The following is a 114726-nucleotide window of genomic DNA, read 5'->3' on the forward strand; positions in this document are numbered from 1 at the left end:
GTCGACCGCCGACGGGCAGAACAAAAGAGCGACCCGGAGATCCGCCGCTGTCTCAAGCGCTACACCGCGCGCCGACTGTTCCGGTTGATGGAAACCGCCGCAGCGCTTGACAGGCCATAGAAGCGTCAACCGGAGTGACACGACGCCGCCACGGTCTACCCCGCCGTCTTCGACGAGCTGATCCCGCAGGCGTGGCACCACGTCGCGCAGTACGCCAACAGTCCGACTGAGGCTGACCACGGCCGCCTCACACACCGACTGAGACCGTTGCGCGAGCTACGAACGGACCAGACCGCACAAGTGATCATCGCCGTACATGCCTTCATGCGGAACGTGCGACGCGGCCACTACGAAGTCGCCGTCGACGCCCACCCGCCAAGCGGGTCGCCGCTGCGTTCGCCGAACTCGCCCAAGCGATCTGACCGCGGACCCAGCACGGTTTCCACACGTCCACCGGTCTCACCACGCAACGGCGCCTTCACGGCCAGGCGCGGCGGGCTCCGCTGCTGCAGCGGTAGCGGTCGAGGCGCGGATTCGCTGACCGTCGCCGGATTAGGCGCCAGGCGCGCGGTAGTCGACGGTCTGCTTGACCGCTTGGTCAACCTCTGCCGGGGTCAGCAGCACTACGGTCTTGGTGCTGGCTCCGCCGGCTGCGCCAATTGCGAGAGCGACTGCGGCGGCGGCCTTGTTGTCGGGCAGTTCGCAGATCACGTACGTGTCAGGCTCACCGAATCCGAAGTCGAACGACTCGAGGCGCCCGCCGACACTTTCGGCCATCCTCCGGACCGCCTCGACTCGCCCGCTGCCCCCGTCCTTGAGCAGTCCACGCAGCCCGTCGAGCGTGTAGGTTGCCTGGATCAGGAATCTGGGCATCGAGATCACCTCCTTCAACCGAGCGTAACCGCCGGGGCGTGTCAGCCGAAACGGCCCAAGCTGCGGATACGCAGGCGTTGTGTCCGGACGGGCGTCGGGCAAGCGTCCGGCGCTCAGCAGGGCCGTCCAGCCGATCATGAACGACGGCATTCCGCCGACGGCCCGGTTACCGGGCCGTCTGGATCCAGTCCCGGTAGTGCGTGGGCGCCAGGTGTGCGTCCGGGCCGGCGATGAGCACGTCACCGGTGACGCCCGCGAACATGCCGGCCGTGTCGTCGGTGATGACGGTCCGGTGGTCCTGCCGTGCCGCCAGGGTGATCCGGCCGAGTTCGTCGAGAGCGAAGACATCCGGGCCGGCAACGGTGCGGATGCCGCGCAGCGGCGTGCCGGTGGCGACGTCGACGACCGCGGCGGCGACGTCCGCGGCGGCGATCGGCTGAAGGCGGGTGGCGGGCAGGCGAACCGTGGTGTCGTCGGCACTCCAGGACACGACCGCGTCCATGAACTCGAAGAACTGGGTGGCGCGCACGATGGAGTACGGCGTGGGCCCCTGGCGGAGCAGGTCCTCCTGCAGGGCCTTGGCCCGGTAGTAGTCCAGGCGGGGCACCCGGTCCACGCCGACGATCGAGAGGATCACCTGGTGCCGGACACCGGCGTGCTCTCCCGCGGCCAACAGGTTGTTCATGGAGGTGCGGAAGAAGTCCAGGGAGGCCTCGTCGAACGTCGGCGAGTTCGCCACGTTGACCACGACGTCGGCGCCCTCCAGCGCCTGGTCCAGGCCCTTCCCCGTGATCAGGTCGACGCCGGTGGACGACGCCGCGGGGACGGCCCCGTGTCCGGCTGCGGTCAGCTTCTGGACCACCTGCGAGCCGATCAGTCCGGTACCGCCGATGACCGTGAGCCTCATGGCTTCCGCCTTTCACGGCGCGCCGCGGGGCACGCCAGGGTCGGTGAACACGGTCATCGGACTCTCCCGCTCGGCGCCTCGTACCGCTCGGCGCCTCGTACCGCTCGGCGCCTCGTACGGGTCGATCCGTCGCCGTACCCGAAGACCAGTCCCCCAAACGCGCCGCCGGATGCGTGTCCCCTCGATGTCGGACGTGCGACCACGATCGACGGTCACGACCTGGCGCGCGGACGTTTCCAGGCCGACATACGCCACCCATGGCGCTCCGACTGATCTTCAACGGGGGACCGCACGAGCGGCCGTTCGCGACCCGAAATCGAGATCCAGAAACGAGAAACCGCAGGCCACAGTCCTGCGGTCAACGCCAGAGCCGGTAATCATGAAACCGTTGCCCTATCCCCTGAGCTACGAGGGTGACGTGCACCGGGGTACCTGCCAGCGACGATCAGCGTGGGTCAGGGACGGTCCCCACCGATCAGCGGCGACAGCGCCGACCGGCGGTCGCACGCGCGAAGATCATCGATGTACCGGGATCGCTGGGCCGGCCGGTGGGAGTTGACCCCAGGGGCGGGCGACCAGCCGTGCGCAGCTGAGGGCGGCGACGAGCGCCGGGAGCGACAGCGGAACAGCACCGCAGATCGCTCCGCCGCAACACGGGCCGATCAGAACGAACAGCCGTTCCCCGGCGGAGATCACGTCACAGATGGTCGGCGGTGCCGGCCAGCGCGCACACCGCGACCAGGCGCAGCAGGTACGCCGGGGCGTGAGCCCAATCCACGCGGCCGGGGCCGGGCATCCGGTGTCCGGCGGCCATCGCCGTGGCGTGCACCTGCCGGGCGTGCTCGGCCAGCGCCCGCGCGGAGGTGACCTCGTCACCGAGTGCGTCGCGTACCGCCGCCGCGTGCTGGTCGATCGTCGCCATCAGTCCGGGGTCGCGGATGGCGGCCACCAGCCCGTCGACGCCCACCCAGCCCATCAGGGCGTCCAGGCACGCGCGTGCGACCTCCTCGACCACCATCGTGCTCGTCGTGTTGCCGTACTCACCGCTCGTCATGCCCCAGAGGCTATTGAGCAACAAGGGCATATGGCGGCTTGGAAACCGATCCGCACCCACCTGCCACCTGAACGCACACCATCGGCGTGGGGCGCCCTGACCTGCGCTGGTCGCCGACGGCATCAGTGTCGCAACCAACGAGTTGGTCTGGCGTCTGGGCCGGGGAGCGGGTGCGCCTGGAAAAGGAGCCCGTCACCGAGGAGAAGACCGTTGGCGGTGAGGTCCGCAAGGAGCACATTGTCGAGGAATAGGTGCCCGAGCAGAGCCGGAACAGGCGGCCCTGACGCCCGCAACCCCCGCATGCGGCGGTCCACGAGAAGTGATCTCGTAGACCGCCGCATGATCTTGCTGTGGCGACGGCCTGCGACCACCGTGCGCCTACCCGACGGATTCACCGCCCGGCTCAGCACTGCCACCCCCACCGGCACGCAGTCCCGCACCGGCTCGTCACGGGGATGCACTCGCCTTCCCCGCCGCCGCTGACCGGGTCGGATCAGCCGCCCTGCGGGATGATGCACTCCGCACAGCCGCGTGCGAGACCGACCGGCGAGTAGCCGAAGGACCACACAGGACCGTTTGCCGCGAAATCGGACGGGTATGGCGGCTCACATTCCGGTTCAGCCTCTGGACGCCGATCCGGTTGCCCCGCCCTGAGCGGCTGGCAACGATGTTCGCCACACTCGCGGGACACACCCGCTGGACTGTGTTCGACGCACCCCGCGACCGCACATGGGCGGGGTGAAGGCGATGGCCACCATCGACGACAGGTCACACCCGCTTTCTCGTGGAACTTCCGGACGTCAGCATCGAGCGACTGGTCAAGGAGTCCGAATGAGACACCGTGTGAGACATACCTCAAGCTCGCCGGTTGCCATGCAACACCGGCGGAGTACAGCGCCTTGGCGAAGTGACAGGACATCATCCCGGCCATCTCCGGCACTCACGTCGAGGTTGCCGCATGAGAGAATCGAGGGATGAACGGTATGCCGCCATTGTTGTGGCGGCCATCGCGCTGGTAGCAATCGTCGGCTTCTGGGCCGTTTCCTCTTCGATCACCAAACCGGACGCCGCGTCGGCCTCGCATCCGGCAATCGCCGAGGTGGCGGGGCTCGCGACAGCCGACCCCGGGGCGTCCCGCCTGCACATCCTCCCTGTACCCCGCGGCCCGTCGCCCGGTTCGACACTGTCCGCGCAGTACCCGCCGGCCTCACCTTCGCCAGGCACCCACGCGCCGGTCGCGGACCTCAGTCAGTCCCAGATGGACAACGCCGTTGCGATAGTCGAGGTTGGCCGGCAGATGAAGCTGCCACGTCAGGCGTTCGTGGTGGCCATCGCCACCGCGCTACAGGAAAGCGACCTGCATATCCTCGCCAATCCGGCCGTTCCGGCGTCGATGGGGCGTCCCCACCAGGGCGTGGATAACGACCACGATTCTGTTGGCCTATTCCAGCAGCGGCCGAACTGGGGACGCGTCGACCAGCGGATGGATCCGCGGGAATCCGCCCGGCTGTTCTACACCGCACTGATCGAGGTTCCCGACTGGGAGCAGATGGCCGTCACCGTCGCCGCGCAGACCATTCAGATGTCGGCGTTCCCGGAGGCGTACGGCAAACACCAGTCACGTGCCGAGCGGATCGTTGACGCCATTCTCTAGTCGGCGCGTACCCGGGCGGGATTGTCAGGCAGGGTACGCGAGGCACCGAGCAACGTGACGGAAGTTATGTCCGTAACTCGCGCAGATTGAGCCACCTACCGACGTGAAGGCGTCGTCGAGTATGCATTGAGTTACCACGCACCCGACACCAGCAACGAGGCCATGGCCAGTGCGCGCCAGGGACGCTCGCCGTCGATCAGCAGCAGCGGCCACCGCTGATCGCACCCCGCTCAGAGCGCCCGACGTGATCGGACTCGGTGATCACGGGCACGCGAGCGGGGTGCCCTCTGACGGTGAAGGCGCGAGGGCGGCCGGCAAACCTGCTCGCCGGCCGCCCTCTCCGCTGGCTGGGCCTGGTCAGCCCTGGTGCCACTTCTGGTTGGCGGTGCCGGCGCAGTCCCACAGTTGGAGCCTGGCGCCGTCGTTGCCGTTCCAGTCCTTGATGTCGACGCACTTGTTGGCCTGCGGGTTCACCAGGTCACCGGCCGCGGTGAACACGAACTGCTGGGCCGGATTGCCGCTGCACGTGGCGATCTGGATGGCCGCGCCGTTGGCGGTCGAGCCCCAGGCCACGTCCATGCACTGGTTGTTCTGCGTCTTGACCGCACCGCCGGTGAACGTCCAGGACTGGGCGTTCGAGCCGTTGCAGGTGTACATCTGCAACTGGGCACCGTCGACGAAGTTGGCGCCCGGCACGTCGATGCACTTGCCGTTCCAGTTGCTGATCAGCCTGGTCCCGCCAGTCGGCGGAGGCGGGGTCGTGCCGCCGCCACCGCCGGTGAAGGCGTTGAGGGTGATCCCGGCCGAGCGCGGGTCACCGTCGTGGACCAGCGACTCGAAGTTGCCGACGTCGTCGAAGGCGAAGGCGTACGCCTTACCGTCGGCCATGTTCGCGTGGATGATCTTCGCGTACTGGTTGGTGGGGTTGTTCCGGTAGAAGTCGGCCGCGTTGGTGCTCGGCTGGGTGTCGATCGTGCCGAGCGTGCCGCGGTTGAGCGCGGCGCACAGCGTGCGGGCGATCGGACCGACGACCTGGTCGTTCGGCGCGCCCAGGTTGCCGTCGCAGCCCCAGACGTTGGCCGAGGTCGGCTTGTTGAACGAGGCGACCTGCTGCCCGGCGGCGTTGGTGAAGTTCATGACGTTGCCCGAGGTCCGGCCGAAGTACTTGATGTTGGGCTGGTCGCCGAACGGGACGACGGTCAGGGTCTTGCTCGTGTAGGCGCTCCACGCCGAGTTGATGTACGAGTCGAGGTAGGTGGTGCTGAGCTGCCCGGCGTCGGCGGCCTTACCGGGGGCCAACACGCGCAGCACCGTGCCGTCGGAGCGGGTGTAGACGGCGCCGGCCCAGCCCGGCTGCGCCTTGATGCCGTTGATCACATTGTCGCGGCCGTTGGCGACCAGCGTGCCGGTCGACTTCGTGGCGCCGGCGCCGTTGGTCACGCTCACCGTGTGCGGCACCGCGAACATGTCGACCTGGGAGCTGTTGAGCCACAGGCCGGCGTCGTTGTAGGTGAACTCGCTCCAGTCGAACAGGATGTCGCGGTTGGAGTCGCCGGCGGCCCACGGCGCCGGCTGGACGAGGCCGTCGGGGGTGAGGAAGAAGTTCAGCTTCCGACCCAGGGAGAAGTAGACCCGGCCGGACATGCCGCGCGGCACCTGGATCGTCGTACTGCCGCCGTTGCCGGCACCCGCGATCGCCACGTCGGGGGCCGGGGTCGGCGGGTTGCCGCCCGCCGGCCACGGGGTGAAGGTGCCGCCCGCGTTCGCGTAACCGAGCCGCCCGGTGTTCAGGTTGACGCCGATCACGTACAGGTAGACCGCGTCCCCGCGACCGGTGTTGTTGGTGACCGTGACCGGCAACAGGTTGGGGCCGACGGCCGCCGTGGCGGGCGTCACCGCGGCCCAGACGCCGGCGGCGACCACGCCGGCCGCGGCGACCGCTGTTAACAACTTTCTTCGGATATGCACCGGCTACTCCTCGGTCACGTTGGTGGCACTGCTCGATAGCCCATGCCGTACCGGATGGGCGTCGGCGGGCTGCTGTGGGTGTGCGCCACGCCCGCGGGGTCACCCCCCGGGACGGTGGGAGAGCGCTCTCACAGGATCGGATAATGATCGTTCCGTGTCAATAAATCTCTGCCCCTGCCCGATCCTCGCCGGCACCGCTCAACCGGTTTCAGCAGGCGCCGTTGTCGGTCCAGACGCCCTGGGCGTTCGCGCCCGGAACATCACCCTGCGTCCACCACTTCGCCGTCCACGCGTGCCCGTTGTACGACACCGTCTGCCCACCCGAGTACGCCGTAGTCGAATTCCAGGCCGCCGGACACGACCCACCACCCCCCGGCGACGACGTCGTACCACCGCCGCAGGTGCCCTGGTCGGCCCACACGTCCGCGCTACCGGGCGTCTCGTTCTGCGTCCACCACTTCGCCTTCCACGTGTGCCCGTTGTACGACACCGTCTGCCCACCCGAGTACGCCACGGAGGCACTCCACGCCGGCGCGGAACACGAACCCGGCGGAGGCGTCGGGCCGGCCGTCGGCGGGGCGGTGGTACCGGTCGGCGGGGTCACCGGCGGCGTCGCGCCGGCGAACCTGGCCGAGAACTTGGTGAACTCCCAGTCGCTCTGCGGAACGCTGCTGCAGGTACCGGAGGTGGTGGACTGGTTGGGGTCCGGGCACTGCCGGTCGCGGTTGACCGACCAGTTCGTGTACCGGGCCAGGTGGTGCGAGGTGGCGTAGTCCAGCGTCTGCTGGAAGTCGGCCTGCCGGAAGTACTCGCCGACGTCGCTGCGGCCGTTCATCTGCGAGATGCCCTCGTGGGCGTACGCGGTGGCGCTGTCCCACCCGAAGGTGTTCATGAGGATGCCATGGAACGCTTCGAGCGCGCTGATCTGCGCGCTCGCGCCATTGAAGCCGCCGTCGAACGGCATGATCGAGAAGTTGGCGGGGGTGAACCCGCTGCTCTTCGCCTCGTTGAGCATCTGCTGACCGAACCAGCCGGTACCGGCCGACGTACCGGCCGTCGTCACCGACACGTACAGACCCGGGTTGTTCCGTTGGAGGATCTTCGCGGCGCCGATCTCGTTGTGGATGGCGGCCGCGTTCTCGTACTCGGGCTCCTCCAGGTCGAAGTCGATCGCCTTCAGGCTGTACTTCGAGATGACCTGCTGGTACGCCGCCGCGGTAGCCTCCGGCGAGCCGCACGTCTGGCCCAGTTTGGTGCCGCCGTAACCGCCGATCGAGACGCTGACGTCACCACCGGCCGCCCGGATACGGCCGATCAGACCGGCCGCCTCCGTGTCGGCCGCGACGGGGCGGGTACCGTCCCAGGTCGGCGAACAGCCGCCGCCGTTGGGCGCGAGGATGAACGCGAGCTGGAATGCCTTCTGTCCGGTGGCGTTCATGACCGCGACGGCGTCCGGCGGGTTGTTGTCGAAGGGCATCAGGTACGGAGCCGACGCGTACCAGTTGTCGGTCAGCGCCGCATGCGCGCCGGTCGCCTGAGCGATGCCGAACGCCGCCGCACCCGCTACCGCCAGGCCGGTCATGGTGACCGGTATGAGCTTTCTACGCTGCACCTGTTCCTCCCAGGAGACCTCGCCCGGCGGGGCCACGGGATCGGACTCCCCGGAAGCCGGCCGCCGGCGGCGCACCAAAAACTGTTAACAAACCTAATCTATCGGCAGCGTTAGATCAATCGATCGGCTTCACCCCTTCGCCACCTGCGAACGAGGGCCGATCCTCGACCACCGGCCGACGCACAACCGGATGCGCCAGGCCGCCGGCCCCCCCTTTTGTTTCTGTTAAGAATGTTGACTGGAACGCGGGCGGTGCGGTTGAGTCATCGCCATCTCACTCGCCGACCGGACACGGCCGCTCGCCGGCCGAGTCGGCCCCGACCTTCCCCGTTTTGCAGCTGTGCGTCCGCTTCGCACGAAAGGTGATCATGTCCAAGAAGCGTCTCCTGGCGTTCGTCGCCACGGTCGGCGTGACGGTGGCCGGCGCCGCCGCCGCGCTGGTCCCCATGGTGGCCTCGAACGCCGCCGTCGCCTGCGCCGCCGCCTACAGCTCGACCGCCGTCTACACCGGCGGCGCGAACGTCTCTTACCAGGGCCGGAACTGGACCGCGAAGTGGTGGACCCAGGGCGAGGCGCCGAGCACCGGCGGCTCCGGCGTGTGGGCCGACCAGGGCGAGTGCGGCTCCGGCGGCGGCACCAACCCGCCGCCGGGCAACGGCGGGGGTACCTGCAACTACCCGAACTGGTCCGCCGGCACGTACTACGCCGCCGGCTCGATCGTTAAGTACACCAACGGGCAGTACTACAAGGCCAGCCACGACAACCCCGGCTACGACCCGGTCATCAGCACCTGGTACTGGGACCCGTACACCTGCGCTGGCGGCGGCACCAACCCGCCGCCGGGCAACGGCGGCAACGACGGCGGCTTCGTCGTCAGCGAGGCGCAGTTCAACCAGATGTTCCCGGGCCGCAACAGCTTCTACACCTACGCCGGTCTGGTCGACGCGCTGAAGAAGTACCCGTCCTTCGCCAACACCGGCAGCGACACGGTGCGCAAGCAGGAGGTCGCCGCGTTCCTGGCCAACATCGGCCACGAGACCGGGGGCCTGGTCCACATCGACGAGCTGAACCAGGCGGTCTGGGGCACGTACTGCGACCGCAGCCAGCCGTACGGCTGCCCCGCCGGCCAGACCGCGTACCACGGCCGCGGCCCGATCCAGCTCAGCTGGAACTTCAACTACAAGGCCGCCGGTGACGCGCTCGGCATCGACCTGCTCAACCACCCGGACCTGGTCTCCACCAACGCCTCCATCTCCTGGCAGACCGGCATCTGGTACTGGATGACCGGCACCGGCAGCGCCGGCACCACGTCGCACAACGCGATGGTCAACGGTTCCGGCTTCGGTACCACGATCCGGGCGATCAACGGCATCGAGTGCAACGGCGGCCACCCGGACCAGATGCAGCACCGGGTCCAGCTCTACCAGAGCTTCACCCAGATCCTCGGCGTACCCACCGGGGGCAACCTCACCTGCTGACGTACGCGGTGACGACTCGACAGGGGGTGCGGTCGCCCGACCGCACCCCCTGTCGACGCGTTGGTGATCCTCTCCCGCACGGCGGGGATGCTGAGGCGCATCACCGGGGGCCTGGCCGAGGACCTGATCGAGCGCGCCGCCGACGTGGTCCCGAAGCAGCGACGCACGCTGCTGCGGTGTCTCCGCGACGCCCCACTGAACCTGATCCACCTGAGGACCATGATGGCGGTCACCGAAGCAAGAACCGACCGCGGACCGGCGCGGCGCGGCCGGTGAGCGAGGATCGACGCCGGCTCCGGACTGCCGCGACGACCGGTCCGTTTGGCCGGGCCGGGAAGCGGAGATCCTATGCGCATGCGTAGATGGCCGATCGGTCTGGCTGTGTGGTTGCTCGTACTCGCGGGTGCCGAGGTCGCCGCCGTCGTGGCGGTCTGCCACTTCTTCGTGCAGTCCAGACACGGGCAACTGCTGGATGCGTTGGCCCTGAACGGAAACCGGATCGGTCAGTCCCAGGTGGAGGGACCTGTCGACACGATCCTCAACACCATGTCGGTCCTGTCGTTGGCGGTCGCCACGGCGGTCGTCGGCTTCATCGCGCTGATCCGGCGCCGGATCGCGGTCGCCGTCGGCGCGATCCTCCTCATCGTCGGCGCCAACGTGATGACCCAGGTCCTCAAACAGATCATCTACCGGCCGGAGCTGGGCGTCGATCTGGAGCGGGCGGCCGCCGGCAACAGCCTGCCCAGCGGACACACCACCATCGCCGCGTCGATCGCGGTCGCGTTCATGCTGGTACTGCCGCCCCGGCTGCGCGGCGTCGGCGCGGTGCTCGGCGCCCTGTTCGCCGCGGCTGCGGGGGTCGCGACCCTGTCGGCCGGCTGGCACCGACCCAGCGACGCGATCGCCGCCCTGCTCATCGTCGGCGCCTGGGCCTGCGCCATCGGACTGTTCATCGTCATAGCGCAGCACCCCCACGGCGGCGTCGACTACGGCCCGTCGAACCGGCTCGCGGTACGCCTGCTCGCCGTCACCGGCCTCGTGCTGCTGGCCGGCGCCGGGCTCGCGCTGGTACTGACCGAACAGGTGCTGTCCACCCCGCCCGACGAGTTGAGCGGGTACCGGCTGCTGACCGCCTATGCCGGTGGCGCGATGGGCATCGCCGGTACGGCGGGTGTCGTGCTGGCGACCGTGCTGGCGACCGTCCACCGGGTCGTGCCACGGGTCGTGCCCTCAGCCGTCGAGGCCACAAGGGAGCCGGTGGTCCTGGCGAGCTGAACCCGCATCGGTCGCCCGGCCGTGCGGGGAGACCACCTCGGCGGCACCGGAGCGGGGCGCCCCGTCGCTGCGTCTGACGCAGCGGCGGGGCGCCCCGGTTGCCCGGATGGACCCGGCGGGAACAGCATCCACGCCGGTGGACCGACGGCCAGCAGCGCGGTCAGGGCGGGAACCGGCCGATCACCGCGCTGCGGACCTGTCGTGCCAGGTAGTTACTCATTCAGCGCTCGGCGCCGGCGCGCCAGGACGACGCTGCCCACGGTGAGCAGGCCCGCGGCGGCCATCGACAGGAGAACGGTGCGGTTACCGGACCCGGCGGTGCCGCCACCGCCGGCGCTGACCGCACCGGTCGGCGTCACGGTAGCCGTCGTCGTGGTCACCGTCACGGTAGCCGTCGTCGTGGTCGGTGCCGCGGTCGGCGCCGTCGTGGTGGGCGCCGCAGTCGGCGCCGTCGTGGTGGGCGCCGCCGTGGTCGGCGTCCCGGACGCCGCGTCGGTTTCCTGGCCGAGCGGACGGCTGGCCATCGCGACGCCGCCGGTACCTGCCACAACGGCGGCGGCAACCGACATCAGCATCACCGAAAGCGCCACCGCCGCCGACAGTCTCCACCACACCCGGCTGGGCCGGCGAACAGGACTCGTCGCCTGCTGTGGCGATGCATCTCGAATCAGCTTGTGCACCATTACCCCCTGAGATCACAGAGTCGGATGACAGACCTTGGACTGCTGGGGTTTCGCCTGGTACGACCACGCGTGGTGCGAACTGTTCGCCGGCGTGAGGCGAGCTACGCCATCGGTACTAGGCCGGCGATATGGGAGGTACCCGGGACTCTGGCGGGGTATCCACCGAGGCGCGGATTTAATGGACGGCTGCCCGCCCCTGATGGAGGGTCCGAGGCAACGGCTCGGCGGCCGACGGCGGGCCACGTGCGGTACGGGTGGCGCGGAGAACCACCGGAACCGGCGGGCGCCCGCTTCACCCGAGGGGGGTGATGACGGGAAACGGCCGACCATGCAGGTTGGAGGGTGCCTGACCTGAGGGCAGAGCAATGATCACGTGATCCGCAAGAAACCCGTCTCGATAACACGACTGTCGAAGGGGAACTCATGACTACTGCGGAGAACCAGCGTGTTCGAGAATCTCAGATTCCCGGGCGCGAGGGTGGGGGGATGACCGAGTACCCGCTGCTGCTCGCCGCGTTGATGGGCCGACGCGAACGCGGCGAGTCGATGATCGAGCACCCGTTGCTGCTCGCCGCCATGATGGGCCGACGCGAACGCGGCGAGTCGATGATCGAAAACCCGCTGCTGCTCGCCGCCATGATGGGCCGACGCGAACGCGGCGAGTCAATGATCGAACACCCCCTACTCCTCGCCGCCATGATGGGCCGACGCGAACGCGGCGAGTCAATCATCGAACACCCCCTACTCCTCGCCGCCATGATGGGCCGACGCGAACGCGGCGAGTCAATCATCGAACACCCCCTACTCCTCGCCGCCATGATGAGCCGACGCGAACGCGGCGAGTCAATGATCGAAAACCCCCTGATGCTCGCCGCCATGATGGGTCGGCGTGAGGAGCGCGGCGACGGTCTGAGCGAGAACCCACTGCTGCTCGCCGCCATGCTGGGGCGCAACTAGGAACCGGCCGGGTACCCGTAGCCCGCTGTCGCGGGCTACGCCGCGGTCCGCTGCGGCCGGACCAGCAACCTTCGGTGCTGTCGCAGGTGGGCGAAGCGTCCCACGGTACCGATCTGAACCCTTCGCCCACGCGGGCATCACCGTCCGGCCCTTCCCTGGGATGAACGACTGGACGGTGGTTCATCACGACGGGACACAGAGGAATCATCATGACGACTGAACCTGGCAGAATGGCGGGACACGACCCGGTCGAAGCGTTGATCGACGACCTGATCCACCACATCCTGACCGAGGCGGGCCAGCCCGCCGCCGCGACACGCGGCAGAGGGCCGATTGCGGGCTTGATCGACATGGTCACGGCGTCGTCCCGCACCGGGTCGCGCACGTCGATGATCGAGAGGCTGCTGCTCGCCCAGATGATGGCCGGCGCGTTGGCCGATGCTCTCGCGCCCGCCCTGGCAGAGACCCTGACCCCCGAGATTATGAAGGCGCTGGAGAACTACCCGCCCGGCGAGCCGGCCGGCAAGGAACCCGCCGCCGCGGGAGTTTCCCGGGAGAAGGGGCGCAAGCAGGAGGAGAAGTAACGGGTACGATCCGGCACCCGACGCGTGCCGGTCGGGTACGTCGACGCACTGCCGGTCCGGCGGGCAGGTCCCCGCCGGCCGGCCGGTACGACGCGGTAGCCGACCGCCGGCCCCAGCCCGGCGCGCCCTGACGACAGTGCGGGCGCGACAGTGCGGTCGCGACGCCGGTGATGTTCTCGGCGATCTGGGTGGATCCGGTGGCGGCTTCATTGACGCTACGGGCGATTTCGCTGGTGGTCGACGTCTGCTCCGCCACGGCGGCGATGGTCGTCGGGTACCCGTTGACCTTCTCGATCACCTCGGCGATCTCCCCGATCGCCCGCGCGGCCGCCCCGGTGTCGGTCTGGATGGCCTCGACCCGCCGGGAGATGTCACCGGTGACCTTCGCGGGCCTCCTGGGCGAGGTCCTTGACCTCGGTGGCGACCACGGCGAAGCCCTTGCCGGCGCAGCCGGGCGGTGGCGGCGTCGAGGTTGGTGGCCATCCGGCCGATCTCGTCGCGGCTGGAGACACCGACCGAACGGGTCAGGTCGGCCAGGGCAAGGTTGATCTTGTCAATCGCCGACTGACCTCGGTCCGGGCCCGCCGGAACGCCGCGAGGTCGTCGTTACGCGCGGCCGGGATCTTCGTGGTGTCGCGGATCTGCCGGTACTCGGCGAACGCCTTCGCCGTGGCCGCTTTCTGGGCCGCACCACGGTTCGCCCACCGCGCCACCTGCGCATACCTGATGGCTGAGCCGGCGGGGACCGGTACCGGGCATAACTGATCGGCATAGCCGACAATATGGCGATAAGCGGACGCTCGGAATCTCCCACCGTCCCGATTCGGTTACGCTTTGTGACCTAAAAGTGGAGCAAACCGCTTGATCTTCACCCAATCGCGTTGGACTACCGCAACGACAGGAGCCGGCATGGGGATTCGGCCATGACACGCGCCTCGACCGCCGCCCGCGCCCTCGGCGTACTGGTGGTGGCCGTGCTGCTCGTGCTCGGGCCGACCCTCGGAAACGCCGTGGCGCGAGCCGCCACGGCGTCCACCGCCGCCGAGATCGGTCACGGCCACGAGCAGTGCGACGAGTGCCGCGACCGCCTCCTCAGCGGTACCGGCACGGTGGTGCCACGTTCCACGCCGGGCGCCCCCGAGCCACGGGCCACTGGCGGCTACCCCGGTACGGCGGTCGCCGCGACCGCCGCCCGGCCCGCACCCGCCCAGGTCACCGGTCATGACGACCACAACCGGCGACTGGCCGCCCTACAGGTCTTCCGCCGCTGACCGGGCCGCTGGCGCACCTCTGCCCAGCCGCCCTTCTCACTCACCCCTCGTTCGACACCGCGTCAGAGCGCGCCCTCGCGCGCGTCGCGGGAGTGACAGCAGCAGGAGTCCCTTCATGCAGTCGTTGATCGACCATGCCCGCGTTTTCCACCAGCGGATCGCCAGCCGGAGCGAGCAGCGCGAAGAGTTCGCACGTCTCGCGTCGGGGCAGCAGCCGCAGGCCCTTTTCATCACCTGCTCGGACTCGCGGGTGATACCAGCGATGATCATGTCGGCCCGCCCGGGCGAACTGTTCGAACTGCGCACGGCCGGCAGCATGGTGCCGCCGCCGTCCGGGCACCCCTCCGGCGAAGCCGCCACCATCGAGTACGCCATCGAGGTGCTCGGGGTAACCGATGTGGTGGTGTGCGGCCACTCCCACTGCGGGGCGGTCCGCGCCCTGACAGAGGACGCCGACCTCACCGCCACGCCGGCCCTGCGGACCTGGCTGGCCCATGCCGCCCCGCCGGGCATCTCCGCGGCCGGTACCAGCACGATCACCCGCGCGGTGCAGCACAACGTCCTGGTCCAACGTGAACGCCTGGCCTCCTACCCGTGCGTCCGGCGGCGCCTGTCCGCCGGCGCGGCACACCGGATCCGGCTGCACGGCTGGTTCTACGAGATCGACAGCGGCGCCGTGCTCGCCCACCGCCCCGAAGCCCGAGCGTTCCTCCCCCTGTAGACCGGAAGGTAGTGATCCATGCGCGCCAGATTCCTTCCTGACGCCCGGACCCTGCGCCAGGACTTCTCCGCCTCCCTCGTCGTGTTCCTCGTCGCCCTGCCCCTGTGCCTGGGGGTGGCCGTCGCCTCCGGTGTACCCGCCGAACTGGGCCTGGTGACCGGCATCGTCGGCGGCCTCGTGGTCGGTGTCATGCGGGGCAGCAGCCTCCAGGTCAGCGGCCCGGCCGCCGGCCTCACCGTCCTGGTGTACGAGGCCGTACAGACCCACGGCATAGCCCGGCTCGGCATGATCGTTCTGGCCGCCGGCGCCCTGCAGATGCTGCTGGGTGCCCTGCGGATGGGCCGCTGGTTCCGGGCGATCTCGTCCTCGGTGGTGTCCGGCATGCTTGCCGGCATCGGCCTCGTGCTGATGGTCGGCCAGGCGTACACCCTGTTCGACCGCGCCGCGCCCGGCGGGGCGCTGGCGAACCTGGCCGGGCTGCCCGCCCTGGTCGCCAGCGTGGACACGCCCGCCGCGGCCGCGCTCGGTGTCGGCACGATCGCCGTCATGGCGGGGTGGCGGTACGCGCCGCGGCGGCTGCGGGTCATACCCGCCCCGCTGGTCGGGGTCGCGCTCGCCACCGCCGCCGCGGCCGCCCTGCGCCTGCCGGTGGAGCGCCTCGAGGTACGTGGCCTGATGGACGCCGTACGGCTCCCCGGCCTGGCCGACCTCGAAGCGTTCACGTCGGCCGGCGTGCTGGGCACCGCCCTGGCCTTCGCGCTGATCGCCTCCGCCGAGAGCCTGTTCAGCGCGGCGGCGGTGGATCGCATGCACAACGGACCGCGTACCGACTACGACCGGGAACTGTTCGCCCAGGGCACCGGGAACGCCGTGTGCGGTCTGCTCGGCGCGCTGCCCATGACCGCGGTCATCGTCCGCAGCGCCGCCAACGTGCAGGCGGGGGCCGCCACCAAGGCCTCCCGCATCCTGCACGGCGCCTGGCTGCTGCTGTTCGCCGTGCTGCTGCCGGCCGCGCTCGGGGTCATCCCGATGGCCGCCCTCGCGGGCGTGTTGGTGTACTCCGGCGCGAAGCTGGTGCCGCTGCGCGCCGCGGCCGAGCTCTGGCGGGCCAACCGCGGGGAGGCGCTGGTACTGACCGCGACGGCGGTCACGATCGTGGCGACCAACCTGCTGGAGGGCGTACTGGTCGGTCTGCTCCTGTCGCTGGTCAAGTGCGCCGGGGACGTCTCCCACGTCCAGGTCCACGTCAACGAGCGGGCCGACAGCATCCGCGTCCGGATCACCGGCAACGCCACGTTCATGCGCCTGCCCCGGATCCTCGATGCCCTCGAGGCGGTCCCCCACGGCCGGCCGGTCGAGCTCGACGTCTCCGGGCTGCGCCACGTCGACCACACCTGCCGGGCCGCGCTGGTCACCTGGGCGGCCAACCGCAACCACGGTAGCTGCCGGGTGGACCTGCCGGAGTACCTGTCCGCCGTCTCCGCCGCGGCGCACTGACCTTCCGCGTCGCGATCACCGCCCCGCCGGCACTCCCGCCGGCATCCGCCGATCCCCGGTCGGCCGTCGCCGCGGCGGCACCGATGGCCGACCGGGGTCGGTCCGGCTCGACCGTCCGGCGGGTCAGGGCCGGCCGGGCTCAGCTCCGGTCGAGGGCGACGGCCTGTGCGACGTAGTCCCGCAGAGCCGCCTCGTTGATCCCGTCCATCGTTTTGATCTTCACGTGTCGGGTCTTCTTACCGACGCCTTCGAGCAGGCCGTGAGGGTCCTCGAACTCCGCACCGCGCTCGAAGGCGAAGGTGAGGTGGGTCTTGCTCTGGCTGATGACCGCGAGGATCTTCCTACCCCGCCAGGCGGGCGAGCCGTAGGTGAGGCATTCGGTGGCGGTGGCTGCGGCGTCGGCCATCAGCGCGCGCAGGGCGGCGACGATCTCCCGGTACTTCGGGTCGAGCTTGGTCTCGACGTAGGCGTCGACTTCGCTACTGGTCATAGCTCCATCGAACACCGTCACACACAAATCCTCCACGACGAGCGCCACGCGGCCGCGTACCCCGGCGCGCCGGCCCGGCAACGCGGCGTCACCGAGCCCGGCTGCACGCTCATCCGGTGCGCCATAGCATGCCGGCATGGGGGAATGGGGCAAACGCGACGACATGACCGTGCACTCGGCCGACCCCTACAACGCCGAACCGCCCCGCGCCGCACTCGACGGCTCGCCGCTGACCCCGGTGGACACCTTCTACGTCCGTAGCCACGCCCCCGTCCCCCGGATCGACCCCGGCGCCTGGCGGCTGGAGGTGGACGGTCTGGTCCAGCGGCCCCTCACGCTGTCGCTGGCCGAGCTGCGCCGCCGCTTCGACACCCGCACCCTGGTGGCCACGCTGGTGTGCGCGGGCAACCGCCGGGCCGAACTGATCGAGATTCGCCCACTTCCGGGGGAGGAGCCGTGGGGGCCGGGCGCGGTCTCCACCGCCCGCTGGACGGGAGCCGCGCTGGCCGACGTACTCGCGGCGGCCGGCCTGCTGCCGGCCGCCGGGCACGTCGCCTTCACCGCACCGGACGTATCGCCACTGGCCCGCCCGCCACAGCCGTTCGGTGCGTCCATCCCGGTCGCCAAAGCGATGGCCGGTGAGGTCCTGCTGGCCTGGGCGATGAACGGCACGCCGCTGCCGGCGGCCCACGGCGCGCCGGTACGCGTGGTGGTACCGGGCTACATCGGCGCCCGCAGCGTCAAGTGGGTGCGGCGCATCACCGCCCGGGAGCACCCCTCGGACAGCTACTTCCAGACCACTGATTACCGGCTCCTGCCCGCCGCGGCGGACCCGGCCGCGGCCGGCCCCGACGGACTGTCCCTGAGCATCGTCGCGGTCAATGCCGCCATCCTGCACCCCGACGGCCGCCGACCGCTGCCGGCCGGACCGACCCGGGTCAGCGGGTACGCGCTCGCCGGCGAAGACCGCGGCGTCGCCCGGGTCGACGTCTCCGTCGACGGTGGCCAGCACTGGCAGCAGGCGGACCTCGACGCCGACGCGGGGCCCTGGGCCTGGCGGCTGTGGCAGACGATCGTCGACCTCCCCCTCGGGCCGGCCGAGATCGTTGCCCGCGCCTGGGACACCAGCGCCACCACCCAGCCCGAACACGCCGCACCCCTGTGGAACCCGAAGGGGTACGTCAACAACTCCTGGTCCCGGGTGCGCGTCACCGGCCAGCGCATCTGAGCCGTCGGCGCGGCCGCCCCCGCCGCCGGGACGCCTTGAGCGGTCCGGCTGAAGCCTTGAGCGGCTCGGCTGAAGCCTTGAGGGGTTCGGCTGCGATGCAACCGGGACGCAACTGAACGCGACCGGTAGCGGCACCCTCCGTAAATGACGGTATCCCCAGTCCGCCGGTGAGCCTTCACGGCCGCCGACCCGAGGGGAAACCGATGACCACTTCTGCCGCCGCCGAGTCGCCGCGCACCGCCACGCCGTCGCCGCGTTCGATCGAGGACCTGGTGCGTAGCCACCTCCCACTGGTCGGCCACCTTGTCCGCGAGATGCTGGGCCGCCTGCCCGCCCACGTCAGCCGCGAAGACCTCGTCTCCGCCGGCATGGCCGCCCTCGCCACCGCCGCCAAGGCCTACGACCCCGACCGCGGCACCCCCTTCGGCAGCTTCGCCACCGCCCGCATCCGCGGCGCCCTCCTCGACGAACTCCGCGGCCTCGACTGGGCCAGCCGCTCCGTACGCTCCCGCGCCCGCCGCATCGACACCGCCGCCCAGCACCTCACCGCCACCCTCGGCCGCACCCCCACCACCGCCGAACTCGCCGAAACCCTCGGCGTCGCCGTCGACGACATCAAAGCCACCGACGACGACGTCCAACGCGCCGTCGTCCTCAGCCTCCAGGGCTTCGCCGCCGGCACCGCCGAAGACCTCGTCCCCGAACGCGCCGCCGGCCCCGAAGACCTCCTCCTGCACCGCGAACGCATCGGCTACCTCCACCACGCCATCGACGCCCTCCCCGACCGGCTCCGCCTGGTGGTCACCGCCTACTTCTTCGACGAACGCCCCATGACCGAGATCGCCGCCGAACTCGGCGTCACCGAATCCCGCGTCTCCCAACTACGCGCCGAAGCCCTCGTCCTGCTCCGCGACGGCCTCAACACCCACCTCGACCCCGACCTGATGGCCGAACCCGACCGCCCCGGCGGCTGCGTCGCCCGCCGCCGCGAGGCCTACTACTCCGCCATCGCCACCCGCGGCGACCTCCGCGCCCGCCTCGAACTGACCACCCAACTCGGCCTACCCGTCGCCCACACCGCCTAAATCCATGATCCTGAAGGCTTCGTGGTGCCCTGCCCCTTCACGATCACCGGACGGTCGAGCCGGCGGCCGCGGAACGGTCGAGCCGGTCCGCGGCCGAGGAGTTCCGGTCACGGCTCGACGACGCGCCACCCGCCGACCCGCGACCCGCGTCGTACCCGGCGCAGCCCGAGGCCGATCATGAGCAGCGCACCGCCGACGGCCAACGCCGTGCCCACGGCCGGGCCGGTGACCGGCAGGGTGTGACCGCCGGTACCGGCGTGGCGGACCGGGGCGGGCGCGGTCGGTACGTCGCCGAAGGCCGATGCCGGCTGGACCGACACGCCGCCGTCGGCGACGGCCGGCTGCTGGTCGGTCGTCGAGGCCGCAGCCACCTGGTCGGCGACCTGCATCTGATCGCCGGCGGTTGACCGGTCGGCCCCGGCCGTCGGCACCGTGCCCGGAGCGGCCGGGGTGGTCCGGCTCGGCGCGGCGCCAGCAGCGGGGTGACCGGCCGCGGTCCGGGTCGGCGTCGCGGCGGGGGTCGGATGGCCGGGCGTACTCCGGGTCGGCTGAGCCGTGGCGGTCGGATGGCCGGGCGTACTCCCGGTCGGCTGAGCCGTGGCGGTCGGATGGCCGGGCGTACTCCGGGTCGGCTGAGCCGTGGCGGTCGGGCGCGGGGTGGCCTGGGTCGGCGAGGCGCCGGCCGTACTACGGGTCGCGCTCGGAGTGCCGGACGGCGCCGGGACCGGTGGGACGGCGGCGGCGAACCGGGCGTCCACCGCGACGCCCTTCTTGTCGGTCACGACCGTCACCGGATTCGGCACCTTGAGGAGCTTGCCGCAGCCGAGTTCGTCGAACGTACCGGCCAACCGCTGCGCGAGGAACGCGAAAAGGTCGCTGGCCACACCCGGGTTCGGTGAGCTGGCGCGCCGGGTCAGCGCGCGGTCGGCCTGTACCCGCGCCGGCCCCGCCGTGGCCACGTTGCGGCAGTACGCCTCCGGCCGGTCGACCGCGGAGTCCACCGGCCGCTGCCCGACCCCGGCACGGTACAGGTTGGCCTTGGCCACGCTGGTCCGACCGTCGACGGTGGCCATCGGGTCGCTGATCGGCACCAGCGCGACCGGCTCGGCCTGGAACGCGGCGGCCTGCAGTTCGTTGAGCGCGAGCGCCGTCGTCGTGCGGCCCGGCTGGGCCAGGTCCGGGGCGGTGTACGGGGTGCAGCCCAGCGCCGGGTCGACGAAGTCGTCGAGCAGCGCGTTGTCGCTGCCGTTGATTACGATCTTGGCGCCCCGGGCGGCCAGCGCCGCCCGGTTGGCCGCGGTGTTCTGCGCGGTACTTCCGTCCGCGAGGAACAGGTACGTGCTGGTCACGTTGTCGCTCTGGTCCATGTCGACCAGGCCGAAGTCGCGTACGGTCGGGCAGGGCAGGCCGTTCCGGGCGGTACCCGGGTGCGGGATGGTCAGCCGCCCGGCGGCGACGGCGGAGGAGGCGGCGGCGAAGAAGGCCCCCGCGTTGCAGTAGGCGAACTGCCCGAATGCCGACGCGCCGAGGCCGTTGACGCACCGGCCGGCGGCGAGACTGTCGCTGGTGCCCCGCAGCACCAGGTTGTCGCCGTTGAAGCCGAACCACAGACCCACCACGGCACCGGCCGGCAGCGACGGCCGGGCGGGCGCGACCGCCGGCCGTTTCCCCCGGTCCACCACCAGCGGGTCGTACACCGACACCTGCCCGGTGGCCGGGTCGATGATCGTGCCCTGCACGAACGCCGCCGTGTCCGGGTCGGCCTCGTGGCAGGGACCCATCAGCTCGTACGGTGTGGCCAGGCCCGCGGCGCTCAACGGATCGGCCGGCACCACGAGCGTGCAGGTAATCCCGGCCGCCTGGTCGTCCTGTGCCGCGAACGCCATTCGTCCACCGAGGACGATCAGCGTGAGCAGACTGGCGAACAGCGCGACTTTCCAGACCCGTCCCCGCCGGCGGACGGTTCGCCCGCGCGGGCGGGTACGGTACGGCGTCGTTCTCCTCTGCCCAGCCATGTCATGCCCCCTTGAGTGCGGCGGCCAGGGGTGCACGGCGCCGCCGTGACAGGCCCCCGGCAGTGGAAGGACGGCGCTCCCGCCGTCGCCGCAACGGCCGTACCGGTGATCAGGTCGGCCGTAGGTTACCGCCGATGTCGACGCTGGCCGGGGCGCCTAAGGAAGTCCTCAGGTCGATTTGCCGACCGCCTTAACAACCGCGTCCGCGCCGCCCCGGCGGGCACCTGACGGGGCCGGTAGGATCTGCCCGGGGCGGCCCTCGGACGGATTCGTCACCGCCGGACGGCATGCCCCGCCGCCGAGGTGGTGGTGCCGGTGCGGTACGGGTGCGGGACGGTCTCAGACCCGCCCGACCGCGGGTACCGGCGATACGCTCAGTTTGTCTCCGCCCGCACCGATCTCCGGAGTCGACACCCGTGCTTGCCGCCGCCCTCGACGGGCTCAACAGCGCTGTACCCAGCACCCCGACGCCCTGCTACCTGGTCTCCATCGCCGCCACCACCCTGCTCGCCGCAGGTCTCTGGCTACGTTTCCTCAGCGGCCGCTGACCCGGAGGTGGCCGCTGACCCGGAGGCGGCCGCTGACCCGGAGGCGGCCGCTGACCCGGAGGCGGCCGCTGACCCGGAGGCGGCCGCTGACCGGCTGACGATCGACAGCCAGGTCGCCGCATCCCGGGAACTGGCCGCCACGGGAGCGAAGCTGAGCGGCAGCGAAACGGCGCGGTTCGACGTCACGATTGCGGAGTTCGAACCGCTGTTCTTCAACCACATGGTCCCGGTGCCGGGGTACCGCATCGGCGACGGGATCACACTGAGCGAGCGCGACGTCCCGCGACTGACCGAGGCCTTCTTCGCCGAACTCGAGCGCACGTTGGGGGAGTTCGCCGACCGGCCGGCCGGCCGCACACGGGTCGGCCGCGTCCGACAGCATCCGACACTGTCCGAAACCGATCGGGATCGTTCGTCGTCGCTCCGGTCACGCCTCACCGGACGGCTGCCGCTCGCGCAGCGACCCCCGGATGAGGTAGAGCACCTCGTCGGCGCCGAAGGGCTTGGCCAGGTAGTAGTCCGCGCCGTCGGCCCAGGCCCGGGCTGCGGAATCCGGGTCGGCCGCCGCGGTGAGCATGATGACCGGCACCCGGCGGCCCGGCCGGCTGCGAATGTCGCGGAGGACGCCGTAGCCGTCGAGGCCGGGCATCATGACGTCGAGGACGACGCAGTCCGGCAGGCACTCGTCGAGCGCGCTGACCGCGGCCAGCCCGTCCACCGCCACCCGTACGTCGTGCCCGTCCAACTCCAGCACGTCGGCGAGCAGTTGACGGATCGCCGAGTCGTCGTCGACCACCAGGACCTGAGCCATTGTGCCCTCACTCTTCTCCGGCCGATAGCACCTTCGTACCGACCCGCGCACCCGCCTCGCCGGTCCGCCAGGGGCCGAACAGGGACGCCGGTCGGGTCAGGAGTCGCCACCGTCCTATCGGGTGCCGCGCCGTGGACTTGAGGCAGCCGCGGACGTGAGGTAGCCGCGGGCTTCGAGCGGCCACGGCGTTGAGGCACTGGTCCGCCTCGCAAACCATCGTCCGATTCGTCATCGACGACCGGACTTTCGGTCGATCGACCCCCGACCACGACAGCAGGTACGCCTGCGGGTGCAGAGCGTCACACCCGACACGCCGTCCATTTGGCCGATGCTGGTGACAGTGTGGTCGGGTGCCCGAGGGACGCGTACCGGTAATGCGACAGCGATGACCGAGTCGTGCCCTGACGCGTTCGAGTCCCGCCCGGCCACTCCGGGGTCGACGGGCACCGCGACCGGCCACCGCGTGCCGCCCCACGCCCGCAAGGCGAGCCACGACCGGGCCGGCGCCGGTGACCGCGAACACAGACCCACCGACCGCGAACACAGACCCACCGACCGCGAACACAACACCGGCCACGACCGCGAACCGGTACGCGACCTGAAGCCTCGGCCGGCCCCGTCCGCTCCGGGCCCGCGCCGGACGGCCCGGACCGCCCGCGCGGTCGCCGACCTGGCCGCCGAGCTGGACGCGATCGAACGACTGGGCTGGCGGGAACTCGACGGCGCGTTCGACCGCGCGGTCCACCTCGAACAGCAGGCGCGCGCGGCGTCGGCGGTGGACCTCGAACTGCGCGCCCGGCTGCTGCGGGCGGCCGTCCTGGGCCGCCGGGGCGAGACCGCGGAGAGCGGCCGCATCCTGCACGGGGTGAATCGGTGGGCCGCCGACAACGGCCATCGGTACCTGCTGGCCCGCAGTCACCGGCTGCTCGCGACGTTCTTCCGCCAGGTCGGCGACCCGTCGGCGGCACTGGAGCACGCCGTGCGCGGCGTGGAGTTCCTCGACGACGACGTACCCGCCCTGATCCGGGCGTACCACCTCGTCACCCTCGCCGGAGCGCTGACCCAGACCGGCTCGTTCCACGAGGCGCGGCAGCGCTACGCCGATGCCGAGCGGATCGCCGAGTCCTTCGGGGACGTACCGCTGCGACTTCTGGTGGTCAACAACCTGGCGTACATGGAGCACGAGGCCGGCGAGCCCTACCGCGCGCTGGAGACCGCCGAGCGGATGGCCGCGCTGGCCGCCGCGCACGGCATCGCGCTGGACTCGTTCAGCCTGGACACCCTGGCTCGGACCCAGATGCGCCTGGGCCGGTACGCCGAGGCGGAACGGACCCTCCGGCCGACGATAGCGGCGCGCGAGGTACTCGCGGCGACCGAGGCCGACGGGTACGCCGAGTGCCTGCTCACCCTCGCGGAGGTACAGCGGCTGCGGGGAGCCACCGACCGGGCACGCACGACCCTCGATGAGTGCCTGCGCCTGTGCGAACGGTCGGACCTCCGTCGGATCAGGATGCGGGCCTGGGGCGAACGGGCCGAGCTGTACGCCGCGCTCGGCTGCTTCGAGGACGCCTTCGCGCAGTACAAGGTCTTCCACGCCGAGGCGATGGCGGTCTACAGCGCCGAGCGGGACGCCCGAGCGCTGGTGTTGCAGGCGGCCTTCGGGGCCGACGAGGCCCGCCGGTCCAGCCGGCACTACCGGGACCTGGCGCTGCGCGACCCGCTCACCGGCCTGTACAACCGGCGGTTCGTCGACGGTCAACTGCCGGCGCTGCTGCGCGAGGCGATGGCCGCCGGAGCGCCGCTGTCGATCGCGCTGATCGACCTCGACCACTTCAAACGGATCAACGACACCTGTTCGCACCAGGTCGGCGACCAGGTCCTGCGTACGGTCGCCGAACTGCTGACCGCGGAGCTGGAGGAGATGCCCGGCGCCGGTGACGACACCACGGTGGGCGCGTTCGCCGCCCGCCTCGGGGGCGAGGAGTTCCTGGTGGTCCTGCCGGGAGTGGGCGGCGCCGATGCGGTCGGCCGGCTGGACCGGCTGCGCCGGTCGGTCCGGTCGTACCCGTGGCGGGACCTCACCGGCGAGCTGCCGGTGACCGCGAGCGTCGGGGTGGCGACCGCACCGGGCGCCGGCTCGGGACAGTCCGCCCTGCTCCGGCGGGCCGACCACAACCTGTACGTCGCCAAGGACGCCGGCCGGGACCGCACGGTCGGCGAGCCGTAGCCTGACCGCCGGCGGGTCTCGGCCCGCCGGCCGACGAGCGGTCGGCCCGACGGCCGGCGGGTCCTGACGCGCCACCACGCGGTCGGGGGAACGACCGGTTCATCCCCACGTTCGGGATCGACAGATGTTGACATGCGCCCCACACGGGCATAAGCATCTGTCTATTCGCCACCGGGAGCGCTCCCAGGCGACCACACCCCCGCTCACGAGGAGTCCCCCGTGATCAGAACGCCCCATCGACCGGCACGGGCAGCCGTGGCCGTCGTCGCCGGCCTCGCCCTGGCCGGCTCGCTGCCCTCGATCGCGCACGCCGACCCCACCGACGCCGCGGAACAGATCGTCAACGGCTCGTTCGACGCCGGTACCGCACCCTGGTGGTGGACCGGCAACACCGCTGGCGCGATCGTCGGCGGGCAGCTGTGCGCCGACGTACCGGCGGGCACCACGAACGCCTGGGACGTCATCATCGGCCAGAACGACCTCCGCCTGCGCGCCGGCCAGTCGTACGCGTTCTCGTTCACCGCGTCGGCCAGCCAGCCGGTGAGCGTGCGGGCCAACGTCCAACTCGCCGACCCGCCGTACACCGCGCAACTGTCGCAGACCGTCACCCTCGATGCGGCCCAGCGGTTCAGCTACGCGTTCACCTCCGACACCGACACCGACCGCGGTCAGGTCGCGTTCCAGATCGGCGGCGCCGCCCAGCCGTGGACGTTCTGCGTGGACGACGTGTCGCTCGCCGGCGGCGAGGCCCCGCCGCCGTACGTGCCCGACACCGGCCCCCGGGTGCGGGTCAACCAGGTCGGCTACCTGCCGTACGGGCCCAAGCGCGCCACCGTCGTCACCGACGCCGCCGGCGCGCTGCCGTGGCGGCTGAAGAACGGCGCCGGCGCCGTGGTCGCGTCGGGGACCACGAAGCCGGCCGGTACCGACGCCGCCTCCGGCCAGCGGGTGCAGACCGTCGACTTCAGCGGGTACACGAAGGCCGGTAGCGGGTACACGCTCACCGTCGACGGGCAGACCAGCTACCCGTTCGACATCTCGGCCACCACGTACGACCGGCTGCGCTCCGACTCCCTGCACTTCTTCTACGTCCAGCGCAGCGGCATCGCCATCGACGGCGCGCTGGCCCCCGGGTACGCCCGGCCCGCCGGGCACGTCGGCGTCGCGCCCAACCAGGGCGACACGGACGTGCCCTGCCAGGCCGGGGTGTGCGACTACCGGCTCGACGTGCGCGGCGGCTGGTACGACGCCGGCGACCACGGCAAGTACGTGGTCAACGGCGGCATCGCCACCTACCAGCTGCTCAGCGAGTACGAGCGGACGCTGACCGCCGACACCGCCCGGCGGGGTGCCCTGGGCGACGGCAGCCTGCGGGTACCGGAGCGGGGCAACCGGGTACCGGACATCCTGGACGAGGCCCGCTGGGAGCTGGAGTTCATGCTGCGCATGCAGGTGCCCGCCGGCCAGCCGCTGGCCGGGATGGTCCATCACAAGGTGCACGACCAGGCGTGGACCGGGCTGCCACTGCGCCCCGACCTGGACCCGCAGCCGCGCGAACTGCACCCGCCGTCGACGGCGGCGACGCTCAACCTCGCCGCGACCGCCGCGCAGTGCGCCCGGCTGTTCGCCCCGTACGACCGGGCGTTCGCCGCGCGCTGCCTGACCGCCGCGCGGACCGCCTGGGACGCGGCGCAGGCGCACCCGGCCGTCTACGCCAGCCCGAGCGACAGCAACGGCGGCGGGGCGTACGACGACAGCGACGTGCGCGACGAGTTCTACTGGGCCGCCGCCGAGCTGTTCATCACCACCGGCCAGCGCACCTATCTGGACGCGCTGCGCGCCTCGCCGTACTGGACCGGCGACGCCGCGTTCCCGGCCGGCGGATTCGGCTGGCAGTCGGTGGCCGCGGCCGGCCGGCTGGACCTGGCGACCGTGCCGAACCTGCTGCCGCCGGCCGACCGGGCGGCGGTGCGCGCCTCGGTACGCACGGCCGCCGAACGCTACCTGGCGGTGGTGCGCGGACAGGCGTACGGCGTGTCGATCACCCCCGACGAGTATGTCTGGGGCTCCAACAGCAACGTGCTCAACAAGCTCGCCGTCATCGCCACCGCGTACGACCTGACCGGCGACCGGCGCTACCGGGACGGCGTGCTGGAGGGCCTGGACTACCTCTTCGGCCGCAACGCCCTCAATCAGTCCTATGTGACCGGTTACGGCGAGCACGCCGCACACAACCAGCACAGCCGCATCTACGGTCACCAGCTCGACCCGGCGCTGCCGAACCCGCCGGCCGGCTCGCTCGCGGGTGGGGCGAACTCCGCCCTCCAGGATCCGACAGCGGCCAAGCTGCTCGCCGGCTGCGCGCCGCAGTTCTGCTACATCGACGACATTCAGTCGTACGCGACCAACGAGGTCGCCATCAACTGGAACTCCGCGCTGGCCTGGGTGTCCGCCTTCGCGGCCGACCAGCGCGACGGCCGCCGCGGGTAACCCGCCCGACCAGTACGACGGCCGCCGCGCGGCCACCCGTCCGGCACCGGAAAACCACACCGGGCCGGGGATCGGATGATCCCCGGCCCGGTGCGCGTACCGGCGGTACGTCAACGGCGGTACGTCAGCGCAGGATGAACCTCTCCCACGGCCCGATCGCCGTCCGGTTGGCCAGCAGCGGCGCGGTGCCCGCCCACTCGGCCACGACGTACTTGCCGTTGGCCTGGGAGCGCAGGCTGACGGTGCCGTCACCGTTGTCGACGATCCGGAACTTCTCGTTGGTACCCACGGCGGTGCGGCTGGCGATCAGCGGCGTGCTGCCCTTGGTGTCGGTGGTGACGTACCGGCCGTTGATCCGCGAGCGCAGCGCGACGAGCCCGTCGCCGGCCTCGATCCGCTCGAACGCCTCCCACGGTCCGAGGGCGGTGCGGTTGGCGATCAGCGGCGAGATCCCGGCGTTCTCCGCGGTGACGTACCGGTTGTTCACGGCGGCCGTCAGGCCGATCACCGGCGGCGGCCCCAGCTTGGTGAACTTCTCCCACGGGCCGATCACCGTCCGGTTGGCGATCAGCGACCCGGCACCCGCCCACTCGGCGACGACGTACTTGCCGTTGATGGTGGCCCGCAGGCTCACCGTACCGTCGCCGTTGTCGACCAGCGTGAACCTCTCCCACGGGCCGATCGCGGGGCGGTTGGCGATCAACGGGGATTTCCCGCCGTCCTCCGCCGTGACGTACCGGCCGTTGACCCGGGAGCGCAGGGCGATGGTGCCGTTGCCTGCGTCGATCTGGTCGAACTGCTCCCACAGGCCCGGAGCGCCGCGGTTGGCGATCACCGGCGAGATCCCGGCGTTCTCCGCGGTGACGTACTGGTTGTTGGCGCTCGCCAGGAAGCTGACCGGCGGGCCGGAGGCCGGGATGTCGCCGGCGAGCCGGGTGAGCGCGGCGTAGTCGCCGTTGAACGCGTCCTTGTCGAAGTTTCCGCGGACCGACGGGTTGCCCGGCGCGTACTGCCAGATGGTGAACGTGCTCCATCCGGCGGGCATCCGGGTCGGCGCCGAGCTGCTGTAGCTGGCGAGGTCGAGCGGGTGGTCGCCGAACGAGGCGTTGTTACCGGTGCACGGGTTCCACCAGTTGGTGTTCGTGTAGATCATCATCTTGCGGCCGGTCCGCCGGTAGACGGTGTCCACGAAGGATCTGATGTAGCTGACCATCTCCGCCGGGGTCAGCCCCCAGCAGGCCGGCAGGTTGAGCGAGGCGTACGGCCACTCCAGGTCCAGGAACGGGATCAGCGTCTGGGAGTTGTTGACCCACTCCGCGTGGTCCATGAGGAAGTTCGCCTCGCCGACCGGGTCGCGCTTGTCCGGCCTGGCGAAGACGTACGCCCCGGCGAGGATGCCGTTGGCCTTGGCGGCGGCGTAGTCGTCGTGGAAGTACGGGTTGACGTAGGTCTTGCCCTCGGTCGCCTTGATCCAGGCGAACTGGACTCCGCTGACCGCCACCGCACCCCAGTCGATCGGCCCGAGGGTGTGGTCGTGGCTGGACACGTCGATGCCGAGCACCGAGTACCCGCCCGGTGCACCGGCGGCGCGGACGCTGCCCTGGGCCTCGGCCGACACCCCCGGGGCGACGCCGGCGTGTGCCCGGCCGCCACCGTCGGGGACCTCGTCCGCGGCCCACGCCGGCGAGACCAGTGCGGCCGGAGCCAGGCCGCACACGACCGCCGTGGCGTGGACGAGAGCTGATCGGAGCCGTCTCAGCGACAAGATGTACTCATTCCCTTCCGAGGTCATGCCTCGCGGCGGACGCCGTCACATCCACCCGGGTCACCGAGGTCGCCACGGCACTCGCGCCACGCGACCGACCACCGGGTCTCGCGCCGGTCTTCGGTAGACCGCGCCGGCGACGGCTCCGTGAATTCCAGCGCGAATAGACCAAAACCACAATTAGCCACGCTTCGCCCAAATGGTGTATATGCCCTCAGCCGATCGACCACGATCGGGGAATTGACAGTGACCAACGTGAGTGAAAGCGTTTCCGCATTCGGCCAAGACAACGTTGTCAATACCTACGGAGGTAGATGCGTATGCCGTCTCCGGGAAGACGGTCCCGAGCCCGGGCAGCGGGATTGCCGGCAACCCTGCTCGGCGCCGCGCTGGCCAGCGGTGGCCTGCTCGGCGCGGCTCCGGCCGCGGCCACGGCACCCGCCCCACCCGCCGACCCGACCACCCTGGTCAACCCGTTCGTCGGCACCCAGAACTTCGGCAACACGTTCCCCGGTGCCAGCGCGCCGTTCGGGATGGTCCAGGTCAGCCCGGACACCGGCGGCCAGGGCGGCTACGACTACACGCAGGACGCCATCTACGGGTTCAGCCAGACCCACCTGTCCGGCGTGGGCTGCGGCGTCATGGGCGAGCTGCCGATCATGCCGACCACCGGCGCGATCACCAGCGTCGACCCGAACGTCTACCGATCGCCGTACTCGCACGCCGACGAGCAGGCCACGCCCGGGTACTACCGGGTCGGGCTGTCGAAGTACGGCGTGAACGCCGAACTGACCGCCACCCCGCGCACCGGCTGGCAGCGGTACACCTTCCCGGCCACCGGCGCGGCGAACGTACTGTTCAACACCGGCAAGGCCAACCAGAAGGTGTTCGACTCCGAGGTACACGTCGTCGACGACCGGACTGTCGAGGGCCGGGTACACGCCGGCAACTTCTGCGCCGGCAAGGACGAGCACACCGTGTACTTCACCGCGACGTTCAACCGCCCGTTCGCCGCCTACGGCACCTGGCGTGGCTCGACGCCGGCACCCGGCTCCCGCGACGCGGCGGGCACCGGCGGCAACGGCGCCTGGGTCACGTTCGACGCCACGGCCGACCGGGACGTGGTGGTGAAGGTCGGCCTGTCGTACACCGGCCTCGACGGCGCCCGGCGCAACCTCGCGGCCGAGACGGGCGACTCGTACGACTTCGACGCCACCCGCGCGAAGCTGCACCACACCTGGGCCGACCAGCTGAACACGGTCCGGATCGCCGGCGGTACGCCCGACCGGCAGACCGCGTTCTACACCGCGCTCTACCACGCCCAGCTACACCCGAACCTGGCCGGCGACGTGGACGGCCGGTACACCGGGTTCGACAACTCCCCGCACACCGCCGCCGGCTACACGCCGTACCAGAACCTGTCCCTGTGGGACACCTACCGGCCGCAGAACCAACTGCTGGAAATGCTGCAACCGCAGGTCGCCCGGGACGTGGCGCTGTCGGTGCTCGCGATCGGCCGCGACGGCGGCTGGCTGCCGAGGTGGGCCCTGGCCAACAGCGAAACCAACATCATGACCGGCGACCCGGTGACCCCGTTCCTGGTCGAGGCGTGGTCGAAGGGGCTGCTCGCCGGGTACGAGCGCGAGGCGTACGGCCTCCTTGCGAAGAACGCCACCAGCCAGCCCCCGGCGAGCTCGCCGTACAACGGGCGTACCGGCGTCGACTACTACACCGCGCGCGGGTACGTACCCTCCGGACTGACGCTCGGCACCGACTGCGTCCACAAGGGCGGCGACAACGACTGCGTCCACCCCGCCTCGGTGACGCTGGAGTACGCGGCCGCCGACGCGTCGCTCGCACTGATGGCCGCCGGCCTCGGCGAGAAGGCCGACGCGAAGCTGTTCGCCGCGCGCGGCCAGTGGTACCGCAACCTGTGGGACCCGTCGATCGGACAGTTCCGGCCCCGCACGGTCGACGGCACCTGGCTGACCCCGTACGACCCGGTCGCCGCCGACCACCAGTTCCACGAGGGCGGGGCGTACCAGTACCGGTGGCTCGTGCCGCAGGACCCGGCCGGCCTGGTCGGGCTGATGGGCGGCCGGCAGGTCACCCAGCAGCGGCTCGACGAGTTCTTCGCCTACGGCAACCTGCTCGCCGACCCGGCCGGCACGGCCCGCCGGGACTGGATCGCCGCACCGTACGACTACTACGCCAAGCCGACGTACAACCCGAACAACGAGCCCGACCTGCTCGCGCCGTACCTGTACCTGTGGGCCGGCGCGCCGGCCAAGACCGCTACCGTGGTCCGGGCGGCGATGACGCTGTTCACCACCGGCCCGGACGGCATGACCGGCAACGACGATCTGGGCACCATGTCGGCCTGGTACGTGTTCTCGTCGCTGGGCCTGTACCCGACGATGAGCGGCGCCAACTTCCTGGCCCTGTCCAGCCCGCAGTTCGACTCGGCCACCGTCCGCATCGGACAGTTCGGCAAGCGCCAGGGCGGCACACTGACGGTCACCGCGCCGGGGGCCAGCGACACCAACCGGTACGTGCGGAAGGTCTCGCTCAACGGCCGGGACGTGTCGCGGACCTGGCTGTCCTGGGACCAGGTCGCGCGCGGCGGCACACTCGCACACACCCTGGGTACGGCGCCGTCGTCGTGGGGTACCGGCTCCGACGCCGCACCGCCGTCGGTGTACCAGGCCGAGGGCGACAAGCGCCGGCACGTCGACGCGTCGCTGCGGCCGGCCTCGGTCGTGGTTCCGGCGAGCGACACCGCCACGACGGCGAGCCTGACGCTCGACGTCCTGGCCCAGGCGCCGGGTGGGCTGCCGGTACGGGTCACGCCGACCCTGCCGGCCGGCTGGACGGTCTCCGGGGTGCCGCGGGAACCGGTCGAGTTCGAGTCGGAGACGCTGCCGGTGCAGAAGTCGCTGACGTTGACGGTGACCGTGCCCGCCGGTACGGCGCCCGGCACCTACCCGGTCACGGTCGACGTCACGGCACCGCACGCCAACACCGTCACCCGGAGCGCGACGGTCGAGGTGCGTACCCCGTCCGCCTGCGCGACAGTCGTCGACGGACAGTGCGCGGTCGACCTGACCCGCGAACGCAACCACGACGGTACTGCCACCGTGGCGCAGCCCGGCCAGGGCAACTTCGACGGGCAGGGCTGGAGCTACGACGGTGACCTGATGCCGGCCGCCGGTACGGTCGCCTGGAACGGCGTGACCTACGCCGCGCCGGACCCGACCGGGACCGCGGCGAACTTCGTCGAGGCCCGTGGCCAGGCGGTCCTGCTGCCGGCCGGCCGGTACGGCACGCTGCGCCTGGTCGCGGTGGCGCACAACGGGCCGGTGACGACCGCGCTGACCGTGCAGTACGCGGACGGCAGCAGCGCCCAGGTGCCGGTCACCGCCGGCGACTGGGCCGGCGGTACGCCCGCGGGCAGCACGATCGTGCTCGACATGCCGCACCGGATCAAGGCCGGCACGGGTGTGGACGGGCCACCGGTACGGCTGTTCGGGCAGGCCCTGGCGCTCGACGCGGGTAAGACGATCCGGTCGGTGACGCTGCCGAACGACCCGCGGGTCGAGGTGTACGCGATCACGCTCGCGTGATCGCGGCCGATCGTGGGCACGTGTGCCACCTTTAGGTCGCACGAGTGTCCACGGTCGGCGACGTGTGGGGCGACGTTTCCCGATGGGGCACGTCCTCCGCGTACGCGGAGGACGTGCCCCATCGGCACCCCCCGGCTCCCCCCGAGCCGTCGTGGCGGGTACCGACCCGCCGCCCCGGCCTGGAGGAGGAGGCAGCCGGGGCAGCGGGCTGCTTGCGGGCCCTAGCGCAACGCGCGGCCGATGCGGTCCGAGATGGCGAAGAACCCCGACAGGGCGGCCGGGTCCACACAGCTCAGCAGCGGTACGACGGGCGCCAGGAGCTGACCGACCAGGCCGCGCACACAGACCTGGCCGGTGGTGAGGGGCAGCAGGCCCACCCCACCCAGCCCCTGTTCGCGGGCGAAGGCGGTCAGCCGGTCCACCGCACCGGCCAGCCGGGACGAGCCGCCAGCGAGGTCACCGGCGTCGACAACCGCGACGACGCCGAGCCGGTGCCAGGCCGCCGCGGCGTCCAGTCCGTGGATCCGCATGAACTGGTCGTGGACACCGGTGGCCGCCGAGAGCAGCGAGTCGACCATGGCGCCGGCCGCGTCCGGGCGTAGGAGCGGCTTCAGGACGTCCGGCGGCGCGGTCACGTCGGCCCCCGCGACGTTGACCCGGTCGACCACGGCACCGGCGTTCCTCGCGGCCACCAGCGGACCGGCGAGCTTCTCGGCAGCCACCGGCGTGGCGCCGGAGACGGCGGGCAGGGTGTAGGAGACCGTCAGGCCGGAGTAGCGGGTCTTGAGCCCGACGACCGCCCGGGCGAGCCGGTCGTTGGCCGTGGCGTCGCCGAGCGACCCGCCGCCCAGGTGGAAGTCGACCGCCCGTATCCCCAGGTCGAGCAGCTTGCGGACCGGTGTCTCCAGCGCGTCGGCGCTGGGGCAGGCGTGCGCGAGGTCCGTACCGCCCGTGGCACCGATCGACGCGACGAGGGTGATGCCGGCGCCGAGCGCGTCGGCCACCTCGGCGGCGTACGTCCTCGGCTCGGCGGCGCCGCCCCACTTCAGGTCGCACCCGCCACCGGCCGGTACCAGCGCCGAGACCAGGGTCAGCATCCGCGCGCCGCTCGCCTCGGCGAGGCTCTTCAGCGGTGGCCGGTTCGGGTTGGTCACGTTCACGGACGGGGCGAAGGTGGTCGCCGCCCCAGTGACCGGGCCGGACCCGACACGCCCGCCCGGACCGGGCCCGCCACGCTCGGCCGCCGCGCCCGCCGTCGCGGGCGACGGGGACAGCCGCTCGGCCGCCGGCTGGGTCGCCGGCTCCGGTACCGCGGGCCCGAACCGTTCGACGGAGCCGGCGGGGGCGGGGGCGATCCCCGACATGCTGACCTCGACCGTGCACGCCCGGCCGTTGATGGTGCAGCGGCGCGGCGCGACGGGACTGCCGGCGACCGCACTCAGTCCCACGGTGACCGCGCGCCCGGGCGCGACGGTCCTGGTCTGTGCGGTGGGCGTGATGACGTACGTGCCACCGGTTCCGGACAGCACCCCGTTCCACACCCCGGCGAGCGTGGTTCCCTCGGGAAGGCTGAACGACAGCCGCCAGTCGGAGGCGGTCCGGAGCGAGGGGTTTCCGACGGTGAACCGGCCGATCAGGCCGCCGTCCCAGGCGCCCGTCTGGGCGTACTCCGCGGTGAGCTCGGCACCCATGGACTGCGTGGCGACCCGCACCGCGACCCCGGCCGTGGCGGCCAGTGCCGCAACGCCCGCGACGGTGAGGACGAGTCTGAGCTTCACGGAAAGAAGTTACGGCGAGCGATATCAATCACACGATCGTTTAAGGTCCCTTTAGGGTACGTCGGAGGTTGATTTAAGGTGCACCTCGATCCGCGCCCCACCGCTGCTGCCGCGGGTCACGACGACCCTACCGCCGGACGCCGCGGCCAGCCGCCGGACGATGTCGAGCCCCAGCCCCGTCGACCCGCCGAGGCTCTCGCCGCGCCGCAGTGCCCGGTCCGGGTCGTCGATCCCGGGGCCGTCGTCCTCCACCACGAGCGTCGCGTCCACCACGCCCGCGCGGAACGCCGTGCCCTCCGGCGTGTGGTGGAAGACGTTGCCGATCAGGGCGTCGACGGCCGCCTCCGCCTCGTCCCGGGGCACCGGCACCCACAGCGGCGTGGCGTCGCCGAGGACCGTCCACGGTCGACCGTGGTCCTCGGCCAGCACCGACCAGAACCCCAGCCGGTCGGTGAGCACCTCGGTCAGGTCGCACCGCTCGGCCGGGCGCTCCGACAGCGGCTCCAGCGCCGTACGGATGATGCCGTCGACCTCGTCGGAGAGCATCGCCACCGCCCGGCGTAGCCGCTCCACGTCCGGCTGCGCGCCGGGCGTCTCCAACTCCAGGCGCAGCACCGTCAACGGGGTACGCAGCCGGTGTGACAGGTCGGCCGCCAGCTCCCGCTCGGCGCGCAGCAGGGCGACCATCCGATCGGCCATCGCGTTGAACGACCGGCCCACCTCCGCCAGCTCCGGCGGCCCGTCCACGATGACGCGTACCGTCAGGTCGTCGCGGCCCAGGCGGCGGGTGGCGGTGGCCAGGTTGCGGGTGGCCACGACGATCCGCGCGCCGAGCCGGTCGGCGACCAGTACCGACCCGGCGACCAACCCGAGCGCCACCGCGCTCAGCGCCAGCCAGGCGTTGCGGACGCCCCGGTGCAGGACGGCGTCCGGCACGAACACCTCGATCACGGCGATCCGCCCGTCGTGCACGGCGACGGGCTGCAGGTACGCCCGGCCCCCGGCGACGTCGAGGACCGTCGAGCGCCGGCTCTGCGCCACCAGGTCGACCTCGCCCGCGTCGGCGTGCGCGGTACCGACCGGCGATCCGTCCGGCGGGTGCAACGCCAGCCGGCCGGCCGCGCCCGCCGCGGTACTCGCCACCGCCTGCGCCAGCTCGGCCCGGTCGTCGGTGACCGCCAGCGCGGCGACCATGGCGGAGGCCTGCTGCCGGGCGTCGGCGAGGGCGCGCTCGGGCGCGATCTGGCCCACCAGCATCCACAGTGGTACCAGGAAGGCCAGCGACACCATGGAGGTGGTCGCCAGCGCCACCCGGATCAGCGCCCACCTCACCGCGGGTCCACCAGCATGATCCCGACCCCGCGCAGGACCCGCAGGAAGCGGGGCTTGGCGGCCGTCTCGCCGAGCTTGCGGCGCAGCCAGGAGATGTGGACGTCCACCGTCTGCTCGGACCCCCGGTACGGCTGCCGCCACACCTCCTCGATCAGCTCCTGCCGGGTCACCAGGCGGTCGCGCCGGACCGCGAGGTAGGCCAACAGGTCGAACTCCTTGCGGGTCAGGTCCAGTGGCCGGCCGTGCAGGGTCGCCGCGCGGCGGGCCAGGTCGACGCGGAGCGGACCGACCTCGACGGCGGCCGGGGCGTCCACCGCGCCACCCCGCCGGCGCAGCACCGCCGCGATCCGGGCCAGCAGGTGCTCACCGGAGAACGGCTTGGTCAGATAGTCGTCGGCACCGGCGTTCAGCAGCCGGATGATGTTGTTCTCGCCGGTTCGCGCGGTGGCGACGATGATCGGTACGTCGCTGTCGCCCCGCATCATCCGCAACGCGGACGAACCGTCCACGTCGGGCAGGCCCAGATCGAGGACCACCACGTCCGGCGGCCGCACCGCCACCTCACGCAACGCATCCATGGCGGTGCCCACGGCGGTGACCACATGACCACCGTTCGTCAATGCCTTGACCAGTGCAGAACGGATCATGGTGTCGTCTTCGACGAGCAGCACCGTGGGCATGCACGGCACCGTACCGAGGTGCGAGGATGGCGGCCATGCGCGGCCCGTCGAAATCAGCGAAAGCCGTCGCTATCTGGGCCGCGGCGACCAGCATCGGGATCGGGGTGTCCTGGTACGGGGTGCGGTCGGTGCTGGACGCCGCCGTGCCCGACCGGCTCGTCGCCTTCCCCGTCACCGAGCCACACGCCCCGCTGCCGGCGCCGCCGCCGGCGCCAGCGGCGTCAGGGTCGACGCCGAACGCCGCGCCGGATCCCTGGACGGCCACCCCGAGCCACAGCGCCGCCGCCACCCCGTCCCGGTCCGCCCGCCCGGCCCCGCCGTCGTCCGCCCCGCCCGGAAACACCACCGCCCCGGCACCGGGGCCGGCACCGTCCGCACCGGCCGGCTGGACCCCGCTCGGCAACGGGCGGTACGTCCGCAGCTTCCAACTGACCGGCGGGGACGTGACGATCCGGGCCGGTCAGGGCAGCGTCGAACTGGTGTCGGCCACGCCCCGGCCGCTGTACGTCATGACGGTCGTACCCGACGGCACCGACCGCGTCACCGTCACCTTCACCATGGTGCTGCGCTCCTCCCGGCTGGAGGCATCGTGGCAGGACAGTGCGCCGGTCGTGAAGATCACCGAGAGCCCGTAGCCGCTATCAAGATCCGCGCAATGTTCGCGTTATTGCTGCTTCCCGTCGTGAGACAACAGCAATGTTCGCGACATTGCGGGGATCTTGGCGCCGGCCGTCGGGCCGTCGCCGTCACCGCCGCCGGCGCTGCCGCCGTCGCCACGTAGTAGCCGGCCGAACTCCTCGGCCGGTAGCGGCCGGGCGAAGTGGTAGCCCTGGGCAAAGTGGTAACCGAGGCGGTACAGGTGGTCGGCCTGGGCAACGGTCTCGACGCCCTCGGCGACCGCCTGCAGCCCCATCCCGTTGGCGATGTGGATCAACGCGGTGGCGATCACGTCCTGGTCGCTGCCGCTCGCGACCTCGTCGACGAAGCTCTTGTCGACCTTGAGGATGTCCACCGGGCAGGTCCGCAGCAGCCCCAGCGAGGAGTGCCCGGTACCGAAGTCGTCCAGCGCGATCGTGACGCCGAGCCGGTGCAGCGCCCGTACCGACTCCATGGCGGTGCCGCCGCCGAAGACCGCCGTCTCGGTCACCTCCACGACCAGGCGCGACGGCTCCATCCCGGTGTCGCGAATGATCCGGGCGACGGTGTCGGGGAACTCCGGCTCGCACAGTTGCCGGGCCGAGACGTTCACCGAGATCTTCTCCAGCGGTACCGCGTCCGGCAGGCACCGCCACCGGGCGGCCTGTTCGCACGCCTCCCGCAGGACCCATTCGCCGAGCGGGACGATCAGGCCGCTGCGCTCGGCGACCGGGATGAAGACGTCCGGCGCCACGCTCCCCCGCTCCGGGTGGCGCCACCGGACCAGCACCTCGGCGCCGGCGAGCCGGCCGTGCGGAAGCTCCACGATGGGCTGGTACACCAGGTACAGCTCGCCCGCGTCGATCGCCTTGCGCAGCTGCGCACCGAGGTGCGCATCCTCGGTGGCGTGCCGGTCGAGCTCCGGGTCGTACCGGGCGACCTGGTGCTTGCCCCGGTCCTTGGCGGCGTCCAACGCCACGTCCGCCCGGCGCAGCAGCTCACGCGGCTGCGTGGCCCCGGCCGCGTCGCCGACCCCGGCGCTCGCGAGCACCAGCAGTTCCTGGCCGCCCGCCCAGACCGGCCGGCGCAGCGCCTCGGCCACCCGGGCCAGGACCGCGTCGGCGCCGTCCCGGGTGCACGGCGCGAGGAGAATCGCGAACTCGTCCCCGCCGAGCCGGGCCACCGCCGCGCCGGTACCCGCCGCCGCGGTCAACCGCCGCGCCACCGCGACGAGCAGTTCGTCGCCGACGTGGTGGCCGAGCCGATCGTTGATCATCTTGAAGTCGTCGAGGTCGATGACGGCCAGGTGCACCGCCTCAGGTGCCCCGACGGCCAGCGCCTCGGCCATCCGGCGGTGCAGCAGCCGGCGGTTGCCCAGACCGGTCAGCTCGTCGTGGGTGGCCTGGTCCTGCACGTGTGACACCAGGCCGGACAGGCGGGCCAGGACCAGCATGATCAGGACGACGGCGCCGACACTGATGGTGATCCAGTCGATGTGGCCCGGGTCGTACAGGCCCTGCCCGACCAGAGCCGTCGGGGCGAGCAGGGCAGCGCCGGCGAGCAGCACGAGCCGGGACCGGGTCAGGTGGGGTACGACCTCGGTGGCGGGCTCCGACAGCGTGCGCATCGACGGGTGCAGGGCGGCCGCACCCCACAGGACGTACGACAGCAGCCAGCCCGCGTCGACCGCGCCGCCGTGGTAGCCGGAGTACGCGTTGAGCAGCGCGTACGTGACGTCGGAGACGGCCAGCAGCAGGATCGCGGCGATGAGGAACCGGTAACTGGCCGTGCGCGCGCCCGGTCCGGTCAACAACCGCGCGATCATTGCGATCATCACCAGGTCGGCGACGAGGTAGCCCAGCGAGAGCAGCCACCCGCCCGGGGACACCGAGGTGTCGAGGGCGATCGGCCGGATCAGGAGGGTCCAGTACAGCAGGCCCAGACCGGTCACGATCACGCAGGCGTCGATCAGGCCGGCCCGGTCCCGGCCGGACGTTCGGCCGCGGGTGAGGATGACCAGCCCGACCATGATCACCGGGTACGCGCCGAGGTAGCACACGTCGGCGACGGACGGGAACGGATCCCGGTGCAGCACGTAGCGGTAGTACGAGAACAGGGTGTCGCCGACGACCCAGGTCGCCTCACCCGCGGCGAAGCAGTACCAGACAGCCCGCCGGCCGGGCCGGTGCCGACGGGTACCCGCGACGATCACCAGGGCGGAGGCCAGCCCGATGGAGTTGTACAGCAGGTCGCCGTACCAGCGCTCCGCCGGGATGAGGAGGTAGCCGCCGGTGGCCAGCAGCCCGACCACCAGCCACAGCCGCCACAACCGTCCGCTCATCTCTGGCACCGGGCCATTGTCGATGAACGCCGGTACGGGGCCAGGTGCCGTTCGGTTCCCGGCGGGTTGCGGAGCACGGATCGCACCACTTCGCGATCTTCGCCGGCGCATGTTCGGATCCGACCCGGGCATGCGCCCCTGGTGACCGGGCAATCCGCCCGCGCGGCCTACCGCAGTGCGCTCGTCGTCATACTGATCGGCACGGTGATGGCGTCGATGTTCGTCGCCTCGTACAGCCTCGCGCTCGGCCGACCGGTGCCGCACGACATACCGACCGCGGTCGTCGGTGACCCGGCGCACCGGCCCGTCCTGGTCGACACCCTCCAGGAGGCGACCGATGGCGCGCTCCACCTCCGCCCGTACCCGAGCGTCGCGGCCGCGAAAGCCGCGCTCGACCGGCAGACGGTCTTCGCCGTGCTCGTCCTCGGCCCGGACCGCGCGCAACTGCTGGTCTCCAGCGCGTCCGGTGCCTCGGTCGCACTGGCACTCGACCGGGCTACCGAGCGGGTGAACGCGCAACTGGCGCCGGGCTCGGCGCCGCCGCTGCGGGTCGTCGACGTACACCCGCTGCCGCCCACCGACCCACAGGGCCTGGTCTCGTTCTACGTCACCATCGCGGCCACGGTGCTCGGGTTCGTCGTGATGTTCCAGCTCCGCCAACACGCGCCCGGGCTGTCGGTACGCGCCTGGCTCGCGTCCATCGCGGTCCTCGGCGCCGTCGGCGGTCTCGCGCTCACCGTCGTCACCGGTCCGCTGCTGCACGCGCTCGCCGGGTCGTTCCCGGAGTTGTGGGCGGCAGTAGCCGCGCAGATAGTCGTGGCCGCGCTGTTCAACTCGACGATGATCGTCCTGTTCGGCCGCTGGGCGATCATCCCGACCTGGCTGATGTTCATCGCCTTCGGCAACGCCTCGTCGGGAGGCGCCGTGGCGGCGCCGCTGCTGCCGGCGGTGTACGCCTTCGTCGGCCGGTACCTGCCGACCGGCGCGGCCGTCCGCATCCTCCACACCGCCGCGTACTTCCGCCACGCCCAGCATCCGGAGCCGTTCCTGGTGGAGAGCCTGTGGCTGGTCGGAACCCTGGTGGCGTTCCTGCTCTCGGTACGGCTGCGGCACCGCGGCCCGACCGGCCCGCTACCGACCGCGGCTACGGCTGCGGCTATGGCTGCGCGGTGACGCTACGGCTGCGCGGTGACGCTACGGCTGCGCGGTGACGCTACGGCTGCGCGGTCACGCTACGGCTCGGTTCAGGCCGGCGGGTGGCGGGTGGCGGGTGGCGGAAGCGCGGCTCAGCTCAGGCCGGCGGGGAGCGGGCCGGCGGCGAGGAGCGCCACGACGGCGAGCAGCGCCGCGCGCAGCCGGTCGTCGTCGACCTCGGCGTTGAGCCCGAGGCGCACCCCGTGTACCGGTGTGGCCCGGCTGGCCGCGTAGTCGTCGCCGGGCGAGAGCAGCACCCCGGCCTGGCGGGCCGCGGCGACCAGCTGGCCGGCCGTCCACGGTTCGGGCGGCGCCAGCCACAGGTGCGGCGCGCCGGGGGCGGCCGGCACCGCGTACGGGGAGAGCAGGTCGGCCGCCAGCGCGTGGCGCGCGGTGGACGCGGTGACCCGGGCGGCCACCACCCGGGCGGCGGTACCGTCGGTGACCCAGCGCGCGAACACCTCCCCGAGCAGCGGGGCGGCCAGCCAGGCGGTGGCGCGGACCGCCGCGACGACCCTGGCCCGTGCCGCCGGCGGGGTGGTGAGCACCCCGACCCGCAGTCCCAGGCTGAGCACCTTGGCGGCGCTCGCTACGTGGCAGGTACGCGCCGGCAGCAGCGCCGCGACCGGGTCGGGGCGGTCGGGGGCCAGGACGGCCAGCGGGTCGTCCTCGACCACCCACACCCCGGCGCGGGCGCACACCTCGGCCAGCGCGGCGCGGCGGGCGGCCGGCATCACCCGGCCGGTCGGGTTGTCCAGGGTCGGCTGGAGGTGCACCAGCGAGACGGCGCCGTCACGGCACACCTCGGCCAGGGCCTCCGGCACCATCCCGGCGTCGTCCGACGGCACCGCCACGACCGGCAGCCGGCACTGGCGGGCCGCCGCGAGCAGCCCCGGGTTGGTCAGCACGGTGGTGGCGACGGCCGTACCGGGCTCGACCAGTGCACTCACGGCGGCGGTGAGGGCGTGCTGGGCGCCTGCGGTGAGCGTGACCTGGTCGGCGCCGGGCCGGAACCCGCCGTACGCCAGCCAGGCGGCGCCCGCCCGGCGGTGTGCCGGAGCGTCGTCCCCGCGGTCGGTGTCGACCACGGTCCGGAGCGCGGCCGGGTCGGCGGCGATTGCTTTGAGCGTCTCCGCGAGCAACCCGAGGGTGTCAATCCGGTGAGCCGGTGGGTGCAGAGCGGCCAGGTCCACCAGGTCTCCGGCCTCGGCCGGGCCGACGCCGAACCCGGAGCGGACGAACGTCCCCCGGCCCACCTCCCCGCCCACGAGGCCGCGCCGCTCCGCCTCGGTGTACCCGCGGGCGACAGTGCCGACGGTGACGCCGAGCGCGCGGGCCAGCGCGCGGTGGGTGGGCAGCCGATCACCGGGTGCGAGCCGGCCATGGGCGAGGTCGGCGGCGATGGCGTCGGCGATCGCCTGGTAGGCCGGGCGGTCGCCGGCGAGCGAACGCGGCCGCCAGGTGTCCCGGCCGGTCGCGGGCGGCCGCCTGTCCCGGCCGGTCGCGGCCTCCCGCTGGGTCTCGGGCGACCGCCGGGTACCCGGGTCGGCGGGATCCGAATGCGCCATGGATCGGATCCTCTCACGCCGAATTGACTGCACCGTACTCACAATTGACACCATGCAATAAAAAATCTATGGTGTCAATTGACCGCGACGGGTCGGGTGTGGCCGGTCGACGCCGGGTCGACGCTCCGAGGAGGCATGCATGCAGACGGAAGACCTGAGCGGTCGCGCCGCGGCCGAACCGATCGCCGCGACCGACCCATCCACCCCCGCCGAACCGATCGCCGTAGCCGATCCGCCCACCCCCGCCGAACCGATCGCCGCGACCGACCCATCCGCCCCCGCCGAACCGATCGCCGTGGCCGATCCATCCACCCCCGCCGATCCGCTCCCGGCGGAGCGGCGCAACCTGCGTCGGCTGTGGGGATCGGTCGGGGTGAGCCTGCTCGGTACGCAGGTGACGACCCTGGCGCTGCCGCTGACCGCGCTGACGGTGCTGCACGCCTCAGCCGGCCAGGTGGCGGTGCTCGCGGCGGTCGGGACCGCGCCGTTCCTGGTGCTGGGCCTGCCGGCCGGCGCCATCGTCGACCGGTTTCCGGCCCGCCGGCTCATGGTCGCCACCGACCTGGCCCGCGCCGCGCTGCTGGCCAGTGTCCCGCTGGCGTACGCCGCACACGCCCTCACGCTGGTCCACCTGTACCTGGTGGCCGCGGCGGTCGGGGCCCTGAGCGTCCCCTTCGACGTCGCCTCGCTGTCGGCGCTGCCCGCACTGGTACGCCCCGAGCGCATCGCCGCCGCCAACGTCAGGCTGGAGTCCACCCGGGCGGTCGCCGAGACCGGCGGCCCGGCCCTCGGCGGAGCCCTGGTCCAGGCGGTCACCGCACCGGTCGCGCTCGTCGTGGACGCGGCCAGCTACCTGCTGTCGGCGCTGTTCCTGCGGCGCCTGCCGAAACTGCCGGCACAGGCCCCCGCCGGCGCACGGGAACCGCTCCTGGCCCAGATCCGCGCCGGTATCCGGTTCTGCCTCGCCCACCGCTACATCCGGCCGCTGGCGATGAGCGCGGCGTGGATGAACTTCTGGACCCAGGCCCTGTTGGCGGTCTTCATCACGTACGCCGTGCGCGACCTGCACCTGTCCGCCGCGGCCGTCGGCGTCGTCCTCGGCGTGGCCAACCTCGGCTATCTGGCCGGATCGTTGCTCGTACCGTGGCTCAACCGGCGGCTCGGGCTCGGCCCGACGATCGCGCTGGGGGTCGCGCTGCACGGCGCGTACCTGCTCGCCGCGCTCGCCCCGTCCGGCTACCCGATGCCGTGGCTGATCGCCGGATTCATGATCGCCGCAGCCGGTCAGGGCATCTGGAACGTCGACGCGGTCAGCCTGCGCCAGACCACCACGCCCGGGCCGATGCTGGCCCGCATGAACGCCACCAACCGGTTCCTCATCTGGGGCACGATGCCGCTCGGCGCGGGCGCCGGCGGCCTGCTCGCCGCGGCCACCGACCTGCACACGACCGTCACCGTCGCCGCTGCCACGGTCCCGTTCGCCGTGCTCGCCGTCCTGTTGTCGGCGGTCCGCCGCCTGCGCAGCATGCCCGCGCCGGCTGTCGACGCACCAGCCGCCGTCGACGCACCAGCCGCCGTTGACGCGCCGGTCGCCGAGCCGGCACCGGCGCATGCCGGCTGAGCCGCCTAGCGTCGCGGGCGCGGGACGTCAGCGCCCGTCTCGGGTACGGGCCGTCAGCCGTCGGCCCGTACCCGCAGCGGCGCCAGCACCTCCGCGTAGCGCACCAGCTCGTCGAGCAGCGCTCCGGCCGAGGCGTCCATCATCTCGTTGGGCTTGACCCGCTGGTCGGAGTCGAGGAACTGGGTCACGAACGGGATGGACACCGCCTCGGTCATCGGCACCATCTTCAGGGTGGTCACGATCTGCTTGGCCATCTGCACCGCACGGGTACCCGCCGACACCCCGCCGTAGCTGACGAACCCGACCGGCTTGTGCTGCCACTCCTGGTGGAGGTAGTCGAGCGCGTTCTTCATCGGCGCGTTGATTCCGTAGTTGTACTCGGGCATCACGAACACGTAGGCGTCACCGGAGTCGATGGTCGCGCTCCAGTCCTTCGTGTGCTGGTGGGTGTACTGCCGCAGCCGGGGGTGCTGCGGCTCGTCCATGAACGGCAGGTTGATCTCGGCCAGGTCGAGGACCTCCACGTCGAACCCGCCGTGTTCACGGGCCCGCTCGGCGAACCACTGACCGACCGGCAGCCCGACGCGACCGGTACGGGTACTGGTGATGATGATCTGCAGCGTGGGCAACACACACTCCTTGGTGCAACTGATCGTGTGCTTTGTACCGTAACGCACCCGTCGTCCCGTCTGCGAAGTTGGCCGCCGGGCCATCGGCCCGCCGCGTGATGATCCAGCGTTCCGCCGCGATAATTCGTCGATGCGGAACGCGGTCATCGTCCACGGCATGCCCAGTCGGGAGGAGTACTACGACCCCGACCTCCCGACGGCCAGCAGCCACCACTGGCTGCCATGGCTGGCCAAGCAACTGCTCGTCCGCGACATCCCGGCGTACCGGCCGGAGATGCCGGCGGCGTTCGCCCCGGACTACCCGACGTGGCGTCGGGAGTTCGAGCGGTACGACATCACACCGGAGACGCTGCTCGTCGGGCACAGCTGCGGCGGTGGCTTCCTGGTGCGCTGGCTCAGCGAGCACCCCGCGACCCGGGTGGGCCGGGTCGTACTGGTCGCGCCGTGGCTCGACCCCGACCGCGGGCGGGCACCGGACTTCTTCGCGTTCACCATCGACCCCGACCTCGCCCCCCGCACCGACGGTCTGGTCGTATTCAACTCCGATGACGACTCCGACGGGGTCCAGCGCAGCGCCCACCTCATCCGGGACACCGTGACCGGCACCGACTACCGGGAGTTCCACCGGTACGGGCACTTCTGCGCGCACGACCTGGGCGGCCCGCGGTTCCCCGAACTGCTGACCGCCCTGCTGGACTGAGGACGTCGCCGCCCGGCCGGCCGGATCGACGGGCCGGGTTGGCGGAATGTGGCACCCGCATGTCCGAAAGTCGCGCGACAGCGCCGTACCGCTACGGCAGGCTGTCAGGGGTGAACACCGCATCCACTCCTGACCGACCTGGCCTCGGTTCCTGGCTACCCGGTTACCTTCTGCTCGCTCTCATCTGGGGCTCCAGCTTCCTGTTCATCAAGGTCGGCGTCCGCGAACTGCACCCGCTGTACGTCACGCTCGGCCGGGTCGTGGCCGGCGCGCTCACCGTGGTCGCACTGGTCCTGGTCACCCGTACCCGGCTGCCTCGGGACCCACGCGTGTGGGGCCACCTGGTCGTCGTCGGCGCGGTCGGCGTGGTCATCCCGTTCACCCTGTTCGGGTACGGCGAGCAGCGCGTGTCGTCGGTGCTCGCCGGTATCTGGAACGCCACCACGCCGCTGGTGGCCCTGCCGGTGGCGACCCTGGCCTTCCGTACCGAACGCCTGACGGCCCGGCGGATCGCCGGCTTCGGAATCGGCTTCGCGGGCGTACTCGTCGTTCTCGGCGTCTGGCACGGCATCGGCGGCGTCCAGCTCACCGGGCAGCTGATGTGCCTGGGCGCGGCGGCCTGCTACGGCTTCGCGATCCCCTACCAGCGGCGCTTCCTGAGCGGGCTGGCCGGCTCCGGCCTGGCCGTCCCCGCCGGTCAGCTCATCACCGCGACCGCGATGCTGCTGGTCGTCGCGCCGCTGGTCGCCGGTGCGCCGCCGGCACCGACCGCCCTGTCCGGCGACGTCGTCGCCAGCGTGCTGGCGCTCGGCGCGCTCGGTACCGGCCTGGCGTTCGTGCTCAACTTCCGGGTCATCCGGTTCGCCGGGGCCACCACCTCGACGTCGGTGACCTACCTGATGCCGATCGTCTCCACCCTCATCGGGGTGCTCGCGTTGGACGAGCACATCCACTGGTACCAGCCGACCGGCGCCCTCCTCGTACTCGCCGGGGTGGCGGTGTCGCAGGGGATGGTGCGGCTGCCCGGAAGCCGGTCGCGCGAACGGCGGGCCGCGCGGGAGCCGGCGACCGCGGCCGTGCGGTAACCGCGGGCCGGGACCACCGGCCGGGATCGCCGGCCGGTCGGTGGGCTACCGGCGGCGGTGCAGCAGCACGCAGTCGCCGCACATGCCACCGCCGTCGAGCCGGTAGTACAGACAGCAACTGCGGCGTACGAAGCGCAACTGACCGTCGTCGAGGGTGAGATCGCCGCTGCCCCGCAGCGGACCGTGGTTGAGCAGGTACCGGCCGTCGGCGTAGCAGCGTGCCGGCGTGGCGCTGTGCGCGACCGTCCCGCCGGACGCGACCGCGCGCAGCGCACCGGCCAGCCCGGAGGCGACGTTGCCCCACAGCAGCGGGGCCGCGACGGGTACCCGGGCGCGGACCGCGTTGACCAGGAGCCCGAGGTGGTCGTCGACGACCGTCTCGCACCAACGGCGGCGCAGCGCCGACCGGTCACCGCGCCAGCCCGCCCACCGTACGAGTACGACGGTGAATCCGCCCGGCGGGTCGTAGGCGAAGCGGACGTTCTCCGGACGCAGGTCGAGCAGCAGGTCCTCGCGCAGCAGCGCCGCCACGGCCGGGCCGACCAGACGGGCCGCGTAGCCCAGCACCACCATGGACGCGGCGACCCGGCGTTCCCCGGTACCCAGCCGGGCGGCCACCCGGTCGACGAGGTCCGCGGCGACGTCGTCGACCCCGGCACCGGCGGCGCGCAACCCGCTGGCCGGCGCCCCGGCATCCCGGTCGAGGCCGATCGCCAGCAGCGGGTTGGTCCCCGCCGCGCGCCGCACCGCCGCGGCGACGTCGCCGGCCGCGACGGATTTCAGCCGGTCACCGGCGGCCGGCGGCACGGCACCGCCGGCGGCGGACGGCGGGAGGTCACCGGCGGACATGCCGCGAACAGTAGCCGGCACGGTCCGCCGGCGGCGCGGCGACCTTCCGGGGCGAAGTGGACCGCGCCGGTACGCCCGCCCGGGTGCCCGCCCGTTCTGCCAGCTCAGCCCCGGTACGCCGGAAACCGGTGGTACACCATCCGCACAACTGCCGATGACGGCCGACGCTAATGCCTTCGACGTTCCTACATACAGGTTTATCTGTGCCCAATACGGAGATCGTGGCGCTACGCGACAGGACGGCTCGGCGCCGTGCGATGAGGACGGGTACGGCGCGGCGCGACCGGACGGGTACCGCGCGGCATGAGCGTTCGGGGCGGCGCCGCCCGATGAGGACGGCAACCGTCCGAACGGACTACGCGACGGGCCGGCGACCGATCGCCGGACCAGCGGACCATGTGGAGGAGCGAGGCGCGATGGGACAGGCCACCGATGGATCGTGACAGACTGAGCGCGCTCGACACCGCCTTCCTGTGCCTGGAGTCCCCGCGCGCGCCGATGCACCTGGGAGCGCTTGCAGTGTTCCAGTCGCCGCGGCGGATCCCCTCGGCGCGCCTGCGCACGATCCTCGGCGACCGCATCGCCCGGCTGCCCCATCTGCGCCAGCGGGTCCGGCCGACGCTGTTGCCGCCGGGCGCGGCGGTGTGGGAAGAGGACCGGTCGTTCGACCTGTCCCGCCATCTCCACCTCCACCAACTCCCCCGCGGCGGGCGGTCCACACTGGCGACGCTGGCCGCGGAGCTGATGGCCGAGCCGCTCGACCTGCGCCACCCGCTGTGGCAACTGCACGTCGTCCGGGGACTCGGCGGTGGGCGCTTCGCCGTCCTGGTCAAGCTGCACCACGCGATGGCCGACGGGCTGCGCGCGGTGGAGCTGAGCGTCGGCCTGCTGGACGGGTACGGTGACGCCCGGCCCGCTCCGGCCGCCACCCGGGCGGACCGTACCGCGGCCGGCCCGTGGCCGCTGTGGGGCGCCGTACGGACAACCGTCGCGGCGGCCCGGCGACCGGACCGGCTGCTGGCCGGCCTGGCCCGCACGGCGCTGGGTCTGCCGCACGCGATCGCGCAGACCGCGGGTACGGTCGGGATCGCGTCGTCCATCGTGGCCTCCGCCCGGCTCGGCGCCCTCTTGTCACCGATGCTCGACGCCGCGCCCGGCGGTCTGGGGCCGGGCGGTGGGTCGGCCAACGGCCGGGCCGCGGCCCCCGCGATCCCCGATCACACCGCCGTACGCTCGACCACCGAGGATGTGACCTCCACCGACCGCCGGCTGGCCCTGCTGCGGCTGGACGTCGGCACCGTGCGTCAGGTCCGCAGGCGGTACGGCGGCACCGACAACGACGTCCTGCTCGCGGTGGTCGCCGGCGCGCTGCGCGACTGGCTGGCCGACCAGGGCCACCAGGCCGACAGCCTCAACGTACGGGCGTTCATCCCGGTCAGCCGGCGCAGCCGGCCCGACGGCCCGCGCCGCGGCAACGTGCTGTCCGGGTACCTGTGCGATCTTCCGGTGCGGGAGGGTGACGCGCCCGCCAGGCTGCGGCAGATCCGGGCGGCCATGGACCGCCACAAGGCCGCCGGGTTCGCCAGCGGACCGGGCGCGCTCCCGGTGCTCGCCGACCGCCTGCCCGCCGTGCTGCACCGGGTCGCCGGGCCGCTGGCCCGGCACGGCGCCCCGCTGCTGTTCGACACGATGATCACGAACGTGCCCATCCCGTCGCGGCCGTTCACGCTGGCCGGCGCGTACCTGCAGGAGGTGTACCCGATCGCTCCGCTGGCCCGCGGCCAGGCCCTCGGGATCGCGCTCTCGGCCTACCAGGGCCGCGTCCACGTCGGGCTGCACGCCGACCGGCAGGCCCTGCCCGACCTGCACCGGCTCGCCGACGCGGTACCGGCCGCCCTGGCCGGCCTGACCGGCGCGGTGTGACCGGGGACAGCCGTACCGACGGAGTGCCCCGGCCGGCGGACCGGCTCCCCCGGCCGGGGCGCTTATCGACGTTCGTTCGCGGGGCGCCGTCGGCGCGGACTAGCCTTGACACATGAGCGTCCTGGGTATCGACATCGGCGGCTCTGGAATCAAGGGCGCGCCGGTGGACCTCGTCGCGGGTGACCTCGCGGCCGACCGGTACCGGCTGGAGACCCCCCAGCCCGCCACCGTCCGCGGCGTCGTCGACACGGTTGGCCTGGTCGCGCGGCAGTTCGCCGACGCGGGCGGCGCGACGGCCGGTGATCGGGGCGCCGGCATCGACGCCATCGGCATCACGTTCCCCGGCGTCGTGGTCGACGGCGTCACCAGAACCGCGGCCAACGTGGACAAGGGCTGGCTCGACGCACCCGCCGCCGACCTCTTCGCCGAGGCCGTCGGCCGGCCGGTCACGGTCGTCAACGACGCCGACGCGGCGGGCATCGCCGAGATGAGGTTCGGTGCCGGCCGGGGCCGGCGCGGCACGACGATCATGCTGACCTTCGGTACCGGGATCGGCAGCGCCCTGTTCCTCGACGGCCGGCTCGTGCCCAACACTGAGCTGGGCCACCTCGAACTGCACGGCGTGGACGCCGAGCTGCGCGCGTCCGACCGGGCCCGCGACGTGGAGGACCTGAGCTGGCCCCAGTGGGCCCACCGCGTGCAGCGGTACCTGCAGCACGTGGAGATGCTGTTCCAGCCGGGCCTGATCATCATCGGCGGCGGGGTCAGCAAGAAGGCCGACAGGTTCCTGCCGCACATCGAGCTACGGACTCCGGTCGTGCCGGCGGTGCTGAAGAACAACGCCGGCATCATCGGCGCCGCGCTCGCCGCGGCCGAGGCCGCGTCCGAACGGTCCTGATCCGCCGCCGAGGCCGCCTCCGAACGGTCCCGACCCCACCCCGCCGGGCGGCACCGACCGCCGCGGCGTGCCGTCAGCGCGGCAGCGGCAGCGCGTACGTCACCCAGCGGCCGTCGACCACGAACCCGACCCGCGCGTAGACCCCGACCGCGCCGGTGGGGCTGTCGGCGTCGACCCCGAGCATCGCGGACTCCCTGCCGTCCGCCGCGGCCGCCCGGAGGACCCGGCTCAGCAGGGCACCGGCGAGGCCCCGGCGCCGCCACGGACGGCGCACGCCGACCTGGCCGATGTAGATCCGGGCCGGGTCGCCGTCCCGGTAGCTCAGCACGTACCCGGCGATCTCGTCGCCGTCGAAGGCGAGCGCCGACAGGTCGGGCCGGAAGTCCTCCGACCGCACCGTCAACTCCGACCACTCGGGGAAGCCGCGCCGCTGGTTCCCCCAGTGGTCGGCGAACGCCTCCGTGTGCGCGCCGTACAGATCCTTCTCGTACGCGCTCCGATAGGTCGCGACGGTCAGCCCGTGCGGAGTCTCCAGCACCGGCGCCCCGACGGTGGCGGCGACCATGTCAAACCAGTACCGCACCGGCTCCAGGCCGAACCGCCGGTACAGGCGGATGGCCTGCTCGTCGGTGACGAGCGCGCCGGCGTGGACCTCCCAGCGGGCGTCGGGCGCGACCGCGCGGTGGATCTCCGCGGCCCGGGCCAGCTCCCAGCCGAACAGCTCCCGGCCGATCCCACGGCCGCGCCAGTCCGGGTGCACGCCGCCCATCAGGTCGAGCCGGAAACCGCCCGCGGGCGGCGTCGGCACGACGCCGAAGGCCACCGGCGTGCCGTCGGGCGAGAGCACCAGCCGGGTGTCCGTGGCCGGGTCACCGACCATGCCGCGCACGATCGACGCCACCCAGTCCGGAGTGAATCCGGCGGTCCCTCCGGCCGCCGCTTCGATCAGGTTGACCAGGGCGGCCATCGCCTCGGCGTCGGCCGCTTCGTATCCCCGCGTGGTCAGCTCGCGCATGTCGCGACCCTAACGACGGGTACCCGGCCGCGAAACCGATTTACCTCGATGGCGACCGCTCGGCCGGGGCGACGGCGCCGGGTGGACCGCGCCTCCACCGTTCGGGTGGAGGCGTGGTGCCGGACGACCGATACCGCAGGTCAGCGCTCAGTCGGGGCAGCGCCCGGGATCGGCCTTCGCTAGGGTGCGCTGACCCCCATGATCAAGGAGACATCCCTCAATGCTCCGTACCCTCAGGAATCGGACCCGACGGATGGGCCTGCTGGCCACCTCTGTCGCGACGATCGTCGCGGCCGGCTGGGCCACCCCGGCCAGCGCCGCCCCCGAGCCCTACGCCGCTGCCTACCTCTCCGCCCGGGCCATCGCGATCGGCGTCGACGAGTCGACCCGGGGCAAGACCGCACGCGTGGACGTGTGGGGCTGCTGCACCGGCGACCTGCCCGCGCGCGCGTCCGTGAAGATCGATGCGACCGCCGCGGCCGACGTGCTCGTGGTCGCCGTCAAGGGTGACCACTGCTCGGTGTCGGGCCGGGTCACCACCTGTGACGTACCCCTGACCGCGCTGCTCGACCCGGAGAGCCTGCCGGAGGTGAACCTGAAGGTTGCCAAGGGCGCGAAGGTCGGCGACAGGGCTTCCGTGAAGCTGACCGTCTCCGGCGAGGGTCTCAGGACCACCAGTGAGGACTCCGAGATCGAGGTCGTCGACTCCGCCGCCGACCTCGTCGCGAAGAGCTTCACCGCCCCGAGCGCCCGGCCGGGTGAGGTTCGCGGGTACCAGCCGACGTTCCGCAACAGCGGTGACGCGGCCGCCCGGTACGTCGGGATCTGGATCAGCGACGGCGCGTTCGTCCGGTTCACGCAGCACTTCAGCAACTGCCGGTACCACGACTCCGAGTGGGGCTCGTACGGCTACTGCGAGTTCGCACTCAACCTCGCGCCGGGTGAAACCGCGCGGGTCAGCGCCGACACGCCGATCTCGGTCAAGGTGCAGCCCGACGCACCGGGCGAGAACTTCGCCTTCACCTACTACCGCCTGGACGTGTTCGACTCGCCGCTGCAGGGCGATCTGGGCACCCCCGGCAACGGCCCGGCCCTGAAGGTCGAGAAGGTGTCCGCCACCCCGTCGATCGCCGCGTTCGGCGACGCCGACTGGTCCGACAACCAGGGCAACTTCGTGATCCCCACCGCCGCCAACCCGTCCGACGTCTCCGCCGTCGGCGCGACGGTGACCGGCCAGGTCGGCGCGACCGTCCCCGTCACGGTCGGCCTCAGGAACAACGGTCCGGCCTGGCTCGACGGCGGGCTCGACGGCGAAGGTCTCTCGCCGGACGCGCCCGGGCAGCCGGCGACCACCGTCACCCTGCCGCAGGGGGTCACCGTCGTGTCGGTCCCGGACGGCAACGACGGTCACAGTTCCGGCGGTACGTTCTGCGCGCCGATCGCCGACGGCAAGGCGGACTGGACGAAGAACGGCAAGGCCGAAGGTCTGGCCTACCGCTGCACCGCCAGCCGCGGCCTCGACGCCGGCGACACCCAACTCGCCACGTTCACGGTCACCATCGACGATGCGGCCACGGCCACCGGTACGGTCGTCGCGGCCGGCGGGAACGACGACCCGAACCAGGCCAACAACACGGCCGCCATCACGCTGAACCCGCCGGCCGGCGGCACCGGCGGCGGATCCGGTGGCGGCACCCCGGGTACCGGCGGCGGGCTGCCGGTCACCGGCGCGAACGCCGGGCTGATCGGCGGCGCGGGCGTCGCGCTGCTCGCCCTGGGACTCGGGCTCTACCTTGCGGTCCGCCGCCGCACGGTGGTCCTCGTCACCGGCGAGGACTCGACCTCGGGCTCCTGACCGATCCGGCAGCACCGGCCCGCCTGCCCCACCGCGGGCGGGCCGGTCCGGCTCTCCGACAGCCGGGCAGGTCGCCTCAGGGCTGGCGGGCCGGACCGCTCAGCGCCTCCGGGGTCAGCCCGTCCAGCCCGTCGACCACCAGGTCCGCCAGGTCGAGCGCGTCGGGCTGGGGCGGGTAGGCCGGGTGCGGCACGGCGACGACCCGCATCCCGGCGGCGTGCGCGGCGCGCAGGCCGTTGCTGGAGTCCTCGATCGCCACGCAGGTCCCGGGCGCGACCCCCAGCGCGCCGGCCACCGCCAGGTACACGTCGGGTGCCGGCTTGCCGCGCGGGACCTCCTCGGTCGACATGGCCACCGCGAAGCACGCCGCCAGCCCGGTCTCGGCCAGGACGGTCCGGATCAGCCGGGTGGGTGACGAGCTGGCGAGCCCGAGCGGCCACCGCTCGCCGATCCGGCGGACCGCGTCGACGGCGCCGGGCAGCACCGGCAGCGCCTCGGCGTACCGGTCCGCCATCCGGTCGACGACCTCGGTGGCCACGACCTCCGGGGGCCGCCCCACGCCGAGTTCCTCGCTCAGGTACCTCGACCACTCGGCGGTGCTCATACCCATCAGCCGCTGCTGGGTGTCGGGCAGCCACCGGCCACCCGTCTCGGCGACGTACGCCCGCCGCACCTGCTCCCACACCGGTTCGGAGTCGATCAGCACACCGTCGAGGTCGAAGATCACCGCGTCCGCCACGGCCCCATCCTCTCACCCGCCGCGCCCCGCGCCGGCCGTGCCATCCGCCGGATCACGCATGCCCGGCCGCCGCGGCGCCACCCGGCCGGTTCATAATTTCTGGTACGGGTCCATCAACTAGATCTACCGGGAGTGCGCGCGTCCGGAGCCGTCATGAGTACGCAGGACAAGCCGTTCGGGTACTGGCTGCGGTACCTCGACCACCTGATCGAGGACTGTTTCGTTACCGCGCTGCGCGCGCACGGGCTGTCCGGGGCGCACTGGCAGGTGCTCAACCTGCTGCGCGCGCACCCCGCACATCCAGCGGAGATCATCGAGTCGATGTGGCCGTTCTGGGATGATCTGGACGTCAGCCCGGACGAGGTCCTCCGGGCGGTCGTCAGGCGCGGCTGGGTCGAGCGCGACCGGGGCGGGCGCTTCATCCTGACGCTGGAGGGCGATGCGGCGCTCGAGCAGCTCAGCGGAAAGGCGTGCCGGATCCGGGAGGTGCTGACCGAGGGCATCACCCCCGACGAGTACGACATGGTCGTCGCCCTCCTCCAGCGGATGGCCGACAACCTGACGAAGGCGGGCGTCTCCCGGTAGCGACCGGGCGTCCACCGCTACCCGCCCAGCACCCGCTCCCGCAGGCTCGACCACTGCAACGAGTGCCTGATGCCGTCGGTCACCGACAGCGTCGGCCGCCAGTCCAGCAGCTCACCGATCCGCCCGGTACGGGCGTAGCAGCCGGGCGAGTCGCCGGGGCGCCGCCCCGCCTCCACGATCGCGACCGGCCGGCCGAGCACCTCCTCGAACGCGGCGAGCAGTTCACGCACCGTGACACCGGTACCGGAGCCCACGTTGATCACCTCGTAGCGCTTGCCGCCGCCGGCCGGGAGTACCGTGTCGAACCGCCGCAGCGCCTGCACGTGCGCCCGGGCGAGGTCCCAGACGTGGATGTAGTCGCGGATGCCGGAGCCGTCCCGGGTTGGCCAGTCGGTGCCGGTCAGCGTGAACGGCTCACCGTTCTCGGCGGCGAGGATCATCTTGCCGAGCGCGTGGCTGGGGTAGCGGCCCTGGAGCCCGGTCCGCATGGCCGGGTCGGCGCCGATCGGGTTGAAGTAGCGAAGCGAGATGACCCGCAGGTCGTGGGCGTGGGCGGCGTCGGCGAGGACGGTCTCGGTGATCGCCTTGCTGCGCGCGTACGGGCTGAGCGGCTCCAGCGGCGAGTCCTCGTCGACCGAGAAGTCGGCGCCGGGGCGGTAGATCGAGGCCGACGAGCTGAACAGCAGCCGGCCGCAGCCGTTGCGGACGACGTGCTCGACCAGGTCGATCGACTTGGCGACGTTCTCGCGGTAGTACCGCAGCGGCTGCTCGACCGACTCGGGCACGACGATCAGCGCGGCGGCGTGCACCACCGCCGCGATCTCCGGGTGCTCGGCGAAGACCTTGTCTATCAGGGGTCCGTCGGCGATGTCGCCGTGATAGAAGATCCGGTCCCGGACGAACTCGGCACGGCCGGTGCTCAGGTTGTCGACGACGACCGGCGTCAGGCCGGCGTCCAGGCAGGCGGAGGCGATGGTGCTGCCGATGAAGCCGGCGCCGCCCGCGATCAGAACCTTCACTGCGCACTCCTCCGGGTCCCTGCGACCCTGGTCGGCGGCCGAAACCGGCATACGGCGGTCAGTCCCACTCCCAGTGGAACCCGACGACGGCCTGCTCGATCGGGCCGAACCGGCAGTGCACGGCGAGGTCGTCGTCCAGCTCGACCGGCTGCCGGTCGACGACGCGGGCGTGGTCGATGCCGTCCCACCGGGCCAGCCACACCCGGGCCGGCACCCGCCGGGCGTGGAACTTGACCCACAGGGTCACGTCCTCGGCGCGGCTCAGCACTCCCCGGCGGAACTCAGGAGCGGGCGGCGTCTTGTAGAAGAACGTCGTGCGGACCTGGGTGAGCGTGGTCTCCCCGGCCGCGAGGGGCCGGTTGAGCAGGATGTCGACCGCGTACAGCGACTCGTTGACCCGGTAGATGCGCTCGCCGACCCGGCCGCCGCGCAGCACCTCGACAGCCAGTTCGTCGGTGTCGAACCGGTACGGGTAGCCGGACAGCCCGTCGACGGTCGACTGGATGACCTGGATGGTCTGGTGCTCGGCGGGCGACCCGTCGGGCCCCAGGATGTGCAGCTCGTGCAGGGCCAGGGTCTGGTGCCGGGGCGGGCCGCCGTGCAGGTACTCCTCGGACAGCGACTGCGCCTCGCCGGTGATGACCCGCACCGAGGTCGAGCCCCGCAGCATGTCCTGCAACCGGGCGGCGTCCCGGCCGTCGAAGGCGAACGCCGCCGTGAACAACCGTACGGTCGAGTGGTCGATCGCGCTGCCGTCCAGCGCCCGGCGCGCGGTGTCGACGAGACCGGGATCGGGATCCCCAGTGGACAGCGGGTCGACCGGGGCGGGGTCGGTCGCCTGCGCGAGTACCCGGGCCACGGCGTCGATGTCGATCTTCCCCGGGCGCGCCTGCGCCGCGAGCCGCTCCCACCGGGCGCGGTACTCCCCCGGGCGGAGCAGCAACATCCGCAGGTATGCGGAGGTCTGCGCCACCCCGCCGTCGGTCACGTCCGGCACCTCCCACATACACACGAATAGCCGTCAGCGTAGCGACTGCCGCAGGCGGTGCGCTCCGCGAGGAGTACCCGCGACGCCTCACCCGTACCCCAGCCATCCGCAGCCCGCACCCCGGTCCACTCCGGAGCCCGTACCCCAGCCATCCGCAGCCCGCACCCCGGTCCACTCCGGAGCCCGTGCCCCAGCCATCCGCAGCCCGCACCCCGGCCCGTACCCGAGCGGGGCCTTGCCGTATCAATTAACTTTGTTTATCGTTCCTGCTCAATTGATGGCGACCCATCGACCCCCTGCCCACACCTTGGGAGAGGCCATGAACAGAAAACGGGCAAGCCTCGCCGCCGCCGGCACGGCAGCCCTCCTCGTCGCGGGGGTGGTCGCCGTCGGCGCCACCTCCGCCAACGCGGCCGGCTCGGTGACCGCCTCGTTCTCCACCACCTCGTGGGGCACCGGCCAGACCGCCACCTACACCATCACCAACGGCAGCTCCAGCGCGATCACGTCCTGGACGGTCGAGTTCGACCTGCCGTCCGGCACCACGCTCGGCTCGTACTGGGACGCCCTGATGACCCAGTCCGGCAGCCACGTGGTGGCCAAGAACCGTGATTACAACGGGTCCGTCGCCGTCGGCGCGAGCACGTCGTTCGGGTTCAACACCACGGGCGCGGGCGCACCGGCCAACTGCAAGATCAACGGTGCGCCGTGCGGCGGCGGTAGCACGCCGCCCACCACGGCGCCGCCCACGACCGCGCCGCCCACGACCGCGCCGCCCACCACCGCCCCGCCCACCACGCAGCCCCCGACCAGCCCACCGCCGGGACCGGGCGGTGGCGGCAAGCAGATCGTCGGGTACTTCGCCGAGTGGGGCGTCTACGGGCGCAACTACCACGTCAAGAACATCCACACCAGCGGCTCGGCCGCCAAGCTGACGCACATCGTCTACGCCTTCGGCAACACCACGGGCGGCCGGTGCTCCATCGGTGACAGCTACGCCGACTACGACAAGGCATACACGGCGGCGGACAGCGTCGACGGCGTCGCCGACACCTGGGACCAGCCGCTGCGCGGCAGCTTCAACCAGCTGCGCAAGCTCAAGAAGATGTACCCGCACCTGAAGGTGGTCTGGTCCTTCGGCGGCTGGACCTGGTCGGGCGGCTTCACCCAGGCCGCGCAGAACCCGGCCGCGTTCGCCGACTCCTGCTACAGCCTGGTCAAGGACCCGCGCTGGGCGGACGTCTTCGACGGCATCGACGTCGACTGGGAGTACCCGAACGCCTGTGGCCTGCAGTGCGACACCAGCGGCCCCAACGCGTTCAAGAACGTGGTCTCGGCCCTGCGGTCGAAGTTCGGCTCCAGCGCCCTGGTCACCGCCGCGATCACCGCGGACGGCAGCAACGGCGGAAAGATCGACGCCACCGACTACGCCGGCGCGGCCAACAGCCTCAACTGGCTGATGCCGATGACGTACGACTACTTCGGCGCGTTCAACGCCCAGGGCCCGACCGCCCCGCACTCGCCGCTGACGTCGTACGCCGGCATCCCGACGCAGGGCTTCAACTCGGACGCGGCGATCCAGAAGCTGGTCAGCAAGGGTATTCCGCGTAACAAGCTGCTGCTCGGCATCGGCTTCTACGGCCGGGGCTGGACCGGGGTCACCCAGGAGGCCCCGGGTGGCACGGCGACCGGTGCGGCGCCCGGCACGTACGAGGCGGGCATCGAGGACTACAAGGTACTCAAGACCAAGTGCCCGGCCAACCGGACCATCGCCGGCACGGCGTACGCCAAGTGCGGCAGCGACTGGTGGAGCTACGACACCCCGGCCACCATCGGCGGCAAGATGAGCTACGCCAAGGACCAGGGTCTGGGCGGCGCGTTCTTCTGGGAACTCTCCGGCGACACCGCGAACGGTGAGCTGATCGGCGCCATGCGCGGCGGCCTCGGCTGAGTCTCGCCTCATCCGGTCGTGGGCATCTGACGGCGCCACAAGCGCCCGTCAGGTGCCCACGATCCTTTTCCGGCTTTCTTCCGGCCACGTGGCCGATCGTCGCTACGGCTGCGTGGCGTCGATCCCCAGGTGCGTAGCGACACCGGCGATCCGCAGCATGGCCAGGACGCGCGGCTGCGGGTCGGCGACGGTGAGCCGGCAGTCCTTCTCCCGCGCCAGCCGCCACCCGTGCAGCAGCGCGCCCCGGCCGGTGCTGTCCAGGAACGACACACCGGACAGATCGACCACGATGTCCCGGGGGCCGAACTCGGCGAGGACCCACCACAGGAGGGACTTCAGGCGAGGCGCGTTGACGTAGTCGACCTCACCGATGACGGCGACGCGGACGCTCTCCGCGCCACTCGCGACGACGGTCATCCGCAGCGCCTCGTCCGGGCGCCGGTGCCGCTCCACTGCCCGCTCACCCCTCATACTCGCCCGGTGGAGTGAGTTCACCCTATTCCTCGCGCGCCGACCCCGCCCGTCAAGCCGACGTGGACCAAACCGGACGGTTACCCATCAACCACCCGTATGGGCGTATTTGCCGTCACGGTTTCCGGAAACCGCGTGTAGCGACCCGTGGATGAGGGCATCTTGACAGCATGGATGCCGTGCGCCTGCTAACCGACCGGTACCGCCTTCTCGATCGGCTCGGCGCCGGTGGCATGTCGGTGGTCTGGCGCGCCTACGACGAGGTGCTCGGGCGCGACGTCGCGGTGAAGATGCTCAGCGGCAGCTACGCTGCCGACGCCGCGTCGCGGGATCTCATCCGCTACGAGGCACAGGCCGCCGGCCGACTGTCCCACCCGCACGTGACCAGCGTGTACGACTACGGCGAGGCGGTCGAGCCGGACGGTACCCGGCTGCCGTTCGTCGTGATGGAACTCGTCAACGGCGTGACCCTGGACGCCCGGCTGAGCGGCGGGCCGCTGCGCTGGCGGGTCGCCGTACGGGTGGCGGCCGAGGTCGCCGCCGCGCTGGCCGCCGCACACGCGCGCGGGCTGGTACACCGTGACATCAAGCCGGCGAACGTCATGCTCACCCCCACCGGGGTGAAGGTCGTCGACTTCGGCATCGCGGCGCTGGCCGGCGCCGACGCCGACAGCACGCCGACGGTCCTGGGCACCCCCGCCTACCTGGCACCGGAGCGGCTGGGTGGGCAGGCGGTCACCCCGGCCAGCGACGTGTACGCCCTCGGTCTGCTGCTGTTCCGCATGCTCATCGGCCGGCTGCCGTGGCGGGCGGACACGGCCACCCAGATGATCGAAGCACACTGCTACACCGAGCCTCAGCCGCTGCCGGCGATCGACGGCCTCCCCGCCGAGGTCGCCACGCTGTGCGCGCGGAGCCTCGCCAAGCGGCCGGAGGACCGCCCCAGCGCCGAGGAGGCCGCCCGTATCCTCGCCGCCGCCGCGGACATCCGGGTACCGCTCCCCCTCGACGACGCGTTGGCCTGGGATTCGACGTCCTCGGCGGACGGTGCGACCCAGGTCATCGTCGCCGGTACCGGTAACGCCGTCCCCGCGGCGCGCGGTGGGCGCCGCCTGCGCTCCCGCCGGGCCGTCGTGGCGGCGGGAGCGGCCGTCGCCGTGACGGCCACCGGCCTGGCGACCTGGTCGACCGTGGGCGGGGAGACGGAGGCGACCGCGCAGGCCGCCGCGGTACGCCCGCAGGCGGCGGCCACGCCCCCGATCTCCTGCGAGGTGCGCTACCAGACCAAAAAGGACGAGGCCGGTACGTTCAGCGTGGACGTCGCGGTCGTCAACAGTGGTGCCCACCCTGCCGACGACTGGAAAATGCGCTTCGAGTTCCCGGCCGACCAGCGGCTGACCGGCGGGACCGGTGCCGAGTGGACCCAGTCCGGCCGCACGGTCACCGCCCGCGGCGACGGCCCGCTCGCTCCCGGTGCGACGGCGACGCTCACCATGACCGGCGGGTACCAGGAGTCCAACCCGATCCCGACGACATTCTCACTCAACGACGCGGCCTGCCGGGCGACGATCACGGGCGCCGCCATGGTGCCGGTGGCCCTCACCGCCCCCCAGGCGCCGGCTGCCGCCCCCGCTCCGGCGGCGGCCGGCGGTACCGGCGGCGGTTCGGGTACCGGCACCGGTACCGGCATGCGGAACGGTCAGCAGTTGCCGCAGCAGTTGCAGCAGCTGCGCGACCGGCTGGCCAAGCAGACCGAGGCCGCCAAGGCCGCCAAGGCCGCCAAGGGCAAGGGCACCAAGGGCGCCAAGGGCTGACGCCACCCGGACCGGCGGGGACCTACCGGGCGGCGTCGAGGATGCCGAGGTCGATCTCGGGGTACAGCGGGTGGCGGTCGAGCAGGTCGGCCACCCGCTTACGGGCCCCTTCGACACTCGCGTCGGCGAGGTGGTACTTCGCCTTGCTCACCCCGCCCTTGTCGTCGGCGGCCGGCGTGGTCTGCTTCAGCACGGACGTGATGACGTCGGCGATCTCGGCGATCTCGGCCGCGCCCATGCCCAGCGTGGTGACCGCGGGCGTACCCAGCCGCAGACCGCTGGTGTACCACGGGCCGTTGGCGTCGAAGGGCAGCGAGTTGCGGTTGAGCGTGAGGCCGCACGAGCGCAGCGCCGACTCGGCCTGGCGGCCGGTAAGCCCGTAGCTCTCGGTCACGTCGACCAGCACGATGTGGTTGTCGGTGCCGCCGGTGAGCACGCGTGCGCCGCGCCGCTGGAGCTCCTCGGCGAGGGTACGGGCGTTGTCGACGATCGCGTGCGCGTAGTCACGGAAGCCGGGTTCGAGAGCCTCGCGCAGCGCGACGGCCTTGGCCGCCATGGCGTGCGGCAGCGGGCCGCCGAGCACCATCGGGCAGCCCTTGTCGATCGCGGGCGCGTACTCGCCAGTGGCCAGCACCATGCCACCGCGCGGGCCGCGCAGCGTCTTGTGGGTCGTGGTGGTCACCACGTGGGCGTGCGCGACCGGGTCGTGGTCGCCGGTGAAGACCTTGCCCGCGACCAGGCCGGCGAAGTGTGCCATGTCCACCATGAAGGTGGCGCCGATCTCGTCGGCCAACTCCCGGAACCGGGCAAAGTTGATCTTCCGGGGGTACGCGCTGTAGCCGGCGAGCAGGATCCGCGGCCGCACCTCCAGCGCCCGGGCCCGGATCTGGTCGAAGTCGAGCAGCTTGGTGGCCGGGTCGACGGTGTACGAGTGTGCCTCGAACAGCCGGGCCGACACGTTGTGCCGGTACCCGTGGGTGAGGTGCCCACCGGAGTAGTAGTCCATGCCGAGCAGCCGCTGGCCGAGGAACTCCCGCCGCAGCGTCTCCCAGTCGGCGTCACTGATCTTGGCCGGGTTCTTCTCGCCGAGCCGCTCCAGTGCCGGCGACTCGACCGTCGTGGCGAGGATCGCGAGGAAGGCCACCAGGTTGGCGTCCGCGCCGGAGTGCGGCTGGACGTACGCGTGGTCGGCGCCGAACACCGTGCGCGCGAGGTCGGTCGCCTCACTCTCGACGGCGTCGACGTTGTCGCAGCCGGCGTAGAAGCGGTGCCCGGCGAAGCCCTCGGCGTACTTGTCGGTGAACAGGTTGCCCTGGGCCAACTGGACGGCGAGCGAGCTGAAGTTCTCGCTGGCGATGAGCTTCAGGTGGGAGCGCTGGTCACGCAGCTCCTGGGCGATCGAGGCGGCGATCGACGGCGAGACCCGCGACACCACGTCGAGCGAGGCGTAGAACGCCGCCGCTCCCGCGTCGACCCGGGCCGGGTCCGTGCCGGAGAGGTAGCGTCGCAGCGAATCACTCTGAGTCATCGGCGCGTCTCCAAGCAGGCAGAATGAGTGGGCGCAAGCAGCGCCCGACTTTACCAGCCGGCGCGGCCACCGCTTATGCTCGCGTGGGCCGGAAGGGGCAGGTAGGTACATGCAGAACAACAGCGGGCTGTTCGCCGACGCCTCGAACTTCGAGATGCGGTACGTCAAGAGCTACGACCAGATCACGGAGATCGTCCAGGCGCTGCGGGTGCTCGGACTCAAGGTCGTCTTGACCAGCGGCTCGTTCGACATCCTGCACGAGGGCCACTCGATGTACCTGGAGGCCGCCCGCGGCTTCGGTGACTTCCTGATCGTCGGGCTGGACAGCGACGAGAAGCTGCGCAAGCGCAAGGGCCCGGGCCGGCCGGCCGTGCCGGAGCTGGAGCGGCTGCGCATGGTGACCCACCAGCGTGGCGTGGGTCTGGTCACGCTCAAACATGTCGACGAGCCGAAGTGGGCCCTGATCAAGGCGGTACGTCCGGACGTGCTGGTCGCGACCGCCGAGACCTACACGCCTGCGCAGATCGCCGAGCTGGAGGAGAAGTACTGCGGCCGGGTCGAGGTCCTGGAGCGGATGGCGACCGTCAGCACGTCGGCGCGGCTGCGCCGGCTGCAGATGGGGCTGGCCGAGGTGATGTCGCAGAAACTGTCCGAGCGGCTGCCCGAGCTGATCCAGGACGTGATCGACGAGACCGGGCGCAAGCCGGAGACCGGGAGCGGGTCCTGAGCACCGCGACGGGCAAGCAGGTCCTGCTCTACCTACCGGTCATCCACGCCGGGTACGAGGCACTGCTGGAGCGCCACCGCGACGCGTCGGAGGTACTGCTGCTGGGCCGGGGCTTCGCCGCGGAGTTCCCGGCGCTGCGCAAGGACATCCGGGCGCTGGCCCCCGACCGCGCCGCGGCCTACCTGCGCAGTGCCGGGGTACCCGCGACGGTCGTGGAACCGGGCGACCTGCCCGGCGCGGTGACCGCCGGCACCCTCGTCGTCCCGGACGAGGAGATCATGCGGGAACTGGTCGACCGGTACGGGTTCGACCGGGGCCGCGAGGTGGTCGTCGAGCGCACGTTCCTGCGCTGGGACCGCGCCTGGAGCCAGGCCGGGCGGCCGGCCGACTTCGACGGTGCGGTGGCCGCCGACGAGGTGGCGCGCGAGCTGACCCGGCTCGCGGTGGTCGAGGCGCGGCACAGCTCGGACTGGTGGCGCCAGGTCGGCGCGGTCGCCGTACGCGACGGCACGGTCCTGGACACCGCGTACAACCGCCACCACCCGACCGAGTACGCGCCCTATATCGACGGCGACCCGCGTAACGAGTTCCACCGGGGACTGCGCCCCGACCTGTCGACCGCGCAGCACGCCGAGGCGGCGATCGTGGCCCGGGCGGCCCGCGACGGGCGCAGCCTCGCCGGCGCCACCCTGTACGTGTCGACCTTTCCCTGCCCGACCTGTGCCCGGCTGGTCGCCGAGGCCGGCTTCACCCGCTGCTACTTCGCCGGCCCGTACGCGCTGCTCGACGGCGACACGGTGCTGCGCGCCGCCGGCGTGGAGCTGATCTGGGTCGACGTCAGCTCCGCGGCCGACCACTCATCTTGAACCGCACCGGCTGGTGCTCCGGGTCGTCCACGTCACCGACCACGACGTGCACGTGGACGTGGGCGATCGAGCTGCCGGTGTAACGGCCGTCGCCGTTGCGCGAGCCGATGGAGTAGAACTCCAGCTCGTACATGGCCTTGACCCATTCGAGCACGTCCCAGTACTCCGCGCGGGCCGCCGGCTCGAGGTCGAGCAGGTCCTCCACGTGCGCCCGGGGCACCAGCAGCAGGTGCAGCCGGGTGTTGGCGTACGGGTACTTGTTGGTCGTGACGATCCAGTGCTCGGTCTCGTGCAGCACCGGGTGGGCGGGGTCGCCGGTGAGGTGTTCCGGGCAGAAGATGCAGACCCCGTACTGTTCCAGCATCCGCATGTCGGCGAGCTGCTCCGGGTGCCGGAAGTTGTCCAGCTGGTAAAGCCCCATACCGTTATGTCCGTTCGTATCGCTCGAAGGTGTACGGCAGCTCCTCGCCGGCCGGACCGGGTTCGCTCTCGACGAGCCGGAACCCGGCCAGCCAGCCGGCCGGCATCCGCACGTCGCCCTCGACGTGGGCGTGCACGCGGGTCAGATAGACGGTGTCGGCCTCGGGCAGCGCTTCGGCGTAGATCTGCGCGCCCCCCATCACGAACACCTCGTCCCGCCCGGCGAACGCCTCGATCGACCGGGCCACCGACAGCGCGGCCGGCACCGACGGCTGGTAGATCACCGGTCCGTCGCCGGGACGCCCGGCCTGGCGGGTGACCACGACCGTGATCCGACCCGGCAGCGGCCGGCCCAGCCGGTTCACGATCGACTCGTGGTTGAGCCGCCCCGTCACCATGACGTGCCCGGCGGTGAGCGCCTTGAACCGGCGCAGGTCCGTGGGCAGGTGCCAGGGCAGGTCATTGTCCCGGCCGATGACGTCGTTCTCGCTCGCGGCGAGAAGGAGCGAGGTCCGCACGGCTTGACCGGTCCTCATGGCGCGACCGGAATCCGGCCGACCCCCGGGTGCGGGTCGTAGTCGGACAGCTCGAAGTGCTCGGCCCGGAAGTCGTGGATGTCGGTGATCTTCCGCCCCTCCTCGGTGAGGTGGACGGTGGGCAGCCGGCGCGGCTCCCGCTCCAGCAGCGGCAGCACCTTGTCGAGCTGATCGGAGTAGACGTGCGCGTCGGAGATCGTGTGGTAGTACACCCCGGCGGCGAAGCCGGTGAGCTGCTCCAGCATCAGGGCCAGCGCCGCGTACTGCACCATGTTCGACGGCACGCCGACCGGTACGTCGCCGGAGCGCTGGAACATGTGCAGGTGGATCCGCTCGTTGATGACGCGGACGTGTACCCAGCCGTGGCACGGCGAGATCGTGGTCTTCGGCTGCTTGCCCTCGCCCCGCACCTGGTACTGCGGGATCCACGGGCTCACGAAGTGGGTACGGTCGGTCGGGAACTCGGTCATCTGCTCGACCAGGTGCTTGAACTGGTCGAACGGCGGCCCCTCGACGGTCGGGAAGTCGTGGAACGCCCCGCCGTACGAGCCCGGCCCGATGTCACCGGCCGGCAGCCCGCGCTTGGCCGTCTTCTCCGGCGTCGCCCACGGCTCCCACCAGTCGCAGCCGAACTCGGCGAACTCGTCGAGGGTGGTCGCGCCGTTGATGAACGCGCACAGCTCGCCGATCGGCTTGCGCCAGAACGACCGGATGCTCCGGTCGGTGATCACCGGGAACCCGTTGGCCAGGTCGAACCGCATGGTCTGCTGCATCAGGGTGCGGGCCGCCGGCCCCTGCCGGGTCGGTGACGTCTCGCCGTGGGAGATGATCCGCGCCAGCAGGTCTCGGTACTGGCTGTCGGGCTTGCGCTGCTCAAACGGGACGTACTGCACCCGGCGACTCTACAGCGCGCCGAAGGCCGACCGGGCCGCAACCAAGATCGACGCAACTTCCGGGAAGTTGTGGTCTTGACGGCACCGCGAGGCCACAACTTCCCGGAAGTTGCGTTGATCTTCAGAGTGCCCCGTCAATCCTTCTCGGCCACGTACACCCCGTCGCCCTGCCGCCCGACCGTCAGCCCGCGCTCCTTGAGGATGAGCTGGACGCGCTGCGCGGTTGAGAGCGATACGCCGTAGAGGTCCGCGAGTTCCCGTGCGGGAGGCAGCTTCGTACCGGGCGGGTACTCGCCCAGGCGTATCCGCTCCGCGATGTCGTCTGCCATTTGTCGGGCGGTAGGTGGGATCGGCACTGCTACTCCAGAAGGTCGGCAGCTCCATTCTCTCATTCCACTAACTGCGCTAAAAACCGCTGACCGCGTATCTCCCGTTACAAGAACAACTGATGTAAATTCTCGACGGGACGACACCGTGATCCGGAAGGTCGGCAAACCGCTGGACTCCGTGCGCCCCAGGCAGGGCACGTCGGTCCGCTGCATCCAACGCCAGGCCGGTAGTGCCCTGCCTCCACTTCGGACGGGAGAGGACACTGCCGTGGAGTCACCGAACCGACGCCCGGTCACCCTGCCGCTGCTCGCCGGTACCGCCGCCTGCCTCGGGTGCCCGTGGACCGCGACCGGACCCAATGCCCACCTGGCCGCACGGTCGCACCGCGACGAGACCGGACACCCGATCGTCACGGCGCCCTCCGCGAACGAGCGGCACACCCGGTGAGCGATCACCAGCCGGTACGCGGTAGCTGGATCTGCATCGGGTGCGCGTCGCCGTGGCCCTGCCCCACCCGCCGTCGCCAACTACTCGCCCAGTACACGGGCGCGCCCGTCAGCCTCGCCCTCGTCCTCGGCGCGGCTCTCGTGGAGGCGTGCGGCGACCTCGCGCACGTGCCGGCAGGCGACCTCCACGCGCGGTTCGTCGGCTGGCTCCGCCCGCCGCGCACGTGACCAGATTGGCGTTACCGCTGCTCGGGTACGAGCTCTCCGGCGGCGGTCGCTCGGACGGTAGCCTGATAGGGGGCTTGACCCTGACATTGAGGTGCCGTGATCGGTCGCAACGTGACGCGCGTGGTCGCGTCGAAGAGTACGGCGCGGGTGGCCATGTCCGTCACGGTGAGTCGGGCCGTGACGGTACGCGGGCTGGTCGCGTCCTCACCTCCCACGGTCAGAAGCCTCCGATCAGTCCACGGCGAGGCGTCGGTACGGGTGACGCAGTGGGTGTCGATGCACGCCCTCAGCTCAGCGGAACCAGCAGGACGGACGAGATCATCCAGCTGGTACGTCACACCCGGTGGGGCGTAGACGGGTGCGCACGCCGTCTCGCCGTCACACGCGCCGATCAGGAGAAGTGACGCGCTCAGCGTGACCAGTGGCCGCAATCGCATAACCACTCGGACGTCGCCGTGGCTGCCGAGGTTGCGCACCGCCCGTCGATCGGCGAGAGGCACAACTTCCGGGAAGTTGTGGTCTCGGGGTGCCCCGATGGCCACAAGTTCCCGGAAGTTGTGTCGATCATGGGCTCGACCATGGGCTCGATCACGGGCACGATCATGGGCTAGCGACGGCGGCCCGCCACGTAGATGTCGCCGTCGGCCACCGACACGTCGCGCGCGCTACTGCCGCCACTGGCGAGGATGCGGGCCGGGTCGCGGTACCCGCCGATGACCTCGATGCGCTGGACGGCCTTCGGCGTTCCGATCACCGACTCCGGCCGCCACCACGTACCGGCGGTCAGCAGGTAGGTGGCGATGCCGCTGGTGGCACCCTCGACCGTGGCGTACACCCGCCAGGTCAGCGGGTCGACCTGCTCCATGTCCCGCACCCGCACGCCGGTGGCGACCTCCGTCGACCGCCAGCCCCACGGCGTGTGCACCGCGACCTCGTCGTGCAGGACGCCGGCCGGGTCCAGGCGCATCCAGACCACGAACGGCGCCCGGCCCGCGACCGAGCCGACCAGGGAGATGTAGTCGGGCGAGCGTGGGTTGACGGTCTGCAGCGCGGTGTCGGCGACCTTGAGGTACCGCTCCTGCTCCGGGTCGTCGATCCGGGTACCCAGGTCGCGGCCGTCGGCGGCATGGAAGCGCAGGTTGGACGGGGTGAAGTAGGTGTAGTAGACGTTCTTGTGGTACCGGTCGTGCAGGTGCCCCTCCGGCCCGCCGCCGGCCAGCGTGTAGGCGATCCCGACCCGCTCCGGCCGGCCCGGCACGGCCGGCTCGTGGCGGAGCTGGCCGATGTAGATCTCGTTCATGTTGTCCGGGCGGTCCTGCGGCGCGATGGTCCACCGGTCACCGGTGAGCTGTTCCGAGCTCTGCCAGGTCAGCCCGTTGTCGGTCGAGCGCACGTACGTCATCGGGCGGAAGTCGGTCGGGTACTTCTTGTCGAAGTCACCGGCGGTCTCCCGGATGAACACGAAGATCGAGCCGTCGGCCGCCTTGAACGGCATCGGGTACGTGGCACCCTGCCCCTCCGGGATGACCGTGTCGGTCCACGTCCCGTCGATCGAGTGCGGCGTGGCGGAGCGGGCGACCCGCAGTTCGGTGTTGTGCAGGCTGCGGAAGACCAGCAGGTGACCGTCGTCGGCCTGGACGATCGTCGGGTAGTTGTGGGAGTCGTTCCCGCCGTCACCGACCCGCACCGGCGCCGACCAGGCACCGGTGCGGTGGTCGTACGCCTGGATGTAGTTGTCCTCGAACTGGCCGGCCCAGGTGATGAAGGTGGTGTCGGCCCGCGCGTCGTGGACGCCGCCGGCGACCGGTCGCCGGTCACTGCGGGCGGCGACCCCGGTGGCCGGCGTCATGACGGTCACCGCCGTCGCCCGGTCCGCCGAGCCCGGCGACTCCGCCGAGCCAGTCGACTCCGCTGGCGCGGCGAGCGCCGGGGCGGCCGGGACGGCGAGCGCCACCGCCGTCGTGACCGCGAGCGCGACCGCCGTCGTGGCCGTGAGCTGAGGCATCGGACCTCCTGCACTGTCCACCGGAACGCCCGCTGCGTACCGCGCGGCGCCTGTGCTCCGTGATTGTGCTAGCCGACCCCGGACCAGAAAAGCAGTCAGATATGTGAACGCATCAATCACGTAGCTATCGGGCGTTTCACCGTCGCCCACGCTCCCGGTGTTCCGGCGGACGGAAGGGCGTGCGATCCCACCCATCGAGATCGCGACGCGGCACGTGCCGCGTCGCGGCATCCGGCCCGACCCGCACCGACCCGCGCACCGCGCGTGGTGCCACCGATCCACCGGGTTGAATCCACCGCCGCGAGCCGCTATGCATGCACCCGGGGAGGAGCCGCAGCATGAGCAGTGGCGCGACGGGCGTCGAGTTCGACGTCCTCGGCGAGATGGGGGCTCGCGTCGGGGGCCGTACCGTGGATCTCGGTCACACCCGGCAGCGCTGCGTGCTGGCTGTGCTGCTGACGCACGTGAACGAACCGGTCTCCGTCGACCAGCTCATCGAGCGGGTATGGGCGGACCGCAGACCGCTGCGGGCGAAGGAGACGCTCTACGGCTACCTGCACCGGTTGCGCCAGGCCGTGGCCGGTGCGGGCGCCCCGGTCATCGCGCGCCGCTCGGGCGGCTACGTCCTCGCGGTCGACCGGCTGGCGGTCGACGCACACCGTTTCCGCCACCTCGTCGAGCGGGCCCGGTCGACCCGGGACGAGACGCTCTTCGATGAGGCACTCGGCCTGTGGCGGGGGGACGCGTTCGCCGGACTGGACACGCCGTGGCTGAACGAGTCCCGGGACTGGTTGCACGCCGAGCGGCTGGCGGCCGAACTGGACCGGGACGACCTGGCGCTGCGCAACGGCCGGCACCACGAGAAGCTGGCCGAACTGACCCGGCGAGCGGCGGCGCTGCCGCTGGACGAGCGCGTCGCGGGGCAGCTCGTGCTCGCGCTGTACCGGTGCGGCCGGCAGGGCGACGCGCTGGCGCACTACGAGGCGTTCCGGCTGCGGCTGGCCGAGGAACTGGGTGCCGACCCCGGCCTTGCGCTGCGGCAGTTGCATCGGAAGATCCTCACCACCGACCCGGCGCCGCCGGCGCCCTGTCAGCTGCCCGCCCCACCGTGGTCGTTCATCGGACGCGTCACCGAACTCGCGGAGCTGGACAAGTGGATCGACGATCGGGACCTGCCGGTGATCTACGCGATCAGCGGCATGGGCGGCGTCGGCAAGACCTGGCTGGCCCTGCACTGGGCGCACCGCCACAGGCACCGGTTCCCCGACGGGCAGATCTATGTCGACCTGCACGGCTTCGAGCCGTCCGGGCGGCCCCTCCCGCCCGCCGTCGCGCTGCGGAGCATCCTGTCGGCGTTGGGCGTACCGGCCGAGACGATTCCGGTCGGCCTCGACGCGATGGCGGCGCTGTACCGGAGCACGGTCGCCGACCGACGGATGCTGATCCTGGTCGACAACGCCCGCGACAGCGAGCAGGTGCTGCCGCTGCTGCCCGCCACGCCGGGCTGCACCGTCCTGGTGACCAGCCGCGACCAGCTCGTCGGCCTGGCCGCGTTGCACGGGGCGCAGCGGCTCACCCTGGACGTCCTGCCCGACGTCGACGCACGGGAGCTGCTGGCCGGACGGCTCGGACGGGCCCGCACCGCCGCGGAGCCCGACGCGATCGGCACGATCGTCGAACGGTGCGCCGGTCTCCCGCTCGCGCTCGGTGTCGTCGCCGCCCGCGCCGCCAACCTGCCGGAGTTTCCGCTGTCGGCACTGGCCGGCGAGCTCCGCTCCGAGCCCACCCGGCTGGATCCGCTTGACACCGGCGAGCTGTCGTCCGGCATCCGCGCGGCGTTCGCCGCCTCCGTACGGGCCTTACCGCCCGACGCGTACCACCTGTTCGCGCTGCTGGGCCGGGCACCGGGGCCTGACGTCGGGCGGGCCGCCGCGGCCAACCTGACCGGGCAGCCCGACGCGCGGGTACGGGAGTCGCTGCGCGCGCTGGAAACGGCGAACCTGCTGCGGCAGCACCGGCCGGGGCGCTACCGCATGCACGACCTGGCCCGCCTCTACGCCGCCGAACAGCCGGCCGACGACCAGGCACTGCTCCGGCTGGTCGACTTCTACCTGCACACCTCGTTCGCCGGCGAGCGGCTGCTGGAGCCCAGCCGACCGACGATCGCGCTGCAACCGGCCGCGCCCGGGTGCACTCCCCTGGAGCCGGCGGACCAGGCCGCGGCGCTGGACTGGTTCGACACCGAGCGATCCTGTCTGCTCGCGGCCCAGCAGATCGCGCTGGAGCACGGGTGGTACGACCGGACCTGGCAACTGGCCTGGGCGCAGGCCACCTACTACTGGCGGCAGGGCGACCCGCACGACCACGTCACCGCGTGGCGCCTCGGCCTGGCTGCGGCCGCGCACGTCGCCGTGCCGGAGGTCCGGGTGCTGTGCCACCGGCTCGCGGCGCGGGCGTACGTGAAGGTGGGCGAGCTGACCGAGGCGCTCGACAACCTGGGCCGGGCGTTGACGGACGCCCGGGACGTCGAGGACCGGGCGCACACGTTCCAGGGGCTGGCCTGGGTGAAGGGCCAGCAGGGCGAAGACCGCGAAGCCGTGGCGTACGCGGAGGAAGCGCTCCGGCTGTACCGGGAACTCGGCAACCCGGTGTGGGAGGGCAACGCGCTGAACATGATGGCCTGGTACCTCGCGCACATCGACGGTGAGCGCGCGTGGGACTACGGCGAGCAGGCGCTGGCGCTGCTCCGGGAGCATGGCGATCGCGGCGGCGAGGGCGCGACCCTGGACACCCTCGGCCACGTCGCCCGGGTGAACGGCCGGTACGACCTCGCGGTCGACCGGTTCCACCAGGCCCTGCTGCGCTATCGCGAACTCGGGGACATCGCCGACGAGGCGGACACGCTCGTCCGGCTCGGGGAGGCGTACCACGAACTGGGCGAGCCGGACCGGACGCGCGACGCGTGGCAGCAGGCCGTCGCCCGGTACCGCGCGCTGAACCGGATCGCGCAGGCCGAGCGGGTGCAGGCCCGCGTCGACGGGTTACCGCACCGGTAGGAATCCCGCCCTGGCCAGGGAGTACAAGAAGCGTCCCAGATCCGCCCCAGACAGGCTGCGTACGGTCACCCGCGATCGACGCACGTGGCGTCGGTCTCCCCTTCGGGGAACCACGAACGGAGACAGGGTGACGACTCGATTCAAGCAGTGGGGACGGCGGACGTTGTTCCTGGTCGGGGTGACGGCCCTGACGGCCGGCGGGGTGGCGGTGTCGGCGAGCCCGGCGCTCGCGGACCCCACCCCGACGCCCGGCCCCGGCTGCTCCAAGCAGGACAACGCGGCCCGCTTCCCCAAGAGCGCGGGAACGACGATCACATGGGGCAGCGGCGAGGGCTGGGTGGCCGAGGGCCACACCAAGGGCGTCCTCACGCTGACCAAGGCGGTGAGCGTGTCCAACACCTGGTCGGCGACCGTCAAGGTCTCGGTCTCCTCCATCGACACGACGGTCGGCTACCAGGTGCAGAGGCAGTGGACCACCAACGCGTCGTACGCGTACACGCAGAAGAAGTCCGGCCACTACCGGGTCCAGGCGGGCATCCGGCAGGCGATCACGAAGTTCGACGTCTACGAGACGTACCTGTGTGTGGGCAAGGGCAAGGTCTGGGGCAAGAAGGTGGGCACCGGCAAGGCCCTCAAGTCCATGAACCTGGTGTACCGGGCGCAGGTCCGCCAGAACGGTAAGTGGGTCACCGTGAAGTAGCTGGGCCACCGTGAAGTAGCTGGGCCACCGTCTCCGGACGGCGTGCGGGGTCCGGCGCATCGCCTCGACGACCGGTCGGCCCCCGCCATGGCCTACCGGTCGTCGAGGCTGCGGCGCTGCCGCTTGAGCTGCGACCGCCGCCGCTTGGCGTCCAGCCGGGCCTGCACCGAGCCCCGCGACGGCCGGGTCGCCCGCCGGGCCCGGGCGGGCGGAGCCACCCCCTCGGCCAGCAACGCCACCAGGCGCGCCTCGGCCGCCCGCCGGTTGGCCAACTGCGACCGGTGTTCCGAGGCGGTGACGACGATGACCCCGTCCAGCAGCCGGGAGCCGAGCCGGTCGAGCGCCCGGTCCTTCAGGTGCTCGGGCAGCGACCGCGTACCGGCCAGGTCGAAGCGCAGTTCGGCGCGCGAGTCCGCGGTGTTGACCGACTGGCCGCCGGGACCGCTCGACCGGCTGAACCGCCAGGCCAGCTCCGACCGCGGTACCGCCACCGATCCCGTCACCTGCAAATATCCGTCCATCACCGCTCCCCTCCTCCATGATCCGCGAAGGGGCGCCACGGCGGCCACCGATTAACCCCGATCGTGGGTACGTGTGCCGGCTATGGGCGGCACACGTACCCACGATCGTCGAGAATTACAGCGTCAGCACGCCGTTCACCCGGCGCGGGATGCCCAGCGGGTTGGCGTCGCGCAGCACGTCCGGGAGGAACTCGTCGGGCACGCTCTGGTAGCTGACCGGCCGCAGCCAGCGCCGGATGCCGGTCGCGCCCACCGAGGTGTGCAGCGCGTTCGTGGTGGCCGGCCACGGGCCGCCGTGCTGCATGGCCCAGGTGACCGCCACGCCGGTGGGCCAGCCGTCGAAGATGACCCGGCCGGCACGTCCGGCGAACCGGTCGACCAGCGTCCGGACCAGGTCCGCCTCGGTCGCCGGGTCGGCGTGCACGGTCGCGGTCAGCGCACCGGGCAGGGCGTCCAGCGCGGCGGTCAGCTCCTCGGCCGACCCGTACTCGATCACCAGGGCGGCCGGCCCGAAGCACTCCTCCAGCAGCGCGTCCGCGCGGGCCACCAGGTCGGTCGCGGAGACCGCCAGCAGGACCGGCGACACCCGGTACCCCGCGTCGTCGACCGCGGCGGGCGCGACCACCGGCCGTACCCCCTCGACGGCGGCCAGCGCCGCGGCGACCTCGCCGTACCCGGCGTGGATGCGCGCGTTCAGCAGCGGGCCGACCCGCGCGGCGGCGACGGCGGCGGCGAGCGCGTCGTCGAGACCGTGCCCCTTGGGCAGGAACAGCAGGCCCGGCTTGGTGCAGAACTGGCCGGCGCCCATGGTGAACGAGCCGACGAAGCCCTCCAGCACCTCGGTACCGCGGGAGGCGATGGCGCCCGGCGTGATGACGGCCGGGTTGAGCGAGCCCAGCTCGCCGTAGAACGGGATCGGGTCGGGCCGGGAGTTGGCCAGGTCGTACAGGGCCCGGCCGCCGCCGAGCGACCCGGTGAAGCCGGCCGCCTGGATCGCGGGGTGGCGGACCAGGGTCTTGCCGGCCCCGGTGCCGTGGATCACGGCGAAGGTACCCGCCGGCGCGCCGGCCGCCCGCAGCGCGTCCGCCACGATCTCGCCGGTACGCACGGACAGGCCGGGGTGGCCGGAGTGCGCCTTGACGACGACCGGGCACCCGGCGGCCAGGGCACTGGCGGTGTCCCCGCCGGCCACCGAGAACGCGAACGGGAAGTTGCTGGCCGAGAAGACCGCGACCGGGCCGAGCGGGATCAGCATCCGGCGCAGGTCGGGTCGGGGTGCGGGCAGTGCGTCCGGGTCCGGCAGGTCGATGGTCGCCTCGTGGAACGATCCCTCGGCCACCACGTCGGCGAACATGTCCAGCTGCACCCGGGTGCGGGTCAGCTCGCCGCCCAGCCGCGCGGCGCCCAGGCCGGTCTCGGCGTCGGCGAGCGGCACCAGCTCGTCCCGCGCCGCCTCCAGTGCGGCGGCGACGGCGCGCAGCAGCTCGATCCGCCGCGACACGGGAAGGGCGGCGAGTTCCGGGGCGGCGGCCGCGGCGGCACGGGCCAGCCGGTCGACCTCCGCGTCCGGCGTGTGCGGGACAGGCGACCCGACCGGTTCCCCGGTGTGCGGGTTCATACCCTGGTCAGCGCCGGTACTCATGCGCGTCGACTCCCTTCGATGGTGACTGGATGCCGCCCAGCCTAGTTTCGGACCGCGCCGAGTCGATCGGCCGAGACCGATTTCATCCCGTACGGCGGAAGGTCCGGGGGCTATTCCTGCCACGTGTGCGCAAACGTTTTCCACCTCCGGTCACCGCGCAGCGCTCCGCGGCCTCGCTGCGGCGACTGTTTGACCATGGGGATTTGTGGGTGATTCCCGCGTACCCCATTGTTCGATCTCGATCGTCAGTGTTCAATATCGGGCTACATCTATCCCGCGCACGAAGGGACCGATCCGCCCGTGCGACGACTACTCGTATCCCTCGTCACCGCCACGCTGACCACCGCCGGCGCTACAGTCGGGGTCATGACCGGCGGGCTCGCCGCGCCGGCGACCCCGGCGTACGCGCTCGACGACGGCCTCGCCCGCACCCCGCCGATGGGCTTCAACAACTGGAACTCCACCCACTGCCGGCCGGAGTTCAACGAGTCGATGGTCAAGGGGATCGCCGACATCTTCGTCTCGAAGGGCCTCAAGGACGCCGGCTACACCTACGTCAATCTCGATGACTGCTGGGCGCTGCCGCAGCGGGACGCGCAGGGCAACCTGGTACCCGACCCGGCCCGGTTCCCCAACGGCATCAAGGCGGTGGCCGACTACGTCCACGCGAAGGGCCTGAAGTTCGGCATCTACACCAGCGCCGGCACGAAGACCTGCAATTCGGCCGGATTCCCCGGCGGCCTGGGCCACGAGACCACCGACGCGAACCTGTTCGCCTCGTGGGGCGTCGACTACCTCAAGTACGACAACTGCAACAACCAGGGCGTGGACGCGGTGCAGCGGTACACCACGATGCGCGACGCACTCAAGGCCACCGGCCGGCCGATCGTTTTCAGCATCTGCGAGTGGGGCCAGAACAAGCCATGGCTGTGGGCGAAGGACGTCGGCCACCTGTGGCGCACCACCGGCGACATCAGCGACAACTACTCCAGCATGCTGACCATCGCCAAGGCCAACATGGCACTGGCCCCGTACGCCGGCCCGGGACACTGGAACGACCCGGACATGCTCGAGGTGGGCAACGGCGGGATGACCGACGTCGAGTACCGCAGCCACGTCAGCCTCTGGTCGATCATGGCGGCGCCCCTGCTCATCGGTACCGACCTGCGCACGGCGTCCCCACGGACGTTCGAGCTGCTCACCGACAAGGAAGTGATCGCGGTCGACCAGGACCCCCTCGGCGTGCAGGGCAGCCTGCTGCGCGGCGACGGCGGCCGGGACGTCCTGGTCAAGCCGCTCGCGAACGGCGACCGGGCGGTCGTGCTGTTCAACGAGGCGGACACCGCGCAGCGGATCTCCACCAGCGCCGCGGAACTCGGAATGCCGAAGGCGCCCGGGTACGCGCTGCGCGACCTGTGGGCGCACACCACCACGCACACGGTCGGCACGATCGCCGCCACCGTACCGGCGCACGGCAGCGTGATGTACCGGGTGAGCACCGACCGCCGCTGGGCAACCTACCCGCCCACGGTCGACTTCGGCCCGGAGACCACCAGGCCCTACCCCGGCGCGACGCCGCTCGCCGTCCCGGGTACCCCGACCACCGTCACCACGACCGCGACCGACCTCGGCATCGCCCCGGTCCTCGACGTCACGGCCGGCCTGACCGGCCCGGCCGGGTGGCAGGTGCGGGCGTCCTCGCGCCGGGAGACGCCGGTCCTGCCCGGCCGGGACCGGACGTTCGCCACGACCTGGGAGGTCACCGCGCCCGCCGGCAGCGCGCCCGGCCGGTACGACCTGGCCGGCACCCTCACGTACCGGCGCGCCACGGACCTCCGGCCGGTCACCACGATCGTCACCACGTCCGTGGTCGTACCGCCGCCGGCCCCGGCCGCCGGCACGTCGTACCTCAGCGACCTGACCTGGCTGTCGGTGGCAAACGGGTACGGGCCGGCGGAGCGGGACACCAGCAACGGCGAGATGAAGGCCGGCGACGGCCACCCCATCACGATCGGCGGCACGGTGTACGCCAAGGGTCTCGGGGTGCACGCGCCGAGCACGGTCGCGTACTTCGCCGGCGCCAGGTGCACGACCGTCACCGCGTTCGTCGGGGTCGACGACGAGAAGCAGACGAACGGTTCGGTGACGTTCGAGGTGTGGGCCGACGGCCGGAAGGTCGCCGACAGCGGCCTGCTCACCACGGACCTGGCCGCCGTACCGCTGAGCGCCGACGTGACCGGCGCGACCGTGGTACGGCTGGTCGTCACCGACGGCGGCGACGGCATCAACAGCGACCACGCGGACTGGGCGGACGCGAAGATCGCCTGCGCCTGACCGACCCGCCACGACCGGCCCGCCACGACCGGCCCGCCACGACCGGCCGGACGCGAATCGGCCTGCCAAGATCGGCACAACTTCCGGGAAACTGTGGTCTCAGCGCTCGGCGGAGACCACAAGATGCCGGAAGTTGTGCCGATCTTGGTGTGGGGGTGGGCCGTCAGGGGCTATGGCAGTCTGCTCGCCGCGCTCGCGATCGCCGACGCGAACGTCGAGACCTCGGTGTACACGCCCGGGTAGCCGGGGCGCGCGCAGCCGTTGCCGAAGCTCACGATGCCGACCTCGATCCAGTTGCCGGCGGCGTCGCGCTGCACCATCGGGCCGCCGGAGTCACCCTGGCAGGTGTCCACGCCGCCGCTGCTGTAGCCGGCGCACAGCATCTTCGGCCCCTCGAAGTCGGACCCGTACGCCGCGCCGCAGGACGAGTCGCTGACGAAGGGGACCTGCGCCTTGAGCAGGTACCGCTGTTGCGCGCCACCCTCCCGCGCCGCACCCCAGCCCATGATCGTGAACGTGCCGGTGTTGTACGCCGAGGTGGTCGCGATCGGCAGCGTGGGCAGGTTGATCGGCGACGCGAGCTTGATCAGCGCCCAGTCGTCGTTGTTGTTGGGGTACCCCGGGGCGCGGTAGACGTACGTCGAGCGCACCTTGATGGCGGAGCTGCTCTGGAGGTCGACGACGCCGGCGGTCACCGTGATGCTGGAATTGGACCCGGTCCCGTTGACGCAGTGGGCGGCGGTGAGGACCACCTGCTTGGTGTACAGCGCCCCGTCGCAGCCCATCGACAACCGTACGACCCACGGGAACTCGCCCTGGGCCGCCCTCGTACCCCCGACGACCGACGGTGTGATGTCACCGGCCTGCGCCGCGGCCGGAGCGGCGAGCGCCCCGAGCGTGGCGACGGCGAGCACGAGCGGTCCGATGAACCGTCGACGCATGACGCGCGCCTTGATTGACGCCATTGCCTCCCCTTTCGACGCCGCCCGGGTACGGCGGCCGCAGGGGTGTGCGGCCCAACCGGCCCGGACGGACAGCGGTAGCGATGGCGGTGAATGTAGAGATCGGGCGGCCGCACATACAAGGGAATCGATACCCGCGCCGCTACCCGCGCAATTCGCAAGGGTCCGCCGGAATTGGCGAGGGTGCTCCAGATGTGGCGGGGATCCGCCGGACACGGCAGGGCTCCGCCGGACACGGCGAGGCTGCGCCGAACACGGCGAGGCTCCACCGGGTTCGGCTACGCCGGTCGGCGGGGCACGTTCAGTATCATGGTCAATTGATCATGGTTTCACTGTTGCTCGCCGTCGCCACGGCGGCCGTATGGGGCACCGCCGACTTCTGCGGCGGCAAGGCCAGCCAACGCGCGCCGGCCCTCGCCGTCTCGGTGATGTCCAAAGTGGTCGGCCTGCCGGTGCTCGCGCTCGGGCTGGTCGCCGTCGGCGGCACGCCGACCCCGGCCGACCTCGGCTGGGGCGCGTGCGGCGGGCTGTTCGGCATGGCGGGCGTGCTGCTGCTGTACCGCGGACTCGCGACCGGCGCAATGACAATCGTCGCTCCGGTGACCGCCGTGACGTCGGCGCTCGTACCGTTCGGCATCGGCATGGCGGTCGACGGTGCGCCGGGCCCGATGGCGATGGTCGGCGTGGCCTGCGCGATCGGCGCGATCGCACTGGTGAGCAGCGGGCCGCGGGACGGCCGCACGCCGTTGGCACCGGCCATCATCGGCCCGGCCCTCGCGTCCGGCGCCAGCTTCGGCCTGTTCATGACCCTGCTGTCACGCGCCCATCCCGGCGCCGGGCTGTGGCCGTTGACCACCGCCCAGGTCACCGCACTCAGCCTCGGCTGGCTACTGCTGCGCCGGACCCGTACCGGCGTGTCGCCGTCCCTGTCGGGAGCCACCCTGCGGTGGACCACGGCGGCCGGCGTCCTCGACTTCAGCGCGAACGCCGCCTACCTGCTGTCCACTCGCGACGGCGCACTGAGCGTGGTCGCGCCGGTCGCCTCGCTGTACCCGGCGACCACCGTGCTGCTCGCCCTCGCCGTCGACCGGGAACGGGTCCGGCCGCTCCAGCTCGCCGGCCTCGGCCTTGCCGCCGCGGCGCTCATGCTGGTGGCGTCCTGAGCGCCGGCCCACCCGATCCACCGGCCCGCCCGATCCACCGGCCGCCGCCCGCCCGGCCCACCGCCCGGCCCACCGCCCGCCGCCCACCCGGCCCACCGCCCGACCCGCCGCCCGCCGCCCGCCGCAACGCTTGTGAACAGCATGTTTCGGTCGTGTGACCGGACGACCCGGGGTCGGACGTATAGGGGAAACCCTATCGACCAACGTCTTTTTTAAAACAACCCTTCGCGTCATGCTGACATCCACTCCGGCCGATGAGCCGGGCGAAGGGATGAAGCATGAAGCGGATCGTCACAGCGGGCACCGTCGCGCTCACCGCGAGTTTCGCGGCCGTGGCCGTGGCCAGCCCGTCGGACGCGGCCACCAGTCGCGCCGGCACCGAAGCGTTCGCGGTCTCACACGCCACCGCGGCACTACGCTCCCACCAGTCGGCGCTCGCCGCGACCGACGCCGACCAGTTCCAGGTCAGGAACACCATCCTCGACCCGGACGGCACGTCGCACGTCCGCTACGACCGCACCTACCGGGGACTTCCCGTCCTCGGCGGCGAGGTCCTCGTGCACCTCGACAAGGCCGGCGCGCTGCGGACGATGTCACAGGCCGTCGCGGCACCGATCACGGTGGCGACCACCCCGACGGTGACGGCCGCGCAGGCCGCCGCGACCGCACAGGCGGCGTTCCGCGGCACCGGCCCGTCCTCGACCCCGACCCTCGCGGTCGACACGGCCGGCTCGCCCCGGCTGGTGTGGAAGACCGCGGTACCCGGCGTGACCGACGCCGAGGGCACCACGTCCACCATGACGGTCCTCGTCGACGCGGCCACCGGTACCGTCTCCGACGCCTGGTCCGACGTCCAGACCGGCAGCGGCACCGGCTTCAACGTGGGTACCGTCACGCTCGACACCACCAAGTCCGGCTCGACGTACCAGCTCAAGGACCCCAACCGCGGCGGCAACTACACCGTCGACGGGGGCAGCGGCAACGCGATCTTCACCGACGCCGACGACGTGTGGGGCACCGGCGCGCTGAGCAACCGGCAGACCATCGCGGTCGACGCGCAGTACGGCGTGGCCAAGACCTGGGACTACTTCAAGAACGTGCACGGCCGCAACGGCATCGCGAATGACGGCCGGGGCAGCTACAACGTCGTGCACTACGGCTCCGGGTACAACAACGCGTTCTGGTCGGACTCGTGCTTCTGCATGACCTACGGCGACGGTGACGGCACCACGTACAACCCGTTCGTCGCCATCGACGTGGCCGGCCACGAGATGAGCCACGGTGTCACCTCGCGCACCGCCGGCCTGCGCTACTCCGGCGAGTCCGGCGGGCTCAACGAGGCCACCAGCGACATCTTCGGCACGATGGTCGAGTTCTACGCCAACAACGCCAAGGACGTCCCCGACTACCTCATCGGCGAGAAGATCGCCAAGAGCGGCAAGCCGCTGCGGTACATGGACGACCCGAAGAAGGACGGCCGCTCGGCGAGCTGCTACACCTCCTCGGTCGGCAGCCTGGACGTGCACCTGTCGTCCGGCGTGGCCAACCACTTCTTCTTCCTGCTCGCCGTGGGCAGCGGCGCGCGCACCATCAACGGCGTCGCGTACAACAGCCCGACCTGCAACGGCGCCCCCGCCGTCACCGGCATCGGCAACGCCGCCGCGGAGAAGATCTGGTACCGGGCGCTCACCCGCTACATGACCTCGACGACCAACTACAAGGGCGCGCGTACCGCGACCCTGAACGCGGCCGCCGACCTGTACGGCACCGGCAGCACCCAGTACAACGCGGTCGCCGCGGCCTGGACCGCGGTCGCCGTGAACTGACGGCGCCACCACACTTCACCCGACTTCACCCGCACCCCCGGAAACCAGGATCGGCACAGCTTCGGCGAAGCTGTGCCGATCCTGGCCGGTATGGACAGCGCAGTTACTCAGTTCGACCTGAGTAGAACAGCGGATGCCGCCGGGCGGCCCGAGCCGCGAGAGTGTGCGGCATGAACCAGCCCGACCCGGCGACGTACCCCTGCCCGGTCTGCCAGACACCGGCGAACCTGGCCACCGGCTGCCCCGGCTGCGGCCGGCAGCCCGACCCCGACGCCGCCGAGGTGATCGTGCTCGACGCGACGATCCAGCGGCTCACCGCCGACGTCGAGGACGCCCGCCAGCGGTACACCGATGCGGTCGAGCGGCTGCGGACCACCGCGCAGCGCCGCGAGGACCTCGCCGGCCGGATACGGGTACGCCGGAGCGCCGGTTGGACGGCCCCGGCGGCCGGAGCGACGGCACCGGCGTTAACGACGGCACCGGCGTTAACGACGGCACCGGCCGGAGCGACGGCACCGGCCGCGGTGGCTCGGCCGGTCGCGCGTGAGGCGTCCTCCCGCACCGTCCAGAGCGTCCTCTTCCTCCTCGGTGGACTGCTCCTCGGCAGTGCCGCGATCGTCTTCACCGCCGTGGCGTGGGCCCGGGTCGGCGCGACCGGCCGGGCCGCGATCCTGGCCGCGGTGACCACGCTGGTCCTGGCGATTCCGCCGGTCGCGCTGGTGCGGCGGCTGCGCGGCCTGGCCGAGACGTTCGCCGCGCTCGGGCTGCTGCTGGTGGTCCTCGACGGGTACGCCGCCTGGTACGTCGACCTGGCCGGGGTACGCGCGCTCACGCCCACGACGTACGCGGGACTGGTCTGCGCGGTCTCCGCCGGGGTCGCGCTGCTCTACGGCCTGGTGGTGCGCCCGGCCGGCCACGTTACGGCGGAGCGGCCGGTGGGTCAGGGTCCGGCGGGGCGCCTGACCGGCCCGGGCCTCGCCGCCCTCGTGATCGCCCAGCCGGCACTGCCCCTCCTGCTCGTTCACGCGGGATTCGGCATCGCCGGTTGGACCGGGGTCCTCACCGCGCTCGCCGCCGCCGACCTGGCCGTCGTGTGGTGGACCGCCCGGCGGGTACCCGGCGTGTCGGCCCTGCTCGTGCTGGGCTGGGTGGTCACCGGAATGGTCCTGGTCATCGCGGGTACGACCGTTCTCGGCGCGCTGGTGTCCGGGGACGCCTACGCGCCCGCGGCCCGGGCCGGGCTGGCGCTGGTCGCCATCGCGGCCGTGATCGTGGCCGCATCGTGGGTCGCACCGGTCCCGGTACTGCGGCACGCGGCGGCGGGCATCGCGACGCTCGCCGTACTGACCGCCGTGGCACGGTTCATGCTGGTCGGCCGGCCGGCCTCGGCGTTCGCGCTGATCGCCGCCGAGGTGGCCGTCGCCGCCGTCGTGGTCCGACTGCTGCCGGGCCGGGTACGCCCCGGGCCGCGCGCCGGCGTCGGGGTGGCGGCCGGCCTACCGGTCCTGGTGATCGCCGTCTTCGCGCTGGCCGCCGGGCTGGCGACGGCGTGGCGGGCGCTGCCGGCCTGGCACGGTGCGGTCCAGCCGACGCACAACCGGTCGGACTGGTGGCTGCCGCTCGCAATCGTGCTGTTCGGCGTGGCCGCCGCGGCCCTGGTGCCGCGCCCGGTGGTGCCGGAGACCGCCGCCGGCACGGCGGTGCTCCTGGCGCTCGTCCTGCCCGGCTCGGTGCGCCTGGCCTGGTGGGCTCCGTCGCTCGTGGACGGGCTGGTGGTGGTGCTGCTGGCGCTGGCCGCGGTGACGGCCCGGACAGTGGCGCGGACCGCGGTGTACGGGGGCGTGGCGGGCCTGCTCGCCGCGCACGCGGTCCTGGCCGGCCTGGCCCGGCCGGCGTCGACGGCCGGGGTCCTGGCGGCGCTGGTCGTCGCCGGGGGCGTGGTCGCCGCGCTCGGTCGGGCCGCGGCCGGCACGCCCGAACCCGACGCGGATGCCGCGCCCGGTACGGCCACGGCGGGCCGTGCGCGGGCCATGGTCGGCGCGGCCGGCGCCGGTACCGCCCTGCTCGCGCTGCCGGGGTTGGCGGCGTCGGTCGCCGCGACGGCCGGGGCCCGACCGGCCCAGGTGTGCGCCGTGGCGGCCGCCGGGCTGGTCCTGGCCGCCGGCGCGGTGATGGCGCTGCGCCACGCCCGGCCGGCGTACCGGTGGTCCGCCGCGCTGGCCGTCCTGCTCGGCGGCGCCGGCCTCGCCGTCGCGGCGGTCGCCGCGGCGCCGGAAGCGCGTCCGGCCGCACCCTGGCTGCTCGGCACCGCCGCCGTGACACTGGCGGCGAGCGCGGTACCCGGCCGCGACCGGCGCACCGACGCCTGGCTCGTGGAGGCGGCGGCGCATGTCACCGCGCTCGGCGCGCTGCTGCTGACGCTCGGTACGTTGCGGCGCACGGCGGCGGTCTGCGCCCTGTGGGGGCTGGCGGTCGGGCTGCGCGCCCTGGTTCCCGGCGAACCGGCGGACGACCGCCGGGTCCGCGTCGCGGTGGCGACGGCCTGCGAGCTCGTGGCCTACTGGCTGCTGCTGGCCGCCGGGGGCGTGATCCTGCTGGAGGCGTACACCCTGCCGGCCGCCGCCGTCGCGCTGCTCGCCGGCTGGCTCGCCGCCCGTATCCAGCCGGCGCTGCACAGCTGGCCGGCGTACGGGCCGGCGCTGCTGGCCGGGTTCGTGCCGAGCCTGGCGACGCTGGTGGGTGGCACGGGCGAACCGGTCCGCCGCCTCGCCCTCGGCGGCGCCGCCGTCGTCGTGGTGGTCGTCGGCTCGGTCCGCCGCCGGCAGGCGCCGGTCGTGGTGGGCGGCGTCGCCCTGATCCTCGTCGCGGTCCACGAGATCGCCGTGGTGTGGGACCTGATGCCGCGCTGGATCCCGCTCGCGGCCGGTGGCCTGCTGCTGGTCGGGCTCGCGGTCACGTACGAGCGGCGTCGCCGGGACCTGGCCCGGCTCCAGGGGGCGGTCGGCCGGATGCGCTGACCGGTGTCAGGCGCGGTTGGGGCGCAGTGTCCAGACGACCCGCATCTCGCCGGTCACCGTGCCGTCCAGCATCGCGATCTCGACGGGTACCTCGAACTCGGGCCGCCTACCGGCGTCGAGCTCGGCGACGACGTCGGCGACCGGGCGGCCGAGCCGGGCCGTCGCGCGTACCTCACCCAGCGCCAGCCGGCGGTAGGCGATGTCGGCGCTGACCGCGAGCGGCGTGGCGCGGCCCAACTGGTCACCGAAGGCGGCCATGACGACCGCGCCCGAGGCCGTCTCGCCGAGGGTGAACATGGCTCCCGCGTGCGGGCCGCCGACGTGGTTGTGGAACTCGGCGACGTCGGGCAGCGAGACGACGACCCGGAGGCCACCGGTGCCGTCGGCCGCGACCTCCAGGTACCGGATGCCGAGGGTACGGGCGAACGGGACCGCCGCGGTCATGGTCGCCGCGAGGGTCTGCGGATCGGGAATTTCAGGCATGACCGTATGTTACTTGCGAGTAGTAACCGCTGTCACCGGTGGACAGCCACCGGTCAGCGCCATCCGACGTCGATTCGCTTGCCGCGCTCGTCGAAGAAGTGCAGCGCCTCCATGCGGACCCGGACCGTCAGCGGGGTGCCATGGCTGAGCGTCGGGTAGGGGGCCAACCGGACCGCCAGCTCTGCCGGGCGGCGATGGTGGCGACCCCCCTCGCCGAGACTGTCGGCGATCGTCGCCGTGCCGCCGTGCGTCCCGTCGCCACGACCGGTGAAGCGGTGGACCAGGCGGCGCAGCCCGCTCTGCATGCCCGCCCCGGCCGGTGCCTGGCCTGCCATCTCGTCGACGATCACGGCGGTGGCGCCGATGTCGAGGAAGGCGAGCGACTCGTGCCCGTGGTGCTCCAGGTAGCGCACCCGGCCCCGCAGCACGTCGCCCTCGGTGTTGCTGACGACGGGGACCAGCGCCTCGGCCCGCACCCCGACGACGATGCGCTCACCGTGGAAGTGCGCCACGTGGCGCGAGCGCAGATCGTTCCACGGCAGGTAGAGCGCCTGCTCGCCCAGGTGCAGCGCGACGTGGCGGTCGAGGCTGACGTAGACCTCCGCCTCCAGCAGGTTCATCCGGGGACTGCCCAGGAAGGCCGCGACGTACAGGGTCGCCGGTCGGCCGTACACCTGCGTGGGGGTACCGACGTCCTGGAGCACGCCCTTGCGCATGATCGCCACCCGGTCGGCCATGGTCAGCGCTTCGGCCTGGTCGTGGGTGACGTAGACGCAGGTGACGCCGAGCTCCCGGACCAGGCCGGAGATCTCGGCCCGCAGCTCGGCGCGCAGGCCGCTGTCCAGGTTGGACAGCGGCTCGTCCATGAGGAACAGGCCGGGTCGGCGCACGATGGCCCGACCCATCGCCACCCGCTGGCGCTGCCCGCCGGACAGTTGCGACGGCTTGCGCTCCAGTACGTCACCGATGCCCAGTGCGCTGGCCACCTGGGCGACCTGCTCGGCGCGGGTGGCCGGCTCGACACCCGACAGGCGCAGCGGGAAGCCGATGTTGTCACCCACGCTCATGTGCGGGTACAGCGCGAAGTCCTGGAAGACCATGGCCACCCCGCGCTCGCGCGGCGGCAGGTGGTTGGCCGGCTCTCCGTTGAGCAGGATCGCGCCGCTGGTGGCGTCCTCCAGGCCGGCGATCATCCGGAGCACGGTGGACTTGCCGCACCCCGAAGGCCCGAGCAGCACCATGAACTCGCCGGCGGCAACGTCGAGACTGACGTTGTCAACGGCGAGCGTGCCGTCCGGGAAGACCTTCGTCACATCTTTGAGCGCGACGGTAGCCACCGTCACCCCTCCGCCCCACGGTCACGTGAACGGGACCTCTCCCGCACCCCGGGTGATCACTGTGACCAATATCATCGCTCTCGCCTATCGGGTAAACGTCTCATGTGCTCTTCGTGATCGAAGAGATACAGAGAGATGTACATCCGTCGACGTCCAACTCACGAACGGTAGCCCCGTTCACCAATTGGCCGCCACCGATATGACCACGCGGGTCAGGGCGCTGCGTACGTGATCGTCACCGACGTGTACCCGAGCGACCGCAGCATCCCCTCGAGCATCTTGCGGGTGTTGTCCTGGGCCCGCTGCTGCAGCTCGCTGCCCTTGGCCGCATCGGCGATCTTCTGCTCGCCGAGCTGGTACAGCTGCTGGAGCCTGTTGGGGTCGCCCGCGAAGGCGTCGCCGAGCCGGTTGATCAACCCCCGCTGCTGGGCGAAGACGTAGCTCTTGTCGTGATCGATGCTCGGCTTGTTCAGCTGCGGCGCCGGGAGCTTGATCGAGACGGTCTTGTGGTCGTCCGACTCCGTGATCGCACCCTGGCCGATCGCGCCGAAGTCGACGTACGCCTCGACGGTTCCCGCCGCCACGAACAGGGTGCGGTCGTTGACCAGGAAGTCCGGCACGTACCTGCGGTCGTTCTGCACGTCCACGATCACCTGGAAGTTGCCCTCGGCCGCGACGAACCGGCTCATGTCCTGAATGGACTTGAGCAAGGCCGGCTGACTGCGGTCGGTCGTGCGGCCGCCGAACGGGTTCTTCAGGTGCGGCAGGACACCCACCGCGGTCATGCCGAGGACGACCGCGACCACCGCCGCCACCGTGGCGGTCAGGAAGAACAGCCCACGCAGGAAGCCGCCACCGGTACGGACGACGACCGGCGCCGGGGACCCAGCCGCCGACGAGGTGCCGGCCGGGGTACCGGACGCCTCGCCGGCCGGCACCGATCCCCCCGGCCAGCCCGTGCCGGTCTCGTGCTCGGGCAGTTCGGCGGTCGGGTACGGGTCACCGGGCGCCGCGGAGGGGGACGCCTGTCCCCGCTCGAAGCGCGTGATCTCGTCGTCCTGGGCCATGGGTGCGCTCCCTCATCCGTGACGGTGCCCAATGTGTACCCAGAGTGCATGATCGATACAACACGCCCACACCCCCCATGATCATGGAGAGTTGACGGGGTCGGGGCCCCACAACCCCCCCACGATCACGGGTGGGCCGGGCGGGGCGGGGGGCGCCTCAGGACGCGAAGGCGGACAGTCCGGTGAGCTGCTGGCCGACCACCAGCTGGTGGATCTCCGAGGTCCCCTCGTAGGTCAGCACGGTCTCCAGGTTGGCGGCGTGCCGCATCACCGGGTACTCGGCGCTGATGCCGTTGGCGCCGAGGATCGTGCGGCACTGCCGGGCGATCGCGAGCGCCTCCCGGACGTTGTTGAGCTTGCCGACGCTCACCTGTTCCGGCCGCAGGGCGCCGGCGTCGGCGCGGCGGCCGAGGTGCAGTGCCAGCAGGTACCCCTTCTGCAGTTCCAGGGCGGCGTCGGCGAGCTTGGCCTGGGTGAGCTGGAACCCGGCGATCGGGCGGCCGAACTGCACCCGGGTCGTGGCGTAGTCGATCGCGGTGTGCAGGCAGTCCCGGGCGGCGCCGAGCGCACCCCAGACGATCCCGTACCGCGCCTCGGTCAGGCAGGACAGCGGCGCCCGCAGGCCCCGGGCCTCCGGTAGCAGCGCGTCGGCGGGCAGCCGCACGTCGTCGAGGACCAGCTCACCGGTGACCGAGGCGCGCAGCGAGAGCTTGTGCTTGATCGTGCGGGCGGTGACGCCGGGGGTGTCCATGGGTACGGCGAAGCCGCTGATTCCCTGATCCGTCCGCGCCCAGACCACGGCGACGTCGGCGACCGGCGCGTTCGTGATCCACATCTTGGCGCCGGTGAGGACCCAGTCGGCGCCGTCGCGGCGGGCCCGGGTCTTCATCGAGGCCGGGTCGGAGCCGTGGTCGGGCTCGGTCAGCCCGAAGCAGCCGATCGCGTCGCCGGCGGCCATCGCCGGCAGCCACCGCCGCTTCTGCTCCTCGGATCCGTACCGCCAGATCGCGTACATCGCGAGCGACCCCTGCACGCTGACCAGGCTGCGCAGCCCGGAGTCGCCGGCCTCCAGCTCCAGGCAGGCCAGACCGTAGTCGACGGCGCCCGCCCCGGCGCAGCCGTACCCGTGCAGGTGCATGCCGAGCAGGCCCAGTGCGCCGAACTCCTTGGCCAGCTCGCGGACGGGGACCTCGCCCCGCTCGTACCACTCGGCGACGTAGGGGCGCACCTTGTCCGCGACCAGCCGCCGCACCACCTCGCGGATCTGCAGCTCCTGCGCCGAGTGCAGCGCGTCGACGTCGATCAGGTCCAGCGGGGACACGGGCTCGGCCATGCCCACACGTTAGCCGTTACAGCACCAGGACCCGTACGTGGATCGAGGTGCGCTGCTGGAGCGCGGCGCGCAGCGCGCGGTGCAGGCCGTCCTCCAGATACAGGCCGCCCTGCCACTCCACCACGTGGGGGAACAGGTCGCCGTAGAACGTCGAGTCCTCGGCGAGCAGGCGGTCGAGCGCCAGTTCCCGCTTGGTGGTGATGAGCTGGTCGAGCCGGACCGGCCGTGGTGGGATCTCGGACCATTCCTTCATGGTCTTACCGTGGTCCGGGTACGGCCGACCGTCCCGTACCGCTTTGAAGATCACGGCGGCTTACACCCCTTCCCCGCCTAGAGGATCCTGCAAGCCTACCGACCAGCTACGACACTCGAATTTCGCCGGTATAAGGCCACAAATGCCGGTTTCGTCGGCGCCCAACTCAGTACCCGGCACCCCACCTGCCCCGATGTGTCACCTCCGCCACCTCGCGCCGACCACGGCGCAACGACGGGGAGCGCCGGTCGCTCGCCCGGTACCCGATCGTGATCGCGCCGATCGGCGTGTACGCCTCCGGCACGTCAAAGGCCCCCCGGTAGGCGGGGACGCGCTCCGGCGGGATGCCGAAGAAGCACGCGCCCAGCCCCTCGTCGACCGCCCCGAGCAGCATGAGCAGGCTCGCGAACCCGGTGTCGACGTGCCAGTACGGCACCGGCCAGCGCGACTCGCGGCGGTCGGTCCAGCCCTTGTCCGGTTCGGCGTACCGGTCGAGGTAGACCTCCCGGTTGGAGTGCGGCACCACGATCACCGGCGCCCGCCGCATCCCCCGCGACCAGGAACTGTCGGCCTTGCCGTCGGGGGTCGTGGCGGCCCAGAACGCCGCCCGGTCGTCGGGGGAGTCCAGCACCAGGAAGCCCCAGCCCTGGGAGAAGCCGGCCGAGGGCGCGTGCACGGCGTACCCGAGCAGGCGCCTCACGACCTCGGCCGGCACCGGCCGGTCCGGGTCGTAGTCGCGCACCATCCGCCGCTTCGCGACGACCTCGGCGTACTCCACGGTCTCCCCTTATCAGACGATCATGAGACGGCGCGGATGCCCCAGGTACCGCGCCACGTCTCGCCCGGCCGGATGACGATCAGGTCCCGGCCGGACCGGAGCGCGTCCGGCGGGCAGGTCATCGGCTCGATCGCCACCGCCCGCCGGCACCGGTCCGGGGGAAGGGTGTCGCCGGTGAAGATCTGCCACCAGTTGAACCCGCCGTCGGCCCAGACCTCCACGCCCCGGCCGTCCGCGGCGGCCAGGGTCACCGTCGAGCGGCCGTCCGCGTCGTGCTCCAGGTCACCGTACGCGGTGTCCAGCACGAGCCCGCCGATCGGGCGGGCCTGGGTGAAGTCGTACTCGGTGCCGGCGACCTTGGCCGCCCCGATCGGCAGCATCCGGCCGTCCACCAACAGCCGCGACCGGGCCGGTACCCGCAGCGTCAGGTCGTCGGCCGTGATGCCCGGTATCTGCAGGTACGGGTGGGTGGCCAGGCCGAACGGGCAGGGCTCGGTGCCGGTGTTGGTCGCGCTGTGCTCGCACACCAGCCCGTCCGGCCCGACCGACCACGTCGTCCGCAGCGCCACCGGCCACCGGTACCCCGGCTGCGGCACGATCTCGTGCCCCACGGTGACCGACGACTCGGTACCCTCCACCCGCCGCCAGCGCACCCAGTTGACCAGGCCGTGGATGGCGTTGTGCCGGCTCGGCTCGGTCAGCGCGAGCTGGTGCACGTCGCCGCCGAACGAGTACCGCCCGTCCCGGATCCGGTTGGGCCACGGCGCCAGCACCTTCCCGGCGCTGGCCGGGCACACCTCGTCGGGCCCGTACCCGAACAGCACGTCGGCGCCGTCGATCGCGTACTCGCGTAGGCCGCCACCCACCTCGACCACGACGGCGCGCTGCCCCGCCGCCCGGATGGTCCACTGTGTACCGGAGGGGGCCTGGGTCAGCGTGTCCATGACGAGACGATATCCCCCGGGTTACCACATGGTGTAGCGGCACGGGAGCGGCCAGGGCGGGATCGACCGGTCCCGGGCGGTCGACACGAGGGGCGGTCGGCGCGGGAGCGGTCAGCGCGGAGCGGTCGCCGCCTGGGCGTACCGGCGCAGGGCGGGGAAGGTGACCGCCAGGGCGACGGCGACCACGGCGGCGGCGATCCCACCCGCCACCCAGGTGACCGTCAGGCCGACCGCCTGCGCCATCAGCCCGGAACGCAGGTCGCCCAGGCGGGGGCCGCCGGCCACCACCGCGGTGAAGACGCCCTGCATCCGGCCGCGCAGCTCGTCCGGGGCGTACGTCTGGAGCATCGACTGCCGGTACACCGAGCTGACCAGGTCGGCCGCGCCGCCCACGGCGAGCAGCAGGACCGCCAGCCAGAGCGAGTGCGCCAACCCGGCGGCCGCCACGGCCAGGCCCCACACCACCACGGCCGCGACGAGGGCGGCGCCCTGGCGGCGCACCCGCCCGATCCAGCCGGACGTCAACCCCGCGACCACGGCCCCGATCGCGATCGCGCTGAACAGCCAGCCGACGGCGGCGGCGCTGTGGAACCGCTCGGCCGCGACCTGCGGGAACAGCGCCCGGGGCATCGCGAGCACCATGGCCGCGATGTCGATCGCGAACGACAGCAGCAGCACCGGCGTGGTGGCCAGGTAACGCAGCCCGAACAGCACGTCGGCCAGCGCGCCGGTGGTCCGCTCCGACCGCTCGGGTGACACCGGGGGCAGCCGCAGCGCGGCCCACAGGGTGACCGTGAACAGCACGGCGTCCACGGCGTACGCGGTCGCCACCGGGAAGCGCCCGAGCAGCAGGCCGGCACCGAGCGGCCCGGCGACCGTGGCGAGGCCGGTCATCGTGGTGCTCAGGGTGTTGGCGGCGGCGATCTCATCGGCCGGGACGATCCGCGGCACGATCGACCAGCGCGCCGGGGAGCTCACGGCGAACGCCACCGACTGCACCGCCACCAGCGCCAGCAGCAGCACCGGGCTGCGCACCCCGAGCAGGCCCTGCACGAGCAGCCCGAGCGTGCTGGCCCACATCAGCAGCGAACCGCACAGCAGCACGAGCCGCCGGTCGAAGGCGTCGGCGACGGCGCCGCCCCACAGGGCGAAGATCAGCAACGGTACGAGGCCCGCGATGCCCAGGTACCCCACCCAGGCCGACGAGCCCGTGAGGGCGAACATCTGCACGGGTACGGCGACCGCGGTGAACTGGACGCCGAAGAACGACACCGCCTGGCCGATGAACATCCGGCGGAAGGCGGCGTGCCGCAGCGGGCCGAGGTCGATGACGTGCCGGGCGAGCCAACCGCCCCGCCGGGCGGCTTCCGGTACGGGCGCCGTCCCCGGCTCCATGGTCGTCGTGGTCGGCGTGGTCGGCGTGGTCGGCGTGGTCGGCGTGGTCGCGTTGATCGTCACAACTTCCCGGAAGTCGTGGTCATCAGCGGCCCCGGAGACCACGACTTCCGGGAAGTTGTGTGGATCTTCGGCACGCGACTCGGCGTGGCTCACGGCGCGAGTCTCTCGACGACCCAACTCCCGTCGGTGCACCGGTAGCGCAGCCGGTCGTGCAGGCGGCTGGCCCGGCCCTGCCAGAACTCGACGGTTTCCGGTACCACCCGCAGTCCTCCCCAGTGCTCGGGTGGCGGGATGTCCGCGCCGTCCGGCCAGCGCCGGTCCGCCTCGGCCCACTCGTCGTCGATCACCTGGCGGGAGGCGATGACCGACGACTGCGGGCTGGCCCACGCGCCCAGCCGGGCACCCCGCGGCCGCAGCGCGAAGTACGCCTCGGTGTCGGCGCGCTCCACCTTCTCGACCTGGCCGCACACCACCACCTGCCGGTGGACCGGAAACCAGGGGAAAACCAGACTCGCGTACGGATTCGCCAGCGCCTCGCGACCCTTGCGGGAGCCATAGTTGGTGTAAAACGTGAAGCCCCGTGCGTCGTACGCCTTGAGCAGCACGGTCCGGGCGCTGGGCCGGCCCTGCGGGTCCGCGGTGGCCAGGACCATGGCGTTGGGTTCGGGCAGTCCCACGGTGACGGCGTCGGCCAGCCACCGCCCGAACTGGGTCAGCCAGTCGGGCGCCAGATCCGTCTCGTCGAGACCGCTGGTGGCGAGGTATTCGCGACGCATCCGGGCGAGGTCGGCATCGTCGGCGGGTGTGCTGGGACTCACGTTCACATCCTTCCGCTAGTGCGTCGAAATGCGTGAAGATATGTCACGCGAAACACAATTGCGCACAACGTTTACCCCCTGGCCTCATCCCAGGCCCAAAAACGACGAAGGGCTACCCGTACCGGTAGTAGCAGCGTCAGCGACGACGTAGGAGAACGACATGTCCGATTTCAAGCCCGGCCTGGAAGGTGTCATCGCCTTCGAGTCCAAAATCGCCGAGCCCGACAAGGCGGGCGGCGCGCTGCGCTACCGCGGGGTCGACATCGAGGATCTCATCGGCCAGGTTTCCTTCGGCAACGTGTGGGCGCTGCTGGTCGACGGCAAGTTCGGGCCGGGCCTGCCGCCGGCCGAGCCGTTCCCGCTGCCGGTGCACTCCGGTGACATCCGGGTCGACGTGCAGTCCGCGGCCGCCATGCTCGCCCCGTACTGGGGCCTGGGTCAGCTGCTCGACATCAGCGACGAGCAGGCCCGCGAGGATCTCGCCCGGGTCAGCGTGACCGCGCTGTCGTTCGTGGCGCAGGCCGCGCGCGGCCTCGGCCTGCCGGCGGTACCGCAGAAGGAGATCGACAAGGCGCAGACCATCGTCGAGCGCTTCATGAAGCGCTGGCGCGGCGAGCCCGACCCGCGCCACGTCAAGGCGGTCGACGCGTACTTCATCTCCGCGGCCGAGCATGGCATGAACGCCTCCACGTTCACGGCCCGCGTCGTGGCCTCCACCGGCGCCGACGTGGCCGCCTGCATCTCCTCGGGCATCGGCGCGCTGTCCGGCCCGCTGCACGGCGGCGCCCCCTCGCGCGTGCTCGGCATGATCGAGGAGGTCGAGCGGACCGGCGACGCCGTCGGGTACGTCAAGGGCGCGCTCGACCGCGGCGAGCGGCTGATGGGCTTCGGCCACCGGGTCTACCGGGCCGAGGACCCGCGCGCCCGGGTGCTCCGCCGCACCGCCCGCGAGCTGGGTGCCCCCCGCTTCGAGGTGGCCGAGGCGCTGGAGAAGGCGGCGCTGGAGGAGCTGCACAACCGCCGTCCCGACCGGGTGCTCGCCACGAACGTCGAGTTCTGGTCGGCCGTGGTGCTCGACTTCGCCGAGGTACCCGCGCACATGTTCACCTCGATGTTCACCTGCGCCCGGGTCGCCGGGTGGAGCGCCCACGTGCTGGAGCAGAAGAAGCTGGGCCGCCTGGTGCGCCCGTCGGCCAACTACGTCGGCCCCGGCCCCCGCAAGCCCCAGGACGTCGAGGGCTGGGACGCGATCCCGCACGGCGCCTGAGCCACGCCGGTACGCGCACGCGGCGCCTGAGGCAGCCGTACGCTCACGTGGCGTCTGAGGCACCCGTACGCTCACGCGGCACCTGAAAGCCGCGCCCGTACGCTCACGGCGTGAGCAACGCCGACGACCCGCGGCCTCCGGCCGCACCCGACGACGACCGGGGTAGCTGGCACCTGCGCGGGGTGGGCGCGTCCGTCTTCGCGGTCGCGCTCCTGCTCGCCGGTCTGGGCGGCACCGTCCTGTTCTCCCGGGACGGTGCCGAGGTCGGGTGGGCCCGGCTGCGCGGTGTCCCCGGCACCGTGACGATCGAGAGCTGTGCCCATAGCAGCAGCTACGCGCTCTGCTATGGGCGTTTCGACGCCGCCGACGGCTCGGTGCACGTCACGCGGCTGGAGCTGCGCACCCTGCGGCACGACCAGCCGGGTCGCGCGGAGCGGACCTGGCTGCCGACACGTACCGCCACGCACGCCTGGGGCAGTGACGTCAGCGTGTGGGGGCAACTCCTGCCGACCGTTCCGTTCCTGGTGTTGACCCTGGTCCAGGCGGTGTGGACCGCGGTGAGCTGGCGCGCCTGGCGCCGGCGGCGACGCGCCAGGCCGGAGGCAGCCGGCACGCCGGATCACGCTAGCTGGCAGGCAGCTGGCACGCCGGGTCACGCTAGCTGGCAGGCAGCTGGCACGCCGGGTCACGCCGGGCGGGAGGCCGCCGGCACGCCGGCTCACACCGGCTGGCAGTTCGCCGTCACGCCGGGTCACGAGGACCATCCGGGCGGTATGGCGGTCGGCGGGGATCGACGGCCGGTTGGATGGCAGGATCTGCGGGGTACGGCAGCGCCGCCGAGTCCGTCCGCCCCGCATCCGCGGGCTGGCAGCCAACCATGGGAGACATCAGGACATGGCTGACATTCGCATCCCCGACCAGCTCAAACCGGTCGACGGCCGGTTCGGCTGCGGGCCGAGCAAGGTCCGCCCGGAGGCAGTCGAGGCGCTCGCCGCCCTCTCCCGTACGTACCTGGGCACCTCACACCGGCAGAAGACCGTCCGCGACCAGGTGGCACGGCTGCGGCGCGGGCTGGCCGAACTGTTCTCGCTGCCCGAGGGGTACGAGGTGGTGCTCGGCAACGGCGGGACTACCGCATTCTGGGAAGTGGCGACGTTTTCCCTGATCCGCGATAAAGCCCAATTCGCCGAGTTCGGGGAGTTCGGCGCGAAGTTCGCGAAAGCCGTAAAAGACGCCCCGTTCCTGGGTGAGCCGACCGTGATCAGGGCGGAGGCCGGCTCGGCGCCGGCCCTGCGGGCCGAGGACGGCGTCGACGCGTACTGCACCCCGCAGAACGAGACCTCCACCGGCGTGGCCGTGCCGGTACGGCGGGTCGCCGGTGCCGCCGGGGACGCCCTCATGCTGCACGACGCGACGTCGGCCGCCGGCGGCCTGGAGGTCGACCTGACCGAGACCGACGTGTACTACTTCGCCCCGCAGAAGAACTTCGGCTCCGACGGCGGGCTGTGGATCGCGCTGCTGTCGCCGTCGGCGATCGCCCGCGCGACCGGCATCAAGGAGTCGGGGCGTTACATCCCGGCCTTCCTCGACCTCGTTACCGCGATCGAGAACTCCCGGCTGGAGCAGACACTCAACACCCCGGCCCTCGCCACGATCTTCCTGGCCGCCGAGCAGGTGGACTGGATGCTCGCCAACGGCGGGCTGCCCTGGGCGGCCAAGCGCACCGCCGAGAGCGCGGCGGTCCTGTACGGCTGGGCCGAGCGCTCGCCGGTGGCCAGCCCGTACGTGCTCGACCCGGGCCTGCGCTCCACCGTCGTCGGCACGATCGACTTCGCCGACGACGTCGACGCCGCCACCGTGGCGAAGGTGCTGCGCGCCAACGGGATCGTGGACACCGAGCCGTACCGCAAACTGGGCCGCAACCAGCTGCGGGTGGCGCTGTTCCCGACCATCGAACCGGCCGACGTGGAGGCGCTGACCCGCTGCGTCGACTACGTGGTCGAACAGCTCTGAACGGGGTCCGTCGCGCGCTGGAGCAGATGCTGGAGGCCGGGCACGGTCCCGGCCTCTTCGCGCGCGTGACACGGGACGGCGTGGAGGAGTTCGCCGGTGCCGCCGGCGTCGCCGACCTGGTCGACCGGCGTCCGATCACCGCCGCCGACCGGTTCCGCATCGGCAGCATCACCCGGACGTTCGTCGCGACGGTAGTCCTGCAACTGGCCGCCGAAGGACGGCTGGCCCTGGAGGACCCGGTCGGCGGCTGGCTGCCGGAGTACCCGCTGCACCCGGACCTGACCCTGGCCCACCTGCTGGAGATGCGCTCGGGCCTGCCCTGCTACGCCGACGCCCTGGTCGGCACCCCGCCCGACTGGCGGGTCTTCGACCGGTACCACGCCCCCGAGGACCTGGTACGCCTGGCGCTGACCCTCGACAGCGAGGACCGGCCGGGTCTGGTCCACCGCCGCTGCGACACCGACTACCTGCTGCTCGGACTGGTCGTGGAGTGGGTCACCGGGCAGCGCCTGGACGCCCAGGTCTGGCAGCGCGTCATCGCCCCGCTGGGGCTGCGTGACACCTACTTCCCGACCGTCGACCCGCGGTTGCGTGGCCGGCACGCCACCGGGTACGTGCGCTGCCACGACAGGTACCTGCCGTGCCCGGAGGTCACCCCGTCACAGTCGTGGGCGTCCGGTGCGATGGTGTCGACCCCGGCCGACCTCGGGCGGTTCTTCGACGCGCTGCTCGGCGGCGAGCTGCTGCCCGCGCCGTACCTGTCGGCGATGTGTGACGCGGCTCCCGTCGACGGGCACACCGGCTACGGTCTGGGCATCTACCGGATCCGGTTCGATGACGGCGGTACCGGCTTCGGCCACGACAGCGCGGCACCCGGGTACAGCTCGCTGGTGATGCGCATCGACGGGGCGCGAACTGTCGTGCTATATCGGAATAGTTTCGACCGCGCGCTTCCACTGTCGTGGAACAACCCGGTCGTCGCCGCTATGCTGCCCTGACCTTGTAATCTTTTCGTCTTCGTCCGGCGCGGCTTACCCCGAGCGGTTAGGGTGACGCGTACTGTTCCTTTCAAACGAGCACAGCTGATGTGCTGCTCACGGGTGGACGGAGGCATGGGATGCGGCCGGTACGGTTCGTCGCCCTCTCCGAGGACGGTCATGCACTGGTGCTCGCCGACGAGGTCGGGCGCCTCCTCGCCCTACCCGTCGACGACCGGGTCGCCACGGCCTTGCGCGTGGAGCGCCACGCCGGCGGTGGGCAACTTCCGGCCAGCCCGGCGAACGATTTCGCCGCCGCCTCGTCACTGGCTCCGCGCGACATCCAGGCCCGCATCCGCGCCGGCGAGTCCGCCGACGACGTGGCCCGGGTGGCCGGAGTGCCGGTCGACCGGGTGCTGCGCTACGCCGGGCCGGTGCTGCAGGAGCGGGCGATGCTCGCCCAGCATGCGCGCCGCACGAAGCTGAAGAACTCGGAGAAGGGCGCCTCGCTGGCCGAGGTGGTCGACACCCGCCTGGCGCAGCACGGCATTGACAGCGAGAAGATCTCCTGGGACGCGTACCGCCGCGACGACGGCACCTGGCGCATCCTCGCCCGGTGGCCCAGCGGCAAGGCGACCGCCCAGGCGATCTGGGAGCTCGACAAGTCCCGGCAGATCGTCACGCCGCACGACGACATGGCGCAGTACCTGTGCGCCGAGCGGCCCACCCAGATCCTCGGCCAGGACCCGCCGGCGCCGCAGCACGTGCCCGGTGAGCTGAGCCGCGGCGGCCACGAGCCGATGCGCCCGGCCGCCGACACCGCGCGGCGCGAGTCGCGGCCCGGCCGGGGCCTGGGCGACCCGATCCGCTCCGGGCGCGACGCGCTGCTCGCCTCGCTCGATCGGCCCCTGGAGGGGCAGACCGGCGGCACCCGGCTCAACCCTCCCGCGGCGCCGTCCGCCGACCCCGCGCGCCAGCCCGCCCGGGGCGGGGCCGCGGCGCTGCTCGGCTCCCCCGGCTCCGCGTTCGACGAGGAGACCGACGGCACCAAGGCGATTCCGGACGTGCCGTCCCTGGCGGTGCTCCGGCCCCGGCGTACCACGGTCCCGGCCCCGGCCGCGGGTGGCCCGGAGCAGCCCGGCGACAAGCCGCGCAAGCGCCTGCCGAGCTGGGACGACGTCCTTTTCGGCGGCGCACCCGCCCGCGAGTCCTCCTGACCACGGCCTGATCGCCTGGGCCGCGCCGGACCGGGGCCGGGACCGCCGGTGCAACCGGTACCCGATCATCCGATCTAGGGTTGGCCGTATGGAGTACACGAATCTGGGACGCACCGGGCTGCTGGTGAGCCGGCTCTGCCTGGGCACCATGAACTTCGGCCCGAAGACCTCCGAGGAAGACAGTTACGCGATCATGGATCGCGCCCTGGAACACGGACTCAACTTCTTCGACACCGCGAACGTGTACGGCTGGCAGACCGGCGAGGGCGTCACCGAGCAGATCATCGGCCGCTGGCTGGCCCAGGGCGGCGGCCGGCGCGACAAGGTCGTACTCGCCACGAAGGTGTACGGCAAGATGGGCGAGTGGCCCAACGAACAGGGCCTGTCGGCGCGCCACATCATCCGCGCCTGCGACGACTCGCTGCGCCGGCTGCAGACCGACTGGATCGACCTGTACCAGATGCACCACGTCTCCCGCTCCACCCCGTGGGAGGAGATCTGGCAGGCGATGGAGATCCTCGTGGCGCAGGGCAAGGTGCGCTACGTCGGCTCCTCCAACTTCGCCGGCTGGCACCTGGTCGCGGCGCAGGAGTCGGCGGCCCGCCGGCACTTCCTCGGCCTGGTCAGCGAGCAAGCCATCTACAACCTGCTCACCCGGCACGTGGAGCTGGAGGTCGTACCCGCCGCGATCGAGTACGGCATCGGCATCATCCCGTGGTCGCCGCTGCACGGCGGCCTGCTGTCCGGCGCGCTGCGCAAGCAGCGGGAGGGCACCGCCGCACGGTCTGCCGAGGGCCGCTCGAACCAGGATCTCGACGCCAACCGCGAGGCGATCGAGGCGTACGAGAAGCTCGCCGCCGAACTGGGTCACGACCCGGCGGATGTGGCGCTGGCCTGGCTGCTGTCGCGGCCGGGGGTGACCGCCCCGATCGTCGGCCCGCGCACGGTCGAGCAGCTCGACAACTCGCTGCGCGCGCTGGAACTCACGCTCGACGAGCGGACCCTGGCCCGGCTCGACGAGCTGTTCCCACCGGTCGGCAAGGGCGGCCCCGGCCCCGAGGCCTGGGCCTGGTAGGTGCTTTCCCTGATCGTGGACACGTGGGCCGGTTATCGCCGGCCCACGTGTCCACGAGCTACGAGAGCGGCACCGAGTGCATCCGGTCGTACTGCGGGCGCGGGCCGAGCTGGCTGCGTACCAGCCGGATGTCGGCGACCGTCCAGGGCGGACTCTGGTACGCCTGGAGCACGGCGAGGTCGGCCGCCAGCTCCTCGGCGGTGATCCGGTCACCGGGCCGGGCGATGGTCAGGTGCGGGCGGAACCGCTTGTGGTCGTACGGCAGCCGCGCGGCCCGCAGTTCGCGGCGCACGGCCTCGGTGAGCCGGGCGAGGGAGTCGACGTCCCCGCGCAGTCCGGCCCAGAGCGTGGTGAACCGGCTGCGGCCGAACGTACCGCCGCCGGCGATCGTCACGACGGGTGCGGTGCGGGCGTCGGACCGGCCGGCGTCCTGCCAGCGTTCGACCGCCCGGTCCACCGCGCTCCGGGCCAGGTCCACCTCCGGGTCCGGTACGTCGCCGAGAAACGCCAGCGTGACGTGCCAGTGCTCGGGCGGCGCGAGCCGTACCGACTGTCCCGGCTCGCGCGGCCGGCCCACGCTGAGGTTGCCGACGACGCCCGCGAGGTTCTCGCGTACCTCCGGTGGCGGGTACGCGGCGACGAACAGTCTCACGGCGCGTCCCGCCACGGATCCGTGGCTCCCGGTGAGCACGGTGCTTCCACAAGCCGAGGCTATGCCCGACGGGCCGGGTCGGCGCACCGGGTCGACGGGGCCGGGTCAGCGCGCCGGGCGGCGACGGGGCCGGGTCAGCGCGCCGCCGGGCGGATCGCCGGTACCCGGAAGTCGATCACAGCTCCATCCGGCGCGGGTTCCCGGACGTGTACGTGCGGGCGGGGCCGCAGGTGCAGGCCGATCTCGGCGTGGGCGCGGCGCAGGTGTACCGCGCTCACCACGAGACCGGCCAGCAGCGAGACCACGCCACCGATCCACATGCCGGAGCGCGGGCCGAACCGCTCGGCCGCCCAACCGATGATCATCGCGCCGAACGGCGTCGTACCGAGGAAGACCAGCGTGTACAGCGCCACCACCCGGCCGCGGAACTCGGAGGTCGTACCGAGCTGGATGCGCTGGTTGGCCGCCTGCGCGAAATACATCATGAAGAACCCGGTGGGCACCAGCAGTCCGGCCGCCACCAGGTAGGTGGGCGCGAAGGCGACCAGCGTCTCCAGTACCCCGAAGGCCAGGGCTCCGACGAGCACGATGTAGACCGACGGGCGGCTGCGCCGCCCGCTGCCCGCCAGTGCCCCGCCGAGCGCACCGACGGCGAGCGCCGTCGACAGCAGCCCGAACGACTGGGGCCCGGCCTTGAAGACGGTACCGGCGAGCACCGCCAGGGTCACCGGGAAGTTGAAGCCGAACATTCCGACGACCAGCACCAGCATCATGGGCAGGACGAGGTCCTGCCGGCTCCAGGTGTAGCGCAGCCCGTCGACGATCCGGGCGTCCCGGGCCTCCACCTTGCCGACCCCGGCGCGGTACAGCTCCTCCGGGCGCATCCGCAGCGCCGAGACCAGCGGCCCGACACACATCACCGCGTTGGCCAGGAACACCGTCCCCAGGGGCGCCATCGCCATCGCCGCGCCGGCCACGGCCGGGCCGACGATACGGGCGGAGTTGAAGGTGGCGGCGGACAGGGCCAGCGCGTTGGGCAGCAGGTCCCGGCCGACGAGTTCGGAGACGAACGACTGGCGTACCGGCGCCTCGATGGCATTGATCACACCGGTGACCAGCGCGACCGCGAAGACGTGCCAGAGCTGCACCACGTCGGTCGCGACGAGGACGCCGAGCACCGCGGCGACCACGGCGAACGCGGCGTTGACGGCGATGAGCAGCTTGCGCTTGTCGAACCGGTCGGCCAGCTTCCCGCCGTACAGCGTCAGCGCGAGCACCGGCAGGAACTGCAGCGCGGTGACCGTGCCGAGCGCGGTCGGGCGCTGGTGGGACAGCTGGAGGACCAGCCAGTCCTGTGCGGTGAACTGCATCCAGACACCGATCAGCTTGACGAGCTGGCCGGTGCTGAACAGACGGAAATTCCTGACCTTCAGTGATCGAAAGGTGGTGCTCAGCCGTGAACGCACTCTGGTGTGCGCCTCCTCCGCGTTGTCTCGCGGCCCGCCGGCTGGCTCCTCCGGTCAGGCCCTACTTATCCGGTCGACGATGAGCGCCGCCCGGCGGAGCGTCTCGCGCTCCGCCACGCTGAGCGCCGCGATCTGGTCGCCCAACCAGGCATCCCGGGCCCGGCTGTTGGCGGCGAGCATCGACCGCCCCGCCTCGGTCGCGGACAGAATCACCTGCCGGCCGTCGGTCGGGTGCGGGGTGCGCTGGACGAGCCCGCGCTCCTCGAGCTTGCCCACGACCCTGGTCATGGTCGGTGGCTGTACCCGCTCGGCGTCGGCCAACTCACGGGGGGTGAGCGCGCCGGCCAGGTCCAGGCTGGTGAGGGCGGAGAGCTGGCTCTGGGTCAGCTCCCCGAGCGGCCTGGTCTGGCGCAGCCGGCGGTTGAGCCGCGCGATCGCATCGCGCAACAGGGCGGCGATCCGCTCGCTCGACGCCATGCGTACCGTCACAATCGTTAGCTTAACTAATAAGATTAGCTAAAGTTATCTGTTTGTGAGCGCACTCACGCAGGTCTCTACCTTCGACCGCGTACCCTGACGCCGTGTCGACCAGCAAGAATCCGCCGCCGGACCGCGGCCAGCCGGTGTCCGAGTCGCGGCTGGCCGCCCTCGACCCGCCGATGGTGCCGCTGGCGATCGCCGGAATCGTGATCTGGGCGGTGATCGGCCTCACGTTCCTGGCGTTCCGCGACACCCTCCGGGCGCACGGCCACGACGACTGGCTGGCGATCTGCCTGGCCGGCTTCCTGTGGGGGTTCCCGGGTCTCGCCGTCATGATCAAGCACGACGCCAACCGGCGCCGGCGCCGCGGGCAGTAGCGGCGTCCGTACCCGACACGCAGGCGCCCCGGTCACCGTCCGAGCGGTGACCGGGGCGCCTGCGTGTCGAAGGCTCCCGAGGAGGTCAGTGGACCTCCTCCACCTCGCTGTCGTCGTACACCGTCGGCAACTCGTCGACCGGGCTGCTGGCCGGCTCGGTGAGCACCTCCGAGTGCGCGCCGCAGCCGTGGTCGACGCTCACGACCCGGCCGTCATCGGTGGCGTACATGTTCGCGCAGACGCCGAACGCCTGCCGCATCGAGCCGGCGAGAGGCAGGTAGAAGCCGCAACTGCCGCAGCGGGCCGTGCGCGGGGCGGCCACCGAGATCGGCGCGTCCGGACCGTGGTCGCTGTCGTACCACCGCTGGGCGGCGTCGGCCCGCCCCTCCCGCGACAGCACGCGCGACCGGCCCAGGCCCAGCTCCCACGACACCTCTTCGACCGCGGGGTCGTCGGACTGCACGTAACCGGGGACCAGCCGGTCGTCGTCGGCGCCGGTCGGCAACAGGTCACCCACGCCGAGATCACCGGGGCGCAGCCGCTCCTGCCACGGCACCCACGGGGGCGCGAGCAGCGAGTCGGGACCCGGAAGCAGTGCGGCCTCGCAGACCGTCACGTGCTTGCTGCGGGAGACCCGCGTCACCGTCACGGCCCAACGCCAGCCGCGGTAGCCGGGAAGCCGGCAGTCGAACAGGTGGGTCACCAGCCGCTCGCCCTCGGCGATCGTCTGCAGATGGTCGCCGACGTGGTCGGGATCCACGTCGGCGAGAGCCGAGCGGGCCACTCCGATCGCGGCCGCACACGTGGTATCCAACTTGGCCGCGCGCGCGGCACCCCTGCCAACTGCCCTTGTCACCCGACCATTCTGCCTCAACTTCCGCCACTTCACGCCATCGACCGAGCACAGACCCCGGATCGCCGCCCCGGCCGTCGGCGTCCGGGCCCGACGGAGACTTCGACCCGTCGCACCGATGGTTCAGGATGGTGGGCATGTCGGTAGTGCGTACCCTCGGCCGCAGCGCGCTCCTGGCCGCGCTCGCCGCCCGGCGGCTGGCCGGGACGGGCGTGCGCACGGCCCGTTTCGTCACCCGCAACGTGCTGGTGGCGCGCCAGCGCGGCGGCGCGGGCGAGACCGGGATGATGCGCCTGCTGGACCTGCACGCGGCGTCCTGCGCGGGTGACACGCTCGTCGCGATCGGGTTGGCGGGCACCGTCTTCTTCAACGTGCCGGTGGGCGAGGCACGTGGCCGGGTGGCGCTCTACCTGCTGGTCACGATGTTGCCGTTCGCGCTGCTGGCGCCGGTGGTCGGTCCGGTGCTCGACCGGTTCCGGCACGGCCGGCGGTACGCGCTGGCGCTCACGATGCTCGGCCGGTTCTTCCTCGCGTACATGATCTCCGAGCACATCGGCGACTACACGCTCTACCCGGCCGCGTTCGGCATGCTGGTGCTGTCCCGGGCGTACGGGGTGGCCCGCAGCGCCGCCGTCCCCCGGGTACTGCCCGCCGGACTGGGCCTGTCCGAGGCCGGCGCGCGGGCGTCGGTGTTCGGTACGGTCGCCGGTGCCGTCGTCGCGCCGGTCGGGCTCGCCGCCGCCTATGTCGGCCCCGCGTGGGCACTGCGGCTGTCGATGGTGGTGTTCGCGATCGGCATGGTCGTCGCGCTGCGCCTGCCCGCGCGTACCGACTCGCAGCCACCCGAGGTCGTCCCCCGGCTGCTCCAGTTCCGCGGGCACAAGGGCGCCAAGGTCCTTTCCGGTCGCCTCGTCGTCACCAGCCTCGCCGGCAGCGCCACGTTACGCGCGGCGTACGGCTTCCTGACCCTCTTCCTCGCGTTCGCGATCCGCACCGGTGACCTGCCGACCCGGCTGCCCGGCTGGTCGGTGCCGGCGACCACGGCGATCGCCCTGGTCGCCGGGGCGATCGGCGTGGGCTCGTTCCTCGCCACCGCGGTGGGTACGGCGCTGCGCATCCGCCGGCCCGCACTGCTGCAGGCCGGCGCGATCCTCGCCGTCACCCTCGCCGGCGTCGCCGCCGTCGTGCTGTACAACCTCGTCGTCGTGACGGTGCTCTGCCTGGTCACCGCGGTCGCGAGCGGCCTGGCCAAGCTCGCCGTCGACGCGGCGATCCAGGAGCGGGTCCCCGAGGGGGTACGGGCCAGCGCCTTCGCCCACTCGGAGACGCTGCTGATGTTCGCCTGGGTCGCCGGAGGCGCGCTTGGGCTGGTTCCGTTCAGCGGCCGGCTCGGTCTGGGCGTGCTCGCGGCCTGCGTCGCGGCGGGGCTGGTCCGGGCCGTCCTGGCCGCGGGGCGGCTGCGCCGGGAGCGGCTTCACGGTGCGGCCGCGCCGGCGGAGGCGACCGCCGCCACCGGGACCGGCGACGACCGCGCCCCCGGCCGGACCCGGGTGGACCCCACCGCGGTCGACCCGCGGCGCGACCCGGGGTCGTCGCCGGAGCAGCCACCCGCGCCGGCCGGCGGCCGGCCGCGGCGGGCCCCCGAGCCGGCCGAGACGACGCGCGTCCTCGTACAGTCCGAGCCGGAGCCGCCGGCCGGATACCACCTCTACCGGCCGTCCGGCACCGACCCGACCCTCGATCTCAAGGACGACTCGTGAGCTTTCTCGGACACCGCCGGGTCCTCGTCGTCACGGCCGTTGAGCCCGAGCGGCAGGCCGTGCTGCGCGGGTTGGCCGCGGCCGGCCTCGCCTGCCACGGCGCGGACCGCAGCGGCGACGACGCCGGCGACGGCAGCGGTCACCGCGGCGCCGACAGCGCCGTCGTGGTCGAGGTCGGCGGCGTCGGTTCCGCCGCCGCGGCGGCGGCCACGGCACGGGTACTCGCCCTGCACCGCTTCGACGCGGTGCTGTCGGCCGGGATCGGCGGCGGCATCGGCGTGCCCACCGGAGGAACGGTGATCGGCACCGCGAGCGTCGCCGCGGACCTCGGCGCCGACTCACCGGACGGGTTCCTCAGCCTCGACGAGCTCGGCTTCGGCAGCGCGGGCGTCACCGCCGATCCCGGGCTGGTCGCCGGGCTGGTGGCGGCGCTGCCGGCCGCGGTCAGCGGGCCGGTGCTCACCGTCTCGACCGTCACCGGCACCCTCGCCGGTACCCGCGACCTGACCGCCCGCCACCCGGACGCGGTCGCCGAGGCGATGGAGGGATTCGGCGTGGCGACCGCCGCCGAGCAGGCCGGACTGCCCTTCGCCGAGCTGCGCACAATATCGAATCCGGTCGGTCCGCGTGATCGCGCCGCGTGGCGGATCGGCGATGCCCTGGAGGGGTTGGGCGAAGCGTTCACGGCCCTGGCAAAGTGGACGGCGTGACGCTCTCTCTCGCGATCTCGCCCTGCCCCAACGACACATTCGTCTTCCACGCACTCGTCCACGGCCTGGTGGCCGGCGCGCCACCGGTGGACGTGACATACGCGGACGTCGACGTCACCAACCTGGCGGCGGCGCAGGGCACGTACGACCTGGTGAAGGTGAGCTACGCGGCGCTGCCGTGGCTGCTGGACAAGTACGCCCTGCTGCCCTGCGGCGGAGCGCTCGGCCGGGGCTGCGGCCCGCTGGTCCTGGTCCGCGACCCGGAGGACACCCCGGACCTCGCCGGTCGCACGGTGGCCGTGCCGGGCGACCGCACCACGGCGTACCTGCTGATGCGGCTCTGGGCGGCGGGCGCCGAACCGGCCACCATCGAGATCGTGCCGTTCCACGAGATCATGCCGGCCGTGGCGGCCGGCAAGTACGACGCCGGCCTGGTCATCCACGAGGCCCGGTTCACCTACCAGCGGCACGGCCTGCACGCGCTCGCCGACCTGGGTGAGTGGTGGGAGCGCGACACCGGGCTGCCGATCCCGCTCGGCGCGATCCTCGCCCGCCGCGACAGCGTCGATGCGGCCGACGCCGCGGAATGGGTACGGGCGTCGGTGCGGGCGGCCTGGGACGACCCGGAGGCGACCCAGGAGTACGTGCTGGCGCACGCGCAGGAACTGGAGCCGTCCGTGGCGAGCCAGCACATCGCGCTGTACGTGAACGACTTCACCGCGGACCTCGGCGAGGAGGGCTACGCCGCCATCGAGGCGCTGCTGGAGCGCGCCGAGGCGGCGGGCCTCACGCCGCCGCTGGCCGGCCCGCTGCGCTGAGCGCCCGCCGTGATCGTCCCGACGCCCGCCGTCATGGTCCCGTGATCGTCACCACACGACCGGCGGCCCGGCGGGCGTCGAGCGGGCGGCCCGCCGACGGGCTCAGATCTCCAGTTCCCGAGCCACGGCGTGGACGAGCTCCGCGATCGTGCGTGCGCTCTTCTTGTCCGGGAACCGGCCGCGCCTCAGCTCGGGCTGCACCTTCGCCTCGAGCACCTTGATCATGTCTTCGACGAGGCCGTGCAGCTCCTCGGCGGGCCGCCGGCGCAGCTCCGCCACGGACGGCGGGGCATCCAGGATCTTCACCTGGAGCGCCTGGTTGCCCTTGCGGCTCTCCACGACGCCGAACTCGACCCGCTGACCGGTCTTGAGGTCGGCCACGCCGGTCGGCAGGGCTGCCTTGTGTACGAACACGTCACCACCGTCGTCACGGGTCAGGAAACCGAAGCCCTTGTCCGTGTCGTACCACTTCACACGCCCCGTCGGCACCGCTCGCCCTCGTCTTCTCGTTTCGAAGGGACAACCGCCCGCTCGTCACCGGACCGGGCATCCGACACAAGGCTAACCAGTAGCGCCCAGCGGACCAACCGAGATCCCGGCCGCCGTCCACCATGTCGGAAAGGCTCGCAGGTCGGGCAGGACGACGGCCGCTCCGGCCGCGTGGAGCGCCTCGGCGTCACACGGACCGGTGGTCACCCCGACGCCGATCGCACCGCTCGCGTCGGCGGCGGCCATGTCGGCGACGTGGTCACCGACGTACACGGTCGCGCCGTGGGCGCGCAGGGCGACCGCCTTGCCCTCCGCCCAGGCGTCGCCGACCAGTACGTCGACCGCCAGGCCGAGGTGGTCGAGGTGCAGCCGGGCGAGCGACGCCCGCTTGGCGGTCACCACGATGACCCGGCCGCCGGCCGCCCGTACCGTGGCGAGCGCCTCGGCGACGCCGGGCAGCAGCGGGGTCGGGGCGATGGCCTCGCCCGGGTAGAGCGACCGGTAGAGCGCGATCGCGTCGTCGATGCGGTCCGGAGGGAACCAGTTGGCCATCTCGTGGCGGAGCGGCGGCCCGAGGCGGCCGACGGCGGCGTCCACGTCGATGTACACGCCGGTACGGGCCGACAGCACCCGGTATGTCGCCGCGATTCCCGGCCGGCTGTCGATCAACGTCATGTCGAGGTCGAAGCCGACGGTCAGCGGTGCGGGCCCGGCTGCCGGGCCCGCACCGCTCAGCGGCTCTCCGGCCGCGCCGGTCAGTGGCTCTTCGCCCAAGGGTTCTCGGTCGGGTGCAGGTAGACCAGCGAGCTGACCGGCAGCGGGAAGGTCACGTCGTCGCCGAACGGGGACGCCGCGGCCGGCCGGTCGGACAGGAACTCGTTCACCGGAAGGTGCCCGTCCGGCACGGCGCCCTTCTGCTTGCGGGACGTGCCGGTTACCGCCGAGGAAGTCATCTGAAATCCTTTCGTGACTACGCCCGGCTAGTTTGCCACGACGTCGTGGCCGTTCACGCCACCGGACCGGCCGTGCCGCGGATCTCCGCCACGCCGACATCGTCGCCGCCCGACGCGCGCCGACCGGGGGCGGCTAGCGTAAATCCCGATGGCCGTCACACTTGCCGATCACCTGCGCGCGCTGCCCGACCCCGATCTGGCTGCGCTCATCGCGCTGCGCCCGGATCTTGTCGTGCCCGTACCGGGGGACATCTCGGCGCTCGCGCTCCGTGCCCAGTCGCGGCTCTCGGCCGCCCGTGCCCTCGACGGGCTCGACCGGTTCACCCTCGAGGTGCTCGACGCGGTGCGGCTGACCCGCGACCCCGAGACGGGCGTCACCTCGGTGGAAGCGGTACTCCTGCGCACCGGCGAGGGCGGGGTCGAGCCCGCCGCCGTACGGGAGGCGCTCGGCCGGCTGCGTGCGCGCTCGCTGATCTACGGGTCGGACGCGACGCTGCACGTGGCGGCCGGGGTGGACGAGGTCTGCTCGCCGTACCCGGCGGGCCTGGGCCGGCCGGCGATCGACCTCGACGCCGAGGCGGCCGTCCTGGTCGCCGACGCCGCCCGGCTGCGCCGCGCGCTGCTGGCCGCTCCCCCGGCCGCCCGCGCCGTCCTCGACCGGCTCGCCGCCGGCCCGCCGGTGGGTACCGTCGCGCGGTCGGCGCTGGCCGACCCGGACTCCGAGTCGCCGGTGCGCTGGCTGGTCGACCATCACCTGCTGGTACCGGTGGCTCCGGAGTCGGTCGAGCTTCCCCGCGAGGTCGCGCTGCTGCTGCGCCGGGAGACCGGCCCGCTGGGGGTGCTGCACCCGACGCCGCCGGACGTCGACGCGCCGGTACGGGAGATCGCGGCGGTCGACCGGGCCGGGGCCGGGCAGGCCATGGAGATCGTCCGGCACACCGAGGCCCTCGTCGACGTGCTCGCGGCCGAACCGGCGCCGGTCCTGCGCTCCGGCGGCCTGGGCGTGCGCGAGCTGCGCCGGCTGGCCCGCGCCACGGGGCTCACCGAGCCGGTGGCCGCGCTGCTGCTGGAGGTGGCGTACGCGGCCGGCCTGCTCGGCGAGTCGGGCGGGGAGACCGGGGACGCCGTGATCCTGCCGGCAGCGGGCTTCGACGCCTGGCGGATCACCTCGCTCGCGCAGCGCTGGGCCCGCCTGGCCGGCGCCTGGCTGCTCATGCACCGGATGCCCAGTCTCGTGGGCCAACGCGACGACCGCGACCGGATCCTGCCCGCCCTGTCGGCCGACATCGAACGCATTGGCGCTCCGGCCCAGCGCCGCGCGGCCCTGGGCGTACTGGCGGACCTGCCGCCCGGGTCGACGCCGTCGACCGAGGACGTCCGGGCGGTCCTGGACTGGCGCTCGCCGCGGCGGGTGGGGCGGGCCGCGGTGTCGGCCGGGTACGACACCGCCCTCGACGAGGCGGCCACGCTCGGGCTGACCGGGCTCGGTGCGCTCACCACATACGCCAGGTCCCTGCTGGTGGAGGTGGAGTCGGCCGAGCACGCCGACCCGGACACCGACCCGCTCGGGGTCGGTCCCGAGGCACCGCCGTCGGCGGCGGTCGAGGCGCTCGACGCGCTGCTGCCGGCGCCGGTCGACCACGTACTGGTCCAGGCCGATCTCACGATCGTGGTGCCCGGGCCACCGGAGCCGGGGCTCGCCGCCGAGTTGACGCTGGTGGCCGAGGCCGAGTCGCCGAGCGTCTACCGGGTCACGTCCGACTCGGTACGCCGGGCCCTGGACATCGGGTACGCGGCGGCCGATCTGCACGCGCTGTTCGCGCGGCGGTCGCGCACCCCGGTACCGCAGGCACTCACGTACCTCGTCGACGACGTGTCCCGTCGCCACGGCGGCCTGCGGGTCGGGTCGGCCGGGGCGTACCTGCGCGGCGACGACGAGGCGGTACTCGCCGAGGTCCTCGCCGACCGGCGGCTGTCGGTGCTCGGCCTGCGCCGGCTGGCCCCGACGGTCCTGATCAGCCCGTACGCACCGGCCCGGCTGCTGTCGGCGCTACGGGAGGCCGGCTACTCGCCGGTACCCGAGGACGCGACCGGTGCGGCCGTGCTGACCCGCCCGAGGTCACCCCGTGCGCCCGCCCGTCCGGCGGTACCGAGCGGGCGGGTCGACGACCCGCTGGCCCAGCCGCGCCTGACCCCCGCCCTGCTCGCCGGCATCGTGGAACAGCTGCGCCGGGGCGACGCGGCGACGCGGGCGGCCCGCCGGGTACCGGCGACGGTGCGCGGTCACGGTGGGACGGCCGGGGCGGCCGGGGCGCAGGCGCACACCCAGGCGATGGCGGTGCTCCAGCAGGCGCTGCGGGACAAGTCCCGGGTCTGGGTCGGGTACGTCGACGCGCACGGCGCCACCAACTCGCGGCTGGTCCGCCCGGTGTCGATGGGCGCCGGGTACCTGCGCGCCGAGGACGAACGTACCGAGATGCTGCACACGTTCGCGCTGCACCGCATCACCGCGGCGGTACCCGAGGAGTCGACGCCGTGACCGTCAGCCCTCCATGACGATCACTGGCCGGCTCAGGTGCCGGGGCGGTTGCCGAAGACCTGCACGGTGGTGCCGACGGATCCGAGCTTCCACAGCGCCACGGCGTCGGCGTGCAGCAGGTTCACACAGCCGTGGGAACCGAGCGCACCGTCATGGATGTACGTCGTGGTCTCGTGGAAGCCGATCCCACCGTTGAACGCCTGCCAGTACGGCAGCCAGACCTTGTACGGTACGGACCACTCGCGCTGGTTGCGGCCGTAGATCCGGTACGTACCGGTCGGGGTCTGGTACCCGCCGCGCATGCCGGTACGGATCACCGTCGGCCCCCACACCACGGCACCGTTCCGCACCGCCCACGCCGTCTGCTGGGTGAGGTCGACGCAGATCGTCAGCGCCGGGCCGTCGACCCGGCACTTCGCCCGCTCCTCGGCGTCCATGCTGGTGACGATGCGCCGGGCGACGCCGGCGGTGGTGGGGCCGGCGCGGCCCTCGGCCGGGCTGATGCCGTACCGGTCCTGGAACTTGCTGATCGCGGCGCAGTCGGCGGCGGTCTGGACGCCGTCGACGACCACCGGCCCGTACCCGTCGAGCCGGGCCAGGTAGCTCTCGACCTCCTGCTGGCGCTCGCCGTCCCGGCACTCGGCCGGTACCGGCGGCGGGGCGGCCGGATCCGCGGCGGTGACCGCCGGATCCGGCGCGGCACTCGTCGTGCCGGGCACGGGCGTCGCGTCCCGTGACGACGTGGTGCCGGGCGAGGCGCTCTCCCCCGTTGTGCCGGCCGCACCCACCGCGCGGTTGTGTCCGCCCACGGTGGTGACCGACCCGAACGCGTACGCCCCGGCACCCACGACGACGACCACGGCGGCGACACCGACCGTGACCACGAGCCGCAGTCCTCGCTTGCCCGCCATCTGTGCCTCCCCGCAGCCGTCTCACAAGCAAGACGCCGATGCCCCGCCGGAAGGTTGCACCCGAGATCGGAATCCGGCGCCACCGGCTCCGTGCCACACTGGAACGTCTGTCTTCCACGGAGGTCCCCTTGACCGACGGCCCGTTGATCGTCCAGTCCGACAAGACCCTGCTCCTCGAGGTCGACCACCCGGACGCGACCGCCTGCCGGATTGCCATCGCGCCGTTCGCGGAGCTGGAGCGCTCGCCGGAGCACGTGCACACCTACCGGCTGACCCCGCTCGGCCTGTGGAACGCCCGCGCCGCCGGCCACGACGCCGAGAGCGTGGTCGACGCGCTGCTGCGCTTCTCGCGGTACCCGGTGCCGCACGGGCTGCTGGTCGACGTCGCCGAGACGATGGACCGCTACGGCCGTCTCCAACTGCTCAACCACCCGACGCACGGCCTGGTCCTGCAGGCGTCCGACCGGGCGGTCCTGATCGAGGTCTCCCGGTCCAAGAAGCTCGCCGGCATGCTCGGCGCGAAGGTCGACGACGACACGGTCGCGGTGCACGGTAGCGAGCGGGGGCGCCTGAAGCAGGCGCTGCTCAAGCTGGGTTGGCCGGCCGAGGACCTGGCCGGTTACGTCGACGGCGAGGCGCACCCGATCAGCCTCGCCGAGGACGGCTGGAGCCTGCGCTCGTACCAGCGGGAGGCGGTGGACTCGTTCTGGGCCGGCGGTTCCGGCGTGGTCGTCCTGCCGTGCGGCGCCGGTAAGACCATGGTCGGCGCGGGTGCGATGGCCGAGGCCAAGGCGACCACGCTGATCCTGGTGACCAACACGGTCGCCGGTCACCAGTGGAAGCGCGAGCTGCTCGCCCGCACGTCGCTGACCGAAGAGGAGATCGGCGAGTACTCCGGGGAGCGCAAGGAGATCCGGCCGGTCACCATCGCCACGTACCAGGTGCTCACGTCCCGTCGCGGCGGTGCCTTCACCCATCTCGACCTGTTCAGCGCCCGCGACTGGGGCCTGGTCATCTACGACGAGGTGCACCTGCTGCCCGCGCCGATCTTCCGCTTCACCGCCGACCTCCAGGCCCGGCGCCGGCTCGGCCTCACCGCCACGCTGGTGCGCGAGGACGGCCGCGAGGGCGACGTGTTCAGCCTGATCGGGCCGAAGCGCTACGACGCGCCGTGGAAGGACATCGAGGCGCAGGGCTGGATCGCACCGGCCGACTGCACCGAGGTCCGGGTCACGCTCACCGACGAAGAGCGGATGACGTACGCGACGGCCGAGACCGAGGAGCGCTACCGGTTCGCGGCGACGGCCCGGACGAAGCTACCGGTGGTCAAGGCGCTGGTCGACAAGCACGCCGGCGACCAGGTCCTCGTCATCGGTGCCTACATCGACCAGTTGCAGCAGCTCAGCGAGTACCTCGACGCGCCCGTGGTGCAGGGTTCGACGACCACGAAGGAGCGCGAGCGCCTGTTCGACGAGTTCCGGTCGGGTGCGCTGAGCACGTTGGTGATCTCCCGGGTCGGCAACTTCTCGATCGACCTGCCGGAGGCGGCGGTGGCGATCCAGGTGTCGGGCACGTACGGCTCCCGGCAGGAGGAGGCCCAGCGCCTCGGCCGGGTACTGCGCCCGAAGGCCGACGGCCGCCAGGCCCACTTCTACACGGTCGTCTCGCGGGACACCATCGACACCGAGTACGCCGCGCACCGGCAGCGGTTCCTGGCCGAGCAGGGCTACGCGTACACCATCGTCGACGCCGACGACGTGCTGTCCGCTTGACGTTTTCCCCGCTCCCCGCCGCGCACACCGCAATGTCGCACATACCGCTGCTTCCGGCGCTCCGATAGCAGCAATATGTGCGACATTGTGCGGATCTTGGAGCGCGAGGAACAGCGCCGATCTCGAGCGCGGATCACGCTGCCGGGAAGAGCGCGGATCACGCTGCCGGGAAGCCGGCCTCGAGGTGTCCCAGCGCCTCGTCGATCAACGTCGACAGGTCCTGCTCGCCATCGCTTTCGAGCCAGGTGAACACGGCGACGAGCAGTATGCCGAGGCAGGCGCCCGCGAGTGCCCGTACCCCGAAGTCGTCCGGCTCACGACCGGCTCGCCGCGCCAGCGGCCCGGCGAGCACGTCGACCGTGCCGGTGAGGTTGTCGACGATCCGGGCGCGCAGCGCGGGTACCGACATCGAGAGCCGGCCCCGCTCCAGGACCTTCGCGGTCTCGGCCGGGCCCAGCTTCGCGAACGCGGCACGGATGGCGTGCCGCAGCGCCGGCACCGCCGCGAGCTCGGCCGGCGCCGACTCGAGCTCGGCGATGAGGAGCGGGTCGTACTCGTCCTGGACGACCACGTCCTCCTTGGTCGGGAAGTAGCGGAAGAACGTGCTGGGCGACACCTCCGCCGCGGCCGCGATCTGCTCCACGGTCGTGGCGTCGTAGCCCTGCTCGGCGAACAGGCGCAGCGCGTGCTCCTGGATCGCCCAGCGCGTCTTCTGCTTCTTGCGTTCCCGCAACCCGGGTCCTGGTGAGCCCATGCTCACGATTGTCCCTTACGGCACCTTCACCGAGATCTGCTCCTCGGCGGTGGCCGGGCGCCCGGCCCGGGACGGCAGGAACGCGGCCGTGAGAACCGCGCCGAGCAACGCCACGCCGCCGCAGGCGAGCAGAACCACGTCCATGGCGTGGACGTACGCGGTCCGCGCGCTCGCCGCGAGCGCGGCGTCGTGCAGGCGGCCGGCGACGGCCACCGCGCCCGCGACGGAGCCTCTGGCGGCGTCCGCGGCCTGCGCGGGTAGGCCGGTCACGACGAGACGGTCGGTGTACGCACCCGCCAGCAGGCTGCCCAGCAGCGCCACCCCGAGCGCCCCGCCGACCTGGCGCAGCGCCATGGTCAGCGCACTGCCCGCGCCGGAGCGCTCGGGCGGCAGGTCGCCGAGGACCGCGTCCATCGCGGGCGCGAGGGTGAGGCCGGTGCCGCACCCCACGATTGTCAGCCAGACCGCCGCATGCCCGTATCCGTTGTGGACTCCCGTGGTGGCGCCCAGCGCGAGACCACCGGCGATGAGCAGCAGGCCGGTGGTGACCGGCACCTTCGCGCCGAGTCCGCGGCCGACCATCTCGCTCACCCGGGCACCGATGATCAGCCCCGCCATCATCGGCAGCAGCCGCAGACCGGTGCCCAGCGCGTCGTTCCCGCGTACGTCCTGCAGGTACTGCGGCACCACGAACAACAGCCCGAACAGGGCGAACGTCGCGAGGGTGAGCGCGGCAGCACCCCACAGGAACCGGGGACGGGCGAACAGCCCGAGATCGATCATCGGCTCCGCGGTGCGTCGCTCCCACGCCACGAACACCGCGAGCAGTGCCGCGCCGGCCACCATCGAGGCCACGACCAGCCCGTCGTCCCAGCCGCGTCGGGGGATCTCGATGACCCCGTACACGAAGCTGACCAGGCCCGCGGTGGACAGCACGCCGCCGAGCGCGTCGACGCGGCGCGGCGCGGGGTCACGCGACTCGGGTACCAGCGCGCCGATGGCGAGCAGCCCGAGCGCCGCCACCGGCACGTTGACCAGGAAGATCGACCCCCACCAGAAGTGGCGGAGCAGATAGCCACCGATGATCGGGCCGAGCGGGATACCGAGGCCCATGCCGATCGCGGCGTACGAGATCGCCTTCGTCCGCTCGTGCGGCGCGAACATCACCGGGAGCACGGCCATCCCGATCGGAGTCAGGACCGCGGCGGCGAGGCCCATCAGGGCGCGGGCGGCGATCAGCGCGCCGACCGACCCGGCGCAGGTGGCCACCACCGACGCCCCGCCGAAGAGCGCCAGCCCGAGGAGCAGCAGGCGCTTGCGCCCGTACCGGTCGCCGAGGGCGCCCATCGGCAGCAGCAGACCGGCGAAGACCAGGGTGTACGCGTTGACGATCCACTGCAGGCCGTCGGTACCGGTGTGCAGCGCGGTGGCCAGGGTCGGCAGCGCGACGTTGAGGATCGTCGCGTCGAACCCGATGGTGAGCATGCTCAGCATGATCGCGGCGAGCGCCCACCAGCGACGACTGTCGGTCATGGCAGCTACTCC

General features: G+C 72.2%; 100 protein-coding genes and 2 pseudogenes. 50 read left to right on the forward strand and 52 right to left on the reverse strand.

The genetic code is table 11. The features are described 5' to 3' along the window. Positions 1-153: 153 nt before the first annotated feature. Positions 154-336 (forward strand): annotated as a pseudogene (locus ACNTMW_RS20795) (DDE-type integrase/transposase/recombinase); the annotation flags it as partial. 216 nt (positions 337-552) lie between these two features. On the opposite strand, the gene ACNTMW_RS20800 reads toward ACNTMW_RS20795, so the two are convergent. From ACNTMW_RS20800 to ACNTMW_RS20810, 3 genes are all read right to left on the reverse strand, one after another. Then, positions 553-1011, reverse strand: coding sequence for a GYD domain-containing protein (locus tag ACNTMW_RS20800; protein WP_426635374.1), 459 nt, complete (start codon positions 1009-1011; stop codon positions 553-555). 28 nt (positions 1012-1039) lie between these two features. After that, a complete protein-coding gene (locus ACNTMW_RS20805; RefSeq protein WP_426635375.1) occupies positions 1040-1780 on the reverse strand; it encodes an SDR family oxidoreductase in 741 nt (246 codons plus the stop codon). A gap of 697 nt (positions 1781-2477) precedes the next feature. Then, positions 2478-2834: a DUF6401 family natural product biosynthesis protein gene (locus ACNTMW_RS20810; RefSeq protein ID WP_426635376.1), complete on the reverse strand. Its 357-nt coding sequence runs from the start codon at positions 2832-2834 to the stop codon at positions 2478-2480. A 958-nt stretch (positions 2835-3792) separates the two neighbouring features. Between ACNTMW_RS20810 and ACNTMW_RS20815 the strand changes: the two genes are divergently transcribed. Next, positions 3793-4488: a hypothetical protein gene (locus tag ACNTMW_RS20815; RefSeq protein ID WP_426635377.1), complete on the forward strand. Its 696-nt coding sequence runs from the start codon at positions 3793-3795 to the stop codon at positions 4486-4488. Between the two features lie 357 nt (positions 4489-4845). On the opposite strand, the gene ACNTMW_RS20820 is transcribed toward ACNTMW_RS20815, so the two are convergent. Both ACNTMW_RS20820 and ACNTMW_RS20825 read right to left on the reverse strand, forming a co-directional pair. Beyond that, positions 4846-6456 carry a glycoside hydrolase family 64 protein gene (locus ACNTMW_RS20820; RefSeq protein ID WP_426635378.1) on the reverse strand — a complete coding sequence of 537 codons (1611 nt, stop codon included), beginning with the start codon at positions 6454-6456 and terminating at the stop codon, positions 4846-4848. A gap of 208 nt (positions 6457-6664) precedes the next feature. After that, on the reverse strand, positions 6665-8068 hold the full coding sequence (locus ACNTMW_RS20825) for a chitinase (RefSeq protein WP_426635379.1): 1404 nt from the start codon (positions 8066-8068) through the stop codon (positions 6665-6667). 368 nt (positions 8069-8436) lie between these two features. Between ACNTMW_RS20825 and ACNTMW_RS20830 the strand changes: the two genes are divergently transcribed. The 6 genes from ACNTMW_RS20830 (at position 8437) to ACNTMW_RS20855 (ending at position 13045) form a co-directional block, all read left to right on the forward strand. Beyond that, a complete protein-coding gene (locus tag ACNTMW_RS20830; protein WP_426635380.1) occupies positions 8437-9546 on the forward strand; it encodes a glycoside hydrolase family 19 protein in 1110 nt (369 codons plus the stop codon). A 60-nt stretch (positions 9547-9606) separates the two neighbouring features. Continuing rightward, the gene (locus ACNTMW_RS20835) at positions 9607-9822 is read left to right on the forward strand and encodes a flavoprotein (RefSeq protein ID WP_426635381.1); all 216 of its coding nucleotides are present in this window, start codon (positions 9607-9609) and stop codon (positions 9820-9822) included. Positions 9823-9900: 78 nt separating this feature from the next. After that, positions 9901-10821, forward strand: coding sequence for a phosphatase PAP2 family protein (locus ACNTMW_RS20840; protein ID WP_426635382.1), 921 nt, complete (start codon positions 9901-9903; stop codon positions 10819-10821). A 261-nt stretch (positions 10822-11082) separates the two neighbouring features. Beyond that, a complete protein-coding gene (locus tag ACNTMW_RS20845; protein WP_426635383.1) occupies positions 11083-11514 on the forward strand; it encodes a hypothetical protein in 432 nt (143 codons plus the stop codon). A 476-nt stretch (positions 11515-11990) separates the two neighbouring features. Then, complete coding sequence (locus tag ACNTMW_RS20850) at positions 11991-12461, forward strand: hypothetical protein (protein WP_426635384.1); 471 nt, start codon at positions 11991-11993, stop codon at positions 12459-12461. A 230-nt stretch (positions 12462-12691) separates the two neighbouring features. Further along, positions 12692-13045 carry a hypothetical protein gene (locus ACNTMW_RS20855; RefSeq protein ID WP_426635385.1) on the forward strand — a complete coding sequence of 118 codons (354 nt, stop codon included), beginning with the start codon at positions 12692-12694 and terminating at the stop codon, positions 13043-13045. 151 nt (positions 13046-13196) lie between these two features. On the opposite strand, the pseudogene ACNTMW_RS20860 reads toward ACNTMW_RS20855, so the two are convergent. Both ACNTMW_RS20860 and ACNTMW_RS20865 read right to left on the reverse strand, forming a co-directional pair. Continuing rightward, positions 13197-13497 (reverse strand): annotated as a pseudogene (locus ACNTMW_RS20860) (methyl-accepting chemotaxis protein); the annotation flags it as partial. A 72-nt stretch (positions 13498-13569) separates the two neighbouring features. Further along, complete coding sequence (locus ACNTMW_RS20865) at positions 13570-13758, reverse strand: hypothetical protein (protein ID WP_426635386.1); 189 nt, start codon at positions 13756-13758, stop codon at positions 13570-13572. 210 nt (positions 13759-13968) lie between these two features. Between ACNTMW_RS20865 and ACNTMW_RS20870 the strand changes: the two genes are divergently transcribed. The 3 genes from ACNTMW_RS20870 to ACNTMW_RS20880 all read left to right on the forward strand — a co-directional run bounded on the left by ACNTMW_RS20870 (position 13969) and on the right by ACNTMW_RS20880 (position 16534). Next, on the forward strand, positions 13969-14316 hold the full coding sequence (locus ACNTMW_RS20870; protein ID WP_426635388.1) for a hypothetical protein: 348 nt from the start codon (positions 13969-13971) through the stop codon (positions 14314-14316). Positions 14317-14431: 115 nt separating this feature from the next. Continuing rightward, positions 14432-15037, forward strand: a complete 606-nt coding sequence (locus ACNTMW_RS20875) for a carbonic anhydrase (RefSeq protein WP_426635389.1) — start codon at positions 14432-14434, stop codon at positions 15035-15037. Between the two features lie 18 nt (positions 15038-15055). Beyond that, positions 15056-16534 carry a SulP family inorganic anion transporter gene (locus tag ACNTMW_RS20880; protein WP_426635390.1) on the forward strand — a complete coding sequence of 493 codons (1479 nt, stop codon included), beginning with the start codon at positions 15056-15058 and terminating at the stop codon, positions 16532-16534. Between the two features lie 139 nt (positions 16535-16673). Here the strand turns inward: ACNTMW_RS20880 and ACNTMW_RS20885 are convergent, their stop codons facing one another. Beyond that, complete coding sequence (locus ACNTMW_RS20885) at positions 16674-17024, reverse strand: DUF1801 domain-containing protein (protein WP_426635392.1); 351 nt, start codon at positions 17022-17024, stop codon at positions 16674-16676. Between the two features lie 136 nt (positions 17025-17160). On the opposite strand from ACNTMW_RS20885, the gene ACNTMW_RS20890 reads away from it, so the two are divergent. Further along, a complete protein-coding gene (locus ACNTMW_RS20890; RefSeq protein WP_426635393.1) occupies positions 17161-18252 on the forward strand; it encodes a sulfite oxidase in 1092 nt (363 codons plus the stop codon). 203 nt (positions 18253-18455) lie between these two features. After that, positions 18456-19337, forward strand: a complete 882-nt coding sequence (locus tag ACNTMW_RS20895; protein WP_426635394.1) for a sigma-70 family RNA polymerase sigma factor — start codon at positions 18456-18458, stop codon at positions 19335-19337. A 107-nt stretch (positions 19338-19444) separates the two neighbouring features. Here ACNTMW_RS20895 and ACNTMW_RS20900 read toward each other — a convergent pair whose 3' ends face one another. Then, complete coding sequence (locus ACNTMW_RS20900; protein WP_426635395.1) at positions 19445-21352, reverse strand: hypothetical protein; 1908 nt, start codon at positions 21350-21352, stop codon at positions 19445-19447. A gap of 416 nt (positions 21353-21768) precedes the next feature. On the opposite strand from ACNTMW_RS20900, the gene ACNTMW_RS20905 reads away from it, so the two are divergent. After that, positions 21769-21900 carry a hypothetical protein gene (locus tag ACNTMW_RS20905; RefSeq protein ID WP_426635396.1) on the forward strand — a complete coding sequence of 44 codons (132 nt, stop codon included), beginning with the start codon at positions 21769-21771 and terminating at the stop codon, positions 21898-21900. Here ACNTMW_RS20905 and ACNTMW_RS20910 read toward each other — a convergent pair. Next, on the reverse strand, positions 21887-22282 hold the full coding sequence (locus tag ACNTMW_RS20910) for a hypothetical protein (protein ID WP_426635397.1): 396 nt from the start codon (positions 22280-22282) through the stop codon (positions 21887-21889). The two genes, ACNTMW_RS20905 and ACNTMW_RS20910, sit on opposite strands and share 14 nt — an antisense overlap. A gap of 45 nt (positions 22283-22327) precedes the next feature. Further along, complete coding sequence (locus ACNTMW_RS20915) at positions 22328-22711, reverse strand: response regulator transcription factor (protein WP_426635398.1); 384 nt, start codon at positions 22709-22711, stop codon at positions 22328-22330. Positions 22712-23096: 385 nt separating this feature from the next. On the opposite strand from ACNTMW_RS20915, the gene ACNTMW_RS20920 reads away from it, so the two are divergent. Continuing rightward, a complete protein-coding gene (locus tag ACNTMW_RS20920) occupies positions 23097-24938 on the forward strand; it encodes a GGDEF domain-containing protein (RefSeq protein ID WP_426635399.1) in 1842 nt (613 codons plus the stop codon). Between the two features lie 219 nt (positions 24939-25157). Beyond that, a complete protein-coding gene (locus ACNTMW_RS20925; protein ID WP_426635400.1) occupies positions 25158-27428 on the forward strand; it encodes a glycoside hydrolase family 9 protein in 2271 nt (756 codons plus the stop codon). A gap of 124 nt (positions 27429-27552) precedes the next feature. Here ACNTMW_RS20925 and ACNTMW_RS20930 read toward each other — a convergent pair whose 3' ends face one another. Further along, positions 27553-29193 carry a GH25 family lysozyme gene (locus tag ACNTMW_RS20930; protein ID WP_426635402.1) on the reverse strand — a complete coding sequence of 547 codons (1641 nt, stop codon included), beginning with the start codon at positions 29191-29193 and terminating at the stop codon, positions 27553-27555. 362 nt (positions 29194-29555) lie between these two features. On the opposite strand from ACNTMW_RS20930, the gene ACNTMW_RS20935 reads away from it, so the two are divergent. Continuing rightward, entirely contained in the window at positions 29556-32816 is a 3261-nt protein-coding gene (locus ACNTMW_RS20935; protein ID WP_426635404.1) for a GH92 family glycosyl hydrolase, read from the forward strand. A gap of 221 nt (positions 32817-33037) precedes the next feature. Here ACNTMW_RS20935 and ACNTMW_RS20940 read toward each other — a convergent pair whose 3' ends face one another. From ACNTMW_RS20940 to ACNTMW_RS20950, 3 genes are read right to left on the reverse strand one after another with little or no spacing between them, the layout of a single operon-like run. Next, entirely contained in the window at positions 33038-34594 is a 1557-nt protein-coding gene (locus ACNTMW_RS20940) for a cellulose binding domain-containing protein (protein ID WP_426635405.1), read from the reverse strand. A 51-nt stretch (positions 34595-34645) separates the two neighbouring features. Then, positions 34646-35926 carry a sensor histidine kinase gene (locus tag ACNTMW_RS20945; protein WP_426635406.1) on the reverse strand — a complete coding sequence of 427 codons (1281 nt, stop codon included), beginning with the start codon at positions 35924-35926 and terminating at the stop codon, positions 34646-34648. Beyond that, entirely contained in the window at positions 35923-36606 is a 684-nt protein-coding gene (locus ACNTMW_RS20950; RefSeq protein WP_426635407.1) for a response regulator transcription factor, read from the reverse strand. The genes ACNTMW_RS20945 and ACNTMW_RS20950 overlap by 4 nt, the downstream gene beginning before the upstream one ends. A gap of 26 nt (positions 36607-36632) precedes the next feature. On the opposite strand from ACNTMW_RS20950, the gene ACNTMW_RS20955 reads away from it, so the two are divergent. Continuing rightward, a complete protein-coding gene (locus tag ACNTMW_RS20955; RefSeq protein ID WP_426635408.1) occupies positions 36633-37241 on the forward strand; it encodes a hypothetical protein in 609 nt (202 codons plus the stop codon). Positions 37242-37270: 29 nt separating this feature from the next. Here ACNTMW_RS20955 and ACNTMW_RS20960 read toward each other — a convergent pair whose 3' ends face one another. Beyond that, positions 37271-39583 carry a putative bifunctional diguanylate cyclase/phosphodiesterase gene (locus ACNTMW_RS20960; RefSeq protein ID WP_426635409.1) on the reverse strand — a complete coding sequence of 771 codons (2313 nt, stop codon included), beginning with the start codon at positions 39581-39583 and terminating at the stop codon, positions 37271-37273. Positions 39584-39724: 141 nt separating this feature from the next. Between ACNTMW_RS20960 and ACNTMW_RS20965 the strand changes: the two genes are divergently transcribed. Continuing rightward, complete coding sequence (locus ACNTMW_RS20965) at positions 39725-40756, forward strand: hypothetical protein (RefSeq protein WP_426635410.1); 1032 nt, start codon at positions 39725-39727, stop codon at positions 40754-40756. A gap of 113 nt (positions 40757-40869) precedes the next feature. On the opposite strand, the gene ACNTMW_RS20970 is transcribed toward ACNTMW_RS20965, so the two are convergent. Next, the gene (locus tag ACNTMW_RS20970) at positions 40870-42345 is read right to left on the reverse strand and encodes an aminotransferase-like domain-containing protein (protein ID WP_426635411.1); all 1476 of its coding nucleotides are present in this window, start codon (positions 42343-42345) and stop codon (positions 40870-40872) included. A gap of 139 nt (positions 42346-42484) precedes the next feature. On the opposite strand from ACNTMW_RS20970, the gene ACNTMW_RS20975 reads away from it, so the two are divergent. After that, the gene (locus ACNTMW_RS20975) at positions 42485-43966 is read left to right on the forward strand and encodes an MFS transporter (RefSeq protein WP_426635412.1); all 1482 of its coding nucleotides are present in this window, start codon (positions 42485-42487) and stop codon (positions 43964-43966) included. A gap of 53 nt (positions 43967-44019) precedes the next feature. On the opposite strand, the gene ACNTMW_RS20980 is transcribed toward ACNTMW_RS20975, so the two are convergent. After that, positions 44020-44595, reverse strand: a complete 576-nt coding sequence (locus tag ACNTMW_RS20980) for an NADPH-dependent FMN reductase (RefSeq protein WP_426635413.1) — start codon at positions 44593-44595, stop codon at positions 44020-44022. A 130-nt stretch (positions 44596-44725) separates the two neighbouring features. Here ACNTMW_RS20980 and ACNTMW_RS20985 point away from each other — a divergent pair, with 130 nt between their 5' ends. Both ACNTMW_RS20985 and ACNTMW_RS20990 read left to right on the forward strand, forming a co-directional pair. Further along, positions 44726-45295, forward strand: a complete 570-nt coding sequence (locus tag ACNTMW_RS20985) for an RBBP9/YdeN family alpha/beta hydrolase (protein WP_426635414.1) — start codon at positions 44726-44728, stop codon at positions 45293-45295. A gap of 110 nt (positions 45296-45405) precedes the next feature. Beyond that, entirely contained in the window at positions 45406-46380 is a 975-nt protein-coding gene (locus ACNTMW_RS20990; protein WP_426635415.1) for a DMT family transporter, read from the forward strand. 45 nt (positions 46381-46425) lie between these two features. Here the strand turns inward: ACNTMW_RS20990 and ACNTMW_RS20995 are convergent, their stop codons facing one another. Further along, complete coding sequence (locus ACNTMW_RS20995; protein ID WP_426635416.1) at positions 46426-47229, reverse strand: (2Fe-2S)-binding protein; 804 nt, start codon at positions 47227-47229, stop codon at positions 46426-46428. Positions 47230-47661: 432 nt separating this feature from the next. Between ACNTMW_RS20995 and ACNTMW_RS21000 the strand changes: the two genes are divergently transcribed. Beyond that, positions 47662-49152: a wax ester/triacylglycerol synthase family O-acyltransferase gene (locus tag ACNTMW_RS21000; protein WP_426635417.1), complete on the forward strand. Its 1491-nt coding sequence runs from the start codon at positions 47662-47664 to the stop codon at positions 49150-49152. A gap of 112 nt (positions 49153-49264) precedes the next feature. Beyond that, entirely contained in the window at positions 49265-50050 is a 786-nt protein-coding gene (gene ppgK / locus ACNTMW_RS21005; protein ID WP_426635418.1) for a polyphosphate--glucose phosphotransferase, read from the forward strand. Between the two features lie 73 nt (positions 50051-50123). Here ppgK and ACNTMW_RS21010 read toward each other — a convergent pair whose 3' ends face one another. After that, a complete protein-coding gene (locus ACNTMW_RS21010; protein ID WP_426635419.1) occupies positions 50124-51065 on the reverse strand; it encodes a GNAT family N-acetyltransferase in 942 nt (313 codons plus the stop codon). A gap of 220 nt (positions 51066-51285) precedes the next feature. Between ACNTMW_RS21010 and ACNTMW_RS21015 the strand changes: the two genes are divergently transcribed. After that, positions 51286-52920, forward strand: coding sequence for a hypothetical protein (locus ACNTMW_RS21015; RefSeq protein WP_426635420.1), 1635 nt, complete (start codon positions 51286-51288; stop codon positions 52918-52920). Between the two features lie 76 nt (positions 52921-52996). Here the strand turns inward: ACNTMW_RS21015 and ACNTMW_RS21020 are convergent, their stop codons facing one another. Continuing rightward, entirely contained in the window at positions 52997-53659 is a 663-nt protein-coding gene (locus ACNTMW_RS21020) for an HAD family hydrolase (protein WP_426635421.1), read from the reverse strand. A gap of 153 nt (positions 53660-53812) precedes the next feature. Between ACNTMW_RS21020 and ACNTMW_RS21025 the strand changes: the two genes are divergently transcribed. Beyond that, positions 53813-54244: a MarR family winged helix-turn-helix transcriptional regulator gene (locus ACNTMW_RS21025; protein WP_426635422.1), complete on the forward strand. Its 432-nt coding sequence runs from the start codon at positions 53813-53815 to the stop codon at positions 54242-54244. Between the two features lie 17 nt (positions 54245-54261). Here ACNTMW_RS21025 and galE read toward each other — a convergent pair whose 3' ends face one another. Then, positions 54262-55263, reverse strand: coding sequence for a UDP-glucose 4-epimerase GalE (gene galE, locus ACNTMW_RS21030; protein WP_426635423.1), 1002 nt, complete (start codon positions 55261-55263; stop codon positions 54262-54264). A gap of 58 nt (positions 55264-55321) precedes the next feature. Next, positions 55322-56251 carry a hypothetical protein gene (locus ACNTMW_RS21035; protein ID WP_426635424.1) on the reverse strand — a complete coding sequence of 310 codons (930 nt, stop codon included), beginning with the start codon at positions 56249-56251 and terminating at the stop codon, positions 55322-55324. A gap of 319 nt (positions 56252-56570) precedes the next feature. On the opposite strand from ACNTMW_RS21035, the gene ACNTMW_RS21040 reads away from it, so the two are divergent. Further along, positions 56571-58202: a glycosyl hydrolase family 18 protein gene (locus tag ACNTMW_RS21040; RefSeq protein WP_426635425.1), complete on the forward strand. Its 1632-nt coding sequence runs from the start codon at positions 56571-56573 to the stop codon at positions 58200-58202. Positions 58203-58304: 102 nt separating this feature from the next. Here the strand turns inward: ACNTMW_RS21040 and ACNTMW_RS21045 are convergent, their stop codons facing one another. After that, a complete protein-coding gene (locus tag ACNTMW_RS21045) occupies positions 58305-58655 on the reverse strand; it encodes an STAS domain-containing protein (protein WP_426635426.1) in 351 nt (116 codons plus the stop codon). Positions 58656-58843: 188 nt separating this feature from the next. Between ACNTMW_RS21045 and ACNTMW_RS21050 the strand changes: the two genes are divergently transcribed. Continuing rightward, entirely contained in the window at positions 58844-60487 is a 1644-nt protein-coding gene (locus ACNTMW_RS21050) for a serine/threonine-protein kinase (protein WP_426635428.1), read from the forward strand. 22 nt (positions 60488-60509) lie between these two features. On the opposite strand, the gene ACNTMW_RS21055 is transcribed toward ACNTMW_RS21050, so the two are convergent. Continuing rightward, positions 60510-62015 (reverse strand): glycine hydroxymethyltransferase, encoded by a 1506-nt coding sequence (locus tag ACNTMW_RS21055; protein ID WP_426635429.1) that lies wholly within the window; start codon positions 62013-62015, stop codon positions 60510-60512. 109 nt (positions 62016-62124) lie between these two features. Here ACNTMW_RS21055 and ACNTMW_RS21060 point away from each other — a divergent pair, with 109 nt between their 5' ends. Then, the gene (locus tag ACNTMW_RS21060; protein ID WP_426635430.1) at positions 62125-62742 is read left to right on the forward strand and encodes an adenylyltransferase/cytidyltransferase family protein; all 618 of its coding nucleotides are present in this window, start codon (positions 62125-62127) and stop codon (positions 62740-62742) included. Between the two features lie 212 nt (positions 62743-62954). Then, the gene (locus ACNTMW_RS21065) at positions 62955-63608 is read left to right on the forward strand and encodes a deoxycytidylate deaminase (RefSeq protein ID WP_426635431.1); all 654 of its coding nucleotides are present in this window, start codon (positions 62955-62957) and stop codon (positions 63606-63608) included. On the opposite strand, the gene ACNTMW_RS21070 is transcribed toward ACNTMW_RS21065, so the two are convergent. From ACNTMW_RS21070 to ACNTMW_RS21085, 4 genes are all read right to left on the reverse strand, one after another. Continuing rightward, complete coding sequence (locus ACNTMW_RS21070; protein ID WP_426635432.1) at positions 63580-64029, reverse strand: HIT family protein; 450 nt, start codon at positions 64027-64029, stop codon at positions 63580-63582. The genes ACNTMW_RS21065 and ACNTMW_RS21070 overlap by 29 nt on opposite strands. A 4-nt stretch (positions 64030-64033) precedes the next feature. After that, entirely contained in the window at positions 64034-64564 is a 531-nt protein-coding gene (locus ACNTMW_RS21075; RefSeq protein ID WP_426635433.1) for a dihydrofolate reductase, read from the reverse strand. Beyond that, positions 64561-65457 carry a thymidylate synthase gene (gene thyA / locus ACNTMW_RS21080; RefSeq protein ID WP_426635434.1) on the reverse strand — a complete coding sequence of 299 codons (897 nt, stop codon included), beginning with the start codon at positions 65455-65457 and terminating at the stop codon, positions 64561-64563. Before thyA ends, ACNTMW_RS21075 begins: the two co-directional genes overlap by 4 nt. Before the next feature lie 134 nt (positions 65458-65591). Next, positions 65592-65786 carry a winged helix-turn-helix domain-containing protein gene (locus ACNTMW_RS21085; RefSeq protein ID WP_426635435.1) on the reverse strand — a complete coding sequence of 65 codons (195 nt, stop codon included), beginning with the start codon at positions 65784-65786 and terminating at the stop codon, positions 65592-65594. Between the two features lie 268 nt (positions 65787-66054). Between ACNTMW_RS21085 and ACNTMW_RS21090 the strand changes: the two genes are divergently transcribed. Both ACNTMW_RS21090 and ACNTMW_RS21095 read left to right on the forward strand, forming a co-directional pair. Next, entirely contained in the window at positions 66055-66234 is a 180-nt protein-coding gene (locus tag ACNTMW_RS21090; protein WP_426635436.1) for a hypothetical protein, read from the forward strand. Beyond that, complete coding sequence (locus ACNTMW_RS21095; RefSeq protein ID WP_426635437.1) at positions 66231-66461, forward strand: flavin reductase; 231 nt, start codon at positions 66231-66233, stop codon at positions 66459-66461. The genes ACNTMW_RS21090 and ACNTMW_RS21095 overlap by 4 nt, the downstream gene beginning before the upstream one ends. 607 nt (positions 66462-67068) lie before the next feature. Here ACNTMW_RS21095 and ACNTMW_RS21100 read toward each other — a convergent pair. Further along, positions 67069-68466 (reverse strand): BNR-4 repeat-containing protein, encoded by a 1398-nt coding sequence (locus ACNTMW_RS21100; protein ID WP_426635438.1) that lies wholly within the window; start codon positions 68464-68466, stop codon positions 67069-67071. Between the two features lie 338 nt (positions 68467-68804). Here ACNTMW_RS21100 and ACNTMW_RS21105 point away from each other — a divergent pair, with 338 nt between their 5' ends. Further along, complete coding sequence (locus ACNTMW_RS21105; RefSeq protein WP_426635439.1) at positions 68805-71522, forward strand: AfsR/SARP family transcriptional regulator; 2718 nt, start codon at positions 68805-68807, stop codon at positions 71520-71522. Positions 71523-71649: 127 nt separating this feature from the next. Further along, positions 71650-72222 carry a hypothetical protein gene (locus ACNTMW_RS21110; protein WP_426635440.1) on the forward strand — a complete coding sequence of 191 codons (573 nt, stop codon included), beginning with the start codon at positions 71650-71652 and terminating at the stop codon, positions 72220-72222. A gap of 92 nt (positions 72223-72314) precedes the next feature. On the opposite strand, the gene arfB is transcribed toward ACNTMW_RS21110, so the two are convergent. Both arfB and ACNTMW_RS21120 read right to left on the reverse strand, forming a co-directional pair. Beyond that, positions 72315-72743 carry an alternative ribosome rescue aminoacyl-tRNA hydrolase ArfB gene (arfB, locus tag ACNTMW_RS21115; protein ID WP_426635441.1) on the reverse strand — a complete coding sequence of 143 codons (429 nt, stop codon included), beginning with the start codon at positions 72741-72743 and terminating at the stop codon, positions 72315-72317. A 115-nt stretch (positions 72744-72858) separates the two neighbouring features. Continuing rightward, entirely contained in the window at positions 72859-74385 is a 1527-nt protein-coding gene (locus ACNTMW_RS21120; protein WP_426635442.1) for an aldehyde dehydrogenase (NADP(+)), read from the reverse strand. A 366-nt stretch (positions 74386-74751) separates the two neighbouring features. Between ACNTMW_RS21120 and ACNTMW_RS21125 the strand changes: the two genes are divergently transcribed. Continuing rightward, the gene (locus ACNTMW_RS21125; protein WP_426635443.1) at positions 74752-76719 is read left to right on the forward strand and encodes an NPCBM/NEW2 domain-containing protein; all 1968 of its coding nucleotides are present in this window, start codon (positions 74752-74754) and stop codon (positions 76717-76719) included. Between the two features lie 170 nt (positions 76720-76889). On the opposite strand, the gene ACNTMW_RS21130 is transcribed toward ACNTMW_RS21125, so the two are convergent. After that, positions 76890-77660, reverse strand: coding sequence for a S1 family peptidase (locus ACNTMW_RS21130; protein ID WP_426635444.1), 771 nt, complete (start codon positions 77658-77660; stop codon positions 76890-76892). A 344-nt stretch (positions 77661-78004) separates the two neighbouring features. Here ACNTMW_RS21130 and ACNTMW_RS21135 point away from each other — a divergent pair, with 344 nt between their 5' ends. The 3 genes from ACNTMW_RS21135 to ACNTMW_RS21145 all read left to right on the forward strand — a co-directional run bounded on the left by ACNTMW_RS21135 (position 78005) and on the right by ACNTMW_RS21145 (position 83687). Beyond that, positions 78005-78844, forward strand: a complete 840-nt coding sequence (locus tag ACNTMW_RS21135) for an EamA family transporter (protein WP_426635445.1) — start codon at positions 78005-78007, stop codon at positions 78842-78844. A 278-nt stretch (positions 78845-79122) separates the two neighbouring features. Continuing rightward, complete coding sequence (locus ACNTMW_RS21140; protein WP_426635446.1) at positions 79123-80670, forward strand: M4 family metallopeptidase; 1548 nt, start codon at positions 79123-79125, stop codon at positions 80668-80670. Positions 80671-80840: 170 nt separating this feature from the next. After that, positions 80841-83687, forward strand: a complete 2847-nt coding sequence (locus ACNTMW_RS21145) for an SCO7613 C-terminal domain-containing membrane protein (protein ID WP_426635447.1) — start codon at positions 80841-80843, stop codon at positions 83685-83687. Between the two features lie 6 nt (positions 83688-83693). On the opposite strand, the gene ACNTMW_RS21150 is transcribed toward ACNTMW_RS21145, so the two are convergent. From ACNTMW_RS21150 to pdxH, 9 genes are all read right to left on the reverse strand, one after another. Beyond that, positions 83694-84170: a DUF4442 domain-containing protein gene (locus ACNTMW_RS21150; protein ID WP_426635448.1), complete on the reverse strand. Its 477-nt coding sequence runs from the start codon at positions 84168-84170 to the stop codon at positions 83694-83696. 53 nt (positions 84171-84223) lie between these two features. Continuing rightward, positions 84224-85507 (reverse strand): ABC transporter ATP-binding protein, encoded by a 1284-nt coding sequence (locus ACNTMW_RS21155; protein ID WP_426635449.1) that lies wholly within the window; start codon positions 85505-85507, stop codon positions 84224-84226. Positions 85508-85719: 212 nt separating this feature from the next. Further along, positions 85720-86574 carry a DUF4230 domain-containing protein gene (locus ACNTMW_RS21160; RefSeq protein WP_426635450.1) on the reverse strand — a complete coding sequence of 285 codons (855 nt, stop codon included), beginning with the start codon at positions 86572-86574 and terminating at the stop codon, positions 85720-85722. Between the two features lie 157 nt (positions 86575-86731). Further along, positions 86732-87895 (reverse strand): acyl-CoA dehydrogenase family protein, encoded by a 1164-nt coding sequence (locus ACNTMW_RS21165; RefSeq protein WP_426635530.1) that lies wholly within the window; start codon positions 87893-87895, stop codon positions 86732-86734. Between the two features lie 28 nt (positions 87896-87923). Then, complete coding sequence (locus ACNTMW_RS21170; protein ID WP_426635451.1) at positions 87924-88214, reverse strand: type II toxin-antitoxin system VapB family antitoxin; 291 nt, start codon at positions 88212-88214, stop codon at positions 87924-87926. A 112-nt stretch (positions 88215-88326) separates the two neighbouring features. After that, positions 88327-88938, reverse strand: coding sequence for a nitroreductase family protein (locus ACNTMW_RS21175; protein WP_426635452.1), 612 nt, complete (start codon positions 88936-88938; stop codon positions 88327-88329). Between the two features lie 20 nt (positions 88939-88958). After that, the gene (locus tag ACNTMW_RS21180) at positions 88959-89882 is read right to left on the reverse strand and encodes an aldose 1-epimerase family protein (RefSeq protein ID WP_426635453.1); all 924 of its coding nucleotides are present in this window, start codon (positions 89880-89882) and stop codon (positions 88959-88961) included. 111 nt (positions 89883-89993) lie between these two features. After that, on the reverse strand, positions 89994-91277 hold the full coding sequence (locus tag ACNTMW_RS21185) for an MFS transporter (protein ID WP_426635531.1): 1284 nt from the start codon (positions 91275-91277) through the stop codon (positions 89994-89996). Positions 91278-91429: 152 nt separating this feature from the next. Further along, complete coding sequence (pdxH, locus tag ACNTMW_RS21190) at positions 91430-92056, reverse strand: pyridoxamine 5'-phosphate oxidase (protein ID WP_426635532.1); 627 nt, start codon at positions 92054-92056, stop codon at positions 91430-91432. Positions 92057-92258: 202 nt separating this feature from the next. On the opposite strand from pdxH, the gene ACNTMW_RS21195 reads away from it, so the two are divergent. The 6 genes from ACNTMW_RS21195 (at position 92259) to ACNTMW_RS21220 (ending at position 98647) form a co-directional block, all read left to right on the forward strand. Then, positions 92259-93365 carry a citrate synthase 2 gene (locus ACNTMW_RS21195; RefSeq protein ID WP_426635454.1) on the forward strand — a complete coding sequence of 369 codons (1107 nt, stop codon included), beginning with the start codon at positions 92259-92261 and terminating at the stop codon, positions 93363-93365. A gap of 110 nt (positions 93366-93475) precedes the next feature. Next, on the forward strand, positions 93476-94267 hold the full coding sequence (locus ACNTMW_RS21200; RefSeq protein ID WP_426635456.1) for a hypothetical protein: 792 nt from the start codon (positions 93476-93478) through the stop codon (positions 94265-94267). Next, positions 94260-95378 (forward strand): phosphoserine transaminase, encoded by a 1119-nt coding sequence (serC, locus tag ACNTMW_RS21205; protein ID WP_426635457.1) that lies wholly within the window; start codon positions 94260-94262, stop codon positions 95376-95378. Before ACNTMW_RS21200 ends, serC begins: the two co-directional genes overlap by 8 nt. Positions 95379-95395: 17 nt before the next feature. Beyond that, positions 95396-96376: a serine hydrolase domain-containing protein gene (locus ACNTMW_RS21210; RefSeq protein WP_426635533.1), complete on the forward strand. Its 981-nt coding sequence runs from the start codon at positions 95396-95398 to the stop codon at positions 96374-96376. Positions 96377-96495: 119 nt separating this feature from the next. Continuing rightward, complete coding sequence (gene sepH / locus ACNTMW_RS21215) at positions 96496-97572, forward strand: septation protein SepH (protein ID WP_426635458.1); 1077 nt, start codon at positions 96496-96498, stop codon at positions 97570-97572. 88 nt (positions 97573-97660) lie between these two features. Further along, the gene (locus ACNTMW_RS21220; protein WP_426635459.1) at positions 97661-98647 is read left to right on the forward strand and encodes an aldo/keto reductase; all 987 of its coding nucleotides are present in this window, start codon (positions 97661-97663) and stop codon (positions 98645-98647) included. 58 nt (positions 98648-98705) lie between these two features. Here ACNTMW_RS21220 and thpR read toward each other — a convergent pair whose 3' ends face one another. From thpR to ACNTMW_RS21235, 3 genes are all read right to left on the reverse strand, one after another. Then, entirely contained in the window at positions 98706-99299 is a 594-nt protein-coding gene (gene thpR / locus ACNTMW_RS21225; protein WP_426635460.1) for an RNA 2',3'-cyclic phosphodiesterase, read from the reverse strand. A 134-nt stretch (positions 99300-99433) separates the two neighbouring features. Next, on the reverse strand, positions 99434-100765 hold the full coding sequence (locus tag ACNTMW_RS21230) for an MFS transporter (RefSeq protein ID WP_426635461.1): 1332 nt from the start codon (positions 100763-100765) through the stop codon (positions 99434-99436). A 54-nt stretch (positions 100766-100819) separates the two neighbouring features. Then, positions 100820-101242 carry a MarR family winged helix-turn-helix transcriptional regulator gene (locus ACNTMW_RS21235; RefSeq protein ID WP_426635534.1) on the reverse strand — a complete coding sequence of 141 codons (423 nt, stop codon included), beginning with the start codon at positions 101240-101242 and terminating at the stop codon, positions 100820-100822. A 182-nt stretch (positions 101243-101424) separates the two neighbouring features. Between ACNTMW_RS21235 and ACNTMW_RS21240 the strand changes: the two genes are divergently transcribed. Beyond that, entirely contained in the window at positions 101425-101622 is a 198-nt protein-coding gene (locus ACNTMW_RS21240) for a DUF2530 domain-containing protein (RefSeq protein ID WP_426635535.1), read from the forward strand. An 85-nt stretch (positions 101623-101707) separates the two neighbouring features. Here the strand turns inward: ACNTMW_RS21240 and ACNTMW_RS21245 are convergent, their stop codons facing one another. Continuing rightward, the gene (locus ACNTMW_RS21245) at positions 101708-102496 is read right to left on the reverse strand and encodes a DUF3027 domain-containing protein (protein WP_426635462.1); all 789 of its coding nucleotides are present in this window, start codon (positions 102494-102496) and stop codon (positions 101708-101710) included. 116 nt (positions 102497-102612) lie between these two features. On the opposite strand from ACNTMW_RS21245, the gene ACNTMW_RS21250 reads away from it, so the two are divergent. From ACNTMW_RS21250 to ACNTMW_RS21260, 3 genes are read left to right on the forward strand one after another with little or no spacing between them, the layout of a single operon-like run. Further along, complete coding sequence (locus tag ACNTMW_RS21250; protein WP_426635463.1) at positions 102613-104235, forward strand: MFS transporter; 1623 nt, start codon at positions 102613-102615, stop codon at positions 104233-104235. Further along, the gene (locus ACNTMW_RS21255) at positions 104232-104945 is read left to right on the forward strand and encodes a futalosine hydrolase (protein ID WP_426635464.1); all 714 of its coding nucleotides are present in this window, start codon (positions 104232-104234) and stop codon (positions 104943-104945) included. The genes ACNTMW_RS21250 and ACNTMW_RS21255 overlap by 4 nt, the downstream gene beginning before the upstream one ends. Then, the gene (locus ACNTMW_RS21260; protein ID WP_426635465.1) at positions 104942-105763 is read left to right on the forward strand and encodes a 1,4-dihydroxy-6-naphtoate synthase; all 822 of its coding nucleotides are present in this window, start codon (positions 104942-104944) and stop codon (positions 105761-105763) included. Before ACNTMW_RS21255 ends, ACNTMW_RS21260 begins: the two co-directional genes overlap by 4 nt. 102 nt (positions 105764-105865) lie before the next feature. Here ACNTMW_RS21260 and ACNTMW_RS21265 read toward each other — a convergent pair whose 3' ends face one another. The 3 genes from ACNTMW_RS21265 to ACNTMW_RS21275 form a co-directional block, all read right to left on the reverse strand. Next, positions 105866-106252: a cold-shock protein gene (locus ACNTMW_RS21265; RefSeq protein WP_426635466.1), complete on the reverse strand. Its 387-nt coding sequence runs from the start codon at positions 106250-106252 to the stop codon at positions 105866-105868. Positions 106253-106324: 72 nt separating this feature from the next. Continuing rightward, a complete protein-coding gene (locus ACNTMW_RS21270) occupies positions 106325-106927 on the reverse strand; it encodes an HAD family hydrolase (protein WP_426635536.1) in 603 nt (200 codons plus the stop codon). Between the two features lie 80 nt (positions 106928-107007). Further along, positions 107008-107205, reverse strand: coding sequence for a hypothetical protein (locus tag ACNTMW_RS21275; RefSeq protein ID WP_426635467.1), 198 nt, complete (start codon positions 107203-107205; stop codon positions 107008-107010). 148 nt (positions 107206-107353) lie between these two features. Here ACNTMW_RS21275 and ACNTMW_RS21280 point away from each other — a divergent pair, with 148 nt between their 5' ends. Continuing rightward, positions 107354-109744: a helicase-associated domain-containing protein gene (locus ACNTMW_RS21280; RefSeq protein WP_426635468.1), complete on the forward strand. Its 2391-nt coding sequence runs from the start codon at positions 107354-107356 to the stop codon at positions 109742-109744. A gap of 32 nt (positions 109745-109776) precedes the next feature. Here the strand turns inward: ACNTMW_RS21280 and ACNTMW_RS21285 are convergent, their stop codons facing one another. Next, positions 109777-110655 (reverse strand): L,D-transpeptidase family protein, encoded by an 879-nt coding sequence (locus ACNTMW_RS21285; protein WP_426635469.1) that lies wholly within the window; start codon positions 110653-110655, stop codon positions 109777-109779. Between the two features lie 128 nt (positions 110656-110783). On the opposite strand from ACNTMW_RS21285, the gene ACNTMW_RS21290 reads away from it, so the two are divergent. Continuing rightward, positions 110784-112427 carry a DNA repair helicase XPB gene (locus ACNTMW_RS21290; RefSeq protein WP_426635470.1) on the forward strand — a complete coding sequence of 548 codons (1644 nt, stop codon included), beginning with the start codon at positions 110784-110786 and terminating at the stop codon, positions 112425-112427. A 157-nt stretch (positions 112428-112584) separates the two neighbouring features. On the opposite strand, the gene ACNTMW_RS21295 is transcribed toward ACNTMW_RS21290, so the two are convergent. Together ACNTMW_RS21295 and ACNTMW_RS21300 are read right to left on the reverse strand one after the other, a co-directional pair. Beyond that, the gene (locus ACNTMW_RS21295) at positions 112585-113181 is read right to left on the reverse strand and encodes an acyl-CoA-like ligand-binding transcription factor (RefSeq protein ID WP_426635471.1); all 597 of its coding nucleotides are present in this window, start codon (positions 113179-113181) and stop codon (positions 112585-112587) included. Between the two features lie 15 nt (positions 113182-113196). Continuing rightward, positions 113197-114714: an MFS transporter gene (locus ACNTMW_RS21300; RefSeq protein ID WP_426635472.1), complete on the reverse strand. Its 1518-nt coding sequence runs from the start codon at positions 114712-114714 to the stop codon at positions 113197-113199. Positions 114715-114726 lie beyond the last annotated feature (12 nt).

Origin of the sequence: Planosporangium spinosum (assembly GCF_049999945.1) — a bacterium.
GTDB classification, from domain to species: domain Bacteria; phylum Actinomycetota; class Actinomycetes; order Mycobacteriales; family Micromonosporaceae; genus Planosporangium; species Planosporangium spinosum.

What these genes read in the sequence shown, in the direction of transcription:
- ppgK (WP_426635418.1), top strand. Translation starts at nt 49,265, where the DNA reads ATGAGCGTCCTGGGTATCGACATCGGCGGCTCTGGAATCAAGGGCGCG.
- ACNTMW_RS20840 (WP_426635382.1), top strand. Translation starts at nt 9,901, where the DNA reads ATGCGTAGATGGCCGATCGGTCTGGCTGTGTGGTTGCTCGTACTCGCG.
- ACNTMW_RS21060 (WP_426635430.1), top strand. Translation starts at nt 62,125, where the DNA reads ATGCAGAACAACAGCGGGCTGTTCGCCGACGCCTCGAACTTCGAGATG.
- ACNTMW_RS20800 (WP_426635374.1), bottom strand. Translation starts at nt 1,011, where the DNA reads ATGATCGGCTGGACGGCCCTGCTGAGCGCCGGACGCTTGCCCGACGCC.
- ACNTMW_RS21000 (WP_426635417.1), top strand. Translation starts at nt 47,662, where the DNA reads ATGGATCGTGACAGACTGAGCGCGCTCGACACCGCCTTCCTGTGCCTG.
- ACNTMW_RS21140 (WP_426635446.1), top strand. Translation starts at nt 79,123, where the DNA reads ATGAAGCGGATCGTCACAGCGGGCACCGTCGCGCTCACCGCGAGTTTC.
- ACNTMW_RS21280 (WP_426635468.1), top strand. Translation starts at nt 107,354, where the DNA reads ATGGCCGTCACACTTGCCGATCACCTGCGCGCGCTGCCCGACCCCGAT.
- arfB (WP_426635441.1), bottom strand. Translation starts at nt 72,743, where the DNA reads ATGGACGGATATTTGCAGGTGACGGGATCGGTGGCGGTACCGCGGTCG.
- ACNTMW_RS21100 (WP_426635438.1), bottom strand. Translation starts at nt 68,466, where the DNA reads ATGCCTCAGCTCACGGCCACGACGGCGGTCGCGCTCGCGGTCACGACG.
- ACNTMW_RS20895 (WP_426635394.1), top strand. Translation starts at nt 18,456, where the DNA reads ATGACCACTTCTGCCGCCGCCGAGTCGCCGCGCACCGCCACGCCGTCG.
- ACNTMW_RS21070 (WP_426635432.1), bottom strand. Translation starts at nt 64,029, where the DNA reads ATGGGGCTTTACCAGCTGGACAACTTCCGGCACCCGGAGCAGCTCGCC.
- ACNTMW_RS20915 (WP_426635398.1), bottom strand. Translation starts at nt 22,711, where the DNA reads ATGGCTCAGGTCCTGGTGGTCGACGACGACTCGGCGATCCGTCAACTG.
- ACNTMW_RS21250 (WP_426635463.1), top strand. Translation starts at nt 102,613, where the DNA reads ATGTCGGTAGTGCGTACCCTCGGCCGCAGCGCGCTCCTGGCCGCGCTC.
- ACNTMW_RS20875 (WP_426635389.1), top strand. Translation starts at nt 14,432, where the DNA reads ATGCAGTCGTTGATCGACCATGCCCGCGTTTTCCACCAGCGGATCGCC.
- ACNTMW_RS21055 (WP_426635429.1), bottom strand. Translation starts at nt 62,015, where the DNA reads ATGACTCAGAGTGATTCGCTGCGACGCTACCTCTCCGGCACGGACCCG.
- ACNTMW_RS20815 (WP_426635377.1), top strand. Translation starts at nt 3,793, where the DNA reads ATGAGAGAATCGAGGGATGAACGGTATGCCGCCATTGTTGTGGCGGCC.
- ACNTMW_RS20920 (WP_426635399.1), top strand. Translation starts at nt 23,097, where the DNA reads ATGACCGAGTCGTGCCCTGACGCGTTCGAGTCCCGCCCGGCCACTCCG.
- ACNTMW_RS21075 (WP_426635433.1), bottom strand. Translation starts at nt 64,564, where the DNA reads ATGAGGACCGGTCAAGCCGTGCGGACCTCGCTCCTTCTCGCCGCGAGC.
- ACNTMW_RS20810 (WP_426635376.1), bottom strand. Translation starts at nt 2,834, where the DNA reads ATGACGAGCGGTGAGTACGGCAACACGACGAGCACGATGGTGGTCGAG.
- ACNTMW_RS21040 (WP_426635425.1), top strand. Translation starts at nt 56,571, where the DNA reads ATGAACAGAAAACGGGCAAGCCTCGCCGCCGCCGGCACGGCAGCCCTC.
- ACNTMW_RS20850 (WP_426635384.1), top strand. Translation starts at nt 11,991, where the DNA reads ATGACCGAGTACCCGCTGCTGCTCGCCGCGTTGATGGGCCGACGCGAA.
- ACNTMW_RS20900 (WP_426635395.1), bottom strand. Translation starts at nt 21,352, where the DNA reads ATGGCTGGGCAGAGGAGAACGACGCCGTACCGTACCCGCCCGCGCGGG.
- ACNTMW_RS20955 (WP_426635408.1), top strand. Translation starts at nt 36,633, where the DNA reads ATGGCGGCCATGCGCGGCCCGTCGAAATCAGCGAAAGCCGTCGCTATC.
- ACNTMW_RS20855 (WP_426635385.1), top strand. Translation starts at nt 12,692, where the DNA reads ATGGCGGGACACGACCCGGTCGAAGCGTTGATCGACGACCTGATCCAC.
- ACNTMW_RS21160 (WP_426635450.1), bottom strand. Translation starts at nt 86,574, where the DNA reads ATGGCCCAGGACGACGAGATCACGCGCTTCGAGCGGGGACAGGCGTCC.
- pdxH (WP_426635532.1), bottom strand. Translation starts at nt 92,056, where the DNA reads ATGCGTCGCGAATACCTCGCCACCAGCGGTCTCGACGAGACGGATCTG.
- ACNTMW_RS21275 (WP_426635467.1), bottom strand. Translation starts at nt 107,205, where the DNA reads ATGACTTCCTCGGCGGTAACCGGCACGTCCCGCAAGCAGAAGGGCGCC.
- ACNTMW_RS21235 (WP_426635534.1), bottom strand. Translation starts at nt 101,242, where the DNA reads ATGGCGTCGAGCGAGCGGATCGCCGCCCTGTTGCGCGATGCGATCGCG.
- ACNTMW_RS20870 (WP_426635388.1), top strand. Translation starts at nt 13,969, where the DNA reads ATGACACGCGCCTCGACCGCCGCCCGCGCCCTCGGCGTACTGGTGGTG.
- ACNTMW_RS20950 (WP_426635407.1), bottom strand. Translation starts at nt 36,606, where the DNA reads ATGCCCACGGTGCTGCTCGTCGAAGACGACACCATGATCCGTTCTGCA.
- ACNTMW_RS21120 (WP_426635442.1), bottom strand. Translation starts at nt 74,385, where the DNA reads ATGAGTACCGGCGCTGACCAGGGTATGAACCCGCACACCGGGGAACCG.
- ACNTMW_RS21125 (WP_426635443.1), top strand. Translation starts at nt 74,752, where the DNA reads ATGACCGGCGGGCTCGCCGCGCCGGCGACCCCGGCGTACGCGCTCGAC.
- sepH (WP_426635458.1), top strand. Translation starts at nt 96,496, where the DNA reads ATGCGGCCGGTACGGTTCGTCGCCCTCTCCGAGGACGGTCATGCACTG.
- ACNTMW_RS20830 (WP_426635380.1), top strand. Translation starts at nt 8,437, where the DNA reads ATGTCCAAGAAGCGTCTCCTGGCGTTCGTCGCCACGGTCGGCGTGACG.
- ACNTMW_RS21300 (WP_426635472.1), bottom strand. Translation starts at nt 114,714, where the DNA reads ATGACCGACAGTCGTCGCTGGTGGGCGCTCGCCGCGATCATGCTGAGC.
- serC (WP_426635457.1), top strand. Translation starts at nt 94,260, where the DNA reads ATGGCTGACATTCGCATCCCCGACCAGCTCAAACCGGTCGACGGCCGG.
- ACNTMW_RS20975 (WP_426635412.1), top strand. Translation starts at nt 42,485, where the DNA reads ATGCAGACGGAAGACCTGAGCGGTCGCGCCGCGGCCGAACCGATCGCC.
- ACNTMW_RS21085 (WP_426635435.1), bottom strand. Translation starts at nt 65,786, where the DNA reads ATGGCAGACGACATCGCGGAGCGGATACGCCTGGGCGAGTACCCGCCC.
- ACNTMW_RS20910 (WP_426635397.1), bottom strand. Translation starts at nt 22,282, where the DNA reads ATGCTGTCGGACGCGGCCGACCCGTGTGCGGCCGGCCGGCCGGTCGGC.
- ACNTMW_RS21010 (WP_426635419.1), bottom strand. Translation starts at nt 51,065, where the DNA reads ATGCGCGAGCTGACCACGCGGGGATACGAAGCGGCCGACGCCGAGGCG.
- ACNTMW_RS21195 (WP_426635454.1), top strand. Translation starts at nt 92,259, where the DNA reads ATGTCCGATTTCAAGCCCGGCCTGGAAGGTGTCATCGCCTTCGAGTCC.
- ACNTMW_RS20880 (WP_426635390.1), top strand. Translation starts at nt 15,056, where the DNA reads ATGCGCGCCAGATTCCTTCCTGACGCCCGGACCCTGCGCCAGGACTTC.
- ACNTMW_RS21105 (WP_426635439.1), top strand. Translation starts at nt 68,805, where the DNA reads ATGAGCAGTGGCGCGACGGGCGTCGAGTTCGACGTCCTCGGCGAGATG.
- ACNTMW_RS21220 (WP_426635459.1), top strand. Translation starts at nt 97,661, where the DNA reads ATGGAGTACACGAATCTGGGACGCACCGGGCTGCTGGTGAGCCGGCTC.
- ACNTMW_RS20985 (WP_426635414.1), top strand. Translation starts at nt 44,726, where the DNA reads ATGCGGAACGCGGTCATCGTCCACGGCATGCCCAGTCGGGAGGAGTAC.
- ACNTMW_RS20805 (WP_426635375.1), bottom strand. Translation starts at nt 1,780, where the DNA reads ATGAGGCTCACGGTCATCGGCGGTACCGGACTGATCGGCTCGCAGGTG.
- ACNTMW_RS20885 (WP_426635392.1), bottom strand. Translation starts at nt 17,024, where the DNA reads ATGACCAGTAGCGAAGTCGACGCCTACGTCGAGACCAAGCTCGACCCG.
- ACNTMW_RS21180 (WP_426635453.1), bottom strand. Translation starts at nt 89,882, where the DNA reads ATGGACACGCTGACCCAGGCCCCCTCCGGTACACAGTGGACCATCCGG.
- ACNTMW_RS20970 (WP_426635411.1), bottom strand. Translation starts at nt 42,345, where the DNA reads ATGGCGCATTCGGATCCCGCCGACCCGGGTACCCGGCGGTCGCCCGAG.
- ACNTMW_RS21145 (WP_426635447.1), top strand. Translation starts at nt 80,841, where the DNA reads ATGAACCAGCCCGACCCGGCGACGTACCCCTGCCCGGTCTGCCAGACA.
- ACNTMW_RS21135 (WP_426635445.1), top strand. Translation starts at nt 78,005, where the DNA reads ATGGTTTCACTGTTGCTCGCCGTCGCCACGGCGGCCGTATGGGGCACC.
- ACNTMW_RS21270 (WP_426635536.1), bottom strand. Translation starts at nt 106,927, where the DNA reads ATGACGTTGATCGACAGCCGGCCGGGAATCGCGGCGACATACCGGGTG.
- ACNTMW_RS21295 (WP_426635471.1), bottom strand. Translation starts at nt 113,181, where the DNA reads ATGGGCTCACCAGGACCCGGGTTGCGGGAACGCAAGAAGCAGAAGACG.
- ACNTMW_RS21185 (WP_426635531.1), bottom strand. Translation starts at nt 91,277, where the DNA reads ATGGAGCCGGGGACGGCGCCCGTACCGGAAGCCGCCCGGCGGGGCGGT.
- ACNTMW_RS21025 (WP_426635422.1), top strand. Translation starts at nt 53,813, where the DNA reads ATGAGTACGCAGGACAAGCCGTTCGGGTACTGGCTGCGGTACCTCGAC.
- ACNTMW_RS21285 (WP_426635469.1), bottom strand. Translation starts at nt 110,655, where the DNA reads ATGGCGGGCAAGCGAGGACTGCGGCTCGTGGTCACGGTCGGTGTCGCC.
- ACNTMW_RS20890 (WP_426635393.1), top strand. Translation starts at nt 17,161, where the DNA reads ATGGGGGAATGGGGCAAACGCGACGACATGACCGTGCACTCGGCCGAC.
- ACNTMW_RS21150 (WP_426635448.1), bottom strand. Translation starts at nt 84,170, where the DNA reads ATGCCTGAAATTCCCGATCCGCAGACCCTCGCGGCGACCATGACCGCG.
- ACNTMW_RS21050 (WP_426635428.1), top strand. Translation starts at nt 58,844, where the DNA reads ATGGATGCCGTGCGCCTGCTAACCGACCGGTACCGCCTTCTCGATCGG.
- ACNTMW_RS20995 (WP_426635416.1), bottom strand. Translation starts at nt 47,229, where the DNA reads ATGTCCGCCGGTGACCTCCCGCCGTCCGCCGCCGGCGGTGCCGTGCCG.
- ACNTMW_RS21130 (WP_426635444.1), bottom strand. Translation starts at nt 77,660, where the DNA reads ATGCGTCGACGGTTCATCGGACCGCTCGTGCTCGCCGTCGCCACGCTC.
- ACNTMW_RS21240 (WP_426635535.1), top strand. Translation starts at nt 101,425, where the DNA reads ATGGTGCCGCTGGCGATCGCCGGAATCGTGATCTGGGCGGTGATCGGC.
- ACNTMW_RS21015 (WP_426635420.1), top strand. Translation starts at nt 51,286, where the DNA reads ATGCTCCGTACCCTCAGGAATCGGACCCGACGGATGGGCCTGCTGGCC.
- ACNTMW_RS20960 (WP_426635409.1), bottom strand. Translation starts at nt 39,583, where the DNA reads ATGAGCGGACGGTTGTGGCGGCTGTGGCTGGTGGTCGGGCTGCTGGCC.